The organism is Terrabacter sp. 2YAF2 (genome assembly GCF_052114705.1).
Classification (GTDB): Bacteria; Actinomycetota; Actinomycetes; order Actinomycetales; family Dermatophilaceae; genus Terrabacter.
The window spans coordinates 57,672-170,223 of the sequence record NZ_JBFRFG010000007.1; the positions used below are offsets into that span (position 1 = coordinate 57,672).

General features: G+C 71.5%; 109 protein-coding genes, 1 tRNA gene and 1 pseudogene (2 of these 111 only partly in view). 65 read left to right on the top strand and 46 right to left on the bottom strand.

Features of this window, described 5'->3' with window-relative positions; all coding sequences use genetic code 11:
• The 4 genes from topA to AB4030_RS10525 form a co-directional block, all read left to right on the top strand.
• Positions 1-2,352, top strand: partial view of a type I DNA topoisomerase gene (gene topA / locus AB4030_RS10510; RefSeq protein ID WP_442279169.1) — the 3' portion only. Its footprint begins 414 nt before the window's first position; the window shows 2,352 of its 2,766 coding nt (coding positions 415-2,766); its start codon lies beyond the left edge, outside the window; its stop codon occupies positions 2,350-2,352.
• A 142-nt stretch (positions 2,353-2,494) separates the two neighbouring features.
• Complete coding sequence (locus AB4030_RS10515) at positions 2,495-2,968, top strand: GNAT family N-acetyltransferase (protein ID WP_442279170.1); 474 nt, start codon at positions 2,495-2,497, stop codon at positions 2,966-2,968.
• 12 nt (positions 2,969-2,980) lie between these two features.
• A complete protein-coding gene (locus AB4030_RS10520; RefSeq protein WP_442279171.1) occupies positions 2,981-3,772 on the top strand; it encodes a PIG-L deacetylase family protein in 792 nt (263 codons plus the stop codon).
• A gap of 54 nt (positions 3,773-3,826) precedes the next feature.
• A complete protein-coding gene (locus AB4030_RS10525; RefSeq protein WP_442279172.1) occupies positions 3,827-4,294 on the top strand; it encodes an SCP2 sterol-binding domain-containing protein in 468 nt (155 codons plus the stop codon).
• A gap of 326 nt (positions 4,295-4,620) precedes the next feature.
• Here the strand turns inward: AB4030_RS10525 and AB4030_RS10530 are convergent, their stop codons facing one another.
• Entirely contained in the window at positions 4,621-6,843 is a 2,223-nt protein-coding gene (locus tag AB4030_RS10530) for an NADP-dependent isocitrate dehydrogenase (RefSeq protein ID WP_442279173.1), read from the bottom strand.
• A gap of 166 nt (positions 6,844-7,009) precedes the next feature.
• On the opposite strand from AB4030_RS10530, the gene AB4030_RS10535 reads away from it, so the two are divergent.
• Positions 7,010-8,416 (top strand): serine hydrolase domain-containing protein, encoded by a 1,407-nt coding sequence (locus tag AB4030_RS10535; RefSeq protein ID WP_442279174.1) that lies wholly within the window; start codon positions 7,010-7,012, stop codon positions 8,414-8,416.
• Between the two features lie 5 nt (positions 8,417-8,421).
• A complete protein-coding gene (locus AB4030_RS10540) occupies positions 8,422-9,015 on the top strand; it encodes a GNAT family N-acetyltransferase (RefSeq protein ID WP_442279175.1) in 594 nt (197 codons plus the stop codon).
• Between the two features lie 163 nt (positions 9,016-9,178).
• On the opposite strand, the gene AB4030_RS10545 is transcribed toward AB4030_RS10540, so the two are convergent.
• Entirely contained in the window at positions 9,179-11,284 is a 2,106-nt protein-coding gene (locus tag AB4030_RS10545; RefSeq protein ID WP_442279176.1) for an MMPL family transporter, read from the bottom strand.
• A gap of 63 nt (positions 11,285-11,347) precedes the next feature.
• Here AB4030_RS10545 and AB4030_RS10550 point away from each other — a divergent pair, with 63 nt between their 5' ends.
• Complete coding sequence (locus AB4030_RS10550) at positions 11,348-11,920, top strand: MarR family winged helix-turn-helix transcriptional regulator (RefSeq protein WP_442279177.1); 573 nt, start codon at positions 11,348-11,350, stop codon at positions 11,918-11,920.
• Positions 11,921-11,941: 21 nt separating this feature from the next.
• Here AB4030_RS10550 and AB4030_RS10555 read toward each other — a convergent pair whose 3' ends face one another.
• The 4 genes and pseudogenes from AB4030_RS10555 to ddaH all read right to left on the bottom strand — a co-directional run bounded on the left by AB4030_RS10555 (position 11,942) and on the right by ddaH (position 14,604).
• The gene (locus AB4030_RS10555; RefSeq protein WP_442279323.1) at positions 11,942-12,157 is read right to left on the bottom strand and encodes a hypothetical protein; all 216 of its coding nucleotides are present in this window, start codon (positions 12,155-12,157) and stop codon (positions 11,942-11,944) included.
• Positions 12,102-12,353, bottom strand: a pseudogene (locus tag AB4030_RS10560) (hypothetical protein); the annotation flags it as partial. The gene AB4030_RS10555 and the pseudogene AB4030_RS10560, both read right to left, overlap by 56 nt.
• A 112-nt stretch (positions 12,354-12,465) precedes the next feature.
• Positions 12,466-13,713: an NAD(P)/FAD-dependent oxidoreductase gene (locus tag AB4030_RS10565; RefSeq protein WP_442279178.1), complete on the bottom strand. Its 1,248-nt coding sequence runs from the start codon at positions 13,711-13,713 to the stop codon at positions 12,466-12,468.
• 120 nt (positions 13,714-13,833) lie between these two features.
• The gene (gene ddaH, locus AB4030_RS10570; protein ID WP_442279179.1) at positions 13,834-14,604 is read right to left on the bottom strand and encodes a dimethylargininase; all 771 of its coding nucleotides are present in this window, start codon (positions 14,602-14,604) and stop codon (positions 13,834-13,836) included.
• 138 nt (positions 14,605-14,742) lie between these two features.
• On the opposite strand from ddaH, the gene AB4030_RS10575 reads away from it, so the two are divergent.
• The 7 genes from AB4030_RS10575 (at position 14,743) to AB4030_RS10605 (ending at position 23,572) form a co-directional block, all read left to right on the top strand.
• Positions 14,743-15,510: a MerR family transcriptional regulator gene (locus AB4030_RS10575; RefSeq protein WP_442279180.1), complete on the top strand. Its 768-nt coding sequence runs from the start codon at positions 14,743-14,745 to the stop codon at positions 15,508-15,510.
• A gap of 72 nt (positions 15,511-15,582) precedes the next feature.
• The gene (locus AB4030_RS10580) at positions 15,583-16,617 is read left to right on the top strand and encodes an aspartate-semialdehyde dehydrogenase (RefSeq protein ID WP_442279181.1); all 1,035 of its coding nucleotides are present in this window, start codon (positions 15,583-15,585) and stop codon (positions 16,615-16,617) included.
• A 72-nt stretch (positions 16,618-16,689) separates the two neighbouring features.
• On the top strand, positions 16,690-17,349 hold the full coding sequence (gene tmk, locus AB4030_RS10585; protein WP_442279182.1) for a dTMP kinase: 660 nt from the start codon (positions 16,690-16,692) through the stop codon (positions 17,347-17,349).
• Positions 17,350-17,357: 8 nt separating this feature from the next.
• Positions 17,358-18,518: a DNA polymerase III subunit delta' gene (locus AB4030_RS10590; protein WP_442279183.1), complete on the top strand. Its 1,161-nt coding sequence runs from the start codon at positions 17,358-17,360 to the stop codon at positions 18,516-18,518.
• 115 nt (positions 18,519-18,633) lie between these two features.
• On the top strand, positions 18,634-20,187 hold the full coding sequence (locus tag AB4030_RS10595; protein ID WP_442279184.1) for an alpha/beta hydrolase: 1,554 nt from the start codon (positions 18,634-18,636) through the stop codon (positions 20,185-20,187).
• Entirely contained in the window at positions 20,181-21,929 is a 1,749-nt protein-coding gene (locus tag AB4030_RS10600; RefSeq protein ID WP_442279185.1) for an alpha/beta hydrolase, read from the top strand. The genes AB4030_RS10595 and AB4030_RS10600 overlap by 7 nt, the downstream gene beginning before the upstream one ends.
• Positions 21,860-23,572, top strand: coding sequence for an alpha/beta hydrolase (locus AB4030_RS10605; protein WP_442279186.1), 1,713 nt, complete (start codon positions 21,860-21,862; stop codon positions 23,570-23,572). The genes AB4030_RS10600 and AB4030_RS10605 overlap by 70 nt, the downstream gene beginning before the upstream one ends.
• 54 nt (positions 23,573-23,626) lie before the next feature.
• Here the strand turns inward: AB4030_RS10605 and AB4030_RS10610 are convergent, their stop codons facing one another.
• Complete coding sequence (locus tag AB4030_RS10610) at positions 23,627-24,553, bottom strand: NADP-dependent oxidoreductase (RefSeq protein WP_442279320.1); 927 nt, start codon at positions 24,551-24,553, stop codon at positions 23,627-23,629.
• A 270-nt stretch (positions 24,554-24,823) separates the two neighbouring features.
• Between AB4030_RS10610 and AB4030_RS10615 the strand changes: the two genes are divergently transcribed.
• Positions 24,824-24,900, top strand: a tRNA-Thr gene (locus tag AB4030_RS10615).
• 14 nt (positions 24,901-24,914) lie between these two features.
• Here AB4030_RS10615 and AB4030_RS10620 read toward each other — a convergent pair.
• The 5 genes from AB4030_RS10620 to AB4030_RS10640 form a co-directional block, all read right to left on the bottom strand.
• The gene (locus AB4030_RS10620) at positions 24,915-25,052 is read right to left on the bottom strand and encodes a hypothetical protein (RefSeq protein WP_442279187.1); all 138 of its coding nucleotides are present in this window, start codon (positions 25,050-25,052) and stop codon (positions 24,915-24,917) included.
• 288 nt (positions 25,053-25,340) lie between these two features.
• Positions 25,341-25,826, bottom strand: coding sequence for a hypothetical protein (locus AB4030_RS10625; RefSeq protein ID WP_442279188.1), 486 nt, complete (start codon positions 25,824-25,826; stop codon positions 25,341-25,343).
• A gap of 54 nt (positions 25,827-25,880) precedes the next feature.
• Positions 25,881-27,194 carry a vanadium-dependent haloperoxidase gene (locus AB4030_RS10630; RefSeq protein WP_442279189.1) on the bottom strand — a complete coding sequence of 438 codons (1,314 nt, stop codon included), beginning with the start codon at positions 27,192-27,194 and terminating at the stop codon, positions 25,881-25,883.
• 454 nt (positions 27,195-27,648) lie between these two features.
• Positions 27,649-28,032, bottom strand: a complete 384-nt coding sequence (locus tag AB4030_RS10635; protein ID WP_442279190.1) for a type II toxin-antitoxin system PemK/MazF family toxin — start codon at positions 28,030-28,032, stop codon at positions 27,649-27,651.
• Entirely contained in the window at positions 27,968-28,201 is a 234-nt protein-coding gene (locus tag AB4030_RS10640; protein WP_442279191.1) for a YlcI/YnfO family protein, read from the bottom strand. Before AB4030_RS10640 ends, AB4030_RS10635 begins: the two co-directional genes overlap by 65 nt.
• Before the next feature lie 45 nt (positions 28,202-28,246).
• Between AB4030_RS10640 and AB4030_RS10645 the strand changes: the two genes are divergently transcribed.
• The 3 genes from AB4030_RS10645 to AB4030_RS10655 all read left to right on the top strand — a co-directional run bounded on the left by AB4030_RS10645 (position 28,247) and on the right by AB4030_RS10655 (position 31,011).
• Entirely contained in the window at positions 28,247-29,023 is a 777-nt protein-coding gene (locus AB4030_RS10645) for a nuclear transport factor 2 family protein (RefSeq protein ID WP_442279192.1), read from the top strand.
• 342 nt (positions 29,024-29,365) lie between these two features.
• Positions 29,366-30,508 (top strand): phosphotransferase, encoded by a 1,143-nt coding sequence (locus AB4030_RS10650; protein ID WP_442279193.1) that lies wholly within the window; start codon positions 29,366-29,368, stop codon positions 30,506-30,508.
• Entirely contained in the window at positions 30,505-31,011 is a 507-nt protein-coding gene (locus AB4030_RS10655; RefSeq protein WP_442279194.1) for a GNAT family N-acetyltransferase, read from the top strand. Before AB4030_RS10650 ends, AB4030_RS10655 begins: the two co-directional genes overlap by 4 nt.
• Before the next feature lie 99 nt (positions 31,012-31,110).
• Here the strand turns inward: AB4030_RS10655 and AB4030_RS10660 are convergent, their stop codons facing one another.
• Complete coding sequence (locus AB4030_RS10660) at positions 31,111-32,349, bottom strand: MFS transporter (RefSeq protein WP_442279195.1); 1,239 nt, start codon at positions 32,347-32,349, stop codon at positions 31,111-31,113.
• A gap of 137 nt (positions 32,350-32,486) precedes the next feature.
• Positions 32,487-34,958, bottom strand: a complete 2,472-nt coding sequence (locus AB4030_RS10665; RefSeq protein ID WP_442279196.1) for an HAD-IC family P-type ATPase — start codon at positions 34,956-34,958, stop codon at positions 32,487-32,489.
• Between the two features lie 176 nt (positions 34,959-35,134).
• Between AB4030_RS10665 and AB4030_RS10670 the strand changes: the two genes are divergently transcribed.
• From AB4030_RS10670 to AB4030_RS10685, 4 genes are all read left to right on the top strand, one after another.
• The gene (locus tag AB4030_RS10670) at positions 35,135-36,583 is read left to right on the top strand and encodes an NAD-dependent malic enzyme (RefSeq protein WP_442279197.1); all 1,449 of its coding nucleotides are present in this window, start codon (positions 35,135-35,137) and stop codon (positions 36,581-36,583) included.
• A 17-nt stretch (positions 36,584-36,600) separates the two neighbouring features.
• Positions 36,601-37,941, top strand: coding sequence for an MFS transporter (locus AB4030_RS10675; RefSeq protein WP_442279198.1), 1,341 nt, complete (start codon positions 36,601-36,603; stop codon positions 37,939-37,941).
• 170 nt (positions 37,942-38,111) lie between these two features.
• Positions 38,112-38,474, top strand: coding sequence for a hypothetical protein (locus tag AB4030_RS10680; protein WP_442279199.1), 363 nt, complete (start codon positions 38,112-38,114; stop codon positions 38,472-38,474).
• 123 nt (positions 38,475-38,597) lie between these two features.
• On the top strand, positions 38,598-39,893 hold the full coding sequence (locus tag AB4030_RS10685; RefSeq protein WP_442279200.1) for an MFS transporter: 1,296 nt from the start codon (positions 38,598-38,600) through the stop codon (positions 39,891-39,893).
• An 81-nt stretch (positions 39,894-39,974) separates the two neighbouring features.
• Here AB4030_RS10685 and AB4030_RS10690 read toward each other — a convergent pair whose 3' ends face one another.
• The 4 genes from AB4030_RS10690 to AB4030_RS10705 form a co-directional block, all read right to left on the bottom strand.
• Entirely contained in the window at positions 39,975-41,201 is a 1,227-nt protein-coding gene (locus AB4030_RS10690; protein ID WP_442279201.1) for an MFS transporter, read from the bottom strand.
• Positions 41,198-41,659 (bottom strand): MarR family winged helix-turn-helix transcriptional regulator, encoded by a 462-nt coding sequence (locus AB4030_RS10695; RefSeq protein ID WP_442279202.1) that lies wholly within the window; start codon positions 41,657-41,659, stop codon positions 41,198-41,200. The genes AB4030_RS10690 and AB4030_RS10695 overlap by 4 nt, the downstream gene beginning before the upstream one ends.
• A gap of 165 nt (positions 41,660-41,824) precedes the next feature.
• On the bottom strand, positions 41,825-42,760 hold the full coding sequence (locus AB4030_RS10700; protein ID WP_442279203.1) for an LLM class F420-dependent oxidoreductase: 936 nt from the start codon (positions 42,758-42,760) through the stop codon (positions 41,825-41,827).
• A gap of 17 nt (positions 42,761-42,777) precedes the next feature.
• Positions 42,778-43,443 carry a TetR/AcrR family transcriptional regulator gene (locus AB4030_RS10705; RefSeq protein ID WP_442279204.1) on the bottom strand — a complete coding sequence of 222 codons (666 nt, stop codon included), beginning with the start codon at positions 43,441-43,443 and terminating at the stop codon, positions 42,778-42,780.
• Between the two features lie 113 nt (positions 43,444-43,556).
• Between AB4030_RS10705 and AB4030_RS10710 the strand changes: the two genes are divergently transcribed.
• Together AB4030_RS10710 and AB4030_RS10715 are read left to right on the top strand one after the other, a co-directional pair.
• Positions 43,557-43,790 carry a hypothetical protein gene (locus AB4030_RS10710; protein ID WP_442279205.1) on the top strand — a complete coding sequence of 78 codons (234 nt, stop codon included), beginning with the start codon at positions 43,557-43,559 and terminating at the stop codon, positions 43,788-43,790.
• An 8-nt stretch (positions 43,791-43,798) separates the two neighbouring features.
• Complete coding sequence (locus AB4030_RS10715) at positions 43,799-45,292, top strand: MFS transporter (protein WP_442279206.1); 1,494 nt, start codon at positions 43,799-43,801, stop codon at positions 45,290-45,292.
• A gap of 192 nt (positions 45,293-45,484) precedes the next feature.
• On the opposite strand, the gene AB4030_RS10720 is transcribed toward AB4030_RS10715, so the two are convergent.
• On the bottom strand, positions 45,485-46,003 hold the full coding sequence (locus tag AB4030_RS10720; protein ID WP_442279207.1) for an inorganic diphosphatase: 519 nt from the start codon (positions 46,001-46,003) through the stop codon (positions 45,485-45,487).
• A gap of 154 nt (positions 46,004-46,157) precedes the next feature.
• On the opposite strand from AB4030_RS10720, the gene AB4030_RS10725 reads away from it, so the two are divergent.
• The 10 genes from AB4030_RS10725 to AB4030_RS10770 all read left to right on the top strand — a co-directional run bounded on the left by AB4030_RS10725 (position 46,158) and on the right by AB4030_RS10770 (position 56,566).
• Positions 46,158-47,711: a D-alanyl-D-alanine carboxypeptidase/D-alanyl-D-alanine-endopeptidase gene (locus tag AB4030_RS10725; RefSeq protein WP_442279208.1), complete on the top strand. Its 1,554-nt coding sequence runs from the start codon at positions 46,158-46,160 to the stop codon at positions 47,709-47,711.
• Positions 47,712-47,777: 66 nt separating this feature from the next.
• Positions 47,778-48,881: a zinc-dependent metalloprotease gene (locus tag AB4030_RS10730; protein WP_442279209.1), complete on the top strand. Its 1,104-nt coding sequence runs from the start codon at positions 47,778-47,780 to the stop codon at positions 48,879-48,881.
• Between the two features lie 21 nt (positions 48,882-48,902).
• Entirely contained in the window at positions 48,903-49,901 is a 999-nt protein-coding gene (gene tilS / locus AB4030_RS10735) for a tRNA lysidine(34) synthetase TilS (protein WP_442279321.1), read from the top strand.
• An 82-nt stretch (positions 49,902-49,983) separates the two neighbouring features.
• A complete protein-coding gene (hpt, locus tag AB4030_RS10740) occupies positions 49,984-50,535 on the top strand; it encodes a hypoxanthine phosphoribosyltransferase (RefSeq protein ID WP_442279210.1) in 552 nt (183 codons plus the stop codon).
• Positions 50,532-51,359, top strand: a complete 828-nt coding sequence (locus tag AB4030_RS10745) for a DUF1028 domain-containing protein (RefSeq protein ID WP_442279211.1) — start codon at positions 50,532-50,534, stop codon at positions 51,357-51,359. Before hpt ends, AB4030_RS10745 begins: the two co-directional genes overlap by 4 nt.
• A 141-nt stretch (positions 51,360-51,500) precedes the next feature.
• Positions 51,501-53,606, top strand: coding sequence for an ATP-dependent zinc metalloprotease FtsH (ftsH, locus tag AB4030_RS10750; RefSeq protein ID WP_442279212.1), 2,106 nt, complete (start codon positions 51,501-51,503; stop codon positions 53,604-53,606).
• A 3-nt stretch (positions 53,607-53,609) separates the two neighbouring features.
• A complete protein-coding gene (gene folE, locus AB4030_RS10755; RefSeq protein WP_442279213.1) occupies positions 53,610-54,182 on the top strand; it encodes a GTP cyclohydrolase I FolE in 573 nt (190 codons plus the stop codon).
• Positions 54,183-54,228: 46 nt separating this feature from the next.
• Positions 54,229-55,206 (top strand): dihydropteroate synthase, encoded by a 978-nt coding sequence (gene folP / locus AB4030_RS10760; protein ID WP_442279214.1) that lies wholly within the window; start codon positions 54,229-54,231, stop codon positions 55,204-55,206.
• A complete protein-coding gene (folK, locus tag AB4030_RS10765) occupies positions 55,203-56,090 on the top strand; it encodes a 2-amino-4-hydroxy-6-hydroxymethyldihydropteridine diphosphokinase (protein WP_442279215.1) in 888 nt (295 codons plus the stop codon). The genes folP and folK overlap by 4 nt, the downstream gene beginning before the upstream one ends.
• Positions 56,087-56,566, top strand: coding sequence for a DUF3180 domain-containing protein (locus AB4030_RS10770; RefSeq protein WP_442279216.1), 480 nt, complete (start codon positions 56,087-56,089; stop codon positions 56,564-56,566). Before folK ends, AB4030_RS10770 begins: the two co-directional genes overlap by 4 nt.
• 108 nt (positions 56,567-56,674) lie before the next feature.
• Here the strand turns inward: AB4030_RS10770 and AB4030_RS10775 are convergent, their stop codons facing one another.
• Positions 56,675-56,902, bottom strand: coding sequence for a hypothetical protein (locus AB4030_RS10775; RefSeq protein ID WP_442279217.1), 228 nt, complete (start codon positions 56,900-56,902; stop codon positions 56,675-56,677).
• An 8-nt stretch (positions 56,903-56,910) separates the two neighbouring features.
• Positions 56,911-58,098: an NADH-quinone oxidoreductase subunit D gene (locus AB4030_RS10780; protein ID WP_442279218.1), complete on the bottom strand. Its 1,188-nt coding sequence runs from the start codon at positions 58,096-58,098 to the stop codon at positions 56,911-56,913.
• Positions 58,099-58,184: 86 nt separating this feature from the next.
• Between AB4030_RS10780 and AB4030_RS10785 the strand changes: the two genes are divergently transcribed.
• Both AB4030_RS10785 and AB4030_RS10790 read left to right on the top strand, forming a co-directional pair.
• Entirely contained in the window at positions 58,185-59,414 is a 1,230-nt protein-coding gene (locus AB4030_RS10785; RefSeq protein WP_442279219.1) for a cytochrome P450, read from the top strand.
• Positions 59,415-59,475: 61 nt separating this feature from the next.
• Positions 59,476-59,889 carry a VOC family protein gene (locus tag AB4030_RS10790; protein ID WP_442279220.1) on the top strand — a complete coding sequence of 138 codons (414 nt, stop codon included), beginning with the start codon at positions 59,476-59,478 and terminating at the stop codon, positions 59,887-59,889.
• A 16-nt stretch (positions 59,890-59,905) separates the two neighbouring features.
• Here AB4030_RS10790 and AB4030_RS10795 read toward each other — a convergent pair whose 3' ends face one another.
• A complete protein-coding gene (locus AB4030_RS10795) occupies positions 59,906-60,436 on the bottom strand; it encodes a copper resistance CopC family protein (protein WP_442279221.1) in 531 nt (176 codons plus the stop codon).
• A gap of 10 nt (positions 60,437-60,446) precedes the next feature.
• Positions 60,447-61,526: an SAM-dependent methyltransferase gene (locus AB4030_RS10800; protein WP_442279222.1), complete on the bottom strand. Its 1,080-nt coding sequence runs from the start codon at positions 61,524-61,526 to the stop codon at positions 60,447-60,449.
• 23 nt (positions 61,527-61,549) lie between these two features.
• Here AB4030_RS10800 and AB4030_RS10805 point away from each other — a divergent pair, with 23 nt between their 5' ends.
• The 5 genes from AB4030_RS10805 to nadC all read left to right on the top strand — a co-directional run bounded on the left by AB4030_RS10805 (position 61,550) and on the right by nadC (position 66,599).
• The gene (locus tag AB4030_RS10805) at positions 61,550-62,458 is read left to right on the top strand and encodes a Rossmann-like and DUF2520 domain-containing protein (protein ID WP_442279223.1); all 909 of its coding nucleotides are present in this window, start codon (positions 61,550-61,552) and stop codon (positions 62,456-62,458) included.
• Positions 62,455-63,372 carry a pantoate--beta-alanine ligase gene (gene panC / locus AB4030_RS10810; RefSeq protein WP_442279224.1) on the top strand — a complete coding sequence of 306 codons (918 nt, stop codon included), beginning with the start codon at positions 62,455-62,457 and terminating at the stop codon, positions 63,370-63,372. The genes AB4030_RS10805 and panC overlap by 4 nt, the downstream gene beginning before the upstream one ends.
• A gap of 63 nt (positions 63,373-63,435) precedes the next feature.
• Entirely contained in the window at positions 63,436-63,930 is a 495-nt protein-coding gene (gene panD, locus AB4030_RS10815) for an aspartate 1-decarboxylase (protein ID WP_442279225.1), read from the top strand.
• A gap of 12 nt (positions 63,931-63,942) precedes the next feature.
• Positions 63,943-65,718: an L-aspartate oxidase gene (locus AB4030_RS10820; protein ID WP_442279226.1), complete on the top strand. Its 1,776-nt coding sequence runs from the start codon at positions 63,943-63,945 to the stop codon at positions 65,716-65,718.
• Positions 65,715-66,599, top strand: a complete 885-nt coding sequence (nadC, locus tag AB4030_RS10825) for a carboxylating nicotinate-nucleotide diphosphorylase (protein ID WP_442279227.1) — start codon at positions 65,715-65,717, stop codon at positions 66,597-66,599. The genes AB4030_RS10820 and nadC overlap by 4 nt, the downstream gene beginning before the upstream one ends.
• A gap of 215 nt (positions 66,600-66,814) precedes the next feature.
• On the opposite strand, the gene AB4030_RS10830 is transcribed toward nadC, so the two are convergent.
• Positions 66,815-67,504, bottom strand: coding sequence for a class I SAM-dependent methyltransferase (locus AB4030_RS10830; RefSeq protein WP_442279228.1), 690 nt, complete (start codon positions 67,502-67,504; stop codon positions 66,815-66,817).
• 7 nt (positions 67,505-67,511) lie between these two features.
• Positions 67,512-68,312, bottom strand: a complete 801-nt coding sequence (locus tag AB4030_RS10835) for a hypothetical protein (RefSeq protein WP_442279229.1) — start codon at positions 68,310-68,312, stop codon at positions 67,512-67,514.
• A 160-nt stretch (positions 68,313-68,472) separates the two neighbouring features.
• Between AB4030_RS10835 and AB4030_RS10840 the strand changes: the two genes are divergently transcribed.
• The 5 genes from AB4030_RS10840 (at position 68,473) to AB4030_RS10860 (ending at position 72,465) form a co-directional block, all read left to right on the top strand.
• Positions 68,473-69,099: a TetR/AcrR family transcriptional regulator gene (locus tag AB4030_RS10840; RefSeq protein WP_442279230.1), complete on the top strand. Its 627-nt coding sequence runs from the start codon at positions 68,473-68,475 to the stop codon at positions 69,097-69,099.
• A gap of 10 nt (positions 69,100-69,109) precedes the next feature.
• Entirely contained in the window at positions 69,110-69,871 is a 762-nt protein-coding gene (locus AB4030_RS10845) for an ABC transporter ATP-binding protein (RefSeq protein ID WP_442279231.1), read from the top strand.
• A complete protein-coding gene (locus tag AB4030_RS10850) occupies positions 69,868-70,602 on the top strand; it encodes an ABC transporter permease (protein WP_442279232.1) in 735 nt (244 codons plus the stop codon). Before AB4030_RS10845 ends, AB4030_RS10850 begins: the two co-directional genes overlap by 4 nt.
• Before the next feature lie 67 nt (positions 70,603-70,669).
• On the top strand, positions 70,670-71,599 hold the full coding sequence (locus AB4030_RS10855; RefSeq protein WP_442279233.1) for a Ppx/GppA phosphatase family protein: 930 nt from the start codon (positions 70,670-70,672) through the stop codon (positions 71,597-71,599).
• A 68-nt stretch (positions 71,600-71,667) separates the two neighbouring features.
• The gene (locus tag AB4030_RS10860; RefSeq protein WP_442279234.1) at positions 71,668-72,465 is read left to right on the top strand and encodes a sugar phosphate isomerase/epimerase family protein; all 798 of its coding nucleotides are present in this window, start codon (positions 71,668-71,670) and stop codon (positions 72,463-72,465) included.
• 104 nt (positions 72,466-72,569) lie between these two features.
• On the opposite strand, the gene AB4030_RS10865 is transcribed toward AB4030_RS10860, so the two are convergent.
• From AB4030_RS10865 to ku, 3 genes are all read right to left on the bottom strand, one after another.
• On the bottom strand, positions 72,570-73,322 hold the full coding sequence (locus AB4030_RS10865) for an SDR family oxidoreductase (protein WP_442279235.1): 753 nt from the start codon (positions 73,320-73,322) through the stop codon (positions 72,570-72,572).
• 37 nt (positions 73,323-73,359) lie between these two features.
• Positions 73,360-74,586 carry an acetyl-CoA hydrolase/transferase family protein gene (locus AB4030_RS10870; RefSeq protein ID WP_442279236.1) on the bottom strand — a complete coding sequence of 409 codons (1,227 nt, stop codon included), beginning with the start codon at positions 74,584-74,586 and terminating at the stop codon, positions 73,360-73,362.
• 96 nt (positions 74,587-74,682) lie between these two features.
• Positions 74,683-75,645 carry a non-homologous end joining protein Ku gene (gene ku, locus AB4030_RS10875; RefSeq protein WP_442279237.1) on the bottom strand — a complete coding sequence of 321 codons (963 nt, stop codon included), beginning with the start codon at positions 75,643-75,645 and terminating at the stop codon, positions 74,683-74,685.
• 18 nt (positions 75,646-75,663) lie between these two features.
• Here ku and ligD (AB4030_RS10880) point away from each other — a divergent pair, with 18 nt between their 5' ends.
• Both ligD (AB4030_RS10880) and ligD (AB4030_RS10885) read left to right on the top strand, forming a co-directional pair.
• The gene (gene ligD, locus AB4030_RS10880; RefSeq protein ID WP_442279238.1) at positions 75,664-76,611 is read left to right on the top strand and encodes a non-homologous end-joining DNA ligase; all 948 of its coding nucleotides are present in this window, start codon (positions 75,664-75,666) and stop codon (positions 76,609-76,611) included.
• A complete protein-coding gene (gene ligD / locus AB4030_RS10885; RefSeq protein ID WP_442279239.1) occupies positions 76,611-77,495 on the top strand; it encodes a non-homologous end-joining DNA ligase in 885 nt (294 codons plus the stop codon). Before ligD (AB4030_RS10880) ends, ligD (AB4030_RS10885) begins: the two co-directional genes overlap by 1 nt.
• Positions 77,496-77,579: 84 nt before the next feature.
• Here ligD (AB4030_RS10885) and AB4030_RS10890 read toward each other — a convergent pair whose 3' ends face one another.
• Complete coding sequence (locus tag AB4030_RS10890; protein ID WP_442279240.1) at positions 77,580-77,918, bottom strand: histone-like nucleoid-structuring protein Lsr2; 339 nt, start codon at positions 77,916-77,918, stop codon at positions 77,580-77,582.
• Positions 77,919-78,123: 205 nt separating this feature from the next.
• Positions 78,124-78,354 (bottom strand): hypothetical protein, encoded by a 231-nt coding sequence (locus AB4030_RS10895; RefSeq protein ID WP_442279241.1) that lies wholly within the window; start codon positions 78,352-78,354, stop codon positions 78,124-78,126.
• A 72-nt stretch (positions 78,355-78,426) separates the two neighbouring features.
• Here AB4030_RS10895 and radA point away from each other — a divergent pair, with 72 nt between their 5' ends.
• The 3 genes from radA to AB4030_RS10910 all read left to right on the top strand — a co-directional run bounded on the left by radA (position 78,427) and on the right by AB4030_RS10910 (position 81,954).
• On the top strand, positions 78,427-79,842 hold the full coding sequence (radA, locus tag AB4030_RS10900) for a DNA repair protein RadA (RefSeq protein ID WP_442279242.1): 1,416 nt from the start codon (positions 78,427-78,429) through the stop codon (positions 79,840-79,842).
• Positions 79,843-79,896: 54 nt separating this feature from the next.
• Positions 79,897-80,973 (top strand): DNA integrity scanning diadenylate cyclase DisA, encoded by a 1,077-nt coding sequence (gene disA / locus AB4030_RS10905; RefSeq protein WP_442279243.1) that lies wholly within the window; start codon positions 79,897-79,899, stop codon positions 80,971-80,973.
• Between the two features lie 87 nt (positions 80,974-81,060).
• Positions 81,061-81,954 (top strand): A/G-specific adenine glycosylase, encoded by an 894-nt coding sequence (locus AB4030_RS10910; protein ID WP_442279244.1) that lies wholly within the window; start codon positions 81,061-81,063, stop codon positions 81,952-81,954.
• Positions 81,955-82,009: 55 nt separating this feature from the next.
• Here AB4030_RS10910 and AB4030_RS10915 read toward each other — a convergent pair whose 3' ends face one another.
• Genes AB4030_RS10915 through AB4030_RS10925 form a run of 3 tightly spaced genes read right to left on the bottom strand, consistent with a single transcriptional unit; the run spans position 82,010 to position 84,602 of the window.
• Positions 82,010-82,399 (bottom strand): pyridoxamine 5'-phosphate oxidase family protein, encoded by a 390-nt coding sequence (locus AB4030_RS10915; RefSeq protein ID WP_442279245.1) that lies wholly within the window; start codon positions 82,397-82,399, stop codon positions 82,010-82,012.
• A gap of 5 nt (positions 82,400-82,404) precedes the next feature.
• Entirely contained in the window at positions 82,405-84,048 is a 1,644-nt protein-coding gene (locus tag AB4030_RS10920) for a GntT/GntP/DsdX family permease (protein WP_442279246.1), read from the bottom strand.
• On the bottom strand, positions 84,045-84,602 hold the full coding sequence (locus AB4030_RS10925; protein WP_442279247.1) for a gluconokinase: 558 nt from the start codon (positions 84,600-84,602) through the stop codon (positions 84,045-84,047). The genes AB4030_RS10920 and AB4030_RS10925 overlap by 4 nt, the downstream gene beginning before the upstream one ends.
• Here AB4030_RS10925 and AB4030_RS10930 point away from each other — a divergent pair, their 5' ends adjacent.
• Genes AB4030_RS10930 through AB4030_RS10940 form a run of 3 tightly spaced genes read left to right on the top strand, consistent with a single transcriptional unit; the run spans position 84,603 to position 87,227 of the window.
• Positions 84,603-85,475, top strand: coding sequence for an ABC transporter permease (locus AB4030_RS10930; RefSeq protein ID WP_442279248.1), 873 nt, complete (start codon positions 84,603-84,605; stop codon positions 85,473-85,475).
• A gap of 1 nt (position 85,476) precedes the next feature.
• The gene (locus tag AB4030_RS10935) at positions 85,477-86,286 is read left to right on the top strand and encodes an ABC transporter permease (protein ID WP_442279249.1); all 810 of its coding nucleotides are present in this window, start codon (positions 85,477-85,479) and stop codon (positions 86,284-86,286) included.
• Complete coding sequence (locus AB4030_RS10940) at positions 86,283-87,227, top strand: ABC transporter ATP-binding protein (protein ID WP_442279250.1); 945 nt, start codon at positions 86,283-86,285, stop codon at positions 87,225-87,227. Before AB4030_RS10935 ends, AB4030_RS10940 begins: the two co-directional genes overlap by 4 nt.
• Positions 87,228-87,288: 61 nt before the next feature.
• Here AB4030_RS10940 and AB4030_RS10945 read toward each other — a convergent pair whose 3' ends face one another.
• Positions 87,289-88,536, bottom strand: coding sequence for an MFS transporter (locus AB4030_RS10945; RefSeq protein ID WP_442279251.1), 1,248 nt, complete (start codon positions 88,534-88,536; stop codon positions 87,289-87,291).
• Between the two features lie 86 nt (positions 88,537-88,622).
• On the opposite strand from AB4030_RS10945, the gene AB4030_RS10950 reads away from it, so the two are divergent.
• The gene (locus AB4030_RS10950) at positions 88,623-89,516 is read left to right on the top strand and encodes a LysR family transcriptional regulator (protein ID WP_442279252.1); all 894 of its coding nucleotides are present in this window, start codon (positions 88,623-88,625) and stop codon (positions 89,514-89,516) included.
• Positions 89,517-89,523: 7 nt separating this feature from the next.
• Here the strand turns inward: AB4030_RS10950 and AB4030_RS10955 are convergent, their stop codons facing one another.
• The 9 genes from AB4030_RS10955 to AB4030_RS10995 all read right to left on the bottom strand — a co-directional run bounded on the left by AB4030_RS10955 (position 89,524) and on the right by AB4030_RS10995 (position 99,929).
• On the bottom strand, positions 89,524-90,030 hold the full coding sequence (locus AB4030_RS10955; RefSeq protein ID WP_442279253.1) for an amino-acid N-acetyltransferase: 507 nt from the start codon (positions 90,028-90,030) through the stop codon (positions 89,524-89,526).
• Positions 90,027-91,334 (bottom strand): LCP family protein, encoded by a 1,308-nt coding sequence (locus AB4030_RS10960; RefSeq protein WP_442279254.1) that lies wholly within the window; start codon positions 91,332-91,334, stop codon positions 90,027-90,029. Before AB4030_RS10960 ends, AB4030_RS10955 begins: the two co-directional genes overlap by 4 nt.
• 169 nt (positions 91,335-91,503) lie before the next feature.
• Positions 91,504-94,122, bottom strand: coding sequence for an ATP-dependent Clp protease ATP-binding subunit (locus AB4030_RS10965; protein WP_442279255.1), 2,619 nt, complete (start codon positions 94,120-94,122; stop codon positions 91,504-91,506).
• 398 nt (positions 94,123-94,520) lie between these two features.
• Complete coding sequence (locus tag AB4030_RS10970) at positions 94,521-95,459, bottom strand: DUF559 domain-containing protein (RefSeq protein WP_442279256.1); 939 nt, start codon at positions 95,457-95,459, stop codon at positions 94,521-94,523.
• A 403-nt stretch (positions 95,460-95,862) separates the two neighbouring features.
• Complete coding sequence (locus AB4030_RS10975; protein ID WP_442279257.1) at positions 95,863-96,165, bottom strand: hypothetical protein; 303 nt, start codon at positions 96,163-96,165, stop codon at positions 95,863-95,865.
• Between the two features lie 270 nt (positions 96,166-96,435).
• Complete coding sequence (locus AB4030_RS10980; protein ID WP_442279258.1) at positions 96,436-96,921, bottom strand: nucleoside deaminase; 486 nt, start codon at positions 96,919-96,921, stop codon at positions 96,436-96,438.
• Positions 96,918-97,670, bottom strand: a complete 753-nt coding sequence (locus tag AB4030_RS10985; RefSeq protein WP_442279259.1) for an SAM-dependent methyltransferase — start codon at positions 97,668-97,670, stop codon at positions 96,918-96,920. Before AB4030_RS10985 ends, AB4030_RS10980 begins: the two co-directional genes overlap by 4 nt.
• A 103-nt stretch (positions 97,671-97,773) precedes the next feature.
• Entirely contained in the window at positions 97,774-99,069 is a 1,296-nt protein-coding gene (locus AB4030_RS10990) for a lactate 2-monooxygenase (RefSeq protein WP_442279260.1), read from the bottom strand.
• A gap of 83 nt (positions 99,070-99,152) precedes the next feature.
• Positions 99,153-99,929 (bottom strand): maleylpyruvate isomerase N-terminal domain-containing protein, encoded by a 777-nt coding sequence (locus tag AB4030_RS10995; RefSeq protein WP_442279261.1) that lies wholly within the window; start codon positions 99,927-99,929, stop codon positions 99,153-99,155.
• Positions 99,930-100,110: 181 nt separating this feature from the next.
• On the opposite strand from AB4030_RS10995, the gene AB4030_RS11000 reads away from it, so the two are divergent.
• The 4 genes from AB4030_RS11000 to AB4030_RS11015 all read left to right on the top strand — a co-directional run bounded on the left by AB4030_RS11000 (position 100,111) and on the right by AB4030_RS11015 (position 103,018).
• Positions 100,111-101,061, top strand: coding sequence for a proline dehydrogenase family protein (locus tag AB4030_RS11000; RefSeq protein WP_442279262.1), 951 nt, complete (start codon positions 100,111-100,113; stop codon positions 101,059-101,061).
• 13 nt (positions 101,062-101,074) lie between these two features.
• Positions 101,075-101,881 (top strand): pyrroline-5-carboxylate reductase, encoded by an 807-nt coding sequence (gene proC / locus AB4030_RS11005; RefSeq protein WP_442279263.1) that lies wholly within the window; start codon positions 101,075-101,077, stop codon positions 101,879-101,881.
• Between the two features lie 15 nt (positions 101,882-101,896).
• Positions 101,897-102,400, top strand: coding sequence for a GNAT family N-acetyltransferase (locus tag AB4030_RS11010; protein WP_442279264.1), 504 nt, complete (start codon positions 101,897-101,899; stop codon positions 102,398-102,400).
• Positions 102,401-102,490: 90 nt separating this feature from the next.
• The gene (locus tag AB4030_RS11015; RefSeq protein ID WP_442279265.1) at positions 102,491-103,018 is read left to right on the top strand and encodes a GNAT family N-acetyltransferase; all 528 of its coding nucleotides are present in this window, start codon (positions 102,491-102,493) and stop codon (positions 103,016-103,018) included.
• 3 nt (positions 103,019-103,021) lie between these two features.
• Here AB4030_RS11015 and AB4030_RS11020 read toward each other — a convergent pair whose 3' ends face one another.
• Entirely contained in the window at positions 103,022-103,690 is a 669-nt protein-coding gene (locus AB4030_RS11020) for a potassium channel family protein (protein WP_442279322.1), read from the bottom strand.
• A gap of 50 nt (positions 103,691-103,740) precedes the next feature.
• On the opposite strand from AB4030_RS11020, the gene AB4030_RS11025 reads away from it, so the two are divergent.
• The 6 genes from AB4030_RS11025 (at position 103,741) to AB4030_RS11050 (ending at position 110,428) form a co-directional block, all read left to right on the top strand.
• Positions 103,741-104,937 carry an acetoin utilization protein AcuC gene (locus tag AB4030_RS11025; RefSeq protein WP_442279266.1) on the top strand — a complete coding sequence of 399 codons (1,197 nt, stop codon included), beginning with the start codon at positions 103,741-103,743 and terminating at the stop codon, positions 104,935-104,937.
• A gap of 281 nt (positions 104,938-105,218) precedes the next feature.
• Entirely contained in the window at positions 105,219-106,583 is a 1,365-nt protein-coding gene (aspS, locus tag AB4030_RS11030) for an aspartate--tRNA(Asn) ligase (protein WP_442279267.1), read from the top strand.
• A 214-nt stretch (positions 106,584-106,797) separates the two neighbouring features.
• Positions 106,798-106,998, top strand: coding sequence for a helix-turn-helix domain-containing protein (locus tag AB4030_RS11035; RefSeq protein WP_147068502.1), 201 nt, complete (start codon positions 106,798-106,800; stop codon positions 106,996-106,998).
• A 227-nt stretch (positions 106,999-107,225) separates the two neighbouring features.
• Positions 107,226-107,324, top strand: coding sequence for a 30S ribosomal protein bS22 (locus tag AB4030_RS11040; protein ID WP_003792170.1), 99 nt, complete (start codon positions 107,226-107,228; stop codon positions 107,322-107,324).
• Positions 107,325-107,588: 264 nt separating this feature from the next.
• Entirely contained in the window at positions 107,589-108,635 is a 1,047-nt protein-coding gene (locus AB4030_RS11045) for an NAD-dependent epimerase/dehydratase family protein (protein WP_442279268.1), read from the top strand.
• Positions 108,632-110,428 carry a 1-acyl-sn-glycerol-3-phosphate acyltransferase gene (locus AB4030_RS11050; RefSeq protein ID WP_442279269.1) on the top strand — a complete coding sequence of 599 codons (1,797 nt, stop codon included), beginning with the start codon at positions 108,632-108,634 and terminating at the stop codon, positions 110,426-110,428. Before AB4030_RS11045 ends, AB4030_RS11050 begins: the two co-directional genes overlap by 4 nt.
• A 54-nt stretch (positions 110,429-110,482) precedes the next feature.
• On the opposite strand, the gene AB4030_RS11055 is transcribed toward AB4030_RS11050, so the two are convergent.
• Positions 110,483-111,712, bottom strand: a complete 1,230-nt coding sequence (locus AB4030_RS11055) for a DUF5667 domain-containing protein (RefSeq protein WP_442279270.1) — start codon at positions 111,710-111,712, stop codon at positions 110,483-110,485.
• 277 nt (positions 111,713-111,989) lie between these two features.
• Positions 111,990-112,552 carry the 3' portion of an RNA polymerase sigma factor gene (locus AB4030_RS11060; protein ID WP_442279271.1) on the bottom strand. The gene runs 223 nt beyond the window's last position, so the window shows 563 of its 786 coding nt (coding positions 224-786); its start codon lies off the right edge, out of view; it ends in the stop codon at positions 111,990-111,992.

Sequence of the window (112,552 nt, forward strand, 5' to 3'; positions counted from 1 at the left end):
AACGACACCCGCGAGATCGACACCGCGATGGTCGACGCGCAGGAGACCCGCCGCATCCTCGACCGCCTCTACGGCTACGAGGTCAGCCCGGTCCTGTGGCGCAAGGTCCGCCAGGGCCTGTCGGCCGGCCGTGTGCAGTCCGTCGCGACCCGGATGGTCGTCGAGCGCGAGCGTGAGCGCATGGCGTTCGTCCGCTCCTCGTACTGGGACGTCGAGGGCGACTTCACGCCCGAGGCGGCGAGCCAGCAGTTCACCGCGCGCCTGTCCTCCGTGGACGGGACGCGCGTGGCCACCGGCCGCGACTTCGCCGACGACGGCCGCCTGACGGGCAAGGGCGTCGTCCACCTCGACGAGGCGCTCGCCACGCGGATCGCTGCCGCGTGCCTCCCGCTGACGGCCCGCGTCACCGACGTCCAGGAGAAGCCCTACACGCGCCGCCCGTCGGCGCCGTTCACGACCTCGACCCTCCAGCAGGAGGCGTCGCGCAAGCTGCGGATGTCGTCCAAGAACGCGATGCGCGTGGCGCAGCGGCTCTACGAGAACGGCTACATCACCTACATGCGTACCGACAGCACGACGCTGTCGGACGCTGCCACGACCGCCGCGCGCAGCCAGGCCCGCGACCTGTACGGCGCCGAGTACGTCCCGGACAGCCCGCGCCGCTACGAGAAGAAGGTCAAGAACGCGCAGGAGGCCCACGAGGCCATCCGCCCTGCCGGTGACCGCTTCCGCTCGCCGGCCCAGGTCGCCGGGTCGCTGCGCGGCGAGGAGTTCGCGCTCTACGAGCTGATCTGGAAGCGCACCGTCGCCTCGCAGATGGCCGACGCCCGCGGGTCGACCGCCACCGTCAAGCTCGCCGTCGACACGGCGATCGAGGGCGCCCAGTCGGTCGAGTTCAGCGCGAGCGGCACCGTCATCACCTTCAAGGGCTTCCTCGCCGCCTACGAGGAGGGCCGAGACGACGAGGCCGCCGCGCGCGCCGACGCAGCGGCCGAGGAGCGCCGCCTGCCGAAGCTCTCGGCCGGGGTCCCGCTCGAGGTCGTGCGCGCCGAGGCCGACGGCCACGAGACGAGCCCGCCCGCCCGCTTCACCGAGGCAACGCTCGTCAAGGCCATGGAGGAGCGCGGCATCGGCCGCCCGTCGACGTATGCCGCGACGATCGGCACGATCCAGGACCGCGGCTACGTCTTCACCAAGGGCCAGGCGCTCGTGCCGACGTGGCTCGCGTTCGCGGTGACCCGCTTGCTCGAGGAGCACTTCGGCAACCTCGTCGACTACGAGTTCACCGCCTCGATGGAGGAGGACCTCGACCGCATCGCCAACGGCGACGAGGGCCGCGTCGAGTGGCTGAAGCGCTTCTACTTCGGTGAGGAGGCGACCTCGGCCGCCGGGCTGCGCAGCCTCGTCGAGGACCTCGGCGAGATCGACGCCAAGGAGATCTCGACGATCCCCATCGGCGACGGCATGGTCGTGCGCGTGGGTCGCTACGGCCCCTACGTCGAGGAGCTCGCGCCCGCGGGCGTCGACCTCGCGACGGGGGAGGTCGCCGAGGGCGCCGAGGTGCCGGCCACGCCGCGTCGCGCGACGATCACCGACGACATCGCCCCCGACGAGATGACGCCGGAGATGGCGCGTGAGCTGCTCGAGGTCGCGGCCGACGACGGCAAGGTGCTCGGCAAGGACCCCGAGACCGGCCGCGAGATCGTCGCGCGCGCCGGCCGCTACGGGCCCTACGTCACCGAGGTCATCGAGGACGACGAGGCTGCCGACAAGCCGAAGGGCAAGAAGGCCGCCAAGGTCAAGCCCCGCACTGCCTCGCTCTTCAAGGACATGGAGCTCTCGACCCTGACGCTCGACGACGCGCTCAAGCTGCTGTCGCTGCCGCGCGTCGTCGGCGCCGACGCAGAGGGCGCCCCGATCACCGCGCAGAACGGCCGCTACGGCCCGTACCTCAAGAAGGGGACAGACTCGCGCTCGCTCACGACCGAGCAGCAGCTCTTCGACATCACGCTCGAGGAGGCGCTCGCGATCTACGCGCAGCCGAAGCAGCGCGGGCGTGCAGCGGCGACCCCGCCGCTCAAGGAGCTCGGCACCGACCCGGTCAGCAGCAAGCCCGTCGTCGTCAAGGACGGCCGCTTCGGTCCCTACGTCACCGACGGCGAGACCAACGCGACGCTGCGCAAGGACGACGACCCGGCCGCGATCACTCCGGAGCGCGGCTACGAGCTGCTCGCCGAGAAGCGCGCCAAGGGCCCGACGACCCGCAAGCGCGCCGTGAAGAAGACGGCCAAGAAGACTGCCAAGAAGGCGACGGCGCGCACGACGAAGAAGGCCACCGCCAAGAAGGCCTGACCCGCCCTCCCCAAGACCCGCCCCAATCGAGAGAGCGATCCGTCCGCATCCTGTCCGGACGGATCGCTCTTTCGATTGGGGCTTTCGGTATGCCGGGTGGTGGCCCTGCCGACGGACGTGTCGTCGCGCTAGCGTCGGGTCGGTGGTCGACATCCGGAGGTTCGGGCCCGACGACCGGGGCCGGTGGGAAGAGCTCTTCCGCGCCTACATCAGCTTCTACGAGCGCAGACTCGACGACGCGGCATACGACAGGGCATGGCGCGAGATCACCTCGGGCACACGGCTGCACGGGCGCGGGGCGTGGCGGGATGGGCAGCTCGTCGGGATCACGCACTTCCTCGTGCATCCCAGCTCGAGCGAACCGGACCTGTGCTACCTCGAGGACCTCTTCACCGACCAGGCGGTCCGTGGGCGCGGGGTCGCCACCGCGCTGATCGGCGCCGTGCGGGACTGGGCGCGCGAGAAGGGCTGTGGCAGCGTCTACTGGCAGACCCACGAGGGCAATGCCGTAGCGCGCCGGCTCTACGACGAGGTGGCGACCTGCGAGGGCTACGTCGTCTACACCCTGCCCGTCGGGGATGCCTCCGTCGATGGTGGGAACGTCGGCGCGCGGTGAGAGGCTGAGGGCATGTCAACCGTTGTCTTCGTCCACGCCCACCCTGACGACGAGGCGTCCCAGTCCGCGGGCTCGATGGCGCGCGCCGTGAGCGAGGGGCACCGCGTCGTCCTCGTCGTCGCCACCAACGGCGACCACGGTGACGCCCCCGACGACCTGGCGGAGGGCGAGACCGTCGTGCAGCGGCGCCGGGTCGAGGCGGCTGCCTCCAACGCCGTCATCGGCACGCACCGGGTCGAGTTCCTCGGCTACGCCGACTCCGGCATGACCGGGTGGGTGCAGAACGACCACGAGGAGAGCTTCGCGCGGGCCGACACCGAGGTGGCGGCACAGCGGCTCGCGGCCGTGCTGCGCGAGGAGGACGCCGACGTCGTCGTCGGTTACGACTGGCACGGCGGCTACGGCCATCCCGACCACGTCAAGGTCCACGCCGTGACGAAGCGCGCGGCCGAGATCGCCGGCACGCGGCGCTACCTCGAGGGCTCGATGAACCGTGACGCCATGATCCGCTCCCACCAGGCGGCCATGGCTGCGGGGCTCGACGTGGGGGAGTGGGACCCGAGCGCACCGATGGACGACGGCAACCCGCTCGGCAGCCTCGAGAGCGAGCTGCACTGGGCCTGCGACGTCAGCGAGTTCCTGGAGGTCAAGCGCTCGGCGCTCAAGGCCCACGCGAGCCAGTCGGACGCGCAGGGGATGCTCCAGATGCCGATGGAGATGTTCGCCGTCGCCTTCGCCTGGGAGCACTACATCGAGCCCGGGCGCCCGGAGGGGATGGTGGTGGGCTGGTTCCTCGACGGCTGAACCGTCCAGTAACCTACTCGCGGTAACAATGTCGTTTCCTCCGGAGGGACCCTGATGTCCGACATCGACTTCACGACCGCCAGCGCCGAGCAGATCGCCGCCGTCGAGCCCGGCGAGTTCATCCGCATCGTCAAGGAGATGTCCGACAAGGACGTGCGAGCGGTCATGGAGAGCCCCAACCGCGAGGCCATCGTCGACGCGATCTTCCGGCGGATGCCCGAGCTCTTCCGCCCCGACCGTGCCGGCTCGACCACGGCCACCACGCACTGGAGCATCACCGGGCGACCCGACGGCGGCGCCGACGAGTGGACCGTGCGCTTCGCCGACGGGACGTGCAGCACCCTCCCCGGGCACGACGGGGATGCGACCCTCACCCTCGCCATGACGCCGGTCGACTTCGCCAAGGTCATCACCAAGAGCGGCAACCCGGTCATGATGTTCATGACCGGCAAGATCAAGGCGAAGGGCGACCTCGGGCTCGCCGCCAACATCGCGAACTTCTTCGACATCCCCAAGGCCTGAGGCGGCGGCTGGCGGCGGCACCGCGGCTCACTCTCCCCGCCTCCCCTCAATCGTCGAGAGGCCACGTGTGGCCGCCTCGACCACGTCGAGAGGCCACGTGTGGTCGCCCCAGTAAGGGCCCTTGCAACAGAGCCGGGCCGCGCTGGGTCCCCGACCCGACAACTACTGGCCCTTCGACGTATTTAGAGGCGGCTACACGTGGCCCTTCGACGTGTTAGGGGCGGGCATACGTGGCCTTTCGACGGTGGGGGGCGGCGGGCGGCGGGCGTGACAGTGCCCACCGGACCGGGATGGTCGGGTGGGCACTGTCACCAGGTGGAGCCGGGTCAGGCGAGGGCGTCGATGATCGCGTTGAAGGTCTGCGACGGGCGCATCACCGAGGCGACCTTGGCGGCGTCGGGGCGGTAGTAGCCCCCGATGTCGACCGGGTGGCCCTGGGCGTCGACGAGCTCCTGGGAGATCGTGGCGATGTTGTCCGACAGCGCCTGCGCCACCGGCGCGAACGTCTCGGCCAGGGCGGCGTCGTCGGTCTGCGCGGCGAGCTCCTGCGCCCAGTAGAGCGCGAGCCACACGTGGCTGCCGCGGTTGTCGATCTGACCGACCTTGCGAGCCGGGCCCTTGTTCTCGTCGAGGAGGGTGCCGGTCGCCCGGTCGAGCGTCTGGCCGAGCACGCGAGCCCGCGCGTTGTCGGTGACGTCGGCCAGGTGCTCGAAGCTGACTGCGAGAGCGAGGAACTCGCCCAGGCTGTCCCAGCGGAGGTAGTTCTCCTTGACGAGCTGCTGCACGTGCTTGGGAGCCGAGCCGCCGGCGCCGGTCTCGAAGAGCCCGCCACCGTTGATGAGCGGGACGACGGAGAGCATCTTGGCCGACGTGCCGAGCTCGAGGATCGGGAAGAGGTCGGTGAGATAGTCGCGCAGCACGTTGCCGGTGACCGAGATCGTGTCCTCGCCCTTGCGGATTCGCCCGAGGGAGTAGGCGATCGCGTCGGTGGGCTTCATGATCTCCATGGTCAGGCCGTCGGTGTCGTGCTCGGTGAGGTACTCGTTGACCTTGGCGATGAGGTTCGCGTCGTGGGCGCGGTCGGCGTCGAGCCAGAAGATGGCCGGTGTGCCTGTGGCGCGGGCGCGCGTCACGGCGAGCTTGACCCAGTCGCGGATCGGCACGTCCTTGGTCTGGCAGGCGCGCCAGATGTCGCCCGCCGACACGGCGTGCTCGATGAGCACCTCGCCGGAGCCGTCGACCACGCGCACGGTCCCGTCGGCCGGGATCTCGAAGGTCTTGTCGTGGCTGCCGTACTCCTCGGCCGCCTGCGCCATGAGGCCAACGTTGGGGACAGAGCCCATCGTCGAGGGGTCGTAGGCGCCGTGGGCGCGGCAGTCGTCGAGGACGACCTGGTAGATGCCGGCGTAGGAGCTGTCGGGCAGCACGGCCAGTGTGTCCTGCTCGGCGCCGTCACGGTTCCACATGTGGCCCGAGGTGCGGATCATCGCCGGCATCGACGCGTCGACGATGACGTCGCTCGGCACGTGGAGGTTGGTGATGCCCTTGTCGGAGTCGACCATCGCGATGGCCGGTCCGTCCTCGAAGCCCTTCGCCACGGCAGCCTCGACCTCGGCGCGCTCGTCGGAGGGCAGGCCCTCGACGGCCTTGAGCACGGCGCCGAGCCCGTCGTTGGGGGACGCGCCGACGGAGGCGAGCGCCCCGGCATACGTCTCGAAGACGTCGGGGAAGAAGGCTCGCACGACGTGACCGAAGATGATCGGGTCGGAGACCTTCATCATGGTGGCCTTGAGGTGCACGGAGAAGAGGACGCCCTCCTCCTTGGCGCGCGCCACCTGCTCGGAGAGGAAGTCGCGCAGCTTCGCGACGTTCATGAACGTCGCGTCGACGACCTCGCCGGCGAGGACGGGGATCGACTCCTTGAGCACCGTGGCAGAGCCGTCGGCACCGACGAGCTCGACGCGCAGCGTGCCATCGGCTTCGATGACGACGGACTTCTCGTTGTGGCGGAAGTCGTCCTCACCCATCGTCGCGACGTTGGTCCTGGACTCGGCGGTCCACGCGCCCATCGAGTGCGGGTGCTTGCGGGCGTAGCTCTTCACCGACGCGGGCGCGCGGCGGTCCGAGTTGCCTTCGCGCAGAACAGGGTTGACGGCCGAGCCCTTGATCTTGTCGTATGCCGCCCGCGCTGACTTCTCCGCGTCGGTGGTCGGGTTGTCGGGGTAGTCGGGCAGCGCGTAGTCGGCGGCCTGGAGCTCGGCGATCGCAGCCTTGAGCTGCGGGATCGAGGCCGAGACGTTCGGGAGCTTGATGATGTTGGCCTCGGGAGTCTTGGCCAGGGCGCCGAGCTCGGCCAGGGCGTCGCCGATGCGCTGCTCGGGCGTCAGTGCGTCGGGGAACGCGGCGATGATGCGACCCGAGAGCGAGATGTCACGCGTCTCGACCTCGACGCCGGCCTGCTTGGCGAAGGCCGAGACGATGGGCAGCAGAGAGGCCGTGGCCAGGGCCGGCGCCTCGTCCGTGTGCGTGTAGATGATTGTCGAGTCCAACGCGGGTGCTCCGTTCGAGTTGCTGTCGTACCGAGATCCGAGAACGTGGATCCTGAATAAATCTTGATATCAAGATATCCGATGGTCGGCGTCCGTGGGGCCGCCGTCCCATCCTGCCGGGGGTGGTCTGCCCCACGCCAGAGAGTCCCGCTCTAGGGTGGAGCGGATGAGCACCGACCCGCGCAGCGATCCGCACGGCGTCGCCGACGCCTCCACCCTTACCCGCACGGTCGACCCCGCGACCGCCCGCCACCTGCACCACCTGCTCGCGACCGAGCAGCGCCGCGGCCGTCTGCCGTCGGTCGCTGCGGGCATCGTGCGGGACGGTGCGCTCGCCTGGTCTGGCGCCATCGGCACGCTCGACGGGAGGGCCGGGGGAGAGGTCGCCGACGCCGACACGCAGTACCGGATGGGCTCCATCACGAAGACGTTCGTCGCCGTGGCGGTCATGCGCCTGCGAGACGCCGGACGCCTCGACCTGCTCGACCGGTTCGAGGACCATGTCCCCGGCTCGCAGCTCGGCGGCGCCACCATCGCGCAGCTGCTCTCTCACGGCGCCGGGGTGCAGGCCGAGACGAACGGTCCGTGGTGGGAGCGCACGCCAGGTGCCGACTGGGACGAGCTGGCGGGATCCCCGGTGGGACAGCGTTTCCGGGCCGGCCGGCGCTTCCACTACACGAACGTCGGCTTCGCAGCGCTCGGGCAGCTCGTGGCCCGCGCACACGGCGCCGACTGGTTCGACGTGATCCGTCGTGACCTGCTCGATCCGCTCGGCATGACGCGCACGACGACCCGCCCCAGCGGCAAGGCCGCCCAAGGCCTCGCGGTGCACCCGTTCGCCGACGTCCTGCTGCCCGAGCCCGAGCACGACGCCGGGGCCATGGCTCCGGCAGGTCAGCTGTGGACGACCGTGGACGACCTCGCTCGGTGGGCCGCCTTCGCCGGCGGGGACACCGCCGAGGTCCTGTCTGCCGACACCCTGACCGAGATGTACGAGCCGCACACGATCAACGACAGTCCGGGGCAGCCCTGGACCACCGCGCACGGGCTCGGCTGGCAGGTCTGGAACGTCGACGGAACGAGGTATGCCGGTCATGGCGGTTCGATGCCCGGTTTCCTCGCGGGCTTGCGTGTCGAGGTCGAGTCCGGTGACGGGGTCGTCGTCCTCACCAACAGCACGAGCGGCATGGGGGCCATCGCTCCCGAGCTGCTGACGGCATACGTCGAGCGGGAGCCGCGCACCCCCGAGCCGTGGCACGCCGCCGGCGACCCGGCCGTGCTCGAGCTGGTGGGCACCTGGCACTGGGGCCCGTCGGTGTCGACGGCCAGGGTCGTGGGCGAGCACCTCGTCCTCGGCGAGCCCGGCCAGGCACGCGGTTCGCGCTTCGCGCCGACGGGTCGTGACGAGGGGGTCGGGCTCGACGGCTACTACACGGGCGAGCCGTTGCGGGTGGTGCGCTCGGCCGACGGGGCGCCGTCGCACCTCGACCTGGCGTCGTTCCGCTTCACCCGGACGCCCTACGATCCCGCGGCTGACGTGCCCGGTGGTGTGCACGACGGCGGCTGGCGCTAGTGCAGGTGGCTCGCGACCTCTCCCGGCTCCGGTGGCCGCGGCTGACCCAACGGCTCGCCCTGCGCCCGCTCAGCCTCGACGACGTCGACGCGGTCCACGCCTTCCGCTGCCTGCCCGAGGTCGTGGTGCACCTGAGCCACGACGTGCTGGACCGCGACCAGGTGCGGCACCGGATCTCCCAGCGCATCGAGCGGGGTCGGCCGGGGGCTGCCGAGCCGCTCCTCGGGCTGGCCGTCGAGGAGCTGCGGACCGGCCGCGTCGTCGGTGACGTCATGCTGCGGATCGAGCCGAGCCACAGCATCGCCCGGATGCCGACCGATGAGTGGGAGGGGACGATCGGCTACGCGCTGCACCCGGACGTCCAGGGCCGGGGGCTCGCCGCCGAAGCCGCTGCCGAGCTGCTCGTCATTGGTTTCGGTGAGCTGCGCCTGCGCCGGATCACCGCGGACGCCTATGCCGACAACATCGCCTCGAACCGCGTCCTACGCCGCATCGGCATGCGTCACGAGGCGACGACCCGAGCCAAGTCGCTGGGCAAGGACGGCACCTGGCTCGACGACAACACCTGGGCCCTGCTCCGCGAGGAGTGGCGCGGCTGATCTCCGCCCAGCTTCCCGGACGTGGACGCGAACGATGTGGGCCACGCGTCGGAAGGGAGTCCGGTGCGTGGCCCACGGCCTGCCGAGATCGACGGGGAGGGGGTCGGTCACGGCGCGCAAAGGTCGTCGATGAGCCTGAGTCAAAGACCGCGAGCGGCTCCAGTCAAGAGCTTGTCCAACGTTGGGTCAGCGACGCCGTCCGGACCTCCGGCGATGCGTCCCTGATGCCGGTGCCCGCGTTGTCCGCGCTGGCTGCGGGGGCGGGGTGCGGGCGGCGCGGCCACCAGAACCGGTCGCCGAGGACGACCGCGATGGCGGGCACGAGCAGTGTCCGGACGACGAGGGTGTCGAGCAGGACGCCGACGCAGATGATGACGCCGATCTGGGCCAGCACGACGAGCGGCAGGACGCCGAGGACGGCGAAGACGGCCGCGAGCAGGATGCCCGCGCTCGTGATGACGCCGCCCGTGGCAGCCAGGCCGCGCAGCATGCCTTGGCGTGAGCCGTGCTGGCGTGACTCCTCCCGTGCCCGGGTGACGAGGAAGATGTTGTAGTCGACGCCGAGCGCCACGAGGAAGACGAAGGCGAAGAGCGGCGCGCTGTCGTCGAGCGCGGAGAAGCCGAGGACCTTGGTGAAGATCCACCACGACGCGCCGACGCTGGCGAGGAAGGTCGCGACGACGGTCGAGACGAGGACGAGTGGCGCGACGACCGAACGGAGCAGCAGGCCGAGCGCCAGCAGGACCAGCACGAGCACGAGCGGGAAGATGACGAGCCGGTCGCGGGACGAGGCCTCGGCCTGGTCGAGGGCGACAGCCTCGGTGCCCGCGACGTGGCTCTCCGGTAGGGCGGCCAGTGCCGCCCGAAGAGCCCGCACGGTCGCGGTTGCCTCGTCGGAGCCGGGAGCGGCCTTGATGACGGCGTCGACCTCGGCCACACCGTCTGCCTGCTTGACCGGGCGCGCGCCGGCGATGCCCGGGACGTTCTTGGCGGCGGACGCCACGGCGTCCGGGTCGGCTGTCGTCACGATCACTGCCGGGTCCGCGCTGCCTGCCGGGAACGACTGGGAGAGGCGCTCGCTCGCGGCGATGGCTTCGGGCTTCTTGAGGAACTGGTCCGAGGGCTTCAGGCCCGTGTCGATCGCGGCGATGCCGGCGGCCATGACGGCGAGGGCCACGAGCGTCACGCTGATGATCCGCTTCGGGTGGGCGGCCACCCGGTCGCCGACCCGGCGCCAGAGGGAGTGGCCGTCGGCCAGGGCTGCCTGGCCCTCACGCGGGACCTTGGGCCAGAAGATCCAGCGGTCGAAGATGACGAGGGCCGCTGGCAGCACGAGCAGGACGAAGGCGGCGGCGACGACGACACCGACAGCGCACGCGAGCCCGAGGCCGCGCGTCGCCGGGAAGAGCGAGAGCAGCAGCGTCAGCAGGCCGATGGTGACGGTGACGGCGCTCGAGAGGACGGCCTCCGACGTGCGGCGCAGGGCGAGCGACATGGCCTCGCGGCGGTCGGCGTGGCTGCGCAGCTCGTCGCGGTAGCGCGAGATCAGCAGCAGCGCGTAGTCGGTGCCCGCACCGAAGACGAGGACCGAGAGGATGCCGATGGTCGACTCGTCCCAGACGATGTCGAATGCCGCGAGCGTGTGCGTCGCCAGGACGGCAGCGAGTCGGTCTGCGACGCCCACGACGAGGAGCGGGAAGATCCAGAGGATCGGGCTGCGATAGGTCAGCACGAGCAGCAGGGCGACGACGGAGGCGGTGGCGATGAGCAGGCGGGTGTTGGCGCCCTCGAAGACCGCGGCGAGGTCCGCCTGGACGGCTGCCGGGCCGGTGACCTGGGCGGTGACCCCCTCGGGAAGATCCGCCTTGACGCTCGTGCGGATGTCACGCACCCGCTCGGCCGTGGCCGTCGCGTCGGTCGCGTCCACGGGGACGACCGCCAGCGCGGCGGTGCCGTCGTCACTGCGCTGGACGGGTGCTCGGCCGGCGCCGGGTAGCTGTGACAGGCGCCCCTCGATGGTGGTGAGGTCGGCCGGGCTCAGGGCGCCCGAGGCCTTGCTGAAGAGCACCACGGCCGTGGATCCCTTGGCCTCGGGCAGCCGGTCGCGCAGCTGGAGCGCGGCAGCGCTGTCGGAGCCGATGGGCAGGGCGTCGGTCGAGCTCGCCGTCCGTTGCGCCTCGCCCACGGCGCTCACCACCCCCATGGCACCGGCCAGGGCCAGGACGACGATGGCGACGGCCCACCACTTGCGGGTGATCCTGTCGGTCACAGCGTGCACACCACACCTCCAGATAGCATGAGTAACGGGGTTACTCAGTAGATTACTAAGTTGGTGAGTGATATTAACAGCAAGAACAAGACGGGGACACCATCGGGCCCCAGGCGTGCGCGTCCCCGGCGGGGCGCGACGGTCGAACCCGAGCTCTCCCACGTCGGTCACGTTCTGCCCGGCGTCGGGCTCGTCCCCGGCGTGCCGGCGTGGCGGACGACCGGCACGTTGTCGGCGCTGCAGGAGCTCGTCGAGGTGTCCGAGACCGTGCCTGCCGTGGTCGCTCGTCAGGCGGGACTCAGCACGTCCGAGCTGCACTCGCTGCGCCACCTCATGCGCGGACCGGTCGGCCCTGTCGACCTCGCCAAGCTGCTCGGGGTGACGTCGGCCGCGTCGTCCGGTGTCGTCGACCGCCTGGTGAGCCGGGGACATGCCGAACGTCGGCCGCATCCGGACGACGGTCGGCGCACCGCGGTGGTCATCACCGACAGCGGCCGCGCCGAGGTGCTTGCCCGGATGACGCCGATGTTCGAGAGCCTTGCCGCGCTCGACGCGACGCTGGACGAGCATGACCGCGAGGTCGTCGAGCGTTACCTGCGCGGGGCGACGGCCGCCATGAGGAACCTGATGGCCTGACCCCTGGACGGGACGTGCCGGTCAGGCGGGGAGCTGGCGGCGGAGCAGGCTGTCGCCCGAGTGGGCAGGCTTGTCGTCGAACTGCTCCTTGGAGATGTCGACGATGACGTAGCCCTGGTCGATCAGGCCTTGCGTGACCGGGAACGCGCGACTCGCCGGGCTGCAGCACTCCGACGGAAACCATGCGCTTGCCGTCGGCGTTGATGAGCCAGACCTCCAGGTAGCCGTTGCCGGCATCGAGCGGGCGAGCCGGCACGACTCGGAGGTCGAGTCCGTTCGCGGCGCGGACGAGCGTGGCCCTCGCGTTGCTAGCTGTCGAGCGTCGACAGCGGGACCTGGGCGACCTGGGCGACCTGAGCGGGCTGCCCGCGGTCGGGACGGCCAGGGCGCCGGCCAGGGCTGCGACGACGGGGACGAGATGACGCTTCTTCACGGGTCTGTCCTCTCTGCGGGGGAGCGACGGCGTCGTATGCCGTCTGCTCCCTCTTCCGAGGACGCCCCCGTCAGGGATGCACCCGCCGAGAACTTTCTTGTGGCGGCCCGCGTCAGAGGTGCGCGTCGACCGCCTCGGCCGTCCGCTGACCCGAGACCAGGGCGCCCTGGATCGAGGCGGTGTCGCGATGGTCGCCGCAGACGAAGACGCCGTCCCCGAGCGCAACCGGAGCCCGGACCGCCAGCGGCGGGGTCATCGCCGGCAGGGCCGCGTCGACCCGGTGGCGGATGACGACGCGCCAGCCGGACGTGTCGCAGCCGTAGATCTCGCCGACGTGGCGCAGGACGTCCGCCTCCGGGGCGTCGCCGTCCGGCCGGTCGAGCAGGCACGTCGCCTCGACGAGGTGCTTCGTCGGCGGGGCGTAGCTGGGGGCGGCCGCGGTCAGGACGGCGGTGTTCCAGACGGGACCGGGCGGGACCGAGTCGTGGCGACGCCCGTCGACGGCGACGAAGGGCAGCGTGTGGGGCGGCTCCGGCGCCTCGAACCACCACGTGACCAGGCCCTTGGTCACCGGCTCGGGCAGCGTCGTCAGGTGTGCCGCACCGGCCGGGTCGGTCGCGACGACGGCGCTGCGCGCGCAGAGCCGTTGGCCGTCGACGCGGATGTCGACGCCGCCGTGGACGGGGGTGATGGTCTCGACGTGGCTCTGCAGCCGCACGCGGTCACCAAGCGGTCCGGCCACCTGCTCGGGCAGGGCCTGCATCCCCGTCGCCGGGACGGCTGGCCTGCCCAGCGCGAACATCCGCACGAGCAGCTTCGTGAAGTTGGCGGACGACCCACCGTGGCTGTCGACGAGCACACCCGCGAGGAACGGGTCGAGGACCTCGTGTCTCAGCCGGCCCGTGACGCCGGCCTCGTCCAAGGAGTCGGCGAGGGTCGAGTCTCGTTGTGCCAGAACAGTCTTGGGGTCCGCGATGACCCGGGCGGTCCACCGCGTGACGCCGGCCAGCTCGCGGGGATGGAGGTAGCCGCTGCGCATCGTCTGGGCCATCAGCCGGGGTTCGCGGATCGGGTCGGCGACGACCTGCAGGCCGTTGCTGCGGCGCACCAGCACCCCGGACCCGAAGGGCTTGAGGTCGAGCGTCGACACGTCCACCCACCGCCGCACCGCCGGGTAGGCCGGGTTGAGCACCTGGAAGCCGCGGTCACAGCGGAACCCGTCGACGACGTCGGTGCGGATGCGCCCGCCGACCGCGTCGCTCGACTCGAGGACGATGACCTCGTGACCCAGCTCGGTCAGACGCCGCGCGCACCTCAGCCCTGCCAGCCCAGCCCCGATGATGACGACGTCAGCGTCCACGAAACAACCACCCCCACTGCTCGAGTCCGACCCCCGTCGCAGCGTAGACCCCGCGTGGCCGTCGTGGGCCTACACCGTTGGAACAACGAGCGGTGACCCCGGCGCCCCGCCGGGGTCGGCCTAGCCGCGGAGGCGCACCGACAGGCAGGTGACGCAGCCCTCGAGCTTCTCGAACTCGGAGATGTCGACGGTCGTGACGTCGTGACCGCGGGCCGCGAGGAGCTGGGCGGTGCGCGGCGCCGACGCCGACATGAGCAGCGACATGCCGCCGAGCAGCACGACGTGCGCGCCCGACTCCTCTGGGACAGCGAGGAACTCGGGCCACACGGAGGGGTTGTCGACGAGCGGCGGATAGCCGAGGACGGTCCCGTCGGGAAGGGCCGTGACCGCCGACTTGAGGTGCAGCACCTTCGACACCGGGACCGGGACGACCTCGACACGATGACCGTTCAGGGCCCGGCGCAGCTGCTCCACGCCCGAGAGGTTGGTCCGCCCGCCGACGCCGACCCACACGGCGTGGCCGTGCTTGAGCACGTCCCCACCGTCGAGCGTCCCCGGGTCCTCGACCTCGACGGTGCGGTAGCCGTATGCCGTCACGGCCTCGCGCACGCCGACGCGCTCGCCGCGACGCTCGGGCGCACCGGACCGGCACAGCACCGCCACGTCACCGTGCACGACGACCTGGTCCTCGATGAAGACGCCGTCAGGGCAGTCGTCGGCCGGTGGCGCCTCGACGACCGACCAGCCGCGTCGGCGGAGCACGTCGACGTACTCCTGCCACTGCCGGAGGGCCAGCTCGCCGTCGACCGACCCGGAGCGCTCGATGTGCGTCACGATCCCGTCCGCGAGTCGGGGAGACGGACGGCGGACGAGGGCAAGGCGACGGTGCACGCGCTCACTCTAGGGGCGGCATACGGTGGAAGCGCCCGGGTGGATCGGCACCGGGCGACACCCCTCTCCTTATAGGGACTTGACCCTCACGCCACGTGAGGCAGCAGTCTCGACCCCATGACCGGAAGGACGCAGGAGATGACCACCTGGACGGTGGGGCAGGTCGCCGACCTCTTCGGCGTGACGGTGCGCACGCTGCACCACTACGACGAGATCGGTCTGCTCGTCCCGAGCGAGCGCTCGCGAGCGGGCTACCGCCTCTACACCGGCGGGGACCTCACGCGTCTCCAGCAGGTCGTGGTCTACCGGCGGCTCGAGCTGCCGCTCGACGAGATCGCGACCCTGCTCGAGGGCGGCGAGGACGCGGCCGGCCACCTGCGCCGACAGCGCGAGACGGTCATGCAACGGCTCGGCGAGCTCACCGAGCTCGTCGCGGCCATCGACCGAGCACTGGAGAGAGAGATGAGCGAGCAGCCCGCCACGACCGAGGACCTCAAGGAGCTCTTCGGTGACGGCTTCGAGGACGAGTACCAGCAGGAGGCCCAGGAGCGCTGGGGCGAGACCGACGCGTGGAAGCAGTCGCGGTCCCGGACCGAGCGCTACACGAAGGCCGACTGGGCGCAGGTCAAGGCCGAGGCGGACGCGATCAACGCGGCGTTCGTCGCCGCACAGACCTCGGGTGAGCCGGCGACGAGCGGACCGGCCATGGACGCGGCCGAGCAGCACCGGCTGCACATCCGCGACCGCTTCTACGACCTCGACCACACCTTCCACCGCGGCCTCGCCGACATGTACGTCGCGGACCCGCGCTTCACGAAGACGTACGAGGAGCTCGCGCCGGGGCTCGCGGCATACGTCCACGACGCGATCCACGCCAACGCCGACCGCCACGCGGCCGCCGACTGAGCACGGGACGCGCCTGACCGACAGGTGAACGCGGCGGGGGAGGGCGACCTCCCCCGCCGTAACCTTGTCGGCATGCGAGTCGGAGTCTTCGGTGCAACGGGTCAGGTCGGCGGGGTCATGCGTGCCCTTCTCGAGGAGCGCGACTTCCCGGTCACGCAGGTGCGGTTCTTCGCGTCCGCGCGCTCGGCCGGCACGACGTTGCCGTTCAAGGGCGAGGACGTCGTCGTCGAGGACTCGGCGACAGCCGACTTCTCCGGCATCGACATCGCCCTGTTCTCCAACGGCGGCGCGGCCTCGAAGGAGCTGGCGCCCAAGGTCGCCGCGGCCGGCGCCACCGTCATCGACAACTCGAGCGCGTGGCGCAAGGACCCCGAGGTCCCGCTCGTCGTCTCCGAGGTCAACGCCGCCGACCTCGACGACATCCCCAAGGGCATCGTCGCCAACCCCAACTGCACGACGATGGCCGCGATGCCCGTGCTCAAGCCGCTTCACGAGAAGGCCGGCCTCGTGCGCCTCCACGTCAGCAGCTACCAGGCCGTGAGCGGCTCCGGCGGGGTCGGCGTCCGCGAGCTCGACCGCCAGCTCAAGGGGGCGTATGCCGCGGGTGACCCCACCGGGCTCGCGCTCGACGGGCGCGCGGTGGCCGTCCCCGAGGCCGAGCTGTATGCCGTGCCCGTCGGTTTCAACGTCGTCCCGCTCGCGGGGTCGGTCGTCGACGACGGCTCGCTCGAGACCGACGAGGAGCAGAAGCTGCGCAACGAGTCGCGCAAGATCCTGCACGCCCCCGACCTGCGCGTCTCGGGGACGTGCGTGCGCGTCCCCGTCTTCACCGGTCACAGCCTCGCGATCCACGCGGAGTTCGCCGACGACATCACGCCGGACGAGGCGCTCGACCTGCTCAAGAACGCGCCCGGTGTCATCGTCACCGACGTGCCCAACCCGCTCGAGGCCGCGGGCCGCGACGAGGTCTTCGTGGGCCGCGTCCGCGCCGACCAGGCGGCGCCCGAGGGCAAGGGCCTCGTGCTCTTCGTCGTCGGCGACAACCTGCGCAAGGGGGCGGCCCTCAATGCGGTCCAGATCGCCGAGGAGCTGCTCGCCCGTCGCTGATGCGATGCGTCGCGTCCACCTTCGGACGGTGCGGGGACGGTTCCTGACGGTGGGGTCGCATAGGGTCGGAGGGTGACGGAGATCCTCGCGGCCGCGACCCACCGAGTCGACACTGCCCCCGGGCTCTTCGTGTGCTTCGAAGGCGGCGACGGGGCCGGCAAGTCGACCCAGGCGCGGCTGCTCGCCGAGGTGCTCGAGCAGCGCGGCCGCGAGGTCGTCGTGACCCGCCAGCCGGGCGGCACCCCGCTCGGCGGCCAGATCCGCGAGCTGGTCCTGCACGGCGACCACGTCGCGGCCCGCGCCGAGGCGCTGCTCTTCGCGGCCGACAAGGCGCACCACGTCGACCAGCTGATCAAGCCGGCGCTCGCGCGTGGCAGCGTCGTCATCACCGATCGCTACGTCGACAGCTCCATCACCTACCAGGGCGCCGGCCGCGAGCTCGGACGCGACGAGATCACCGCGCTGCAGCACTGGGCCGTCGGTGGACTGCTGCCCGACCTCACCATCGTCCTCGACGTCACGCCGGAGGTGGGGCGCGAGCGCCGCGGCGACGTCCACGACCGTCTCGAGTCCGAGGCCGACGCCTTCCACTCCGCAGTCCGCCGCGGCTACCTCGAGCTGGCCGCAGCCGACCCCGAGCGCTACCTCGTCCTCGACGCGAGCCAGCCGGTCGAGCGTCTGCAGGCTGCCGTGCTCGACGGCGTCGACCGCGTCCTGGCACTGCGTCGATGAGCGTGTCGATGAGCGTCTGGGACGACCTCGTCGGTCAGGAGCCCACCATCGAGACGCTGTCGCGCGCGGTGAGCGACGAGTCGGCGATGACGCATGCGTGGCTCTTCACCGGTCCGCCCGGCTCGGGGCGCTCGACGGCGGCCCGCGCGTTCGCGGCCGCCCTCCAGTGCCCCCACGGCGGGTGCGGACGGTGCCGCGAGTGCCGCACCGCCCTCGACGGCAGCCACGCCGACGTCAAGGTCGTGGCCACCGAGGGCCTGTCGATCAAGGTCGCCGAGGCCCGTGCGCTCGTCCAGGAGGCCGCCCTGCGCCCCTCCGTGGGCCGCTGGCGGATCATCATCATCGAGGACGCCGACCGTCTCACCGCCTACACCGACGCGCCCGCCGACGCCTTGCTCAAGGCGCTGGAGGAGCCGACCCCGCGCACGGTCTGGATGCTCTGTGCGCCGAGCCTCGAGGACGTCATCGTCACCATCCGCTCGCGCTCTCGCCACGTGCGTCTGCGCACGCCGCCGGTCGAGGCCGTCGCCGAGCTGCTCCAGCGTCGCGACGGCGTCGATCCCGCCATGGCGCTGTATGCCGCCCGCGCCGCGCAGTCGCACGTCGGCCTCGCGCGCCGGCTGGCCCGCGACGAGCAGGCCCGGATCCGCCGCCGCGACGTCATCGCCATGGCGACGAAGATCCTCGGCGTCGGCGACGCCATCGGCGCGGCCGCCGACCTGGCGCAGATCGCCGACGAGGAGTCCACCGCGTCCAGCGCCGAGCGCGACGCCGCCGAACGGGCCCGCCTCATGGAGACCCTGGGCGCCGACCCGACGGCCCGCACCCAGCCACCCCACATCCGCTCGCAGGTCGCAGCGCTCGAGCGCGAGCAGAAGACCCGCGCCACCCGCGCGGCCCGTGACGTGGTGGACCGGGCCCTGGTCGACCTCACGTCGGTCTACCGTGACGCGCTCGTGCTGCGCCTGCGCTCCGACGTCGACCTCGTCAACCCCGACGCCGTCGACAAGGTGCGAGCGCTCGCCGGGGTGTTCGGTCCCGAGCAGCTGCTCGGCGCGATGGATGCCATCAACGAGGCCCGGGACCGCATCAACGCCAACGTGCCGCCGCTCCTCGCCCTCGAGGCCATGGCCCTGCAGCTGCGCGTGCCGCGCGACCTCGGCGTGTGACGCGGCACCATGGAGGCGGGGGAGTCCTGCCCGGCCACGCGGCATACGGGCTCCCTGCGGTCACGACGCGAGCAGGAAGCGGCTGCGGACAGGTCGACCGGTTACCGTTTCCGGCATGACGACACGCCCTGCCGCGATCTCCCGCGCCCTCACCGCCGCCGTGGCGGCCCTGGCGCTGGTGCTGGCTGCTGCGGGCTGCACGACGACCGAGGGCCCGGTCGTGCCGCCGACGAAGGCGGGGATCCCCGCCGCCACGGCCGCGCCCACCCAGGCGCTCGCCCCCTACTACGCGCAGAAGTTGGACTGGACGAAGTGCGGCAACCTCGAGTGCGCCGACCTCCGGGTCCCGCTCGACCATGCCGCACCCGACCCCTCCAAGGACCTCACGATCAAGGTCGCGCGGGTCAAGGCCCGTGACCAGGCCAAGCGTCTGGGCTCGCTCCTCGTCAACCCGGGAGGCCCCGGCGCGTCCGGCATCGACTACGTCCGCGGCGGGGCCGACTCGATCGGCGGGCCGGACGTCCGTCGCTACTACGACCTCGTCGGTTTCGACCCGCGCGGCGTGGGGCGCTCCGACCCGATCAACTGCCTCAGCGACAAGGCGCTCGACCGTTTCCTCGCGGCCGACCCGACGCCCGACGACGCGGGTGAGGAGCAGGCGCTGCTGACGCAGGCCAAGGCGATGGCCGCCGGCTGCCAGGCCGACAACCCCGATCTCGTCAAGCACCTCTCGACGGCCGACGCCGCGCGCGACATGGACATCCTGCGGGCGGCCGTCGGCGACGCGCAGCTGAACTACCTCGGCAAGTCATACGGCACGTTCCTCGGCTCCACCTATGCCGGGCTCTTCCCGCAGCGCGTCGGTCGCGTCGTCCTCGACGGCGTCGTCCCGCCCGACCTGACCAGCGCCGAGCTCGGTGAGGGACAGGCCCGCGGCTTCCAGATCGCCACGAAGGCCTACATCGACAACTGCGTCGTCGAGGACTGCCCCCTCGGTGACACGCCCGAGGCCGCCCTCAAGGGCCTCGACGACTTCTTCCGGCAGGTCGACCGCCAGCCGCTGCCCACCGGCGACCCGAGCGCGCCCCTGCTCACCGAGGGGTGGGCCCGCCTCGGCGTCGCCGTCGCGCTCTACGACCAGGGTGCGTGGGGCGTGCTCACCGACGCGCTCAGGGAGGCGAAGTCCGGCAACGGCCAGAGCCTGATGCAGCTCGCCGACGCGTACGCCCAGCGACGCCCGGGGGGTGGCTACGACGGCAACCTCATGGAGTCGATCTTCGCCGTCAACTGCCTCGACCGGCCGGACAGCCCCGACCTGTCCGCGTACGAGACCTATGCCAAGGACTTCTCGGCCAAGGCGCCGACGTGGGGCGCGAACCTCGCCTGGGGAGCCCTGCCGTGTGGCGTGTGGCCGGTGAAGTCCACCGACGGCCCCCACAAGATCACCGCCGCCGGCAGTGACCCCATCGTCGTCGTCGGCACGACGCGCGACCCCGCGACGATCTACGAGTGGTCCAAGCGACTGCGCGACCAGCTCGACAACGCCGTGCTCGTGTCCTACGACGGCGACGGGCACACCGCCTACGGTCGGAGCAACACGTGCGTCGACAGCGCCATCGACGCCTACTACGTGCAGGGGCGCGTCCCCCAGGACGGACTGCGATGCTGAACGAGGACCCGCGCCCCGACGACCTCCCGGACGGGCCGACGGGGTATGCCGCCCTGCCGCCCGACTACCCGCCGCCCACCGCGAGCGCCGGCGGGTCCGGCGCGTCCGGCGGATCCGGCAGGGCGATGCAGGGTCGTTCGTGGCAGCGACCGGTGCTCGCGGCTGTCGCCGTGGTGGCCGTCGTCGCAGCCGTCGTCCTCGCCGTCTGGCGCATCGGCAACCCGACACCCGCCGCGCAGCCGCGGGTTCCCGTGACCTCGTCGGGCACCGCGACCCCGAGCCCGTCGAACGTGACTCCCTCCCCGAGCAGCACTGCGGGACAGGGCTATCCGGCCTCGCTCGCGGACTTCTACACCCAGAAGCTCGACTGGTCCCCGTGCGCCGACAACGCCAAGCACCGGTGCGCCACCATGGTGGTGCCGGTCGACTACGCCAAGCCGAAGGGTGACCGCTTCACCCTCGCGCTGCGCAAGGCGCCGGCCACCGACCCGGGCAAGCGCATCGGTTCCCTCGTCATCAACCCCGGCGGGCCCGGAGGCTCGGGTGTCGAGTACGCCCAGTACGCGTCGTTCGTCTTCTCACCCGCGGTGCGGGCGGCATACGACATCGTCGGCTTCGACCCGCGGGGCATCGGAGCGTCGAGCCCCGTGCAGTGCCTGAGCAACTCCGACATGGACCTCCTCTTCAGCGCTGATCCGACGCCCGACTCGGCGGCCGAGCGCTCGACGCTGCTCGCGGACGTCGACGGCGTGACCAAGCGGTGCGCTGCGCGTGGCGGGGCCCGGGCGATGCACATGAGCACCACCGAGGTCGCGCGCGACATGGATGTCATGCGGGTGCTCCTGGGCGACCCCAAGCTGAACTTCTTCGGTGGCTCCTACGGCACGTTCCTCGGGGCCATCTATGCCGACACGTTCCCGCAGAAGGTCGGCCGGATGGTGCTCGACTCGGCGATGTCGCCGAACCAGACGGACGAGCAGGAGATGACCTACGACATCCAGGGCTTCGAGTCCTCGATCGACGCCTTCATCGGCTGGTGCGTCACGCGGAGCGACTGCGCCCTCGGCAGTGACAAGAGCAGCGCGCGCCAGAAGATCGTCGACCTGCTCGACCAGGTCGAGAAGCACGGCCTGATGACGAGCAAACCGGGTCTGGCGACGATCGGGGAGGGCTGGGTCGGCTTCTCGATCTTCATGTGCCTCTACTCCAACACGTCGTGGCCGACCCTCAACAAGGGGCTCGCCCAGGCGTTCACCGGCAAGGGCGACATCCTCTTGGCCAAGGGCATGTCGGTCGTCGAGCGGAACATCACCGGCGACTACGCACCGAGCACCTATCTGCAGGCGATGATCCCCGTCCGGTGCGCGGACTGGCCCCGGTTCACGTCGGACCCCACCCTCGCGGCGGAGCAGAAGTCGGCCAAGGCGGCCCACCCGCTGTGGGCCCGGATGACCGGCGAGCTCTACGACAACTGCCGCACCTGGCCGGCCCCCGGACGCACCCCCAAAGGCACGACCCTGGCGCAGGGCGCCGGCCCGATCCTCGTCATCGGCAACTTGCGCGACCCGGCGACGCCCATCGGTGGCACGAAGCAGCTGGCCCAGGACCTCGCATCGGGCATTCTTCTCACTTCCGACCATGACGGACACGGGACCTACTACGCTGGCAACTCGTGCGTGGACTCCGCCGTGGACGGCTACCTGCTCAGGGGAACGGCGCCGGCCGACGACATGACCTGCTGAGCCGACTGCTCGCTCCTCTCGTCTCCCTCGCGATCCTCGCGACCCTCCTCCTGCTCGCCACCGGGCCCTCTCACGCGCCCGGTGCCGCCTCGTCCGGCGGCACGAGCAGTCCTCCCGCGACGTCTGCCGCTGCCTCGGGAGGCGCCGCCCGCGACCGGCCGGGCACGACGCCGATCAGCTTCACCGGCCCGGTCGATCCCGAGCCGACCGAGCTCCGCGCCTACTACGGCAAGCGAGTGGCGTGGGCGTCGTGCCACGACGACGCGGCCTTCGACTGCGGGAGCGTCCAGGTCCCGGTCGACTACAGGCAACCGAACGGCGCGAGGACGACGATCGCGCTGCGCCGGCTGCCGGCCGCCGGGCCGGGACCCCGCATCGGGTCGCTGTTCATCAACCCCGGAGGCCCGGGCGGCTCGGGCATCGACTTCGCCAGGGACGCGCCGACCTTCTTCGGCGACGCCGTGCGCGCACGCTACGACATCGTCGGCTTCGACCCGCGAGGGATGGGGGAGTCCGACCCGGTCCGATGCTTCACCGACGCCGACCTCGACGCGATGTATGCCGCCGACCCCACCCCGGACACCGCCGCCGAACGGGCCGCCGCGCAGCGAGCCCCTGCAGAGCGCAACCGGCGCTGCCTCGCCAGCGGCGGCGCCCTCGCGGCCCGGATGGGCACGGAGTTCGTCGCCCGAGACCTCGACGTCCTGCGCTCAGCCGTGGGCGACGAGCGGCTCAACTACTACGGCGTCAGCTACGGCACCATGATCGGCGCCGTCTACGCCGACTTCTTCACCAGCAGGGTGGGGCTCATGGTCCTCGACTCCGCCGTCCTGCCCGACGCGCTCGCGGAGGAGAAGCCCAGCCAGCAGGACATCGATGCCAGTGCGCGGGGCGCGGCCGACGACTTCGACAACGCCTTCACCGACTTCGTGACCGACTGCGGCTCGAGCATCACGTGCCCGCTGGGCGCGGACACCCCCGCGGTGTCCCGCACCCTCGTCGCGTTCCTCGACCGTCTGGACAGGCAGCCGCTCGAGACGGGTGAGGCCAGCCTGCCCCACCTGACCGAGGGCTGGGCGAGCGCCGCGATCGGGTTGGGGCTGGAGACTCGGGAGGCATGGCCGGACCTCGTGGACGCCCTGGACACGGCCGTCCACCAGGGCGACGGCGCGGAGCTGGCCTTGTTCGCCATGAGCATGGTCGAGCGCAACGAGGACGGGACCTACGCCCCCACCTCCTTCACTCGTTCGCACCTGCTCGTGACCTGCTCCGACTGGCCGCCGTCGCCGTGGGACTCGGCGGTGCCGAGCCACGACGTCCTGGCCAACCACCCCCTCTGGGCCCGCATCCAACCGCCGTCGACCGACCCGTGCGACGGGTGGACCGGCGTGCGCCGCGAGACGCTGCTCGTGGGAGCCGAGGTGTCGACGCCCGTGCTCGTCATCGGCAACGACGGGGACCGGACGACTCCCATCGAGGACACCGAGGCCCTGGCCGGGGAGATCGTCCGGTCCCGGTTCGTCACCGTCTCGGCGGAGGGCCACGGCGCGTACGGCACCGGCAACGACTGCGCGAACGCCGTCGTCGACGACTACCTGGCCCGGTTCGAGGCGCCTGAGGGCGACTTCCGGTGCGGGGCGTGAAGCGTCCGTCGACCGAGCAGTCCCTACCGTTCTCGCACGGGCCGGTCCGGTCCGTCAGTCGGTGGAGACCCGGACCACGATCTTGCCGGCCGTGTGGCCTTCCGCGTTGAGCCGGAAGGCGTCTGCCAGCTGCTCCAGCGGGAAGGTCTGGGCGATCGGCACGGACAGCGCACCGTCCTCGATGAGCCTGGTCAGGTGGGTGAGCGCGTCGCCGTCGGGACGCACCCAGACGTAGTGGCCCCCGGCTTCGGTGACCGAGGCGTCGGCGATGGAGCCGTGGCGGCCGCCCTCGGCGAGGACGGCAGTCGTGACGTCGAGCACGTCGCCGACGAAGTCCGCGACGGCGTCCACACCCTCGGGGGCCAGCGCCCGGACGCGCTCCACCACCCCGTCGCCGTATGCCACCGGGTCGGCCCCGAGCTCACGGAGGCGGTCGTGGTTGCGCTCGGACGCGGTCCCGATGACGCGGGCTCCGAGCGACCGGGCGATCTGGACCGCCAGGGAGCCGACGCCGCCGGCGGCGGCGTGCACGAGGACGGTGTCGCCCGTGCCGACCTCGAGGCGCTGCAGCAGCCGCAGCGCGGTGAGTCCGGCGAGCGGCAGCCCGGCTGCCTCGTCCCACGACATCGAGGCCGGCTTGCGGGCCAGGGCCCGCACCGGGACCGTGACGAGCTCGGCGAACGTGCCACCGTGGACGTAGTCCTTGCGCGCGTAGGCGAGGATCTCGTCACCGGGAGAGAACTCCGGGGTGTCGAAGCCGACGGCCTCGACGACGCCGGCGACGTCCCAGCCCGGCACGACCGGGAAGCGCACGTCCATGACGGGATCGAGCCCGCCCGACATCAGCTTCCAGTCGACCGGGTTGACCGATGCCGAGCGCACCCGCACGAGCACCTCGCCGGGCCCGACCTTGGGTCGCGGCTGCTCGGTGAGGGCGAGGTTCTCCGGCCCCCCGTAGGTCTCGTAGGTCATGGCGCGCATCGCCGGGGCGGTGGCCTCGTTCGTCTCGGTCATCGACGGTCTCCTCTTCTTTCGCAGGTGGAGTCGCGGTCACGGTCTCCTCGAGGACAAGGCCGAGCGGACGGTGCCGCATTCCCGCCGAGCGCAGCGCAGTCCCTGGCCGTCCCGGGTGGTCCTGAGCCGTTCCGGGCGCAGGCGCGTCAGGCGGTCAGCTGCGATTTTTCTCCGGCAGGGGTGGTGCGTATACTCAACCTCCGTGCCCGGTCACCCTCGTGGTGACGGTCGCGGCCAGCCGCTTTAGCTCAGTCGGCCAGAGCGATTCACTCGTAATGAATAGGTCGTCGGTTCGATTCCGACAAGCGGCTCCACGCAACAGCACAGGTCAGGCCCCCAACTCGTGAGAGTCGGGGGCCTTTCCGTTTCTCGCGAGCGTCTCAGATGCCCCCGCCGTGCCCCCGATCTTCTGGGCCGCCTCCCACAGGTTGCGGCCGATCAGGTGGCCGTCGAGGTCCATCGTCATGGCGGCCGAAGCGTGCCCCGGATGCGCTGGACCACCTTCGGGTCTGCGCCCGCGCGCCTAGCCAGATCGACGCCGCCGTATGCCGCGGGTCGTGAGCCCGCAGGCTCGGACGGCCGATGGCCGCACAGGCCTCCCGCCACCCGACCGCGCGCTTCCAGTTGGACTCGGAGAGCGGTCCGCCTCCGGGCGCACTGAACAATGAGTCCGAGGGTGCCTTGCCGGCGGACCAGACGTCGAGGATCGGCACGACTGCCGCCGGCAGCGCGACGGTGCGCGAGCGGCGGCCCTTCAGCGTGTCGAGTAGAGGCCGCCCTTCGAGCTGCTGGCGAGAACGGTCCGCTCCGGCCGCAGGCCCTCACCCGGCACCTTCACACGGTCTCCGACCTGCAGGCCGGCGAGCTCGCCCCAGCGCAGCCCGCACAATCCGAGGACCCGGACCACGTCGGCGTACGGGCCGTTGCACGCGATGGCCAGCGCTTCGAGCTCTTCGAGAGCGAGGAACTGGCCCTGAGGACGAGCCCGCCCCGCCTTGGACGGCTTGACCATCGCTGCGACATTCCGGGTCACGCGACCGTCCGCGAACGCGAACGCCAGCATCGAGCGCAGCGTGGAGAGGTAGCGGCTTGCCGTCGACCCGGACACCCACATGCCGATGTGGGGATGTTCCGGCGACGCGAGGCGGCGAGGACGCAGGGACGTGCCGAGATGACTCGGCACGCCCAGATCGCGTTGATTGCCGAGGATGACGTCGGTGGAAACGGTGATCCTAGCCACCTAGGCCGGGGAGGCTCGGTTGTGCCGAGGAGATGCTAGTGATAGCGCTCCGTGTCATTTGTCGCTGATTGGCTGGAAGTAGTGGGCGACCGTCCAGGTAGACAGCTTGAGTGCGAGATCTCGGCTGGCGAGGTCGGCAAAGCGGAAGTGGTAGCCCAACCAGACTCGGGCGTCAACGACGTCGGCCCGAAGTGCGCTGCCGGTGTCGTAGTGACGATTGACGTTGGGCACGGCCGTGGAGGTGACGGTCAAGTTCAGCTGCCGCGTGTGAAACAGCGCTTGCAGCACGCCGGTCGATGATGCGGCGACTGAGTTGTAACCGCTGGGATACTCCGGGTAGGCCGGCGTGGTAGCCAGCGGCACCCAGTTCGGATCCGCGAGAGTGGCGGGGTTTCCGTCGGTGTTCGCCAGGTTGACTGCCGTGATCGGTCGCCAGAATCCGTACATGTACTTCGCGCGCCAGACCGTGAGCAGCGCGTCGGACATGCTCATGTCTGCTGCGGCGAACATCCGAGCTGACTGCACGATGTCGAGGCTGCGCTTCGACGCCTGGTCGCGCAGTATGGCGTTGGCTTGTACGAATGCATTGCCCGAGAAGAAGATGGCGGTGGCAGTCTGCTCGGGGCTGCGTTTGGTCGAGGTTGCCGAGCCGTATGCCTTGACCTCGTTGAAATCGCGGGTGTACCTCGCGGAGGTGAGCGTCGGCGGAGCTGGTGGTGCGAACTCGGTGGCGCTGTGCACCAGCAGGGGGGTCACGAACCCGAACCAGGGGTCGAGCATCGACACGAAGCCCGGTGGTGTCGGGCGCCACACGCCGGGTGCCGGTGACTGGGTGAAGAAGATGGGCGCATCTCGTCCGTCGTTGGCACGCGCGGCGATCAGGCTGTCCGCAACGCGAACGCCGAAGGCGGTCCCGTGGTCCTTGGCCTTCCCGTCAGGGATCTGCGCCAACGACGTCGCGTAGTCGGCATCAAGAGCCGCCTGCGCGTACGGGAAGTACCTGATAAGCACACGGTGCGCTGCGGCCACCGCTGCGGCCTGCGTCGAGGCCGGCTGCGCCGGGCGGCCGTGGAAGCGATACGGCTCGTAGCGCCGGTCGATGCCGACGACGGCGTCGTACACGGCAGCCTGCACGAGGCCCAGATAGAGCAGGACCTGTGGATGTCCGGTCTTGGTCGTGTCGCCGACCAAGGTCTTGACCGCGATCGCGTTCCAGTCCGAGATCACTGTCGGATCGCGCGCCGGCGGCGCCGCCGATGCCGTGTTGCTCGCCGCGGCTATGCCGGTGACCATCAGGAGGATCGCGACGGCGGCCGAGCAGAGCCGACGCCTCGATAGCAGGGACCTGGGGTTGGTTTCAGTGGACATGGGAAGACTCCGTCCCGACGGGCGTGTACCCGAATGCCCTCCTTTGCCGGGCATCCCGACCGGTTTGACCGGCGTCACCCGTACAATCTTCCGGTCTACTCCCGGCGTCGGCTGAATGTCGACGAATTCCAAGAATGAGCCGCCCGTCAGACAGTTTTCAGTAAGACGGCGCGGACATGCTTGTGTGGCCCGCCATCTCTGACCGATAAAGTCGGCACTTCTCCAGCCGTTAGGGTGCTCGTACAAGTATTTCGTGTAGAAGTCGCTCTCGCAGAGACAAAAGGCCATGAGCGCCGATGTTCCCCCTTGTGGCTGCACCTGCTTAGGGTCGGATAATTCCGGGAACCTGCGGACATGCTGCGCGGGAAGACGCTCGCCCGACCATGCCGCGTTGAGGGCGGCTACGCTCGCCAGGTCATGCCGCGGACGGGACGTCCGATCGTGCCGCCGTGAGCTACTCGAGAAGTGGCACGTCGAGGTCGTATGCCAGGACGGCAGCTCGCGCCAGCTGCCTTTCCTGTGCGGGGCTGAGGTAGCCGACCGTGGGCCCGAGCGCGCCCACCGGAACGGTGAGGACGTTGTCCAACGAGACCACGCAGTTGTGGTCCAGCCCGTTGCAGGGTCCCACCGCCACCTCGCTGGACAACCCCTTGATGGTGCCGGTGATGGGGGCCACGGTCACCTTGGTCATCGCACCCCGAGCAGCTTCCCGGGTCAGGACCAGCGCTGGTCGCGTCTTGTCGAGGCGGACCAGGCAGATCTCTCGCACCCGGTCAGTCCTCGACCCGAATGTGGGTGCTGGTCCACGCCACGAGGTCGTCAAGATCGTCCGCCGCACCCTTGGCGCCAAGTATCCGAACGTCGTGCTCTGCGACCAGCCGGCGCATCTCTCGTTCCAGTGCCGACGTGACGAGGGCTGCCCTGCTCGGTGCCTCGCCCGCGGCCACAGCACGGTCGAGGAAGGCCACCATCTCGTCGGGCAGGCGGACTGCAATCTGGGTGCTCATGTAGACGAGGATACTGCATTGAATCCCAATATGGGATGCACGCTCGTGCCGCAGATCGAGCGGCTATCCGTAGTGGTACCGGCAGGCAGCGATGCGGACTTCATCGCTGGTGATCTTGTAGAGGAGGCGATGCTCGTCGGTGATTCGTCGGGACCAGTAGCCGGCGAAGTCGTGCTTCAACGCCTCGGGTTTGCCGATGCCTTCGTTGCCGTTGGATTGGATGTCGACCAGCAGGCTCCACGCAACATCACAGGTCAGGCCCCCTTCTCGCCAGGGTCGGGGCCTTTCTTCTGCCCCGAGTCTGCCGGCAGGCCCCCGGGGTGCCCTTCCTTCTGGCTCGGCTGTTCGAGGGACACGGTCCGGACGCCGGGGATAGCGTTGTTTGGTTCAGCAACGGTCGGCGCAGTCGGGCAAGGAAGGAGATCGGCAATGGGCACAACCGAGGACGTAGAGGTCATCCGCCGTGGGTACGCGGCGTTCAGTGCCGGTGACATGGCCACCCTCACTGAGCTCTTCGCTGAGGATGCCGTCTGGCACGTGCCCGGCAGCGGGTCACTCTCGGGGGCGAAGCGAGGGCGGGACGAAATCCTGTCCTTCTTCGGCGAGCTGATGACGCGTTCGGGTGGGACCTTGGCCGTCACCCTCGACGACGTCGTGAGCGGCGACAACCACACGGTGGCGTTGAACCGGAACCAGGCCACTCGTGGCACGGACAGCCTGGAACAGAGCGCCGTCGTCGTCTTCGAGCTTCGCGACGGGCGCGTCACCGAGGCCCGCCAGTTCTTCGAGGACACAGCCCGCAACGACGAGTTCTGGAACTAGTCGGAGCGCTGGCTGCTGCGGCGGCTCCGGCGAACGTCGGGCCGAAGGCGCCGAGCCGTGACCGGAGGACCCGCGGTCACGGCATACGCGGGGGGAAATTGCGAAGGAGCCCGCCTGCGCGCGCAGGACGGACTCCTTCGAGGCTGGTGCGGATGGGGGGGGTGCGTGCCAGCCGGGGGGGTGTTACATGTGTGACAGTAATCAACCCATGGCCGTATGTACCGGGTTTCGCCAAATTTGTGCCAGAAGTTTTGAATGCCTCGAATGAGCGGTATGTGGCTGGGCCCGTGAGGGGTCCCGTGGAGCCTGCTCCCGGGTTCGCGATCTGGCACAGTGACGCCGGTGACCGTGACCTCGCCGTCCCCGAACCCGGACCTGCTGGACGAGACGCTTCGGGTCGCCTCGGGGCTCGTCGGCGAGCGTCTCGAGGTGCTGGGCGATGCCTTCCCCGGTAGCCGTCGAACCCTCGTCGTGCGGGTCCGCTCGGCCGGGCGGTCCCTCGTCGTCAAGCGCTACCTCGGCGAGGACGGGCGGGAGGCATTCGCCCGTGAGGCCTCGGCCCTGGCGGCCCTCGCGGGCTTCGCCGGCACCCCCGGCCTCGTCGCCGAGAGCAGCGACCCGCGGCTCGTCGTCATGGCCGACCTGGGGGAGGGGACGCACCTCGCCGACGCGCTGCTCGGCGCCGATGCCGACCTGGCGGCCGAGACGCTGTCGGGCTGGGCGACGGCCCTGGCGGGCTTGCACCGCGCAGGTCGTGACACTCGCGAAGCCTTCGAGGCAGGGGTGCTGGCCCGCGCCGCCGGCGAGCCGGAGAGCCGCGTCGAGATCGACTACCTGCCCGGCCAGCTCGCCACGGCAGCGACCGAGTGGGGCCGGCTGGCCACGGCCCTCGACGTGGACGTGCCCCAGGGGATCTTCGACGTTCTCGCCGGGGTGCCGGGGCGGTTCCGGGTCGATGCGAGCAGCCTCTCGGCCGCCGACATGTGCCCCGACAACAACCTCGTCCGCGACTCCGGCGATGTAGCGCTTCTCGACTTCGAGTTCGCGGTGTGGCGACCGGTCGCGTGGGACGCCGCCTACCTCCGGGTGCCGTGGCCGACGTGCTGGTGCGCGTGGTCGCTGGCGGCCGCTGCAGCGCACGTCGCCCTCGACCGCTGGCGCGAGTCGGTCGGGTCGGTCTGGCCGGAGGTGTTGGGCGCCGGCTTCGACCACGACCTCGACCTCGCCACCGAGGCCTGGGCGTGGCTGGCTGGCAGCTGGTGTCCCGGTCCGCTCGTCGACGGCGAGACCCAGCGCACCAACCCGGTCAAGCCGATGCCGCGCATGCCCGACCGAGTGCTGCGTTTCCTGCGCACGGCGGCCGACGGGCGCGCTCTGCCGGGGCTGGCCGAGGTCGCGCAGCGGCTAGCGCGGGCCGTCGAGACGACGTATGCCGCGACCGACGTGCCGCTCGCACCGGCCTTCACGGGCGGGACGCTCCAGTGACCGGGCAGACGACGGGGCAGGTGGCGCAGGGGCCGTGGACCACGCGGCGTGCGACGCCCGCCGACGCCGCTGCCGTCACGGGGCTCCGGGCCCTGATGTTCTCGGCCATGGGCGTCCTGGGCGTCGACGACCCGGGCTGGCGCGAGGCCGCGACCACGTGGTTCGAGCGGGAGCTGGGCGGCCTGCGGGCGTGCGTCGTGCTGGCCGAGGACCCCGACGGCACGGTCGTGGCCGGCGCGATGGCCGGCCTGCGCTTCGAGACCCCGTCGCCGGTCAACCCGAACGGCGTCTGGGGTCTGGTCAGCAATGTCGCGACGCTGCCCGAGGCGCGGCGTCAGGGGTTGGCGCGTGCCTGCGTCGTCGGGGTCCTGGACTGGCTGCGTGACGAGACCGAGGCCATGGTGGTCGAGCTCTTCGCCACCGGGGAGGGATCGGGCCTGTACGACGAGCTCGGCTTCACCCCGACCGCGTGGCCGGCGATGCGGATGCGCCTGCGCCCCTGACCCGCAGCAACTCCGCCGGGGCGGGGTCAAGGGGCCTGGTTCGGGTCTGGGGGCTGCCACAAGTCCGCCGGGGCGGGGTTAGCGGGTCCAGCCGCTGGGCTACGGGTGCGTGGCGGGGTCGGGCTGCCGGTGGAGCTCGGCGCGCTCGAGGACGCGACGCGCACCCCACGACACGAGGACCGCAGCTGCGCCGGCGCCGACGGTGACGGCATACGCCGGCGTGTGGCCGCCCCAGTCGGCGAGGCGACCGGCCAGGGCGGCGCCGACGGCATACCCGAGTCCGGTCGCAGCGGCGAGCACCGTCATGGCGGCGCCGGTGCGGGAGGGCGGCGTGACGCGCTCGCCCAGGGTGAAGGTCGTGATCATGTAGGGCGCGACGGTGCAGCCCAGCACGAGGAGCACGGGAACGAGCGCCGGCAGCGAACCGACGAGCAGCAACGGGGCCGACAGCGCGAGCAGGCCGGCAGCGAACCAGCGCAACCGCGTCGGCAGCGCGAACCGGGCCGGCAGCCCCGCGACCGCGAGGCCCGCGATGACGCTGCCGACGCCGAGGAGGGCGTGGAAGTAGCCGGTCAGGCCGGGGGAGCCGGCCGTGGTGGCGAGCACCGAGGTGCCGGTCTGGACGGAGCCGAAGACACTGCCGACGAGCAGCTGGGCGACGCCGAGGACGACGAGCGCCGGCGTCAGGAGCGGGCCGACGGCACCGGTCGCCCTCGAGGTCGCCGCGTGCGTCACGTCCGCGGTCTCGTGCAGGGCGAACCAGGTGCCGAACACCGCGAGACCGGCAGCCGCGAGGGCCAGGGCCGCGGTCGGGCTGGCGACGGACACCCCGAGCCCGACGAGGGCAGGGCCGAGGACGAAGGACGCCTCGTCGGCAGCCCCCTCGTAGGAGAAGGCGGCGTCGACGAGGCCGTGCTGGCGCGATCCCGAGGCTGCGGTGATGGGCCGCCACCGCACCCGTGCCAGCGGACCGATCTGCGGCAGAAGCAGACCCGCGACCGCACTCGCGACCGCGGCCACGCCCCAGGGGAGTCCGGCGGCCACGACGACGAGGACGCCGACGATGCCGAGACCGCCGGCGATGGACTGGAAGGCCACGACGCGGCGCTGACCGACCCGGTCGGCGCGGGAACCCCAGAAGGGCGCCCCGACGGCGTTGGCCACGGCGAGCGCACCGGCGCAGAAGCCGCCCGCGCCGTAGCTGCCGGTGGCGGCGGACACGAGCAGGAGGGTGCCCAGCTGGCTCATCGCGAGCGGCAGACGAGCCAGGAACGCGACGACGATGTAGGTGCGGCCGGTGAGGCCGAAGAGGTGGCGGTACGAGTCGATGGGTGACACAGGGCGGCTCCGGATCTGGTCGCGGGGTGCGCGACACGGCTGCGTGCCTACCCGCCCATCAGGTCACGCCGGATCCCTGTGCACCGTGATTCTACGACGGCGCGGGGGTGCGGGGCGCCGCCGGACCCGAGGGTGCGTCAGTCGCGCAGGTGGTGGGCGTTGCGGACGGACGGGGAGAGGCGGTAGATCGCCTCGACGAGGCCGGCTCCCACGGCTCCGACGGCGAGCGACTGCCACACGAGCGGCAGGGGTGCGTCGAGGTTGAAGAAGCGCGCGGCGAACGGGAGCAGGAAGGCCGCGACCGCGAGGCCGACCATGGCGGCGACGAGGGCGGCCTTCCACGGCCGGAAGGGGCGGGCGAGGACGACGAGGATCCAGAAGAAGACGGTGAGCAGCGTGATGGTGGCGCCGCTGCCGGGCTGCCAGCACGCGACGTCGGTGACGGTCCGCGTGCCGGCCTCGACGGTGCACCGGTCCGCGAACTCCGCGGGCGGCACGCCGTAGCTGCTGCCCGCCCACAGGTACGACGCGATGACGGCGACCCCCGCGACGGCCCCCGACGGCACCGCGAAGCGCAGGATGCGACCGAGGAAGCCGGCGAGGTAGCGACGCTTGTTGGGCCCCAGCGCGAGGAAGAACGCCGGGATGCCGATCGTCACGGCCGACACGAGGGTCAGGTGCCGGGGGAGGAAGGGGAACGGCACCGCGATGGCCGCGGCCGCGAGGATCGCGACGAGGCTCATCGCGTTCTTCGCCACGAAGAGATTGGCGACACGCTCGACGTTGCCGATGACACGGCGCCCCTCGGCGAGCACGTCGGGCAGGTGCGAGAACCGCCCGTCGAGCAGGACGAGCTCGGCGACGGCCTTGGTCGCCTGCGCCCCGTTGCCCATGGCGACCCCGATGTCGGCGTCCTTGAGGGCGAGGGCGTCGTTGACGCCGTCGCCGGTCATGGCGACGACGTGGCCGTCGGCCTGGAGGGCGTGCACGAAGGCCCGCTTCTGCTCGGGGGTGACCCGCCCGAAGACGGAGTGTGCCGCCAGCACCTCACGCAGCGCGTCGGGCTCGTCGGGCAGCGTCCGCGCGTCGACCGGCTCGCCGACCTCGAGCCCGACCGAGCGCGCCACCGCGGCCACGGTGACGGGGTTGTCGCCCGAGATCACCTTGACGGCGACGTCCTGTCCGGCGAAGTAGGCGAGCGTGTCCGCCGCGTCGGGGCGGACCTGCTCGGTGAGCGTGACGAGCGCGGCCGGGGTGAGGTCGGCCGGCAGGGTGGCGTCGGCGAGGTGCTCCTCGCTCCGGCCGAGGAGCACGACGCGGAGGCCCGAGTCGGCGAGCTCGGCGACCTGGGCACGGATCTCGTCGATCACGGCCGGCGGCGACGGCTGGGGGTCGGCGGCGAGCAGCACCTCGGGCGCGCCGAGGACCCACGTCGAGCGCTCGGCGAAGCAGGCCGCGCTCCACTTCCGCGAGGAGTTGAACGGGATCGTCTGCGTGCGCTCCCAGCCCGGTGACTCGACGGCTGCGGCGACCGCCGTCAGCGTGCCGTTGGCGTTCGGGTCGTCGGCGAGCGCGCCCAGCGCACAACGGATCTCGTCGTCGTCCTGCCCGTCGAGCGGCCGCGCATCCCGGAAGGAGATCTCGCCCACCGTCAGCGTGCCCGTCTTGTCGATGCAGACGACGTCGACGCGCGCCAGGCCCTCGACCGCGGGCAGCTGCTGCACGAGCACGTTGCGGCGCGTCAGCTGCACCGCCGACAGGAGGAAGGCCACCGACGTGAGGAGCACGAGCCCCTCGGGCACGAGGCCGACCACGCCGGCCGCCGAGCGGATGACGACCTCGCGCCAGCCCTGGTCGCCGACCGTGCGCCACTGCGACCAGATCGCGATCGGCAGGGCACCGACGATGACCCACGTGATGTAGGTCAGCAGGGTGTTGATCGACTCCTGGATCTCGGAGCGGGTGCGCGTGAACTTCCTCGCGTCAGCAGCGATCCGGTTGACGTACGCGTCAGCCCCGACCTGGCTCGCGTGGTAGCGGCCCGACCCGGCGACGACGCTCGTGCCGGACATGATGTCGTCTCCCTCGTCGTGCGGGACGGGGTCGGACTCGCCGGTCAGGTTGGCCTCGTTGAGCTCGAGCCCGGCGCTCGCGATGAGCGTGCCGTCGGCGGGGACCTCGTCACCGGTGCGGAGCTCGATGAGGTCCTCCTGCACGACCTCCGTCGTCGGCACGACGCGCACCTCACCGTCGCGCACGACTCGCGTCGTCGGGGCGTTGAGCAGGGCCAGCCGGTCGAGCTTCCGCTTCGCGAGGTACTCCTGCACGATGCCGATGGCCGAGTTGACGACGAGGACGATCCCGAAGAGCCCGTCGGCGAAGGATCCCGTGACCATGACGAGCGCGAAGAGCGCGCCGAGGATCGCGTTGAAACGCGTCAGCACGTTGGCGCGGACGATCTCGCCGATGGAACGCGACGTGCGCTCGGTCAGCCGGTTGACGGCGCCGCGCGAGACCCGCTCGGCCACCTCCGCGGCCGTCAGCCCCTCGGGACGGGTCAGCGACGCCCCGCCGGGTGTCGTCGCGGGCGGCGTCCCGTGTGTCGTCACCGGCCCATTGTCGTATGCCGGGTGCCCGGCTCCGTGGTGGAACGTGCGGGAGCGCCCGGGTGGGCTCTCCGGGGACGGGGCGTGACGGCATACGTCATCGCTCGGACGCCGGGGCGGACAAATGTTACTGATCGGTCCTCGGACGAGGTCCGGGGTCGTTCCCGGATCGTGGGACGATGGGGGGCGTGACTGAGTCGATCCAACGTGCCCGTGCCACCACCGCCTCCTACTCGATCACGATGCGGATCCACGCCGGCACCGACCCGGCGGTCATCGGGGCCCTGGCGGTCAAGGTCGCCGAGAGCGGCGGCATCACGACGGCGCTCGACATCGTCGACTCCCACCCGGACCGTCTCGTCATCGACCTCACCTGCTCGGCGAGCAACGCCGAGCACTCGAACGAGGTCGTCGACGCCGTCGAGACGCTCGAGGGCGTCCGCGTCCACAAGGTCTCCGACCGCGTCTTCCTCATGCACCTCGGCGGCAAGATCTCCGTCGAGTCCAAGGTCAACCTGCGCAACCGCCAGGACCTCGCGATGGCCTACACGCCCGGCGTCGGCCGGGTCAGCCAGGCACTCGCCGAGCACCCGGAGGACGTGCCGAAGCTGACGATCAAGGGCAACTCCGTCGCCGTCGTCACGGACGGCTCGGCCGTGCTCGGCCTCGGCAACATCGGCCCGATGGCGGCGCTCCCGGTCATGGAGGGCAAGGCCGCCCTCTTCAAGCGCTTCGCCGGCATCGACGCGTGGCCGATCTGCATCGACACGACCGACGTCGACGAGATCGTGCGCACCGTCGAGCTCATCGCCCCCGGCTTCGGCGGCATCAACCTCGAGGACATCGCGGCGCCGCGCTGCTTCGAGGTCGAGGCCAAGCTGCGTGAGCGCCTGTCGATCCCGGTCTTCCACGACGACCAGCACGGCACGGCGATCGTCGTGCTCGCGGCGCTGAAGAACGCCCTGCGGTGCATCGACAAGAAACTCCCCGACGCACGCATCGTCGTCTCCGGCGGTGGTGCGGCCGGCTCGGCGATCGTCCAGCTGCTGCTGGCCGCCGGCGCGATCGACGTCACCGTCTCCGACCGCCCCGGCCTGCTCAACCGGGACGACGAGTCGCTGACCCCGGCGTGGCGCGACCTCGCCGAGAAGACCAACCCGCGCGGCCTCACCGGCACCCTGCGCGACGGCCTCCAGGGCGCCGACGTCTTCATCGGCGTCAGCGCGCCGCGCATCCTCGACCCCGAGTGGATCAACGAGATGGCCGAGCACCGCATCGTCTTCGCGCTCGCCAACCCGGACCCCGAGGTCGACATCTACGAGGCGACGCAGCGGGCCACCGTCGTCGCGTCGGGCCGCAGCGACTACCCCAACCAGATCAACAACGTCCTCGCGTTCCCCGGCGTCTTCCGCGGGCTGCTCGACGCGCGAGCGACCGACGTGACGACCGAGATGCTCATCAAGGCGGCCGACGCCATCGCGTCCGTCGTCACCGACGAGCAGCTGAACCCGAACTACATCATCCCCAGCGTCTTCCAGCCCGACATGAGCAAGACCGTCGCCAAGGCGATCGTCGACTGCGTGCCCAAGGCCCCGGCGAAGAGCATCCCGATGACCGGCGCGAACTGAGGAGCGCGACCCACCGGATGACGAGAACGACCCCGCCGGCCCAGCCGGGGCAGCGCCACCCCCTCGATGGCCGCCGCGCCTGGGCGGTCTGGGCGGCGGCCATCGCCGTCTACGTCCTGGCCGTCTTCCACCGCACCTCGCTCGGGGTCGCCGGGCTCGAGGCCGCCGACCGCTTCGGCATCAGCAGCGCGCAGCTGTCGACCTTCACGATCCTGCAGCTCTTCGTCTATGCCGCGATGCAGCTGCCGGTCGGGGCGCTCCTCGACCGCTACGGATCCAAGAAACTGCTCGGCTTCGGCCTCACGCTGCTGACCATCGCGCAGCTCGGTTTCGCGTTCGTCCACTCCTTCGAGGCCGCGCTGCTGTGCCGCGTGCTGCTCGGGATGGGCGACGCGATGGTCTTCATCTCGGTGCTGCGCCTGGTCGCCCTGTGGTTCTCGCCGCGGCGCACGCCGATGGTGACGCAGCTGACGGGCGTCCTCGGCCAGCTCGGCGCGCTCGCCGCGGCCGGTCCGCTCGCAGCCGCGCTCGCCCACTTCGGGTGGACGCCGTCGTATGCCGTCGCGGCGTCGGTGGGCGTCTTCAGCGGGGTCGCGCTCGTGGTGGTCGTCAAGGACAGCCCGTACGCCGACCACCACCGCGACGAGCTGCGCCTCCGGGCGGTCGCTCGCACGCTGCGGGCCGCGTGGCTGGTGCCGGGGACCCGGCTCGGGCTGTGGTCGCACTTCACGTCGCAGTTCGCCGCCAACATGTTCACGATGCTCTGGGGCTTCCCGTTCCTCGTTGCGGGACAAGGGCTCTCGCCGGCGACGGCCAGCGTCATGCTCATGGTCATGGTCGTCACGTCGGTCGTCTCCAGCCCGGTCATCGGCACGCTGACGATGCGCTACCCGTTCTCCCGCAGCACGATGGTGCTGTGGATCGTCGCCGCGGCGATCGCAGCGTGGACCGTCGTGCTGCTCTGGCCGGGCCGTGCCCCGTTGTGGATGCTCGTCGTCCTCGTGGTGCTCATCGCCATCGGCGGCCCGGGGTCGATGATCGGCTTCGACCTCGCCCGGACGTTCAACCCGCCGACCCGCATCGGCAGCGCCTCGGGCATCGTCAACACCGGCGGCTTCATCGCGACCCTGACGGCGGTCGCGCTCGTCGGCGTCGTCCTCGACCGGGTGTCGCCGGCCGGCCCGTCCACCTGGGGCGTCGACTCGTTCCGGGCCGCGATGACGGTCCAGTACCCCGTGTGGGCGCTCGGCGTCGTGCAGGTGCTGCGCTACCGCCGCAAGGCGCGGCGCGCCGCCCTCGAGGCCGACCCGGACGCGTATGCCGCCATGCAGGCCGGCGAGTCCGTCACCTTCCACTGACCTGCCTCCCCACCCCCACCCCACCCCTCGACCCACCTTCTTCAACCGTCGAGAGGCCACGTGTGGCCGCCTCGGACACGTCGAAAGGCCACGTGTGGCCGCCTCCGAACCGTCGAGAGGCCACGTGTGGCCGGTCGGTCCGGTCTAGCCTGCCTACGGGAGGAGGAGCGATGCCGACGTGGGCTGACGTGGACGAGCTGGCCGGGCGCCTGCCCGGCGCCGAGCGGACGGTCACTCACGAGGGGTCGCCCGCCTGGCGCGCCGGACGGCATACGTTCGCTCGGTTGAGGGTCGACGACGACGCACGCGAGCTGGTCCAGGTGTGGACGGGTGAGATGGACACCGCCCTGGCGCTAGCAGGCCGCCGCGACGTCTTCGTGCGCATCGACACGTTCCGCTTCCGCGTGACGCTGTGGGCACGTCTCGACCGCCTCGACCGGCGCGAGCTGGCGGAGCTGCTCCTCGACTCCTACGACGTACGGGGCGGGCCGCGCCGCCGAGGCGACATCGGCCTCGCGGACCTGCTCCGCTGATGTCCGGGTGTGAGCCGATCCCGGCGCCGGTGCCCCGTTCACAGGCTTTTTTCAGGTTGGGGGGTATGCAGCCGGGCGGGTACGACGGAGTCCCCGCCGGCCCCTGACCACAGGGAGGCACGGATGGCTGCACCAGCGCCGACACGGACGAGGCTCACGTCCGACCAACGCAACTCGTTCGCCGCCGCCTACCTCGGCTGGGCGATGGACGCCTTCGACTACTTCCTCGTCGTCCTCATCTACGCCGACATCGCCAAGGACTTCCACAAGTCGCTGCCGGAGATGGCCTTCATCACGACCATGACGCTCATCATGCGTCCCGTCGGGGCCTTCATCTTCGGCCTCTGGGCGGACCGGCGGGGCCGGCGTGTCCCGCTCATGACGTGCGTCGCGTTCTACAGCGTCGTCGGCTTCGCCTGCGCCTTCGCGCCGAACTTCGGCGTCCTCATGGTCCTGCGCATGCTCTACGGCATCGGCATGGGAGGCGAATGGGGGCTGGGGGCCGCTCTCGCCATGGAGAAGCTGCCGAGCGACCGCCGAGGTTTCTTCTCCGGCATCCTGCAGGGCGGTTACTCGATGGGCTACCTGCTCGCCTCGCTGGCCTTCCTCGTCGTCAACTCGTGGCTCGGCCTGTCGTGGCGCTGGATGTTCGCGCTGTCGATCATCCCGGCCGCCATCACGTTCGTCATCCGGTCGCGCGTCGTCGAGTCCGAGGTCTGGCGCAGTGCCGACGAGCGGGTCCGGCAGACCAGCACCTCGGTGCGCCAGCTCCTCGCGAACCGGGCGATCTGGCGTCGATTCATCTTCCTCGTCCTGCTCATGACCGCCTTCAACTGGATGAGCCACGGCACCCAGGACATCTACCCGACCTTCCTCAAGGCCACCGACGACGGCGGTGCGGCGCTGGCCAAGAGCACCGCGTCGTGGATCGTCGTCATCTACAACGTGGGTGCCATCGCCGGAGGCGCCGTCGCCGGGTCGCTCTCCGAACGCTACGGGCGCAAGGTCGTCATCATCTTCTGCGCCCTGCTCGGGCTGCCGATCGTGCCGCTGTTCGCGTACTCGCAGACCGCGGGCATGCTCGTCCTCGGCTCGTTCCTCATGCAGGTCATGGTCCAGGGTGCTTGGGGCGTCATTCCTGCGCATCTGACCGAGCTGAGCCCCGACGAGATCCGCGGTTTCTACCCCGGTGTCACCTACCAGCTCGGCAACTGTCTCGCGGCGTTCAACCTGCCGATCCAGCAGGCCATCGCCTCGACGCACGGCTATCCCTTCGCGCTGGCCGTGACGATCGTGCCCGTCTTCGTCGCCGTGATCGTCCTGACCTTCCTGGGGAAGGAGCGCCGCGGCGTCGAGTTCGGCAGCCGGGAGACGAGTCTCGTCGAGTCCGGGGAGGCCAGCCTGGCGTCGGCGCGCTGACCGGACCGGACGAGTCCGGGTGTGCGAACGCCGCGCCCCACGAGGGGCGCGGCGTTCGGCGTGCAGACGGGACGGTCCAGCTCAGGCGTCCCCGACGGTGAGGGCCTCGGCCTCGACTCGTGAGGTGACGGCTTCGGCGCCGTGTCCGGGCGCCTCGTCGAGCGCACTGATGATGCGGCGCGCCGTGAGGAGGACGAGCACGCCGAGCACGACGGCTCCGGAACCCACCCAGAACGGCAGGTGGATGGACTTCTCGCCGAGGTTGCCGGCGAGCCATGGTGCGATGGCGCCGCCGCTGAAGCGGACGAAGGAGTATGCCGCGGACGCGACGCCGCGCTCGACGGGGGCGACCTTCATGACCGTCTCGGTGATGAGGGTGTTGTTCACGCCGAGGAACGCGCCGGCCAGGATGACGCCGATGACGAGGACGGTCTTGTTCTCGGTCCAGATGGCCATGGCCGCGAGGATCACGGCGAAGCCGAGGAGCGCGCCGACGATGCCGGCCAGGGTGCCGAAACGGCGCTGGATCATCGGGGCGACGAAGACCGACGTGATGGCGAGCAGGACGCCCCATCCGAAGAAGATGAACCCGATCTGGTGTGCGCCCATGGCGAGCGGGAACGGCGTGAACGCGAGCAGCGTGAAGAAGCCGAAGTTGTAGAGCAGAGCCGTGATGCCGACGGTGAGCAGACCGCGGTGGCCGAGGGCGCGCAGCGGCGCCGAGATCGAGGTCGGCGTCTCGGCCGGCGGCGTCTTGGGCAGCGTCGTCAGGGTCGCGATGAAGGCGATCGCCATGAGGACGGCGACGCCGTAGAACGGCCAGCGCCACGAGATCCCGCCGAGCCAGCCGCCGAGCAGCGGGCCGGTCGCGATCCCGACACCGAGAGCGGCCTCGTAGAGGATGATGGCCTGCTTCACCGAGCCCGACGCGGCGTTGACGATCGTCGCGAGGGCGGTTGCGATGAACAGGGCGTTGCCGAGACCCCACAGGGCGCGGAACGCGACGATCCCGCCGACGGTGTCCTGGCTGCCGGCGAGGGCCGCGCCCACGATGATGAGCGCGAGGCCGAGCAGCAGGGTGCGCTTGGCGCCGACGCGGCTGCTGACCCAGCCCGTCCCGAGCATGGCGATGCCCATGACGGCGAGGTAGCTGGTGAAGAGGAGCGAGACCTGCGAGGGCCCGGCGCCGAGCTCGTCGGCGATGGGCTTGAGGATGGGGTCGACGAGGCCGATGCCCATGAAGGAGATCACGCAGGCGAACGCGATCGACCAGACGGTCTTGGGTTGGCGCCACATGGTGGTGGTCATCCGTCCTTTCGGGTGGGGTGGGGAGCGGGGGCGTCCGCCGCGGCGGCGAGCAGCTCGTTCATGACGTCGATGGCGACCTGGACGCGGTCGAGGGCCGGTCCGTCGAGCTGGTCGAGGGCGGGGGACAGGACGGCCAGCCGGGCCCGGCGGACACTCTCGAGCGCGGCGTGGCCCTCGGTGCTGAGGGAGATCACCGTGGCGCGTGCGTCGTCGGGGTCGGATCCGCGATGCACCCAGCCCGACGCCTCGAGGCGCTGGAGCTGGGTGGTGATCGTCGGCTGGCTGCTGTGATCGGCGGCCGCGAGGACGCTGACCCGCGAGGGTCCGAGCTCGTCCAGGAGGGCGAGCAGCCGGGCCTGCGCGAACGGCACGTCGAACGAGGCGTGCCGGCTGGCCCAGCGCGACAGCCGTGCGGCCGAGCGCAGCAGCTCGTTGCCCAAGGTGGTCGGTTCAATCACCCGCCCAACTTACATAGATAACCTATGCATATCAAGTCGTGTCACAGGTGTAGTCCGGACGGATTGCTCTCTCGGTTGGACGGATTGCTCTTTCGATCGGGTTTTGGGGGTCGCCGGCTCCGATCGAGAGAGCGATCCGTCCGCGGTGGCCGCCGGCCGACGCGCTCAGGCGACCTGGCGCAGCACGCCGTCGGCGATGTCGGCGAGGTGGTCGAGGTCGGAGAGGTCGAGCACCTGGAGGTAGACCCGCTCGGTGCCGACCGCCCGGAAGTCCGTGATCTTCTCGACGACCTCGTCGGGTGATCCGGCCAGTCCGTTCGCGCGCAGCTCGTCGACGTCACGGCCGATGGCCTGGGCGCGGCGTCGCAGGGTCGCTTCGTCCTTGCCGACGCAGACGACCTGGGCCGCCGAGTAGGTCAGCGAGTCGGGGTCACGACCGATCTCGCCCGCGATGTCACGGACCCGTCCGAAGAGCCGGCCGGAGTCGGCGGCCGACGTGAACGCGGCGTTGAACTCGGCGGCGTACCGTGCGGCGAGGGTGGGCGTGCGCCGCTTCCCGCCGCCACCGATGATGATCGGCACGCCACCCTCCTGAACGGGCTTGGCCAACGCGGGGGACTCGGCGACCGAGTGGTGGGTTCCATTGTGGCTGAACGTCTTTCCCGCCGGGGTGTCCCACAGCCCTGTGATGACGGCGAGCTGTTCCTCGAGCCGGTCGAACCGCTCGCCGAGCGGCGGGAACGGGATTCCGTATGCCGTGTGCTCGGCCTCGAACCACCCGGCGCCGAGTCCCAGCTCGACGCGTCCACCACTCATCTGGTCGACGCCCGCGACCTGGACCGCCAGCGGCCCGGGCAGGCGGAAGGTGGCCGACGTCACGAGCGTGCCGAGGCGGATCGTCGAGGTCTCCCGGGCCAGGCCGGCGAGCGTCGTCCAGGCGTCCGTCGGGCCGACGCCGCCGTCCCCACCCATGTGGAGGTAGTGGTCAGAGCGGAAGAACCCGCTGAAGCCGAGGTCCTCCGCGGCTCGCGCGACGGCGAGCAGCTCGTCGTAGGTGGCGCCCTGTTGGGGCTCGGTGAAGATGCGCAGGTCGACGGTCATGCCCGTGCAACCACGGGTCAGTCGCGAACAATCCCGTCGACGACGACCTCGAGCATGGGGCGCACGTCGAGCTCCGTGTGGCTCGTGTCGGCGACGCTCGCGACGCCGCTCACGAGGCGCATGACGTTCGCGGCGTCGATGCCGGGACGCAGTTCGCCGTCCTCGTCGAGGTGGTCGATGACCCGGCGGTTGGCGTCGCTCATGACGCGGCACTTGCGATACATCGGCGAGGCGGGGTCGTCCATGGCGGCGCAGATCTTGCTCGCCGCTCCGCGGTGCAGCGTGATGTGGTCGATGAAGTGCTCGAACCAGCCGAGCAGCATCTCGCGCGCGGGCAGTCCGGTGGCGATCGCGGCGTCGGCGTCGGCGGCGACCCGGTCGGTCCAGTCCTGCATGAGGGCGTCGACGAGGGCCTCGCGGGTGGGGAAGTGGCGGTAGAGCGTGCCCGGACCGACCCCCGCCCGCTTGGCGATCTCATCGAGCGAGGAGTCGGTGCCGCGCTCGGTGAAGACGATGCGGGCGGTCGCCAGGATCTTGTCGTAGTTGCGCCTGGCGTCGGCGCGCATCGGACGGGGAGATTTCTCGGCGGCGTCCTGAGCTGGTCCGTCGGCCGAGTCCCCTTGGGCGGCAACGGTTTCCGGCGACGGATCGAGCGTCGCCTTGCCGGTGTCGGCAGGCGTCACGAGAAACTCCCTTGCTAAAACGGAGACAGTCTCCGTATTGTGGGTCAGGCAGAACCGGAGTGGTTCTCCGCTAATCGTAGCGCCGACCGTCGTCACAGAGGAGTCCGGCAACCATGACCACCACGATCCGCCCCACCCGACAGGCCCTGCGCGTCCACCGGTCGCACCTGGCCACCACGCACCGCGCCCCGCTCGTCCAGCGCCGCGAGCAGACCGGCGCCGCCAGCGGCTCCGGTGCCACGCGCACCCGAGCCCTGGCCTTCACCCCCATGACCCGCGACCCGCTCACCGCCGAGACGTCGCGCACCCCGTCCGCGGACCACCGGTCCCAGCACCACGAATCCTGAGGTCAGAGATGTCGACCACCGCCACCCGCACCACCACCGACCCCCGACAACCCACCGGAGCCGACCATGCTGCCCGTCGGGGAGCCATCGGGCTCGGCATCGTCCTCGTCGCCCAGCTCATGCTCGTGCTCGACGCGACCGTCGTGAACGTCGCACTGCCGCACATCCAGACCGACCTCGGCTTCTCGCCCGCCGGTCTCTCGTGGGTGCTCAACGCCTACACCCTCGCCTTCGGGGGACTGCTCCTGCTCGGCGGCCGCCTCGGCGACGTCTTCGGGCGCCTGCGCACCTTCGAGATCGGCCTCGGCATCTTCACGGTCGCTAGCCTGCTCGGCGGCCTCGCGACCTCGCCCGCATGGCTCATCGCCGCCCGCACCCTGCAGGGGGTCGGCGCTGCACTCGCCGCCCCGAGCGTCCTCGCGCTGGTGACGACGAGCGCGCCCAACGACGCTGCCCGTAACCGTGGCCTGGCCCTCTTCACGGCCGTCTCGTCCGCCGGTGCGTCCATCGGCCTGCTCCTCGGCGGCGTCCTCACGGACTTGGTCAGCTGGCACTGGACCCTCTTCGTCAACGTCCCGATCGGCGCCGTCGTGCTCGTCCTCGCGCGCCGCTTCGTGACGGAGACGCCGAGGGTCCGTGGCCGTTTCGACGTCGTCGGCGCCGTCACGGCGACCCTCGGGTCGGTCGCGGTCGTCCACGGTTTCATCAGTGCCGCCGACCGTGGCTGGACCGCCCCCCTGACGCTGGCGTCCTTCGTCGTCGGGATGGCCCTGCTCGCCCTCTTCGTGCGCACCGAGGACCGGGTGGCCGTGCCCCTGCTGCCCCTCGCGCTGGTCCGGAACCGCACCCGTGGCGGGGCCCTCGTGCTCATGGCGCTCGTCGTCGGGGCCCAGTTCTCGACCTTCTTCTTCGTGACGCAGTACCTCCAGCTCGTCCTCGGCTTCAGCCCCGTGGCCACCGGAGCGGCGTTCCTCCCGCTCAGCCTCGCGATCTTCGCGACGTCCCGGGTCAGCGCCCGCCTCGTCGCCAAGGCCGGCCCGCGCCCGATGCTCCTCGTGGGGACCCTGGGCCTCACGGCGAGCTTCGTCTGGCTGAGCAGCATCTCGACGACGAGCACGTATGCCGGCCACCTCCTCGGTGCGCTGGTGCTCAACGGAGTCTCCGCGGCACTCGTCTTCATGCCGGTCACCGTCGTCGTCCTCGGCGGCGTCGACCGCACCCAGGCCGGCACGGTGTCGGGCCTGCTGCAGACCGCGCAGCAGCTCGGCGGCGCCGTCGGGCTCGCGGCCATCGTCAGCGTCTACGCGTCGCAGGCCGTGCCGGGCGAGTTCGTCCCGGGCGTCAGGCCCGCCTTCCTGACGTCGGCGACGTTCACGCTGGTCGCGCTCGCGGTCGCTGCGTTCGTGCTGCGGCCGCGTCCGGCGCAGGCCGTGGCCGTGTCGTCCGAGGGCCGGCGCGAGACGGCAGCCGTGGGCGCAGCAGACGGCGCCGAGGCGAGCTGACACCCTCCTCCGCATGAACCGGCGCATGGTGCTGCGTCCGGTGGGGTGATCACCCCAGCGGACGCAGCACCATCTGCTTCTCCATCGCCACCACCCGGTCTGACTGCACCGGCGGCGGTGCCGGAGACGACGCGACCCCCGCAGCCCGGGTGGGCGGCGGGGGCCGGCGACACGGCATACGTCCTCGGTGGGTCAGTGCCCCTGCGGCATCGCCCAGCGGGCGGTCGAGACGCCCTGCTCCTTGGCGCGCTCGAGCGCCTCGCCGATGATCTTCTCGGCAGCCTCACGGTTGCCCCAGTCGGAGCCCTCGACGTGCTTGCCCGGCTCGAGGTCCTTGTAGCGCTCGAAGAAGTGCTGGATCTCCTTGAGGCGGAACTCGTTGACGTCGGTGATGTCCTGCACGTCGACGTTGCGCGGGTCGACGGGCACGCAGAGCACCTTGTCGTCGCCGCCGGCCTCGTCGGTCATGTGGAAGACGCCGATCGGGCGGACCTCGACGACGACGCCGGGGAAGAGCGGCTCGGGCAGCAGAACGAGGGCGTCCAGGGGGTCGCCGTCCTCGCCGAGGGAGTCCTCGATGTAGCCGTAGTCGGCGGGGTAGGCCATCGGCGTGAAGAGGTAGCGGTCGAGCCGGATCCGGCCCGTCTCGTGGTCGACCTCGTACTTGTTGCGCTGTCCGCGCGGGATCTCGATGGTGACGTCGAACTCCACGTCTTCCCCTTCTTCACGGTCTTCGGGTGCTGGCTGGGTGCGGCTCGGGTGCCGGAGCACTCGCCTGCGGCTGACAGAATCGTTCGCGACAGTGTGTCAGCAAGGACCGGCCTTGCGCGAAACAGCACGGACGACGGGACGGGGGTGACGCGCCATGGCGCCACAGTCGGAGCCCGGCCGACGCGCTCCTCGCCTGACGTACGGCATGGCCGTGGTGTGGTCGGTCGTGACGATCCTGCTGGGGTATGCCGTCCTCGACGTCGCCGACGCCGCGCCCGGTGTGCTGACGCTGCGTCCACTGCCGCCGCCCGCGCCGACCGAGTACGTCGCCAGGCGCACGCTCCCGCTCGTGCCCCAGCCCTCGCTGTCGACGTCGGTGGAGGCCCCGCTGCCGTCGCTGGCGGGCGACACCGCCGCGGCGACCGCGAGCGGCATGGAGCGGGCCCTGGCCTCCGTGGTGTCGCTACCGGCGCTGCGCGACTCGGCACTCGTCGTGCGGGACGGCCAGAGTGGCGAGGTGCTCCTCGACCAGCGCGGCGACGACCTGCGCATCCCGGCCTCGACGACGAAGCTGCTCTCCGCGGCGGCCATCGGCCGGGTCTTCGCCCCCGACGAGACGCTGCGCACCGTGGTGCGCGAGGGAGACACTCCCGAGCAGGTCGTCCTCGTTGCCGGCGGCGACTCGCTGCTGGCTCCCGGCAAGGGCGACCCCGAGGCCGTGGCCGGTCGTGCGGGCCTGGGCGACCTCGCCGACCAGGTCGCGAGGGCCCTCAAGGGCCGAGGCACCCGCAGGGTCACGCTCTTCGTCGACGAGTCGTATGCCGGTGGGCCCACGACGGCGCCGACGTGGGCCCCGACGTTCCGCAGCTCCGGCATCACCGGCGCGGTCGCGATGCTCGGCCTGTCGAGCCAGCGGGCACGGGGCGGCGCCCCGGGTCCGGCCGACCCCGTCGTCTCGGTGCGGTCGGCCTTCGTCAAGCTGCTCGAGTCCCGTGGCATCGACGTGCGGGTAGCGCCTCGGGGCCGGGCTCCGGGTACCCCCGGTTCGCCGATGCCGACACCGACCCGCTCCGGTGCACCGTCTGCGACGCCCGGCGACAGCGCCACCCAGGACGACCGGGCCGCGGCGCCGACCGAGGGGCCGGGCGCGATCCTCGGCAGCGTCCAGTCAGCCCCCGTCCGTGAGCAGCTGGCTCTGGCCCTGACCGACAGCGACAACGCCCTCACCGAGATCCTCGCCCGCCAGGCGGCCTACCGCTCCGGGGCCGGCACAGCCTTCGCAGCGGTGGGCTCCTGGGTCGTCTCACAGGTCGCCGCACTCGGCCTCGACACGGCCGGCGTGACCCTCTCCGACGCGAGTGGGTTGTCACGCGAGAACCGGGTGCGCGCCTCGCTCCTGTCCGACGTGCTCGTGCTCGGCTACGACGGGAACCACCCCGTGCTGCGGCGCGCTCTCGACGGCCTCCCCATCGGTGGCCTGACCGGCACCCTCGCCGACCGGTTCGCCGGATCGAACCACGCTGCGGCGGGCCGGGCCCGGGCCAAGACCGGCACCCTGACGGGCGCCAACGCGCTCGCCGGGAGCGTCGTCGACGACAGCGGCCGGCTGCTCGTCTTCGTGGGTATGGTCGCCGGAGTGGGAACCAACGACGCGCGGGCGGCGTTGGACCATCTGGTAGCGGCGATCGCCTCCTGCGGGTGCCGTTGACGGGCCGATGGGCCTCCCAGACACCTCTCGCGACGACGACACCGTCACGGCACGGAAAGGGCTGGCATGACCGACACAACCCTCCCGACTCCAGTGGACGCCAGCCGTCCTGACCGCTCGGGGGGTGCGCCGGCCGCGTCCGTCGACTACGAGTTCGCGAAGCGGACCGGACGGTTGGTCGTCAACCCCGGGCCGCAGGTCTCGAGCGACGAGGCCGCCGCGATCGTGGCCGACCTGCGTGCAGCGGCCGCGGAGGCCGTCGCCCCGGTCGCCGAGACCAGTGCCCTCACGGCGCCCGCCGACGCACCCGACCCGCTGGTCGTCGACCGTGCGGGCTGGATCAGCGTCAACGTCGACTCGTTCAAGGCGATGCTCGACCCCGTCGTCGACAAGCTCAACGCGACGAAGAAGTCCTCGACGAGTGCCACGGCCGCGGCGATCGGCGGCAAGGTGACCGGCGCCGAGATGGGCGGCCTGCTCGCCTTCCTCTCGAGCAAGGTGCTTGGCCAGTACGACCTCGCGCCCGGCGGCACGCCTCGCCTGCTGCTGGTCGCACCGAACATCGTCGCCGCCGAGCGGCGCATGCAGGTCGACCCGACCGACTTCCGCCGATGGGTGGCCATGCACGAGGAAACGCACCGTGTGCAGTTCACCGCAGTGCCGTGGCTGCGTGACCACATGGTCGCCCGCACCCAGGCCCTCGCCGTGGACCTCGCGCCCACGCCGGAGGACCTGTCGAGGCGGTTCGAGCAGCTGACGAAGAACCTTCCCCAGGTGCTGAGCTCGGGAGAGGGGATCGGCCAGCTCCTCGCGACCCCCGAGCAGAAGGCGCAGATCGCCGAGCTGACGGCCGTCATGTCGCTGCTCGAGGGCCATGCCGACGTCGTCATGGACGCCGTCGGCCCGAAGGTCATCCCGAGCGTCGACGAGATCCGTCGCAAGTTCGACGCGCGCCGCAACAGCGCGGTCGGGGTCGACCGCCTGCTGCGCAAGCTGCTCGGTCTCGAGGCCAAGATGCGCCAGTACCGCGACGGAGCCGTCTTCGTCCGGGCCGTCACCGACCGGGTCGGTCGCGACGGGTTCAACGCCGTCTGGACCTCGCCGGAGACCCTGCCGCGGGCCGCCGAGATCCTCGAGCCGGACGCCTGGGTGCGTCGGGTCCACGGCTGAGCGATGCGAGCCCCAGCGCAGATGCCCGGTCCCGACCCCGCCGTCGCCGCCACCCGACTCGCGGTGCGCGAGCACCTCGCTGACGTGCCCGCGGGAGGCGTCGTGCTCGTCGCCTGCTCGGGAGGTCCTGACTCGGTGGCCCTCGCCGCGGCGCTCGCCTTCGAGGCGCCCCGCGCGGGGGTGCGCGGCGGCGCCCTCGTCGTCGACCACGCCCTCCAGGAGCACTCCGCCCGGGTGGCCGAGGACGCTGCCGCCCTCTGTCACGAGATGGGGCTCGACCCGGTCGAGGTCGTGCGCGCCGAGGTGCGCACGAGCGGCGCCGGCCTCGAGGCGGACGCCCGCTCGGCGCGCTACGCCGCCCTCGAGGCGGCTGCCGACCGGCTCGGCGCGTGCACCGTGTTGATCGGTCACACGCGCGACGACCAGGCCGAGCAGGTGCTGCTGGGCCTGTCGAGGGGCTCGGGGGCCCGGTCGCTCAGCGGTATGCCCGTGCGCCGGGACCGCTTCGTGCGCCCCCTTCTCGCCCTGCCGCGCGCCACGACACTGGCTGCCTGCGCGGCCTACGGCATCGACCCGTGGGACGACCCCCACAACAGCGACGACACGTTCCGCCGGGTGCGGGCGCGGCGCCTGCTCGCGGCGCTCGAGTCCGAGCTCGGGCCCGGGTTCGCTGCGGCGCTCGCGCGCAGCGCCGACCTGCTCCGCGAGGATGCCGACTACCTGGAGAGCCTGGCCCTGACCGCCCGCGCGGACCTCCCGGGGGGACCCGGCGGCGACGGCGTGGACCTCGTAGCCCTCGCGGCCCTGCCCCGGGCGATCCGCACTCGCGTGTGGAGATTGCTCGCCGCCGAGGCCGGCGCACCGCTCGCCGACGTCAGCGCTGCGCACGTCGAGTCGCTCGACGCCCTGCTGACCTCGTGGCACGGCCAGGGCCCGCTCCACGTCCCGGGCGGCATCGCCGTCGCCCGCACGGACGGGGCCATCGTCTTCAGCCCGCTGCGCCAAGCCGCCAACGCCTGACCGCGCGGTGTGGGCCCCCCGGTCGGGTGCGGTTGAATGGTCCCGCCCCGCACGACCCCCCGCACCGCACTGAGGAGCCTTCGTGGATCACGAGCACATGGGAGACGACCTGGCCAAGGTCCTGCTCACCGAGGAGCAGATCCAGGCCCGGCTCGCCGAGCTCGCCGCCGACATCTGGAAGGACTACGAGGGCAAGGAGTTCCTGCTCGTCGGGGTCCTCAAGGGCGCCGTGGTCGTCATGGCCGACCTCATGCGCGCCCTGCCCGGCACCGCGCCGATGGACTGGATGGCGGTCTCGTCCTACGGCTCCGGCACCAAGAGCTCGGGCGTCGTGCGCATCCTCAAGGACCTCGACACCGACATCACCGGCCGGCACGTGCTCATCATCGAGGACATCATCGACTCCGGCCTGACCCTCTCGTGGATCAAGTCCAACCTCGAGTCGCGCAGCCCCGCGTCGGTGGAGATCTGCACCCTGCTGCGCAAGCCCGACGTCGTCAAGGTCGACATCCCGGTCAAGTACGTCGGCTTCGACATCCCCAACGAGTTCGTCGTGGGCTACGGGCTCGACTACGCCGAGAAGTACCGCAACCTGCGCTGCGTCGGCACCCTCGCGCCGCACGTCTACGCGTGACCTTCTCGATCGTCGCCCGACAGGGTGAGGCCCACGGCATCGCCGTCGCGAGCAAGTTCCTCGCCGTCGGCGCCGTGGTCCCGGGTGCACGGCTCGGCGTCGGGGCCGTCGCGACGCAGTCCTTCGCCCGCGTCGCCTACCTCGACGAGCTGCTCGGCCGCCTGGCCGCGGGGGAGTCGGCCGACGACGCGCTCGACGCCGCCACCGTCCTCGACGAGGGCCGCGAGACGCGCCAGGTCGGGGTCGTCGGACTCGCGTCCGCCGCGACCTTCACCGGCTCGGAGTGCAACGACTGGGCCGGCGGCGTCGCGCGCGACGACGGCGACACGGCATACGCCATTCAGGGCAACATCCTCACGGGGCCCGAGGTCGTCGAGGCCATGGAGCGTGCGTGGCACGACTCGGCCGGGCAGCCCCTGGCCCGACGGCTCCTCGCCGCGCTCGTCGCCGGCGACGACGCCGGGGGCGACTCCCGTGGGCGCCAGAGCACGGCGCTGTATGCCGTGGAGCCGGGTGCGGGCTACGACGCCTGCGGGGTGCTCGCCGACCTTCGCGTCGACGACCACGCCGACCCCGTGACCGAGCTCGGCCGGCTGCTCTCGGACTGGGAGATGTACTTCGGCCGGCCGGAGGACGTCGCGCCGCTCGAGGGAGCACTCGCCGACGAGGTGCGCGACCGGCTGGCGCGTGTCGGCTTCACCGGCGACGACGGCGCCACGGCCCTGGCCGACTGGGCCGGCAACGCCAACTACGAGGCCCGTCTCAGCCCCGACGGCATCGACCGCCGCGTCCTCGAGGCCCTCCGCGCCGCCACCGGCGGCTGACGCTGCGACCGGAACCCGCGACGGCCGGGTTGGTCACGGGCCCGCCGCATGCGGAACACTGGTGGTCCACCGGACGTTGTGCCGGTGGACAAACTCACCGGACGAGCAGGAGGACCGGGGCCCGACAGGTCCCGCACGTACATGGACGCTAAGCGGATTCTGCGCACACCACTGCTGTGGATCTTGGTCCTCATCAGCGCGCTCGTCTTCGGCATGATGTTCTCCGAGTCCGGCCCGCCCCGGATCGACACGTCGGCTGCGATGACGCAGATCACCGACGGCAACGTCGAGTCGGCCAAGCTGCTCAACAACGAGCGCATGGAGCTGACCCTCAAGAAGCCCTACACCTCGCCCGACGGCACGGTGAAGGACGCGAAGACCGTCTACGCCTTCTACGTCGACGCGCGTGGCAAGCAGGTCGTCGACGCGCTCGACGCCAAGCCGCCGGCCCAGGGCGTCGACGACCAGATCGACCAGCCCAGCTGGTTCGGCTCGCTGCTCTTCTCGGTCCTGCCGATCCTCGTCATCCTCGGGCTCTTCTGGTTCCTCATGGGCCAGATGCAGGGCGGTGGCAACCGCGTCATGCAGTTCGGCAAGTCCCGCGCGAAGCTCGCGACGAAGGACACGCCCAAGGTGACCTTCTCCGACGTCGCCGGCTGCGACGAGGCCATCGAGGAGCTCCAGGAGATCAAGGAGTTCCTCCAGGAGCCCGCGAAGTTCCTCGCGGTCGGCGCCAAGATCCCCAAGGGTGTGCTGCTCTACGGCCAGCCCGGTACCGGCAAGACGCTGCTCGCCCGAGCTGTCGCCGGTGAGGCGGGCGTGCCGTTCTACTCGATCTCCGGCTCCGACTTTGTCGAGATGTTCGTCGGTGTCGGCGCGAGCCGCGTCCGCGACCTCTTCGAGCAGGCCAAGGCCAACGCCCCAGCCATCGTCTTCGTCGACGAGATCGACGCCGTCGGACGCCACCGCGGCGCCGGCATGGGCGGCGGTCACGACGAGCGCGAGCAGACGCTCAACCAGCTCCTCGTCGAGATGGACGGCTTCGACGTCAAGACCAACGTCATCCTCATCGCGGCGACCAACCGCCCCGACATCCTCGACCCGGCCCTGCTGCGTCCGGGCCGCTTCGACCGCCAGATCGCCGTCGACGCGCCCGACATGATCGGCCGCCACCGGATCCTCGAGGTCCACGCCCAGGGCAAGCCCGTGACGGCCGACGTCGACCTGCTCGCCGTCGCCCGCCGCACGCCGGGTTTCACCGGCGCCGACCTCGCCAACGTCCTCAACGAGGCCGCCCTGCTCACCGCTCGCGGCGACCGGAAGGTCATCGACAACGAGGCCCTCGACGAGGCCATCGACCGCGTCATCGCCGGTCCGCAGAAGCGCACGCGCATCATGTCGGCCAAGGAGCGCAAGATCACGGCCTACCACGAGGGTGGTCACGCCCTCGTCGCCGCGGCGCTCAACCACACCGACCCGGTCACGAAGATCACGATCCTCCCGCGCGGTCGCGCCCTCGGCTACACGATGGTCATGCCGCTCGACGACAAGTACTCCACGACGCGCAACGAGATCCTCGACCAGCTCGCCTACGCCCTCGGTGGCCGCGTCGCCGAGGAGATCGTCTTCCACGAGCCGACCACCGGTGCGAGCAACGACATCGAGAAGGCCACGGGGATGGCCCGCAAGATGGTCACCGAGTTCGGCATGTCCGCACGCGTGGGTGCCATCAAGCTCGGCCAGAGCACCGGCGAGGTCTTCCTCGGCCGCGACATGGGCCACCAGCGCGACTACTCCGAGGAGGTCGCCCGCATCGTCGACGAGGAGGTCCGAGCCCTCATCGACGCGGCCCACGACGAGGCGTACGCCGCTCTCAACGCCAACCGCGACCTGCTCGACCACCTCGTCCTCGAGCTCCTCGAGAAGGAGACGCTCAACGTCCACGAGCTGGCCGAGCTGTTCAAGTCGGTCTCCAAGGCGCCGCAGCGCCCGACCTGGCTGTCGTCGCAGACGCGCCAGCTCAGCGACCGGCCGCCGGTGCTGACGCCCGCAGAGATCGCGGCGCAGAACGGCTCGGGTGGCCAGAACGGTCACCTGCCGCCGCCGGTGCCGGCCGACAAGAGGCTCGAGGACAAGATCGACGAGGCTGCGTCGGTGGGCGCCCACCCCCTGGCCGAGGAGCACCCCGCCGAGCACATCATCGAGGTGCCGGACGACCGCCCCGTCAACCCCAACGAGAAGGGCTGACGGGTGGCGATCGACCAGGCACGGGCGGAGGCGGCCGTGCGGGAGCTGCTCCTCGCCATCGGCGAGGACCCCGAACGCGAGGGTCTGCTCGACACCCCGGGCAGAGTGGCTCGTTCGTTCGCCGAGATCTACGCCGGGCTCGACATGACGGCGGCTGACGTCCTCGGCACGACGTTCGAGATCGACCACCAGGAGCTCGTCATCGTGCGGGACATCGAGCTCTACAGCACGTGCGAGCACCACCTCGTGCCGTTCCACGGGGTGGCTCACGTGGGCTACATCCCGGGCAAGGACGGTCGGGTCACCGGGCTGTCGAAGCTCGCGCGCCTCGTCGAGGTCTACGCCCGGCGGCCCCAGGTGCAGGAGCGCCTCACGACCCAGATCGCCGACGCGATGGTCGAGCACCTCGACGTCCAGGGCGTCATCGTCGTCGTCCAGGCCGAGCACCTGTGCATGTCGATGCGTGGCATCCGCAAGCCCGGGGCGAGCACCATCACCTCGGCGGTCCGCGGTCAGCTGCGCAACGCGGCAACTCGAGCAGAGGCCATGGCGCTGATGCTCGAGGGCAACAAGTGATCCCGGGCCGGACCTCCACCACTTCACCCGCGACACAATGGCGCTCATGACTGCGTCTGCCTCGTCAGCTTCGTCAGCCCGCCGCGACCGGACCGCCCCCGACGCGACCACGCTCCTGTCGGTCACCGACCGCGCGCTCGTCATGGGCGTCGTCAACGTGACGCCCGACTCCTTCTCCGACGGCGGGCAGTGGTTCGAGCCGGACGCCGCCATCGCGCACGGCCGCGACGTCGTCGCGGCCGGCGCCGACATCGTCGACGTGGGCGGCGAGTCGACGAGACCCGGAGCCGAGCGCCCGTCGGTCGAGGAGGAGCTGCGCCGCGTCGTCCCGCTCGTCACCGCTCTGGCCGCCGAGGGTGCGGTCGTCTCCGTCGACACGATGCGGGCCTCGGTCGCGCGAGCTGCGGTCGAGGCGGGGGCCTCGATCGTCAACGACGTCTCAGGCGGCCTGGCCGACCCCGAGATGGTGCCTTGGGTCGCGGCCAACCGACTGCCCTTCATCGCCATGCACTGGCGCGGGCACAGCACCGACATGCAGTCGCGCGCCGTCTACGACGACGTCGTCGACGACGTCATCCGTGAGCTCGCCGAGCGGCGCGACGCGTTGCTCGACGGCGGCATCGAGGCGGAGAACCTCGTGCTCGACCCCGGGCTCGGGTTCGCGAAGAACGCCGACCACAACTGGGCCCTCCTGGCCGCCCTGCCGGCGCTGCACGACCTCGGCCAGCCGATCCTGCTCGGAGCCTCACGCAAGACCTTCCTCGGTCGCCTCGGTCGTGACGAGGGGGCCGCGCCGAGGCCCGCCGCGGACCGCGACGTCGAGACGACCGCGACCTCGGTGATGGCGGCCATGGCGGGGCTCTGGTGCGTACGCGTGCACGACGTCGCCTCGACGGTGCGCGCGCTCACCGTCGTCCAGGCCGCCCTCGAGCACGCCCCCGACGACGATGCCTCCGACGACGATGTCCCCGACGACGATGGCCCCGACGAGCTCGGCGACGCGTCCGGGGGCCTCGGCCGATGACCGACCGCATCGTGCTGCAGGGCGTCTCGGCCCGCGGCAACCATGGCGTGCTCGCCTTCGAGAAGCGCGACGGCCAGACCTTCCTCGTCGACGTGACCATGGCGTGCGACCTCGAGCGGGCCGGTCGCACCGACGACCTCGCCGCCACGGTCAACTACGCCGAGGTGGCCGGCGACGTCGTCGCCCGCATCACGGGCCCGTCGTTCGACCTCATCGAGCGCCTCGCCGAGGTCATCGCCGACGATGTGCTGCGCCACGACCTCGTCGAGCTCGTCGAGGTCGTCGTCCACAAGCCCGAGGCGCCGGTCGGCCACCCGTTCACCGACGTTCAGGTGCGCGTCGAGCGCGCCAACGCCGCGCACGTCGCCATCGCGCTCGGCTCCAACCTCGGTGACCGCGGAGAGACCCTCGCGGCGGCCGTGCGAGCCCTGCGCAACCTCCCCGGCCTCACCGTGACGGCTGTGTCGGAGGTCGTCGAGACCGACCCCGTCGGCGGTCCGGACCAGCCGCCCTACCTCAACGCGGTGGCCGTCGGGCGCGCGACGTCGGCCCCTGCCGACCTGCTCGCCGCGCTCCACGCCATCGAGGCCGAGCACGGCCGCACCCGTGAGATTCGTTGGGGCGCAAGAACGCTCGATCTCGACCTGATCCAGTTCGGGACCCCTGGCAGCTCGCGCGAAGTCGTCAGCGACGATCCCGCGCTGCTCCTGCCCCATCCGCGCGCCCACGAGCGCGCCTTCGTCCTCGTGCCGTGGGCCGACGCCGACCCCAGGGCCACGCTGCGCGTGGGCGCCGGGGACGGCGGCATACGCCTGGTGGTCGACCTGCTGGCCGACCTCGACCGATCGGGTGTGCGCCCCGGTCCCCGATGGGAGCAGCAGTGAGACCACACTCCGGCATCCGGGTCCAGACGCTCGTGCTCGTGGGCGTGGGCATGACGGTGGTTGCGTGGCTCGCGCTGCGCTGGCTCTCCTCCGGCGGCAGCCCCATGCCCGAGCCGGGCTGGATCGGGGCGGTCGCCATGCTCTTCCTCGGCGGCGGGCTGCTCCTTGCCGGTTGGCAGGTGCGCAAGGTCCGCGACGGACTGTCCCACCCTGCCGTCACCCCGCTGCGCGCCGCACGGACGCTCGTGCTCGGCCAGGCTGGGGCGCTCACCGGGGCGGTGCTCGTCGGGTGGTATGCCGCGAACGCGCTCGTCCTGCTGCCCGACGCCGACGTCGAGTCCCAGCGCGGCCGCATCTGGCTGTTCGTGCTGCACGCCGTCGTGGCGCTGCTGCTCGCCGTCGCGGGCATGGTCGTGCAGAACTGGTGCCGGCTGCGTCCGCGCGACGACGAGGACGAGGATCAGCCCCCGGCCTGATCCCCTGGCGTCGTGCCCTGCTGCATCGTGTGCGTCATGGTGCTGCGCCCGGTGGGGTGATGACACCACCAGACGCAGCACCATCCGCAGGTCCTCGGGGGTCCCGCGTCAGGTGGTGCCGGCGATGGTGACCGTCGACGTGGGGGCAGGCGTGGTCGGGACGGACGGCGGCCGGGGCGGCCCGTCCGGGGTCGTGGTGCGCGCCGGCCACGGCGGCGGGATGGTGTCGACCGTGTCCTCGTCGGAGCACGCCGCGGCGAACGCGATGGTGGCCGTGATGACCGTGACGGCCACGGCCCGCAGGACACTCGCGCGCGTGGGGCGGGCGGACGGCATACGACCCCTCACTTGTCGATGTCCCCGACGACGAAGAACATCGATCCGAGGATCGCGACCATGTCGGCGATGAGCTGGCCCGGCAGCATCTCGGAGAGCACGGAGACGTTGTTGAACGACGCGGAGCGCAGCTTGAGCCGCCACGGCGTCTTCTCGCCGCGCGAGACGAGGTAGTAGCCGTTGAAGCCGAGGGGGTTCTCGGTCGCGCTGTAGATCTCGCCCTCGGGCACCTTGAGGACCTTGGGCAGCTTGACGTTGATCGGGCCCCGCGGCAGCTGCACGAGCCGGTCGAGGCAGGCCTGCGCGACGTCGAGCGAGACGTGGACCTGCTCGAGCAGCACCTCGAGGCGGGACAGGCAGTCGCCGGCCGTACGGGTCACGACACGGCCGGGACCCTGGTCGCCGAAGAGCTCCCCGTAGGCGAGGTAGGGCGCGTCGCGGCGCAGGTCGACGTCGAGCCCGCTGGCCCTCGCGACCGGGCCGGAGACGCCGTAGGCCTCGACCATGGCCCGCGACAGGACCCCCACCCCACGCGTCCGTGCCTCGAGGATCTCGTTGCCCACGATGAGGCGCTCGAGGTCGGGAAGTCGCTTGCGCACGTTGGCGATCGCGTTGTCGACGCGGCCCATCCACCCGGCCGGGAGGTCCTCCTTGAGGCCGCCGACGCGGTTGAACATGTAGTGCATGCGCCCGCCCGACACCTCCTCCATGACGGCCTGGAGCTCCTCGCGCTCGCGGAACGCGTGGAAGACCGGCGTGATGGCGCCGAGCTCGAGGGGGTAGCTGCCGAGGAACATCAGGTGGTTGAGCACGCGGTTGAGCTCCGCGAGCGCGGTGCGTGCCCAGACGGCCCGTTCGGGCACCTCCATGCCGAGCATCTGCTCGACGCCGAGCACGACGCCGAGCTCGTTGGAGAAGGCGCTGAGCCAGTCGTGCCGGTTGGCGAGCACGATGATCTGGCGGTAGTCGCGGACCTCGAAGAGCTTCTCGGCGCCCCGGTGCATGTAGCCGACGATCGGCTCGGCGCTGACGATCCGCTCGCCGTCGACGACGATGCGCAGCCGGAGCACGCCGTGCGTGGCCGGGTGCTGCGGGCCGATGTTGAGCACCATGTCGGCCGTCGCGAGGCCGCCCGCACCGACCCCGACGGTCAGGGCCTGACGCTGGTGCGGCGACGCGGCGGTGGTGTCCGTCATGCGCCCGAGCCTACGGCCCAGACCCGTGCTGTATGCCGTGTGGCCCCTCCTCCCGCCGGGTGGCCCCGGTGCGGCAGAGTGGACACGTGAGCCCGACGCCCGTGCCGCGCGCGACCTTCGACCTGCGCGATCCCGCTTTCGTCGCCGACCCCTACGCGGCCCTGGCCCGGGCCCGCGAGCACGCGCCCGTCCTGTGGCACGAGGGGCTGGGCCTCTGGGTCACGACGACGCACGCGGCCGCCAACGACGTCCTGCGCGACCGTCGGCTCGGCCGCATCCTGCGCCCGCGATCGAGCGGCGACGACGGCTGGACGACGTTCGACTGGTTGCACGCCGACTCGATCCTCGACTCCGAGCCGCCCAAGCACACGCGGCTGCGCCGGCTCGTCGCGGGCGCCTTCGCCCGCGGGCACGTGGCACGGCTGCGTCCCCGGGTCGAGGAGGTGGCGGCGGGCCTGCTCGACGAGGTCGAGCACGTCCTCGAGCGCGACGGCCGGGTCGACGTCATCGCCACCTATGCGGAGCCACTGCCGGTGCTGGTCATCTGCGAGCTGCTCGGCGCGCCGACGGCGGACTGGAAGCGGCTCCGCGACTGGTCGCAGGCCATCGTCCGGATGTACGAGGTCGACCCGGACGAGCACGCCCAGCAGGACGCGCAGCGCGCCTGTGAGGAGTTCGCGGCCTACGTCGAGCGGCTCGCCGCCGACCGGGCCGCGGCACCGGGGGACGACCTGCTCACCTCGCTCGTGCAGGAGCGTGACGGCGGCGACCGGCTCTCGCCGCGCGAGCTCATCGCCACGGTCGTCCTGCTGCTCAACGCGGGCCACGAGGCCAGCGTCAACGGTTTCGGCAACGGCCTCGCCTCGGTCCTGGCGGACCCCGCCCAGCTCGAGGCCGTGGTGGCGGCCTTGGACGAGCCCGGAGCCGTCGACCGGGTCGTCGAGGAGATGCTGCGGCACGACTCACCGCTCCACCTCTTCGAGCGCACCGCGACGGCGGACGTCGAGCTCCACGGCGTCACGGTCCGCCGCGGTGAGAAGGTCGCCGCCCTGCTCGGCGCCGCCAATCGCGACCCTGCCGTCTTCGCCGAGCCCGACCGCTTCGTGGCGGACCGCGACCCGAACCCGCACCTCGCCTTCGGTGCCGGCATCCACTTCTGCCTGGGGGCGCCGCTGGCCCGGATGGAGCTGCAGATCTCGACCCGGGCACTGCTCGAACGACTCGGACCGGTCGAGGTCGTCGACGCCACCCGCAGGCCGACGTTCGTGCTGCGCGGCTACGAGCGCCTCGTCGTCGCCCGTCGTCGCCCGTCGTGAACGGCAGGCAGGGCGTGCCCGTGGCCGGGTCGCCGCATCGAGCGAGTGAGACGTGGACGGCATGAGTGAGCTCACGCCCTACATCTGCGTGGCCGACTCACGCAGCGCGATCGAGTGGTACCGCGAGCATCTCGGCGCCGAGCTGACCGTCGATCCGATCGTCATGGACGACGGGCGCGTCGGCCACTGCGAGCTGGACGTCGACGGAGCGAGCTGGATGATGTCCGACGCGTTCGACGAGGCAGGTGTGGCAGCCCCGGACCCCGGGCGCGGCAACGCCGTGACCCTGCACCTCACGGTGTCCGACATCGACGAGCGCTGCCGCCGGGTGCAGGCGGGCGGCGCGACGCTCGACCGCGGTCCCGAGGACAACCCGCCGATCGGCCGGCTCGCGGTCTTCCACGACCCCTTCGGCCACCGCTGGGTCCTCAACCAGCCGCTGCCGGCGACGGACTCGGTGCCAGATCCCCGCTGACCCCTCCGGGGGGGCGTCAGGACCGGTCGGCCGTGCGGCCGCGCAGCACGAGGAAGCCACCCACCCCGAGCAGCACGACCGTGCCCACGATCGTGAGCAGGATCGGCACGAGGAGTGAGCCCTGGTCGTCGGTGGCGGCGACCGGCTTGACGTGCACCGTGGCCCCCGCGGTCGCCGTCGAGCCGTCGAGCCCGGTCGTCGCGTGGAACGAGAAGGTGCCCGTCACGGGGTGACCGTCGTCGGACGTGACGCGGTAGGACACCGTGTAGTCCCCGCCCGGGGCCGTGGCTTCGATGGCCTGGGAGACGTCGCGGCCCTTGATCGTCGGGGCGCCGGACGACACGGGTCCTGAGGGACCGGTGACGACGACCTGCGCGCCGATCGTGAGGGGCGCCTCGGAGAAGGTGAGTATCACCGAGCTCGGCAGGTGCGTGACGGTCGTGCCGTCCGCCGGGTTGGTCCGCTCGAGCACGTCGTGGGCGAAGGCCGCCGAGGGGACCATGACGAGCAGCCCCAGGGCGAGCAGTGCTGAGGCGAGACGACGCATGCTCTTCAGGTTACGGCGTGCCCGGAACGCGCTTGACGGCCCACCAGAAGCCGCCGAAGCCGTCCCCGTCGAGCAGCCGCGCCTCGGCGCCGGCCCGCTCGAGCGCCGCGAGGTAGGCGACCGGGTCGGCGCTCGCGAGCGCGTGCGGCGGGATGGCGCCCGTCAGCCCCAGGGCCTGCAGCGCCTCTCGCTGGGTGCGCACGACGTCCGCGTCGAGCGTGTCCATCGCGACGTGGGCCGTGAGGTCGCACGACCCGTCGGGCACCGGTGGGGTCAGCTGACCGCCGGCGTACGCCGTGAGCGTCCCACCGAGGGGACGCGTCGTCGCCGTGTGGCCGTAGTCCACCGCGACGAGCGTGCCCGAGGCGACGCGCGAGACGAGGTCGGACCACGCGTCGTCACGGGCGCGGCCGACCTCGATGCGGTCGCCCGGCCTGGTGGTCGGCCAGTGGGCCTCGGCCCAGCGACGGTCCGCGTCGGTGAGCATGGCACCGCGGGACTCCTCGCCCGACGCGGGGTCGACGAGGACCTCGCGGGGGGTGCCGTCGTCGTCGACCTCGGCCACCGTGCACGGGACGACGTCGAGCCACTCGTGCGCGACGACGAGCGCGTCGCGCAGGTCGGTGAGCTCGGGCGGGAGGCCCGCGCCGCCGGGGGAGCGGAGCCACTCGACGTGCTGGTCGAGCCCCTCCGGACGGTCGACGACGTCCACCGCCACCACCCGCGGGCGAGGTGATCCGTCGCGAGGGGGCGCGACGGCATACCTCGACCCGGAGGTGGCGTCGCTGGGTCGAGGTGATCCGTCGCGAGGGGGCGCGACGGCATACCTGGACCCGGAGTGTTCGAGGGCGGCCAACAGGTGCGTCGCGAGCTCGCCGCGGCCCGCGCCGACGTCGACGACGACCGAGGGGGGCGCCGCGCCGTGCTCGGCGGCCCACAGCCCGAGCACCGCCTCGGCGAGCACGCGTCCCGTCGGACCGTGTGCGGCTGTCGTGAAGTGGGCGGCGGGACCGCCGCGCGCGACGTAGAAACCCCGCCCGGCGGCATACAACGCCTCGTGCCACGCGTCGCGCCAGGGAACGGGATCCACGCCTCCGGACTGTAGGCGATAGCGTGCCGTGGGTGAGCACCCCGCACGAGCGTCCCGCGCGCTTCGACGTCGGCATCGTGGGCGCCGGGCGCGTCGGAGCCGTCCTCGGAGCCGCTCTGGCCCGCGCCGGCCACGTCGTCAGCGCCGTCTCGGCCGTCAGCGAGGAGAGCCTCGAGCGGGCCGCCACCCTGCTGCCGGGAGTGCCGGTCAAGCCGATCCCCGAGGTCGTCGCCGGCGCCCACCTCGTGGTGCTCGCCGTGCCCGACGACGCCCTCGCCGACCTCATCGCGGGGCTGAGCGCGACCGGCACCTTCACGCCCGGCCAGCTCGTCATGCACACGTCCGGGGCGCACGGCATCTCGGTGTTCGAGTCGGCGGCCGGCAGCGACATCGTGCCGCTCGCGATCCACCCGGCCATGACGTTCACCGGCACGCCGCTCGACCTCGACCGGCTGCACGACTGCTGCTTCGGCGTGACGACCCCCGATCTCGCGCGGCCCCTCGGCGAGGCGCTCGTGATCGAGATGGGCGGCGACCCGGTCTGGGTCGCGGAGGAGGACCGCGTCACCTACCACGCCGCCCTGGCCCACGGCTCGAACCACCTCGTCACCCTGGTCGCCCAGTCGATGCAGCTGCTCGTCGACGCGGGGGTCGAGGACCCCGCGCGTGTCCTCGAGCCACTGCTCACGGCCGCCCTGTCCAACACGCTCCAGCGAGGTGACGCAGCCCTCACCGGTCCGGTGGCGCGCGGCGATGCCGGTACCGTTGCCGAGCACGTCGCGATGCTGCGCAAGGTGGCCCCGGACATCCGCCCGACCTACCTGGCTCTGGCCCGCGCGACGGCGCAGCGTGCCCTGCTGAGCGGACGCCTCCGCGCCTCCGACGCCGACCCGCTGCTCGAGCTGCTCGCGCACGAGGAGGACCAACCGTGACCGACACCACCGCGCCACCCGCGTCGCCGCCCATCGCCCCCGTCGTCGCCCGCACCCGTGAGGAGCTGCACGAGGCCCGGTCTGCGCTGGACGACGGCGACATCGCCGTCGTCATGACCATGGGTGCCCTGCACGAGGGACACGCGACGCTGATCCACCAGGCGCGCCAGGCGCACCGCCACGTGGTCGTGACGATCTTCCTCAACCCGCTCCAGTTCGGGCCCAAGGAGGACCTCTCGCGCTACCCGCGCACCTTCGATGCCGACCTCGAGATCTGCACAGCCGCTGGTGTCGACCTCGTCTTCGCGCCGACCCCCGACGTCGTCTACCCCGAGGGCGACCCGGGGGTGCGCGTCTCCGCAGGTCCGCTCGGCGACGTCCTCGAGGGCCAGGCCCGGCCCGGGCACTTCGACGGCATGCTCACGGTCGTCGGCAAGCTCATGCACCTGACGCGGTGCAGCGCGGCCTACTTTGGGCAGAAGGACGCCCAGCAGCTGCTGCTCATCCGCCGGATGTGTCGCGACCTCGACTTCCCGGTGCGTGTCGTGGCGGTGCCGACCGTGCGCGAGTCCGACGGCCTCGCGATGTCGAGCCGCAACACCTACCTCACGGCGTCCGACCGCGAGACGGCCCTGTGCCTCTCGGCCGCCCTGCGCGCCGGCGCGGCAGCGGCGCCCGAGGGCCCGTCGGCGGTCCGTCGCGCCGCGCGGTCCGTGCTCGTGCGCGAGCCGCTCGCGCTCATCGACTACCTCGTGCTCGTCCATCCGGACACCCTCGAGGACGTGCCGGAGTGGTATCGCGGCGAAGCGCTGCTGGCCGTGGCCGGTCGGGTCGGCACGACCCGCCTCATCGACAACCTGCCGGTCCTCGTCGGCCCCGGCGGCGGGGCGCTCGAGACCTTCACGCAGACCTGAGCGGCCTGAGTCCCGCTCTCCCACAACGGCGCTCGCCGTCGACAGTCCCCGAGGAAGCCCATCGTGCAGCGTTTCATGCTCCACTCGAAGATCCACCGTGCGACGGTGACGCAGGCCGACCTGCACTACGTCGGTTCGCTGACGATCGACCGCGACCTGCTCGACGCGGCCGATCTGTGGCCGGGCCAGCAGGTCGACGTCGTCGACGTCGACAACGGCAACCGCCTGACGACGTATGCGATCGAGGGCGAGCGGGGCACGGGGATCGTCTGCATCAACGGCGCCGCCGCACGGCTCATCTCGCCGGGCGACACGGTCATCATCATCGCCTATGCCGCGATGGACGATGCCGAGGCGCGTACGTTCGAGCCGCACGTCGTCTTCGTGGACGAGCGCAACCACGTCGTCGAGGTGGGGCACGATGCAGGGGACGTGCCGGACGGATTCGGCCTGATGACCTCGGCCGTGACCGGGCGCCACCACGAGTGCCAGCACGAGACCCAGCACGAGACCCAGCACGAGACCCAGCACGAGACCCAGCACCAGACCCAGGACTGAGAGGCCAGCCGTATGCCGCAGAGCGGGCTCCCCGACGTGACCGTCCCCCGGCGGCTGCGTGCGCCTGCGCCCGGCTGGACGACCACGGCTGACGTCATCGTCGTCGGCTCCGGCATCGCCGGGCTCACGACCGCGCTGCGCCTGCGCCGACGCGTCGACCGCGTCCTGCTCGTGACGAAGACGGTGCTCGACGAGGGGTCGACGGCCTGGGCACAGGGCGGGATCGCCGCCGTCATGTCGCCGGAGGACAGCCCCGCCGAGCACATCCACGACACGCTCGTCGCGGGCGTCGGCCTCTGTGACGTCGACGCCGTCGAGACCCTCGTGCGGGAGGGCACGGACGCCGTCTGGGACCTCATCGCGCTCGGGGCGGAGTTCGACCGTGGCGACACGGGTGGGCTGTCGCTGACCCGCGAGGGCGGCCACCACCGCGACCGCATCCTGCACGCCGGTGGCGACGCGACGGGACGAGAGATCAGCCGCGCCCTCATCGCGGCGCTCGACCGGGTGCGCGACGACCCGGGCATCGAGGTCATCGAGCACGCGCTGGTCGTCGACCTGCTCACCGATGCGGACCAGCGGGTCTGCGGCGTCACGCTCCACGTCATCGGCGAGGGCCAGGTCGACGGTGTCGGTGCCGCCCACGCCCGCGCCGTCGTGCTCGCAACCGGTGGTCTCGGCCAGATCTACGCCTCGACGACGAACCCGTCGGTGGCGACGGGCGATGGCATGGCCGCCGCGCTGCGGGCCGGCGCCGTGCTCGCCGACCTCGAGTTCGTGCAGTTCCACCCCACCGTGCTGTGGCTCGGCGAGGGCTCGCGCGGCCAGCAGCCCCTCATCTCCGAGGCGGTCCGGGGCGAGGGTGCCTTCCTCGTCGACGAGGAAGGCGAGCGGTTCATGCAGGGTCAGCACCCCCTCGCCGACCTCGCGCCCCGTGACGTCGTCGCCCGCGCGATCATCGCCCGGATGCGCGAGACGGGCACCGACCACGTCTACCTCGACTGCCGTGACCTCGGCGCCGAGTTCCTCGAGCAGCGCTTCCCGTCGATCGTCTCCCGCTGTCGCGAGCTCGGGTTCGACCCCGCGACGCAGCTGCTGCCGGTTGCACCGGCGCAGCACTACGCCAGCGGAGGGGTGCGCACCGACCTGCGGGGACGGTCCTCGCTCGAGGGTCTCTACGCGTGCGGCGAGACGTCGTGCACCGGCGTGCACGGGGCCAACCGTCTTGCGAGCAACTCGCTCCTGGAGGGGCTCGTCTTCGCCCGCCGCATCGCCGACGACCTCACGACCCGTCTCGGTGCGGGTGAGCTCCCCGAGACGACGCCCGCCGCACCCGTCGGAACCCCGGAGCTGATCCGCGGCAAGCGCCGGCTGGACGTGCAACGCGCCATGACCGCGGGGTCAGGGACGGTCCGCTCGGCAGTCTCGCTCGCCGCGACGCAGGAGACCCTCGCCGCGCTCGCGGCTCGTGCAGTCACCGACGACGCCGACAAGCAGGGCGGACCCAAGAGCTGGGAGGCGACCAACCTGCTCCACCTCGGCCGCGCCCTGACGTATGCCGCGGCCCTCCGGGACGAGACCCGTGGCGGTCACGTGCGCGAGGACTTCCCGTCGCGCGACGACGAGAACTTCCTGCACCATGTGCACCTGCAGCGCTCCGACGCCGGGGTTCTCGAGACCCGTGTGGTGCCTGTGCCACGCTCGAACCTCGACGGCCTCGACCTCGACCACCAGGCCTCGGGCACGACTGCGGCAGAAGACTACTCACGGCTGAGAGGACACCGGTGACCACCGACGGACTGAGCGGCTTCCCGCACGAGTGGGCGACCGCGCTCGTCGACGTGGCCCTGCGAGAGGACCTCGGTCCAGACGGCGTCGACGTGACGACCCTGGCCACGATCCCGGCTGACCAGACGCGCACCGCTGAGATCGTCGCCCGCGCCCCGGGTGTCGTCGCCGGCGTTCCGGTCATCGCTCTCGTGCTCGCCGCGGTCGCCGGGAAGGTCGGGGGAGAGGTGCCGTCGGTCGAGGTCGTCAACGACGACGGTGCCCGGCTCGAGAGGGGTGACGTCATCGCACGGCTCACCGGCCCGACCCAGGTCATCCTCGTCGCCGAGCGCACGATCCTCAACATCATGAGCCGGCTCTCGGGCGTGGCCACGCACACGCGGCGCTGGGCCGACGCGCTCGGCGGCACCTCGACCATGGTCCTCGACACCCGCAAGACCACGCCCGGCATGCGCTGGCTCGAGAAGTACGCCGTGCGGTGCGGTGGTGGCACCAACAAGCGCATGGGCCTCTACGACGTCGCGATGATCAAGGACAACCACAAGCTCGCAGCCGGCTCGGTGGCGGCGGCATACGGCCTCGTGCGCGAGCGCTTCCCGCACGTCGACGTGCAGGTCGAGGTGACGACGCCGGCCGAGGCGCAGGAGGCCTACGACGCGGGGGCGCGCTTCATCATGTGCGACAACATGTCGGTCGACGTGCTGCGCGAGACGGTCGAGCTGCTCCGCGCCGCAGGTGAACCCGTCGAGATCGAGGCGACGGGCGGGCTCACCCTCGAGGTCGTCGGCGACTATGCCGCGACCGGGGTCGACTTCGTGTCGGTCGGCGGCCTGACGCACAGCTCGCCCATCGTCGACATCGCCCTCGACCTCACCGACTGAAACCGTCGAAAGGCCACGTGTGGCCGCCACGCAACCGTCGAAAGGCCACGTCTGGCCGCCTCCCACTCGTCGAGAGGCCATGTGTGGCCGCCAGGTATCGGTCGAAAGGCCACGTGTGGTCACTCGACCGCCTGTGGACCAGGGCCGAACGTGGCCTCTCGACCGGTCGGCGGCCGAACGTGGCCTCTCGACGGTGGAAAAAGGGGGAGGGTGGGTCAGAAGTGGCGGTACCAGAGGTTGACGGCGTAGTCGACGCCCGTGGCGTCGGGATGCTCGGCGAGGATGAGGTCGGCGTGCTCGGGTGCGAACTCGATGCCGACGACGGCCTCGAAGTCCTCGCGCGAGTCGAAGTCCCAGCGGATGTCGAGCCGCTCGCGCGACCAGCCCTGCCGCTCCCAGAAGCGTTCGACGGCCCGCGGGTCGTAGGTCGGCAAGGCACGCCGGAACCACCGGCCGAAGGTCGAGCGCGTCGCGTCGTTGTCGAGCACGAAGGCCGCGCCGCCCGGCCGCACGACCCGTTCCAGCTCGGCCAGGCCCGGCTCGCAGCCCGGCCCGAAGAAGTACGCCCACCGAGCGTGCGCCACGTCGAACGAGCCGTCGGGCACCCCGAGCGCGGCCGCACCCTCCTCGCGGACCGAGACTGACGGCATACCCGAGATGCGTTGCGCCGCAAGGGTGGCCAGCGGTGGGTGCGGCTCGACGCCGACGACCGAGCGGGCGTCGCGGGCGAAGTACGGCAGGTGGTAACCGGTGCCGCACCCGATGTCGACGACGTCGAGCCCAGACCAGTCGAGCACCGAGCGCATGGCGTCCTCGATGACGTGCGCGCGGTCGACGCCGCGGTTCTCGACCTCGTAGACGTCGGGCGTCTCCCAGATGTTGGGGGAGGGGATGATCTCGCTCATCGCGACGTCACTTCGTCCTCTGCGCCTCGAGGGTGGCCGGGTGCACGAGCAGGGGCAACAGCTTGCGCACGCCGCGGGCTCGGACGGCCTTGACCTGGGCGAGGTGCGCCTCGGCGCGGATCGCCAGCTCGGCGTAGGCCAGCGGGCCCATCAGCTCGGTGAGCTCGGGGGCGTTGGAGCGGTAGACCGGTTCGCGGCCCACGTGCGCCTCGGAGTTGCCCGAGCAGTACCAGTCGAGATCGTGGCCGCCCGGACCCCAGCCGCGGCGGTCGTACTCGGTGATCGTCACCTCGAGGTAGCTCGTGTCGTCGGGCAGCTCGACCGTGCGGAAGGTGCGCCGGATCGGCAGCTGCCAGCAGACGTCGGGCTTGAGCGTGTGCGGCTCGACCCCGGTCAGGACGGCGTGCTGGTGCAGGGCGCAGCCGGCGCCCGCGGGGAAGCCGGGCCGGTTGAGGAAGATGCACGCGCCGTCGACGACCTTCGTCTTGCGGGCGCCGTCCTCCTTCTCGGTCCAGTCGTCCTTGCTGCCGGTGGCGCGGCCGACGGGGTGGTACTGCCACTCGTCCTCACCGAGCTCCTCGACGGCCTTCTCGACGCGCTTCCAGTCGTCCTTCTCGGTGAAGTGCGCGCCGAGCGTGCAGCAGCCGTCGTCGGGCCGGCCGGCGTAGATGCCCTGGCAGCCGCTGCCGAAGATGCACGACCAGCTGCTCGTCAGCCACGTCAGGTCGCACCGGTAGCGCTGGTTCGGGTCGGCGGGGTCGGTGAACTCGACCCAGACGCGGGGGAGGTCCAGAGGTGCTTCAGCCACCGGCTCACCCTATGCCGCCGACATTCGGACCGCGCCAGGCGAGGGCCACGTCGTGGACGCCGGGTCGCGAGGTTGAAATGCCTGCGTATGCCGTGTGCGCCCGTGTGTGCGCGGGTGACGGCGCGACGAGACCCCCCACGGATGGGGCTAGCGTGAGCCCATGACCTCGAGCGCACAGGAGGGCGTGACCGCGAAGGGCCGCGGTCGACGTCCCGGCGGGGTGGACACCCGTGCCGCGATCCTCGAGGCCGCACGGAAGTCCTTCGCGGCCAAGGGCTACGACAAGGCGAGCGTGCGTGGCATCGCCCGGGAGGCCGGGGTGGACCCGGCTCTGGTGCACCACTACTTCGAGGGCAAGGCCGCGCTCTTCGCGGAGACCCTCGACGTGCCGGTGAACCCCGCGGAGCTCATCGAGCACATCACCGCGGGCGACGTCGACCGGCTCGGCTGGCGCATCGTCGAGACCTTCCTGACGGTGTGGGAGCCCCCCGCGCGCCGGGACGCGCTCGTGGCCCTCGTCCGCTCGAGCATGACGAGCGAGGAGGCAGCCCGGATGCTGCGCGAGTTCCTCGGTCGCGAGGTGTTCGGGCGGATCGCGGCCAGCACGGGGGTCCCGGACCCGCAGCTGCGCGGTGCGCTGGCGGCCACGCAGATGATCGGGCTCATCGTCGCGCGCTACGTCATCCGGCTGCCGGCGGTGGCGGACGCGACTCGCGACGAGCTCGTCGAACGGATCGGCCCCGTGCTCCAGCTGCATCTCGTGGACAGGTTTCCCGGAGAGGGGTAGATTTCATCGCATGATGAATAACACGGGTCCTGCGGTCGCCGTGAGCGGCCTCCAGGTGGTGCGCGGGAAGCGCCGGGTCATCCCGGGGCTCGACCTCGAGATCCCCGGTGGGCAGGTCGTCGGGCTGCTCGGCCCCTCCGGCTCGGGCAAGTCCACGCTCATGCGATGCATCGTGGGGGTGCAGATCATCGAGTCCGGCACCGTCACGGTGCTCGGTCACCCGGCGGGGTCGCCCGTGCTGCGTGACCGCGTCGGCTACGTCACGCAGAGCCCCAGCGTCTACGCCGACCTCAGCGTGCGCGACAACGTCGTCTACTTCGGCCGCGCCATCGGCCTGCGCGGCGCCGAGCTGAGCGAGGCCGTCGACCGCACGCTCGCCGAGGTCGACCTCGTCTCGTATGCCGATCAGCTCGTCCAGGACCTGTCGGGCGGGCAGGAGTCCCGGGTGTCCCTCGCCGCCGCCCTCGTCGGACGGCCGAGCCTGCTCGTCCTCGACGAGCCCACCGTCGGCCTCGACCCGGTGCTGCGACGAGACCTCTGGGACTTCTTCCGCCACCTCGCCGACCGCGGGCACTCGCTCGTCGTGTCGAGTCACGTCATGGACGAGGCCACCCGCTGCGACCGGCTCGTGCTGCTCCGCGAGGGCCGCGTCCTCGCCGACGTCACCCCGGCCGAGCTGCTCCAGCAGACCGGCGCCGTCGACGCCGATGCCGCCTTCCTCGCCCTCATCGACGCCGAGACCGCCCGGGCCGGGGAGAGGCGGGCGTCATGAACGCCGGGCTCACCGTCGCCACCTCGGGCCGCGTGCTGCGCCAGGTGCGCACCGACCGCCGCACCATCGCCCTCATCATCGTCGTGCCCTGCGTGCTCCTCGGCCTGCTCGCCTGGATCTACAACGGCACCCACGTCTTCAACGCCATCGGGCCGGCCCTGCTCGGCGTCTTCCCGATGATCGTCATGTTCATCGTGACCTCCGTCGCGACCCTGCGCGAGCGCCAGACCGGCACGCTCGAGCGCCTCCTCACGACGCCGATGGGCAAGGGCGACTTCATGATGGGGTATGCCGCCGCCTTCGGAGCGCTCTCAGCCGTGCAGGCCCTGATCGCAACGGGATTCGCCGTGTGGGTGTGCGGTCTGGACGTCGCCGGACCGCTGTGGCTGCTCGTCGTCGTCGCCGTCTTCGACGCCGTCCTCGGCACGGCACTCGGTCTGCTCGCGAGCGGCTTCGCGCGGACCGAGTTCCAGGCGGTGCAGTTCATGCCGGCCTTCCTCCTGCCGCAGTTCCTGCTGTGCGGCCTGCTCGTCCCCCGGGACCAGCTGCCGACCGTGCTCGAGTGGGTCAGCAACCTCCTGCCGCTGTCCTACGCCGTCGACGCGATGAAGGAGATCGCCGCCAACGCCGACCCCGTCACCGCGGTCCTGGGCGACCTCGGCATCGTCGCGGCCTTCATCGCCGGAGCCCTGGCCCTCGCGTCGCTCACGCTGAGCCGCCGCTCCGCCTGACGGCATACGCCCTCGTCTGAGCCCGGGCGTCCCCGGGCGACCGGGAACGCGGCACTAGGGTTGGGGCATGCGCCTGGGCGTCATCGACATCGGGTCCAACACGGTCCACCTCCTCGTCGTCGACGCCCACGCCGGCGCGCAGCCGCTGCCGGCCTTCTCGCACAAGACCGAGCTGCGCCTGTCGGAGAGCCTCCAGGCCGACGGTCGGGTCAGCGACGAGACCGCCGACCGCCTCGTCGGCTTCATCCGCGAGTGCCTCGGGGTCGCGGAGGACCAGGGCGTCGGCGACCTCTTCGCCTTCGCGACCTCGGCGTTGCGCGAGTCGCCCAACGGTGACGCCGTCATCGCGCGCGTGCGGGCCGAGACGGGTGTCGAGCTCGAGGCCCTGAGCGGCTCGGACGAGGCCCGGATGACCTTCCTCGCCGTGCGGCGCTGGTTCGGGTGGTCGAGCGGCCGGCTCCTCGTCGTCGACATCGGCGGCGGGTCCCTCGAGCTCGCCACCGGTCTCGACGAGGAGCCCGACGTCGCCCTCAGCCTGCCGCTGGGCGCCGGGCGGCTGACCCGCGAGCGCCTGCACGACGACCCGCCGACCGAGGCGGCGTCCCGTGAGCTGCGGGCGCACGTGCGCACCACCCTGGCGCAGCACGTGCGCCCCCTCCTGGCGTCCGGCTCGCCGGACCGCGCCGTCGGCACGTCCAAGACGATGCGCTCGCTCGCGCGGATCGCCGGGGCCGCTCCGCGGGCAGAGGGCCCGTTCGTGCCGCGCACCCTCTCGCGGGACGACCTCCGCCAGATCGTCGCGCGTGCCGCGCGACTCGACGCGGCCGCGCGCTCCCAGCTGCCCGGCGTCTCCGAGGGGCGGGCTCGGCAGCTGTATGCCGGCGCGCTGGTCGCCGAGGCGGCCCTCGACCTGCTCCAGGTCGAGCAGCTCGACATCTGCCCGTGGGCCCTGCGCGAGGGTCTCATCCTCCGGCGCCTCGACCACCTCACCTCCTGACGTCCGGGTCCTGACGCCCAGCGTGGACCGGCCCGAGCCGTCTCGGCGGGGTGGCGCACAATGGCCGCATGACGATCCGGGTCGGCCTGTCGACCGCCTCGCTCTACCCCGACAACGCGGCGACCGCCTTCGCGACGGCGGCGCGGCTCGGCTACGACGCGATCGAGGTCATGGTCTGGACCGACCCCGTGACGCGCGAGGCGGGAGCGCTGCGGGCGCTGTCCGAGCTGCACGCGCTGCCGATCGTCTCGGTGCACGCCCCGACCCTGCTGCTCACGCAGCGCGTCTGGGGCACCGACCCCTGGGGCAAGGTCGACCGCTCCATCGACCTCGCCCTGGAGGTCGGGGCCGGCACCGTCGTGCTGCACCCGCCCTTCCGCTGGCAGCGGGAGTATGCCGCCGGGTTCGTCGACGGGGTGGCGCGGCGCGAGCACGAGTCCGGGATCCGTCTCGCCGTGGAGAACATGTACCCCTGGCGCACCGCGCGCCGTGACGTCATGGCCTACCTCCCGCACTGGGACCCCGTGGACCAGCCCTACGACAACGTGACCCTGGACCTGTCGCACACGGCGACCGCCGGCTCCGACGCGCTGGCGATGGCGCAGGGTCTCGGTGACCGGCTCGCGCACCTGCACCTGGCCGACGGTCTCGGCTCGTTCCTCGACGAGCACCTCGTCCCGGGCCGCGGTGCCCAGCCGTGCGCCGCGGTGCTCGAGCTCCTGGCCGACAGCCGGTGGGACGGGGAGGTGGTCGTCGAGGTCTCGACCCGCAAGGTCGCGCGCACACAGCGAGAGGTCGACCTCGCCGAGGCGCTCGCCTTCGCCCGCCTCGCGCTCGTGCCGACGCGTGGAGCCAGCCGCATCTGAGCAACACCACCCCCCGGCAACACACCCGGTAGCGGTCAACGCGCGCCGGTTGCAACCCCGGTGCGCTGACCGTTACCGGGTGTGTTGCGGGTGCTGGGGTGGGATCAGGCTGTGGCGGGGCGCCAGCCGCGGGGCCGCACCGAGACCATGTCGACACTCGCGTCGGGGCCGGCGTCGATGGCCAGGCGGGCTGCCCGCACGACCGAGGCGACGTCGAGGTAGGCGCCGGCGTCGTAGTCCGCACCCTCGAACTCGACGAGCTCGCGCTGCATGTCCGTGTCGACGCGTCCCGGGTGCAGCGACGTCACACGCACACCGTGCTCGCGCTCCTCCTGCCGCAGCGAGTCGCTGAACGCGCGGAGGGCGAACTTCGAGGCGCAGTAGGCACCGGAGGCCGGGCTCGCCGTCAGCCCCGATCCGGAGTTGACCGTGATGACGAGGCCGTGGGCCGTGCGCAGGGCGGGGAGCAGGGCCCGCGTGACGGCTGCGACGGCGACGACGTTGACCGTCATCGAGTCGGCCCAGTCCTGCACCGGCGACTCTGCGACGGTGCCGTTGCGCAGGACGCCGGCGGAGTGCACGAGGACGTCGACCCGATCCAGGTGTGGCACGAGGCTGTCGAGGGCGGTTGTCAGCGAGCCGCCCGGTGTGCAGTCGGCGAGGTCGGCCACGAGCCCCTGTGCCGACGGCAGCGAGGCCACCACCTCGGCGACGGAGTCCGCGTTGCGACCGCCGACCACGAGGTGGTGGGTCGGCGCCAGGTCCCGGGCGATGGCGAGGCCGATGCCCCGCGTCCCGCCCGTGATGACGGCGACCGGACGGTGCTGCGACGACGGGGCAGGCGAGGAGGAGCGCATGCGGTCACCCTACGAGCCGAGCGGCATCCGCCCTCGGTCAGGCGAGGCCGAGGGCGTGGGCCTCCTCCCACAGGTCGTCCCGGACGCGGGGGTGCGCGCACTCCTCGATGATGTCGCGGCACTGGTCCTTCTCGCTGCGACCCCAGAGGGGCGCGACGCCGTGCTCGGTGACGATGGCGCTCTGCTGGAAGCTCGTCACCGGCTCGGACAGCAACGGCACGATCGTCGACACGTCGGCCCTGGGGTGCCACGAGCGCAGCGCGATGAACGACTGGCCACCCGGGGAGTGCAGGGCCCCGACGATGAAGTCGGTCTGTCCGCCGAACCCCGAGTGGATGCGGGCGCTGATCCGCGAGGCGTTGGCCTGGCCGAAGAGGTCGACCTCGAGCGCCGTGTTGACCGACGTCATCTGCCGTTGCGAGGCGATGAGGCCGGGGTCGTTCGTCTTCTCGGTGCGCATCATCCGGACGCGCGGGTTGCCGTCGAGCCAGGCGTAGAGGTCGGTCGAGCCGAAGCTGAACGAGGTGACGAGCGGGTGGTCGGGATCGAGCGCGCCCGCCTCGTCGAGGGCGAGCACGCCGTCGGAGAACATCTCGGTCCACATGCGCAGGCCGCGGCGCGACGTCAGACCGGCCAGGGTGGCGTCGGGCACGGCGCCGATGCCGAGCTGCATCGTCGCGCCGTCCTTGACCATGGCCGCGACGCGCTCACCGATGACCCGGCTCTCGGGGTCCGGCGGCGCCGCGGCGAGCGACGCCAGGGCGGAGTCGACCTCGATCATGAGGTCGATGTGCTCCAGCGGCACCTCCGCGTCACCGAACGTGTAGGGCATCTGCGGGTTGACGACGGCCACGACGAGCCCGCCTCGGGCGCGGCACGCCTCGAGCGCGGCCGGCAGCACGTTGACCTCCAGGCCCATGCTCACCTGGCCGTGCCGCGGTGGCGCGCAGTGCAGCAGCACGGCGTCGGGCGGCAGGGCGCGGCCGAAGAGCAGCGGGACGAGCGAGAGACGGGACGGCACGTAGCGCAGGCGCGGGTGCCGTCGCATACCCGGACCGACGAAGCACGTCTCGACGGTCACGCCCTCGCGCGTGGGCAGGCCCGCGGGCGCGTTCAGGGCGTGCAGCACGTAGGTGGGCTGTGCCTCGTCGAGTGCCCGCACCGCCTCCCACGGCACCGCCATGTTCCCGCTGACGACGACACGAGGGTTCTCGGGAAGTGTCCGCAGCCGCTGGGTGAGCTCGTCGATCGTCGCCGTCCGCACGTCTTCATCCTCGCGCAGCGGGTGCCCGAAAGAAGGCGTATGCCGTCGACGTGACCAACGTCGCCAGCGGGCGAGGGCGCGTCCCGTCGGGTCGGGTCAGCTCGCCTTCTTGGCCGCCGCCTTCTTCGTCGTGGTCTTGGCCGTGGCCTTGGCGGTCTTCTTGGCCGTCGTCTTCTTCGCGGTGGTCTTCGTCGTCGTCGCCTTCTTGGCCGCAGGCTTGGCCGCGGTCTTCGTGGCCGCGCCTTCGTCCGACGACCCGGAGTCGCTGGGGGACCCGCCGGTCTTGGCCGCCTTGGCCTTGTCGACGCTGCGCTGCAGGGCCGCGAGCAGGTCCACGACCTCGGTCTCCTCGCCCTTGGCCTCGGGCGTCTCGGTGATGTCACCGCCCTCGATCTTCGTCGCGACGAGCTGCGTCACGGCCTCGGCGTAGTCGTCCTCGAACTCCTCGGGCTCGTAGTCGCCCGACAGCGAGTCGACGAGCGAGGACGCCATGGCGAGCTCCTTGGCCGTCGCGTGGGTCTCCTCCGACAGCGACTCGAACTCGGGGGCGCGCACCTCGTCCGCCCAGAGCAGGGTCTGGAGCACGATGACGCCATCGCGCACCCGGAGCACCGCGAGGGTCATGCGGGTGCGCACCGACACGGTGACGAGGGCCATCCGGTCGGCCTTCTCGAGCGCGTCGCGGAGCAGGACGTAGGGCTTGAGCCCGGTCTTGTCCGGCTCGAGGTAGTAGCTCTTGTCGAAGAGCAGCGGGTCGATCTGCTCGGACGGCACGAACTTCTCGATCGAGATCTCCTTGGTCGACCGGGTCGGAAGACTCTTGAGGTCCTCGTCGGTCAGCACGACCATCTGCCCGTCGGCCGCCTCATATCCCTTGGCGATGTCGGAGTAGGGCACCTCCTCGCCGTCGATCGAGCAGACGCGTTGGTACTTGATGCGGCCACCGTCCTTCTCGTGAACCTGCCGGAACTGCACGTCGTGGTTCTCCGTCGCCGAGAAGAGTCGAACCGGCACATTGACGAGGCCGAACGACACGGCGCCTTTCCAGATGGCTCGCATGGGAACAAGAATGCACCCATGCGCCCCATGCTCGCGACGGCAACGACGACCATTCCGGTCGGAGACCGCTGGCAGCACGAGGTGAAATGGGACGGTATGCGGGTGCTGGCCGACGTGAGCGACGGCGAGATCCGCCTCTTCTCGCGCACGGAACGCGACGTCACGGTCGCCTTTCCCGAGCTGCGCGGCCTCGCCGACGAGTACGCAGACATGCTCCTCGACGGTGAGATCGTCTCGATACGGGACGGCATCCCGTCGTTCGCCGCGATGGCCGAACGCTTCCACGTCACCGACGCCCGGCGGGCGGCACTGCTCGCCGAGGCCGCACCGGTCACCCTCATGACGTTCGACCTGCTGAGGCTCTACGGCGTGGAGCTGCTGTCCCGCCCCTGGACCGACCGCCGCGCGACGCTCGAACGGCTCGAGCTCGCCGGTCCCCGGTGGCAGACGCCACCGACCTTCGCCGACGGGGCGACGCTCCACGCGGCGACGAAGGAGCAGGGTCTCGAGGGCATCGTGTCCAAGCGCGTCGACTCGGTCTACGTCCCCGGCCTGCGGTCGCCCCTCTGGCTCAAGTCCCCCCACCGGGGCACGGTCTCGGTCGTCATCGGCGGGTGGCGCCCCGAGTCCGCCGGCACGGTGTCACGCCGCCTGGGAGCGGTGCTCGTCGGTGTGCCCGGCCCCGGGGGCCTCCGCTACCTGGGACGCGTCGGCTCCGGCCTCGCCGGCAAGACAGGACAGGCCCTCATGCGCGACCTCGAGTCCCTGACGGCCGCCGAATCCCCTTTCGCCACAGACGTCCCCGTCGAGGACTCCGCCGGCGCCACCTGGGTCCACCCGGTCCTCGTCGCCGACGTGCAGTCGCTGGGACTGAGCGGGCAGGGCAAGCTGCGCCAGCCGGCATACAAGGGCCTGCGAAGCGACCTCACCCCCGGCGACGTCGACGACCACGCGGGCGGTGAGTGATGCCCTACGAGGCCACCAAGGTCACGGTCGAGGTCGACGGCCGGCGGATGAGGCTGTCGAGCCTCGAGAAGGTGATGTATCCCCGCACCGGCACGACCAAGGCGCAGGTGCTCGACTACTACGCGCGCATCGCGCCGGTGATCCTGCCGCACCTGCGCGACCGCGCGGTCACACGGATCCGCTTCCCGCACGGGGTCGGCGACATGCAGTTCTTCGAGAAGAACATCCCCGCGGGCACGCCGGCGTGGATCCGCCGCGTCGGGCGCGACCCCGTCTTCCCGCTCATCGACGACCTGGCGGGACTGACGTACTTCGCCAACCTCAACTCCCTCGAGCTGCACGTGCACCAGTGGCGCTACGAGGGGGAGGGGCGCGACGCGGAGGCGCGGGGCCCCGACCGGCTCGTCATCGACCTCGACCCCGGTCCTGGCACCGGGCTGCACGAGTGCGCGCGGGTCGCGCTCATCGTGCGCGAGCGGCTCAGTGGCATCGGGCTCGACACCCTGCCGGTGACGAGCGGCAGCAAGGGGCTCCAGCTGTATGCCGTGTTGCCCGGAGCGCACACGAGCGACGAGATCCGCGACACCGTCCAGCAGCTCGCACAGGAGCTGACCAAGGCCCACCCCGACCTCATCGTGTGGAAGATGGCCAAGGAGCTGCGGCCCGGCAAGATCTTCCTCGACTGGAGCCAGAACGTCGCTGCCAAGACGACGGTGTGCCCCTACTCGCTGCGCGGCCGGGAGCGCCCGACCGTGGCCGCGCCGCGCTCGTGGGACGAGATCGAGGCAGGGGCAGCGGGTGGCGAGCTCACCCAGCTGACCGCGGACGAGGTGCTCGAGCGCGTCGCGCGCGACGGCGACCTCGCCGCAGCGATCGCTGGTTGACCTCCGCGCCACCGGGTAGGGGGACGCGAGAGGGCCCGGCACCTGTGGTGTGCCGGGCCCTCTCGTCCGTCGTGACCGGTTCGGTCAGTGCGCCTTGTCGTAGGCCGCCTGGACGTCGGCCGAGATGCGGCCGCGGTCGGAGACGTCGTGGCCGTTGGCGCGGGCCCACTCGCGCACGGCGGCGAGGTCGGTGCGCTTCGCAGCGCCCGAACCGGCACCTGCGCGGCGACGCGAAGCAGCCTTGGCCGTGCCCGCCCGGCGCGCGTGACCGGTCCACGTCGCGAAGTCGTCGCGCAGCCTGCGGGCATTCTCTTCGGACAGGTCGATCTCGTACGTGACGCCGTCGAGGGCAAAGGTCACCGTCTCGGCCGCATTTCCACCATCGATGTCATCAATCAACACCACTTCGACACGCTGAGCCATTTTTCTCCATCTGAAATCGGGTTTGGGGAGGGGCGTTCCGCGAATGCGTGACTCGCGGGCGAGATCAATTTACCGCCTCTGGCCCGACAATGCATTTACTCCGAAAACAATGGCACCCGTTCGAATGTGAAATGTGCCGCGTGAGCACCTCTGCGAAGATTTCCGACAGAGATCGACGCCATGGCACCACGACCAGAATTCAGTGTCAGCGGTCTTTCGGCGCCGGCGGGGGCGTGGACGGCTCGGTGTGCGCGCCCGGCGGGGACGAGGGGGCGTGGGTGCCGGCTCCACGCCGGTCGTGCTCTGCTTCCCACTGGGCCTGCGCGAGGCGCTCGCGACGGTCGCCCTGGAGGATGCTCTTGATGACGAAGTAGAAGAGCGTGCCCATGCCGACCGTCGGGACGATGGCGAGCACATAGGGCAGAACCGATTCCATGCAGCCATTTTCTCACGGCCGCGCGGCCGGCCCCGCGGAGCGATGTCGCACCCGCGCCGTACGGTCGTGCCCATGGCTACGAGGACGACGACGCGACGCACCCCCGGCTTCCGCTGCGGCGAGTGCGGGTGGACCACGGCGAAGTGGGTCGGCCGCTGCGGAGAGTGCCAGGCCTGGGGCACCGTCGCCGAGACGGGCGCGCCCACGGCGGCGCGCACCACCGCGGCACCCGTCGTGACCCCGGCCCAGCGCATCGCCGACGTCGACCTGACCCGGGCCGCTGCGCGGCCGACCGGGGTGGCCGAGTTCGACCGCGTGCTCGGGGGCGGCCTCGTGCCAGGTGGTGTGGTGCTCGTCGCGGGGGAGCCGGGGGTCGGCAAGTCGACCCTGCTGCTCGACGTCGCCGCCCGCGCGGCCCGGTCCGGCTCAGAGGTCCTCTACGTCAGCGGCGAGGAGTCCGCGGCGCAGGTGCGCACCCGTGCCGAACGCATCTCGGCGATGGCCGACACGCTCTACCTCGCCGCCGAGACCGACCTCGCGACCGTGCTGGGTCATGTCGAGGCGCGCTCGCCGGGACTGCTCGTCGTCGACTCGGTGCAGACGATCGCGAGCGCCGATGTCGAGGGCCAGGCCGGCAACGTCTCCCAGGTGCGTGAGGTCACGGGCAGCCTCATCGCCGCGGCCAAGACCCGTGGTGTCGCCGTGCTCCTCGTCGGGCACGTGACCAAGGACGGCTCGATCGCCGGTCCCCGTTTGCTGGAGCACCTCGTCGACGTCGTCATCCAGTTCGAGGGCGACCGCCACTCCGGTCTGCGGCTCGTGCGTGCCGTGAAGAACCGCTTCGGCCCCACCGACGAGGTCGGCTGCTTCGACCTGTCCGACACCGGCATCATCGGCCTCGCCGACCCGAGCGGGCTGTTCCTGTCCACCCGCGACCACGCGGTGCCGGGCACGTGCGTGACCGTCACCCTCGAGGGCCGCAGGCCGCTCGTGGCCGAGGTGCAGGCGCTGGTGGCGCCCTCGACCCTGCCGTCACCGCGACGCACCTCCAGCGGTCTCGACGCCTCGCGGCTCGCGATGATCATCGCCGTCCTCGACAAGCGGGCCGGTGCGCCGGTGGGCTCGCGTGACATCTTCGCGGCCACCGTCGGCGGCGTTCGCATCACCGAGCCGGCCGCCGACCTCGCCATCGTCTGCGCCGTCGCCTCGTCCGTCGTCAACAAGCCGCTGGCCAGCGACGTCGTCGCCTTCGGCGAGGTCGGGCTCGCCGGAGAGGTGCGGCGGGTGACCGGGCTCGACCGCCGCCTCTCGGAGGCGGCCCGGCTCGGTTTCCGTCATGCGCTCGTCCCCGCTGGCAGCCTGGCGGGCTCCGTCGTGCCCCCCGGCATCCGCGCTGTCGAGGTCGCCGACGTGGCGCGTGCCATCGAGGCCATGGGCCGCCTCGCCGGTGGGCGGTCAACGAGCGCAGCCGCCGTCGGCACCGTCTAGACTGCGACCGACCGGGTGGACGCGCTCGGCGCCCCCATTGCGAACAGGGAAGTGATGGACCGGAACGACGAGCTGCTGCTGCGCGCGGCCCTCGCGGCGGTGGCACCCGGGACGGAGCTGCGTGACAGCCTCGAACGGATCCTTCGCGGTCGCACCGGAGCGCTCATCGTGCTCGGTTTCGACCGTGTCGTCGACTCGATCTGCACGGGCGGCTTCGTGCTCGACATGGAGTTCTCGGCCACGCGCGTGCGCGAGCTGTGCAAGATGGACGGCGCCGTGGTGCTCGACCGCGAGGGCACCCGCATCCTGCGTGCGGCCACCCAGCTCGTGCCCGACTCCAGCATCGAGACCACCGAGTCCGGCACCCGCCACCGCACGGCCGAGCGGGTGGCCAAGCAGACCGGCTACCCCGTCATCTCCGTGAGCCAGTCGATGGGCGTCGTCGCGCTCTACGTCGGCGACCTGCGCCACGTCATCGAGGGGTCGCCGACGACCCTGTCGCGCGCCGACCAGGCGCTGCAGACCCTCGAGCGCTACAAGGCCCGTCTCGACGAGGTCACCGGCACCCTGTCCGCCCTTGAGATCGAGGACCTCGTCACGGTGCGCGACGTCACCGCCGTGCTGCAGCGCCTCGAGATGGTGCGGCGCATCTCCGCCGAGATCCAGGACTACGTCGTGGAGCTCGGCACCGACGGACGACTGCTCAGCCTGCAGCTCGAGGAGCTCGTGGGCGGGCTCGGCAACGACCGCGAGCTCGTCATCCGCGACTACCTTCCGGCGACGAAGTCCGGGCTCGACGTCGACGAGGCCCTCGACAACCTCCAGGCGCTGAACGCGGTCGAGCTGCTCGACCTCGCTGCGGGTGCTCGCGCCGTCGGCTTCTCCGTCGTCGGTGACAGCCTCGACCTCCCGGTCTCACCGCAGGGCTACCGGCTGCTGACGAAGGTGCCGCGCCTGCCGACCGCGATCGTCGACCGGCTCGTGACGCACTTCGAGTCGCTCCAGCGGCTGCTTGCGGCCGGCATCGAGGACCTCATGCTCGTCGACGGCGTCGGCGAGGGTCGTGCTCGGGCCGTGCGCGAGGGTCTCTCGCGCCTCGCCGAGTCGAGCATCCTCGAACGCTACGTCTGACCGCTCGGGAGCTCACGGTCCTGGTGGGCCTGCGCCCCGGGTGCCCCCGCAGGTCCCGCCCGGTCAGGCCGTCACTAGCGTGTCCGTATGCCGTCCCGCGAGGTCCCGCTGTCGCTGCTCCACGAGCGCGTCAACGGGTGGTACGCCGAGGCCGGCCGCAAGCACCTGCCGTGGCGCGAGCCCGACGCGAGCGCGTGGGGTGTGTTCCTCTCCGAGGTGATGTCGCAGCAGACACCCCTGGCCCGGGTCGAGCCGATCTGGCGCGAGTGGATGGACCGGTGGCCGACCCCCACCGACCTCGCGGCTGCGGCGCCGGGCGACGCCGTCCGGGCCTGGGGCCGTCTGGGCTACCCGCGTCGTGCCCTGCGCCTGCACGAGGCGGCGAGGGCGATGGTCGAGCGGCACGGCGGTGAGGTCCCCGCCACCCCCGAGGGCCTGCTGGCCCTGCCGGGCGTCGGGGCCTACACGGCGGCAGCCGTCTCGTGCTTCGCCTTCGGCATCCCGGAGGTCGTCGTCGACACGAACGTCCGGCGCGTCCTCGCTCGCACCCGCGAGGGCAAGGCCTTCCCCAACCTCACGCTCAACCGCGCCGAGGCGCAGCTGGCGGCCGATTCGATGCCGACCGAGCCGGCGACGGCGAACACGTGGAACGTCGCCGTCATGGAGCTCGGTGCCCTCGTCTGTGTGGCCAGGGGACCCCGTTGTGACGAGTGCCCGGTCGCTGACCTCTGCGCGTGGAACCTCGCCGGCCGACCGGCCTACGAGGGTCCGCCGCGGCGCGGGCAGAGCTGGCACGGCACCGACCGGCAGGTGCGCGGCGAGCTGCTGCGCCGCCTGCGCGACGCCCACGCGGCTCTGCCGCTCGCACGGCTCGAGGACTCGGCCGATGACCGCGCGCAGGTCATGCGCTGCCTCGACTCCCTCGTCGCCGACGGGTTGGTCGAGCCCCTGTCGCGCAACCGGTTCGCGCTCCCCTCCTGACCACGGGCGTCGACCGTGAGGGGCGGGGCCGGAAGCCGGCGCCCGCCCCCCACCTTCAGAGGTTGCCGAGAACGGACCGCACGTCGATGGCGATGACGACCCGCTCGGGGTTGGGGCGCGGCTCGCGGTAGCGGACGGCATACCTCTGCACGGCGTCGGCGACGGAGGCCGGGTCGTCGAGGATGCGCGCGGTGCCCTGGAGCGAGAGCCAGTGGCGGCCGTCGACCTGGCACAGCACGGCGGGGCAGACCGCGCTGGCATTGCGGGCCTTGCGGCTGGCGCGGCTGGTGATGACGCGGGCGACCGACGTCTCCGGATCCCACGTGAAGCCGACCGGCACGACATGCGGCGATCCGTCGGGGCGCAGGGTCGTCAGCGTGGCGAGGTGACGCACCGACAGGAACTCGAGCGCCTCGGCGGACAGGTCGCGGGGGAGGGTCGCCACGCCGGTCAGACGACGACGCTGAGGGCCATCACGAGCACGAACCCGACCACCGAGATGACGGTCTCCATGACCGACCACGACTTGATCGTCTCGCCGACGGTGAGCCCGAAGTACTCCTTGACGAGCCAGAAGCCGGCGTCGTTGACGTGGCTGAAGAAGAGCGAGCCGCAGCCGATCGCCAGGACGAGCAGGGCGAGGTGGCTGGTCGACAGCGTCGTCGCGAGGGGGCCGACGATGCCCGCCGCGGTGATCGTCGCAACGGTGGCCGAGCCCGTGCCGAGGCGGATCAGCACGGCGACGAGCCAGCCGAGCAGGAGCACCGACATGTTGACGCCGGTGGCCCAGTCGGCGATGACCTTGCCGACGCCCGCGTCGACGAGCGTCTGCTTGAACCCGCCACCGGCCGCGACGATGAGGATGATGCCGGCGACGCCCGGCAGGCTCGCACCCAGGGAGTCGCTGGCCTGGATCCGGGTCATGCCGGAGGCGAGTCCGAGCCGGAAGTAGCAGAAGATGACGGCGATGAGCAGCGCCACGACGGGGGTGCCCAGGACGTCGGAGACCTGGCGGACGCCGCTCCCCTTGTCGGACACGGCCAGCTTCGCGATCGCGTCGATGAGCATGAGCGCCACCGGCAGGGTGATCGCCACGATGGCAGAGCCGAAGCCGACACGACGGCGCCCGGGCTCGAGAGGTGCCTCGAGCTCCTCGAGGTTGCCGTAGCGACCACCGCCCGCGTCACGCGACGGCGAGGACGTGCCGCCCGGGCGGTGCGCGACGGCCGTGCGGCCGCCGCCCGCCGACACACCCGCGCCGCCAGACACACCCGCGCCGCCAGCCACACCCGCACCGCCAGACACACCCGCACCGCCAGACACACCCGCACCGCCAGACACACCCGCACCCGCCGACACCGGGGTGCCGACGAAGGTGTCGACGTACTTGGGCACCCACTGGTCGACGAAGCGAGCGAGCACCGGGCCCGCGACGATGACCGTGGGGATGGCGACGATGATCCCGAAGAGCAGCGTGCGGCCGAGGTCGGCGTGGAGCAGCCCGATGGCGGTCAGCGGACCCGGGTGCGGCGGCACGAGTCCGTGCAGCACCGAGAGGCCGGCGAGGGCCGGGATGCCGACCTTCATCACCGACAGGCCGGTCTTGCGGGCCACCAGGATCACGACGGGCACGAGCAGGACCACGCCGACCTCGAAGAAGAGCGGAAGGCCCAGGATCGCTGCGATGACGGCCATCATCCACGGCAGGCCGCCCGGGCCGACGCGCCCGACGAGCGTGGTGACGATGCGGTTCGCCCCGCCGGAGTCCTCGAGCATCTTGCCGATCATGGCTCCGAGGGCGATGAGCACGCCCACCGCGCCGGCGGTGGACCCGAAGCCGGCGATGAAGCTGGTCACGATGTCGGCGGGGGGCATGGTCGCCACGACGCCGAGGACGGCAGAACCGAGCATGAGTGCCAGGAACGGGTGCAGCTTGACCGCGGTGATGAGCAGCACCACGGCCAGGATGCCGAGCAGGCACGCGAGCACGAGCTGCGCGTTACCGGCATACGGCTCCTTGGCTGCCTCGACGGCGACGCGGGTGGCCGCGGGGGTCAGTCCCGGCGAGAGGGTGGTCAGGGTCGCGAGTGTCATGCGGTGGGGTCCTTCCTGAGTCCGAGTGCGCGCAGGGATCGGGAGAGCACCTCGGCGGCGGTGCCCTCGTTGGTGACGGAGACGCCGGGTTCGTCGGCGCCGAGGGGCTCGAGGGTCGCCAGCTGGCTGGGCAGCAGCGAGGCCGGCATGTAGTGGCCGGGGCGGTGCTCCATGCGGTCCTGGATCACGTCACTGGGGGCCTCGACGTGGAGGAAGCGCACGTGGGGGCGTCCCCGGCGCAGCAGGTCCCGGTAGACGCGGCGCAGGGCCGAGCACGTGACGACGGCGGACTCGCCGGCGGCCTCCTTGCCGCTGATCCAGTCGCCGATGGACTCGAGCCAGGGCCAGCGGTCGTCGTCGGTGAGCGGCTGGCCACCGTGCATCTTGGCGACGTTGGCCTCGGAGTGGAACGCGTCGCCCTCGGCGAACTCCCACCCCATGACCGTCGAGATGCCCTTGGCGACGGTGCTCTTGCCGCTGCCGCTGACGCCCATCACGATCACGACGTCGGGTGCTGGGCTTGAGGAGGGTGGGTGGTCCACGACGTCCGGCATGTGCCGAACGTACCCCTGTTGCCGGGCGCCGTGCTCCTCGGTAGCGTGCCCCTTTGTGCCCGCGCCCGTCCGACCGTCGTGAAGACCTTCTGGCTGCTCGTCAGAGCCGGCTTCAGGAGGCACTCGACGTACCGGCTGGCACTGCTGGCCGGGATGACGACCAACTCCGTGTTCGGCTTCATCCGAGCCTCGATCCTGCTCGCGGCGCTCGCCTCGGCCGGCACCTCCATCGGCGGCTACGACGCCCCGACGGCGATCGCCTTCGTGTGGTGGGGCCAGGCGCTGCTCGGCACGGTCAACCTGTGGGGCTTCGCCGAGGTCAAGGACCGCGTGCGCACCGGCGACATCGCCATCGACTTCCTGAGGCCGATCGACCCCCAGCTCGCTTACCTCGCAGGCGATCTCGGCCGTGCGGGCATCAACCTCATCGGTCGCGGCCTGCCGGCGATCCTGCTCGGTGCGCTCCTCTTCGACATGGCGCCCCCGCCGTCCGCCGTCAGCTGGGCCGCTGGGGCCCTTTCGGTGCTGCTGGCGGTCGTCGTCGCGTTCGCCGGCAACTTCGTCATCAACCTGCTCGCGTTCTGGCTCGTGGAGATCCGCGGCATCACGTTGCTGTGGATGATCACCGGTGGTCTGCTCTGCGGCCTCTACCTGCCCGTGCCGTGGTTCCCCGACTGGCTGCGCACCGTCGCCCACTGGTCGCCGTTCCCGTCCATGCTGCAGAACCCCATCGACATCCTCGCCGGGCGTGTCGTCGGGCCCGACATCGCCTCCGCGGTCGCCGTGCAGGTCTTCTGGGCGCTCGCGCTGCTCGGCCTGGGGCAGCTCGTGCTGCGCGCCGGCCGTCGTCGTCTGGAGGTGCAGGGTGGCTGACGTGACGCTGACCGACCGGCTGCGGCCCTACCGGGTGCTGCTCGCCTCGCGCGCCCGGGCGCAGATGCAGTACCGCACCTCGTTCGTCACCGACATCCTCGGCACCGTCGGTGTCGGCCTGGCGGAGTTCGCCGAGGTGTGGATCATCTTCCACAACGTCGACGTCCTCGGCGGGCTCGACTTCACGTCAGCCATGCTCGTCTTCGCCCTCTCCAACCTCGCGTTCTCGCTCGCCGACATGTTCGTCGGCCACCTCGACCAGCTGCCGCGCTACATCCGGGCCGGCCAGGTCGACGCGTTCTACGTCCGCCCGCTCCCGCTGCTCGCCCAGCTCATGACGAGCGACCTGTCGCTGCGGCGCATCGGGCGCCTCGGCGTCGCACTCGTCGTGCTCACCGTGGCACTGACGAGGGCGGACATGGACTGGTCGGTGGCCACCGTCGCGCTCATCGTCCTGACGGTCGTCAGCGGCACCGCGATCTTCTCGGCGTTGTTCACCGCCGCGGGCGGCCTGCAGTTCTTCCTCGTCGACGGGGCGGAGTTCACCAACGCCTTCACCTACGGCGGGTCGTATGCCGCCCAGCAGAGCCAGCAGGTCTTCCCCGACCCGCTGCGGATCTTCTGGACGTTCGTCGTGCCGACCGCCTTCGTCGCCTACATCCCGGCCGTGGCGATCCTCGACCTGCCGGGTGACCATCTCGCGCCCCACTGGCTGGCGTGGTGCACGCCCCTCGCCGCCCTGCTGGCCTGGGGCATCGCCGGCCTCTGCTGGAGGCTCGGGACCCGTCACTACCAAGGAGCCGGCGGATGAGCATCGACAGCGCCATCATCGAGACGCGCGACCTCGTGCGCGAGTTCAAGAAGACCAGTGCCGTCGACCGGATGACCTTCTCGGTCGCACCCGGTGAGGCGGTGGGCTACATCGGCGCCAACGGCGCCGGCAAGTCGACGACGATCAAGATGCTGACCGGGATCCTCAAGCCGACCGCGGGGCACGTGCGCACGTGTGGGCTGGATCCCATGCGCCAGCGGGTCGAGGTCGCCCGCCGCGTCGGTGTCGTCTTCGGCCAGCGCTCCCAGCTCTGGTGGGACCTCCCGCTGCGCGACTCGTTCGCCATCCTCGGGGCGATCCACCGCCTCGACGACCAGACGACCCGTGCCCGCACCGACCTGCTCGTCGAGCAGCTCGAGATGGGTCCGCAGCTCGGCACGCCGGTGCGCTCGCTCTCGCTCGGCCAGCGGATGCGGGCCGAGATCGCGGCCGCGCTCCTGCACTCCCCGGAGCTGCTCATCCTGGACGAGCCGACGATCGGTCTCGACGTGCTCTCGAAGCAGCGGCTGCGCGAGTTCCTCGTCGCCGAGCGGCGCGAGCGCGGCACGACCCTGCTGCTGACGACGCACGACATGGGCGACATCGAGCGGCTCTGCGACCGGGTCCTCGTCGTCGACCACGGGCGGCTCGCCTTCGACGGCACCCTGACGGGGTTGGCGGGCACGGTCGGGGCGCAGCGCGTCCTCGTCATCGACCTCGCCGCTCCGACGGCCGACCTGGACGACGTGCCCGGCGCGACCCTCGTCCAGAGCGAGTCCGACGGCCTGCGCCAGCGGCTCGCGTTCGACGCCGAGTCGACGACGGTCGCGGCCGTGCTCGCCCACGTCTCGTCGCGGCACGAGGTGCGTGACCTGACGATCGAGGAGCCCGACATCGAGGACGTCGTCCGCCGTATCTACGCGGCCTCCAGCCGCACCTGACCAAGCCGCCCCCGTCGCGTGGGGGCTGACCTCGCGGGGCCCCCGGTCGTATGCCGTGGGGTCAGGTCGAGCGCGACGGGGTCGATCGGGCGAGCAGTCGCCTGGTCGAGACGAGGACGGCGACGAGGACGACGCCGGCGAAGACCACCAGCACCGCCTGGGCGGGGAAGAACGTCACTGCGACCCCCGCACCGACGACGGGCACGGTGATCCCCGCGTAGGCAGCCAGGAACATCCCGGCCAGCGTCTCGCCACGGTGCTCGGAAGAGGACACGGTCGCAGCGGTGGTGATCGCGACGTTGAAGACGAGGCCCACCCCCGCCCCGGCGAGGATGCCGGCGACAGCGAACAGCGGGAGCGAGGTGGTCCAGGCACCGACGGCGACGAGGACGAGCCCGACCGACATGGCGGCCATGCCCGCCCGCAGCCGGTCGGCCACCTCCCGGGACCCCAGCACGATCTGCGAGAGCGCGGACGCCCCGATGACGCCGAAGACGAGGGCGCCGGTGAGCAGCCGGGAGTGCAGCCCGAGCGTGCCGCCGACGAAGCTGGCCGTCAGCGAGGTGAAGACGCCGAGCACCGAGAAGGCGGCCCCGGCAGCCACCGCGGCGGCCGAGAAGTGCGGTCGCGCGGCCGGCTCCACGCTGACGCGCTGCGGACGATACGCCGGGCGCTCGGCCGGCCGGTCCACGGTCTCGGGGGCGACCAGCAGCGCCCCGAAGGCCAGCACGAGCAGGACGACCCACACGGCATACGGCACGGTCAGGGGGTGGGGGAGGAACTGCGTCAGCAGCCCGGCGACGAGCGGTCCGAGGGCGAGGCCGCCGGTGTTGACGGCGCCCGCGGTGACCGAGGCGAAGCGGCCGTCGGCCTCGGGGCGGCCGACGGCGTGCAGCTCGGCGAGGTGCGCGGTCGCGGTCGCGGTCACGGCGCCGATCCCGAGGCCGCAGAGGAACCGGGCCACGAGCAGGCTCGCCGTGTCCTGGAGCAGGACGAACATCACGGCGCTGACGAGCTCCACCGCGGTGGCCGCCAGGAGCACGCGGCGCCGGCCGAGGTAGTCGCTGACGTGGCCGGCGAGGTAGAGGCCGCTCATGACGCCGAGACCGTAGGCCGCGAAGATCAGCGTGATGACGAACGTCGGGAAGCCGTCGAGCTGCTGGTAGAGGGGGTAGAGCGGCGTGGGCAGCGTAGTGAAGGCCATGAGCACGGTGAACGCAGCGACGACGACCCAGAAGCCGCGACGGTGGCGCGCCCGGGAGGCCTCGTCGTGGTGGGTGCGCGCGGGACGCTGGCTGGTCGTCGTCATGCATCCAGCGTGCGGCAGAAGTATTGACCATGTCCAACGCGCATTCTCAGTCGCATTCAGCGATGAAGCCGGTGAATGATGAGTCCGTGGACACCAGGCATCTCGAGTACTTCGTCGCGGTCGCCGAGGAGCTGAGCTTCACCCGGGCCGCCGAGCGGCTCCGAGCGGTCCAGTCGACCGTCTCGTCGGGCGTCGCGGTGCTCGAGCGCGAGGTCGGGACCGCACTGTTCATCCGCTCGACCCGCCACGTTGCGCTGACGAGGGCCGGCAGCGATCTGCTGCCACGGGCCCGCACGGCGCTCGAGGCCGTCGGGGAGATGCGCCGCGTCGGGGCCCGGGCCACCGGCACCGTGACCGGGTCGCTCCGTGTCGGGATGCTCACCAACCTCGAGTCGCTGGGACTGCCCGCGGTCTTCGGCGCCTTCCACCGGACGAACCCCGGGGTCGAGCTGTCGATGCGGACGTCCCCGCGCGGCTCCACGGGCCTCGTCGACGACGTGCGCCGCTCACGGGTCGACGTCGCCTTCTGCGGTCTCGCGCTCGACGATCTCACCGGAGTCCACGTCCAGGTGTTGAGGCGTCAGGCATTCGTCGTCCTCCTGCCGACGGGCCACGCCCTGTCGGCCCACGCCTCGGTCCGGTTCGACGAGCTCCTCGACGACGACTTTGTCGAGATGCCGGTCGGGTTCGGCAACCGCAAGGTCGTGGACGACTGGCTACGCGCGGCGGGGATGCGGCGTCGAGTCACCCTCGAGGTGCCGGACCTGTCGACGGTGCCCGCCTACGTCGCGGCGGGCCTGGGTGTCGCCGTCGTCCCGGAGCAGACGGCAGCCGAGGCACACGGCGAGGGCGTGGTCGTCGTGCCGCTCGTCGACCACCCCGTATGGGAGCTGTCGGTCATCGCCCGCCGGGAGGGCCGATCCCCAGCGGTGGATGCGCTGCTGGCGCACCTCGCCCGTCACCTCCCTCCGCCCGGCTGACCGCCGGTCAGAGGGTGCGGAGCATCCGGGTGTTGCCCAACGTGTTGGGTTTGACGCGCTCGAGGTCGAGGAACTCGGCGACGCCCTCGTCGTAGGAGCGCAGCAGCTCGGCATAGACGTCCATCGGCACGGCCTGGCCCTCGATGACCTCGAACCCGTGCCGGACGAAGAAGTCCGTCTCGAACGTCAGGCAGAACAGCCGCTCGACGCCGATCTGGCGCGCGTCCTCGACCAGCGTCTCGAGCAGGCGACCGCCGAGGCCGGTGCCGAGCTGGTCGGGCGCGACGGCGAGGGTGCGGATCTCGGCGAGGTCCTCCCACATGACGTGCAGGGCCCCGCAGCCGACGACCCGTCCGTCGAGGTCGGCGACCCGGAACTCCTGGAGGCTCTCGAAGTAGGTCACTGCCTCCTTGCTGACGAGCACCCGGCGCTCGGCGAGCGGGGCCACGAGGGCGCGGATGGCACGGACGTCGGCCGTGCGGGCGCGCCGGATCACGGGGGTGCCGCCGCTCACGACAGGTTCCCGTCACGGAAGTCGGCGAACAGGCGTTGGGCCTCGGCGCCGAGCACGACGATCGACTGCTGGCCGGCCCACCCGGTCGGCCCCTTGGCGACGCCGTGCCCGATCCTCGTCGGGTTGAGCCGCTCGAGGCCGGCGACATACGTGAGCACCTGCTCGGCCGACAGGTTGGTCTTGACGACCGTGCTCGCGCTCGACAGCACACCGGGGATCGCGATCGGTCCGGCCAGCCGGGCCTTGATGCCGACGGCGAGGATCAGCTCACCCTGGTGGCGTGAGCGTCCGAAGTCGCCGTCGGGCAGCGTGTGGCGCTCTCGCGCGTAGGCGAGGGCCTGGGTGCCGGTGAGGCGCTGTGGGCCGGCCTTGATGATGATGCCGGCGTGCGAGGCGTTGACCGTCTGCGGGACGGCGATCGGGATGCCGCCCTGCTCGTCGACGACCTGGGTGAAGCCGGTGAAGCCGATGACGACGTAGCCCTCGATCGGCAGCCCGGTCGCGGAGCGGACCGTATCGAGCTCGGCCTGGGGGCCGCCGAAGACCATCGCCGAGTTGATCTTGCCCTTGCCTCCCGTGGCGAGCGGAACCCACGAGTCGCGGGCAACGCCCATGACGCCGCCGCCCCCGCGCCCGTCGGACCCGACCACCTGGAGGCTGTCGGCACGGGTGTGGCTCAGGTCCTCACCCGGGCGCGCATCGGACCCGATGCCGAGCACCCACCGTGGCCCACCCTTGCCGAGACTCGGCGTCGCGACACCCAGGGAGGGCCACCAGCCGCCGACGACCTTCCACGTCGGCCCGACGGCGAGGGTCACGTCCTGGCCCGTGGTCACGACGGCGACGGGCGCGCCCATCCACGACCCCACCTTGGCGGTGGCGGTCACCGGGCCGGTGGTCGGCTTGCGGGCCTTGAGCGCCGCGGCTGCGGTGGGGGACGACGTATGCGTGAGGTCGCCTCCGGCATACACGGCCGAGACGAGCGCGGCCAGCGAAGCCGGCGCGCCGCTCACCCGAACGCCCGACGCGGTTGCGGAGGACGGGGCGGCGCTCCCTGACGTGCCCGCGGAGGCCGTGGTGGACGTGGAGGATCCCGACGGTGGCGGCGACTGCGAGGTGCAGGCCGAGAGCGCGACGGCGACGGCCGCCGTCACCAGGAGCGCACCACCGGTGGCCCGGAGGCGGACTCGGCGACCGGCCTGGCGACCGGCCCGGCGACCGGTCTGGCGACGGGGCCGCCGACCGGCGTCTGACGCGCCGGCCGGTGGGTGCACGTGGTCGTCGGGGCGGTCGTCGGAGGTCACGGGCCCACGGTAGACGACCACCTCGGACGGCGCGGGAGCCCGTCCGGGCGGGCGCTCCTGCCCGGCGTCCCGGCATACGCCCGCCCTCGAGGGGAGGGACGTCGAAGGGGCCGGGGACGTCGTGTCCCCGGCCCCTTCGGTCGGTCGAGCGGTCAGCGCTTCGTCCGGGTCAGCGCTCCGTGCCGGACAGCCCGGCGTCGGGGTAGACCTGGTCGTCGGGCACCGGCGGCCCGGCCACGATGTTGACCCCGAGCGCCTCGTCGAGGGCCGCGCCCTCGGGAAGCTCCGGCAGGTCGTCGGCCGGACGGTGCGCGGCGTCCGGGTGGGCCATGTCGGAGAAGGTGAACTTCTCCTCCTTGCCCTCGCCCTCGGTGTCGATCTTGATGTACTGACCCGACGTGAACTCGGCGAAGAGGATCTTCTCCGACAGGGCGTCCTCGATCTCGCGCTGGATGGTGCGGCGCAGCGGGCGCGCACCGAGCACGGGGTCGTAGCCCTTCTTGGCGAGCAGGTCCTTGGCCGCGGGCGTGAGCTCGATGCCCATGTCCTTGTCCTTGAGCCGCTTGTCGAGCTTGGCGATCTCGAGGTCGACGATCTGCGTGATCTCCGCGCGGTTGAGGTGCGGGAACACGATGGTGTCGTCGACGCGGTTGAGGAACTCGGGCCGGAAGTGCTGCTTGAGCTCGTCGGTGACCTTGGCCTTCATCCGCTCGTAGTCCGACAGGGTGTCAGGCCCGGCGGAGAAGCCGAGGGAGGTCTTGGAGATGTCCCTCGTGCCGAGGTTGGTCGTCATGATGATGACGGTGTTCTTGAAGTCGACCATCCGACCCTGGGAGTCGGTGAGGCGGCCGTCCTCGAGCACCTGCAGCAGCGAGTTGAAGATCTCCGGGTGGGCCTTCTCGACCTCGTCGAAGAGCACGACGGAGAACGGCTTGCGGCGCACCTTCTCGGTGAGCTGTCCGCCCTCCTCGTAGCCGACGTAGCCGGGAGGCGAGCCGAAGAGCCGGCTCACCGTGTGCTTCTCGGAGTACTCGGACATGTCGAGCTGGATCAGCGCGTCCTCGCTGCCGAAGAGGAACTCGGCGAGGGTCTTGGCGAGCTCGGTCTTACCGACACCGGTGGGGCCGGCGAAGATGAACGAGCCACCGGGACGACGGGGGTCCTTCAGGCCGGCGCGCGTGCGACGGATCGCCTGCGAGAGGGCCTTGACGGCGTCGTTCATTCCGACGATCCGCTTGTGCAGCTCGTCCTCCATGTGGAGCAGGCGGCTGCTCTCCTCCTCGGTCAGCTTGAACACCGGGATGCCGGTGCTGGCCGCGAGGACCTCGGCGATGAGCTCCTCGTCGACCTCGGCCACGATGTCCATGTCGCCCGACTTCCACTGGGCCTCACGGGCGGCCTTCTCCTGGCGCAGGCGCTTCTCGTCGTCGCGGACGCGGGCCGCGCGCTCGAAGTCCTGGCCGTCGATGGCGGACTCCTTCTCGCGCACGAGCGCGGCGATCTTCTCGTCGAACTCGCGAAGGTCCGGCGGGGCCGTCATCCGGCGGATGCGCAGTCGCGCGCCGGCCTCGTCGATGAGGTCGATCGCCTTGTCGGGCAGAAAGCGGTCGTTGACGTAGCGGTCGGCCATGTTGGCCGCCGCGACGAGCGCCGAGTCGGTGATCGTCACGCGGTGGTGGGCCTCGTAGCGGTCACGCAGCCCCTTGAGGATCTCGATCGTGTGCGGGAGCGTCGGCTCCATCACCTGGATCGGCTGGAAGCGCCTCTCGAGGGCGGAGTCCTTCTCGATGTGCTTGCGGTACTCGTCGAGCGTCGTCGCGCCGATCGTCTGCAGCTCACCACGGGCGAGCATCGGCTTGAGGATCGAGGCGGCGTCGATGGCGCCCTCGGCGGCACCCGCACCGACGAGCGTGTGGATCTCGTCGATGAAGATGATGATGTCGCCGCGGGTGCGGATCTCCTTGAGGACCTTCTTCAGCCGCTCCTCGAAGTCGCCGCGGTAGCGGCTGCCGGCCACGAGCGAGCCCAGGTCGAGGGTGTAGAGCTGCTTGTCCTTGAGCGTCTCGGGCACCTCGCCCTTGACGATGTCCTGGGCGAGGCCCTCGACGACGGCGGTCTTGCCGACGCCGGGCTCGCCGATGAGGACGGGGTTGTTCTTCGTGCGGCGGGACAGCACCTGCATGACCCGCTCGATCTCTTTCTCACGTCCGATGACCGGGTCGAGCTTGCCCTCGCGGGCAGCCTGCGTGAGGTTGCGACCGAACTGGTCGAGCACGAGGGAGCCCGCGGGCGTGCCCTCGGTCTGGCCGGGGCCGACGCCGGCGCCGGCCTTCTCGCCGCTCTGGCCACCCTGGTAGCCCGAGAGCAGCTGGATGACCTGCTGGCGGACCTTGTTGAGCTCCGCGCCGAGCTTGACGAGAACCTGGGCGGCGACGCCCTCACCCTCGCGGATCAGGCCGAGCAGGATGTGCTCGGTGCCGATGTAGCTGTGGCCGAGCTGGAGTGCCTCGCGCAACGAGTACTCGAGAACCTTCTTCGCGCGCGGCGTGAAGGGAATGTGGCCGGTCGGGGCCTGCTGCCCCTGGCCGATGATCTCCTGGACCTGGGCCCGGACCGCTTCGAGCGAGATGTCGAGCGATTCGAGGGCCTTCGCGGCGACGCCTTCGCCTTCGTGGATCAGACCCAGGAGGATGTGCTCGGTCCCGATGTAGTTGTGGTTGAGCAGGCGTGCTTCCTCCTGCGCGAGGACAACCACCCTTCGGGCCCTGTCGGTGAACCGTTCGAACATGTTCTTCTCCTGACTGATCGAGAGACATCTCGATGCTATCCGTGCCCGCTGTGGACGAGCACACCCCGACCAACGCGAGGCATGCGTGTCCTGTTCCCCATCCTGAGCGTGATCGGCTCAGGTTCCGCCTCTGTTCGCCGTGAGCGGACAGACAGCTCGTCGCCCGTCGTTCTTTTGCGTATGCCGTGACGTACCCGCCGCGCATCCGCCGCCACCGCGCGGCCCTCTCCTGCCGGCTTCTCCGCCGTGGCGGAGTTGTGGTGGTGGTGGGGCGGGTTTCGGTGGTGGTTTCTCCGCCGGGGCGGAGTTGTGGTGGTGGTGGGGCCGGTTTCGGTGGTGGTTTCTCCGCCGGGGCGGAGTTGCTGCGGTCGCGTGCCCCGTTCCCGGGCCCGGGAACGCTAGGCCGGAAGCGCGACGTCGCCCGGCCGGCTCGGGAAGTGACGCCGCCACTCGTCCGTGAGCGGCGGCACCGTCATGCCCTGTCGTGTCATGGCGCGCACGATGCGGGTGAGCGTTCGCGCCGGAGTGCGATGGATGTCCTTCGAGACCATGACCAGGCGCCTCAGCTCGCAGTCGTCGAGCTGCTCGTCCCGGTCGATGTCGTGGTGCCACTGCTCCTCGGACTCCGCATGCTGGCGGCCGTCGTACTCGATGATGAGCCGCCACTCGAGGTACGAGAGGTCATAGCGGCGCAGGAGCCTCCCGATGTCGTCGTGGACTCGGTGATCCACCTCCGGCTCGGGCAGCCCGGCGAGGACGATGAGCAGACGAAGCTTGGTCTCCATCGGCGAGTCGACGCCGGCACGCACCAGCCTTGCCGCTCGCCGGGCGAGTCTCGAGTACGGGCCGCGGTGCTTCTCGGCGAGGGCGACCAGCTCGTCGGGCGTGAAACGCTTCTTCCGCACCAGGGAGTCTCCGAGCGCCACGAGATCGACGAGCCCGAGGACGTGGCTCAGGTCCAAGAAGGTCTGGGCCGGTCCGGTGACGGGAAGGCCCATCCACCGAACGACGTGCTGCCGGGCCTTGGGTCGATGGGCGGCGATGCCGAAGCACTGGGCGCGCATCCTCGGATACGTCACGTGGACGTCTGCATGGTCCGGAACCGTGCCGCCCCACAGCTGCGCTGCCGTGTGGTGGGAGAGGTAGCTGCCCGGCTCGGCCAGCAGCAGGGCGGCCTCCGCGAGGAGCCGGTGCGTCACGGGGGTCTCGGCGCTGACGTAGACGCCGCGATACAGCGCGCGATGCGCTCGACGGAAGCGCCAGACGCTCAGCTCATCCTCTCCGCTCGTGGTGCGCAGGAAGGGACGGCCGTTGCCGGGGCTGGCCGCTGGTGTCATGCCGTCACTCTGCGCCACGAGGCATGTCCTCCGCGCCCTCCATCCACAGCCGCCGAAACCGTCGGCGCCGTTTCCCCGCCCGGGCGGAGTTGTGGCGGTCGCCAGCGCGCTCCCGGCCGGGTCTTCTCCGCCCAGGCGGAGTTGTGGTGGTCGAGCCGAGGGACCCGCGAGCGGGAGGGAAACGCGAAGCCCGCCGGCTGGCATACGCCCTTGGTCCGTCGCGGGGCCCCGGTCGCGGGCCGCTACGGCGTGGCGCAGCCGCAACCTCCTCGTCGGGGTGGGGTAGTCGCTCTCACCCTCGCGCGGTGCCACGACCTCTCGGTGGGCCCTCCGCGGCAGACCCCTTCCTCGGCGCGCTCACGCTCCGCGAGCGCTCCCGGGACGCCTGGGCCGAAGGGCCCCGCTAGGAGGTGGAGCTCCAGCCGACGGAGAGGTCCGGGCGGCCCAGCGAGCCGGGCGTCGGGGGTTCCGGCTCGGCAGGCTGGGTGTGGCTCAGCGTGTCGATCTCGGCCACGGACACGCCCTCGATGGAGCGGGCATCGTGGACGAAGGACTCGACGGCGTCGTCGTCGACCTCGGCCACGGCCACCCCGGGCAGGTCCGGGGCGGGCGCCTGGACCCTCACGGGCCCGAGGTCGCGCAGGGCGCGGACGACATGCTCTGGGTCGGACTCTCCGGACAGCGTCACAAGCACACGGGTCGCCATCCCGTCATTGTCCGACCAGCGCTCGAGGCACCACAACGCCCCGCCCCGCACACACTCCGCCCGGGCGGAGTTGTGGTGGTCGGGGTGGGTCGGATCGCTTCTTCAGGTCCGCCCGGGCGGAGTTGTGGTGGTCGGGTTGGGTCGGATCGCTTCTCCAGGTCCGCCCGGGCGGAGTTGTGGTGGTCGGGTTGGGTCGGATCGCTTCTCCAGGTCCGCCCGGGCGGAGTTGTGGTGGTCGCGACCGGGCGACCGGGTGACCGGGCGGGCCGGTCAGCGGTTAGCTGCGGCGAAGCGACGGTGCAGGTCGCGGACCTCGTCCTCGAATTGGGGAGCGGGACCGTCGACGATCGCACCCGGCACGACCTCGCGGATCGAGAGCGGCGCGACCGATGGGGCCGGCGCACCCCACGCGGACCGCCACGCGCCCAGCTGGGCCGAGCTCACGGCATACACGATGCGACCCAGCCCCACCCAGCCGTGCGCGGCCGAGCACATCGGGCAGTGCTCGCCCGAGGTATAGACGGTCGCGACGGCGCGCTCGGGGGCTGTGAGGTGGGCGCCGGCCCAGCGGGCGATGGCGAGCTCCGGGTGCTGCGTCGCGTCGAGCGCGACGACGTGGTTGTGGTCCTCGAAGAGCACCTCGCCGTTCCCGGCGACGAGCACTGACCCGAAGGGCTCGTCGCCGCGCTCGAGCGCCAGGCGCGCGAGCTCGACGGCCCGGCGGAGGTGGCCGAGGTCGGTGGCATCGATGGTCACCCGACTCTCCCCGTGACGAGGGCGAAGGTGACGAAGGCGCCGCCGTCGGCCTCGAGCATGCCCTGCACCGCCGACGTGGGCTGTCCCTTGAGCTCCATGACGGCGCGCTCCCAGAGCAGCCAGTTGGCGCACGCGTCCGCCTGGTTGCGGGCGGTGACGGTCAGGAATGCCCGGCTGAACTCCCACTGGCTGCGCAGCCACTCGGCGGTGTGCCACGCGGCCGACTCGGCTCCGACGACGCGGTCGATGTGCTCGGGGATCTCGCCGAGCTCGCGCACCTCCGTGGTGAGGGCGGGCGTCGCGACGCCGAGCTGGCCGCCGGGCTTGAGGAACGTGGCGAGGTACGGCGGGTAGTGGTCGCCGGTGCCGAAGTACTCCCACGCGTCGATGCTGACGATGGCGTCGAACGAGCCACGGCCGAAGGGGAGCGCGTGCGCGTCGACCCGCATCGGCAGGACCCGGTCCTCCACGCCCTCCTTGCGGAAGACCCCCGCGGCGGCGGTCGGGTCCACCCACAGGTCGGCGGCGATGACGTGGACGCCGTACTCCTTGGCGAGGAAGACGGACGTCGCGCCGAGACCCGAGCCGAGGTCGAGCACGCGCATGCCGGGGCGCAGGTCGAGGTCGGCGGCGAGGTCCTCGAGCAGCCACAGCGGGTGCGGGCCCATGTCGAGGTCGACGAGCCACTTGGCGTCGTACTTCGAGGACTTGGGGAAGGCGTCGCGGCTCAGGTGGTCGAGGGCAGGCATGCCCCGATCCTCCGGGACGAGCCCGGACGGCGTCGACCCGTTCCATGGGTCGAGTCGCCGGGAGAGCCGTGCGTCGTGCCGTGCGTCGCTCTGCTCGACCGGGTCAGTCGGCGCGCACGAGCCGGTCCGGGGTGAGGTCGGCGAGCGAGGTGCACCCGGAGAGCGCCAGCTGGAGGTCGAGCTCGGCGCGGAGGTTGCGCAGGACCTCGGACACGCCCACGGCCCCGGCGAGGGCGAGGCCATAGACGTGCGGCCGACCGATGCCGACGGCCGTTGCCCCCAGTGCCAGCGCGATGAAGACGTCTGCCCCGCAACGGATCCCGCTGTCGAAGATGACAGGCGCGCTCGACCCCGTCCCGCGCACCGCCTCGACGACGCCGGGTAGGGCGTCGAGCGCCGCGATCGACCGGTCGACCTGGCGACCGCCGTGGTTCGAGACGTAGACCCCGTCGACTCCGGCATCGACGGCGCGACGCGCGTCCTCGGGGTGCAGGATCCCCTTGAGCACGATGGGCAGGCTCGTCAGCGAGCGCAGCCGCGGCAGGTCGTCCCAGGTCAGGGACGGTCGGCTGAAGACGTCGAGGAACGTCTCCACTGCGGCGCGCGGCTCGGGCGCGGTGAGGTTGCGGCGCGTGCCTCCCGGGTGGTTGCGCGACATCGACAGCAGGGTGGCGACGGCGGCCGGGGTCGGACGCGGGCGGGGCGTCGGCGTGGCGCCCCCCGCGCTCGCGACGCGCTCGGCCACGAGCCGCCGGAAGACGGGGTCGGACGTGTACTGGGCGATGCCCTCGCCGCGGGCGAACGGCAGGTGCCCGAGGTCGAGGTCGCGTGGACGCCAGCCGAGGTATGCCGTGTCGAGCGTGACGACGAGGGCCTCGCTGCCGCACGCCTCGGCCCGCGAGACGAGGCTCTCGACGAGGTGGTCGTTGCTGCTCCAGTAGAGCTGGTACCAGTGCCCCGAGCCACCCAGGGTGCGGGCGACCTCCTCCATCGACACCGAGGCCTGGGTGCTGAGGATCGGAGTGACAGCCTGCTCGCGGGCGCCCCGCGCCACGGCGAGGTCGGCCTCGTCGTCCGCCATCGACAGCACGCCGACCGGCGCGGCGAGGAGCGGACTCTCGTGTCGGCGGCCGAAGAGCTCGACGGACGTGTCGCGCTCGGTCGTGTCGACGAGCATCCGTGGCACGACCCGCCACCGGGAGAACGCCGCCACGTTGGCTTCGGCGCTCGCCTCCGAGCCGGCCGAGCCTGCGACGTAGGCGAATCCGCGCTTGGACATGACCTTGCGGGCTGCCGACTCGAGCTGCGTGCCGTCCGTGGGTACGGCCGGCCGGCGGCCGAAGGCGCCCGCCCGGTAGATGGCGGACTGCACGGTCCGGCCGATGCTCTCGGGCGGCATACGAGCTCCTCTGGTCGCGCGAACCCCGCCCGCGGCGGTGCGGTCGGGTGCTGCGCACATCCTGCTACGGAGGGCGTCCGGGATCACCAGGTGACGGAGATCGTGTCGCGCCACCAGCGCTCGAGCTCGTCGGCCGGCTCGGCGGCGCTGCGGCTCCACAGGCGCAGGTAGAGGTCGACCGGGTCGCCGGTGAGGGCGTGGTCGGCGCCGGCCGCCTCGGGGGAGGCGGGTCCGACCCGCCGGGTGGAGGTCGGCCGACCCGGCGCGAGGTCGACGAGCCATGCGACGTCCGCCTCGTCGGGGCGCACGAGCAGCCGGGTGGGGGAGTCGGGCGACGCGCCCTTCCTCCGCCGGGTGACGAAGCCGACGAGCAGCTCGTCGATGCCGTCGAGCGCGACGGCCGGCTTGATCCACGTCTCGTCGGCGCGCGCCGGCCGCCCGAGCCTGGCCCCGAGCGCGTCGACGGCGTGGATCGTCGTCTCGTGGCACTGCCGCCGAGCCCAGAACAGCCGCGGTGCGGGTGCGCCCTCGAGGAAGACGAGCGCGTCCAGGTGGTCCGGCGCGTCGACGATGGCCTGCAGGAGCGCGGTCGCGCCGTCGTCGAACCAGCCGAGGACGTCGGCCGACTCGCGCCCGAGCGGTTCGGGCGGGTCGATCGGCTCTCCGCGCAGGTGGCTCGCGGCCCAGCGGTGGACCATGCCCTGGTGGGCGACGAGGTCGAGCATCGTCCAGTCGGGGCACGTGGGGACCGGAGCGTCGAGCCCGGCAGCCATCGCGTTGGCGCGCAGCACCGTCGACGCTGCCCCGAGGGCCTCGCCGAGCGCGTCGAGCGTCAGGCCCAGTGGTCCGGGGGTCGCCATGGCAGCGAGTCTGCCCCATCCGTCGGCCGCTGGCGCGAGCCGGGGACGCGTGCACGGGGCGTGGCGAGCAGGTGGCGGGCTGGCAACGGCTCGGGTCGGCGGTAGATTTGCCCGGCGAGACGGTCACCACCGTCCGCCGCCGTCACCCGAGCGACATCCCGAGCACCACCCGGAGGCCCCCGTGGACGCCAGCGACCTGCTGCGCAACTCGCTCCTGCAGCTGTCCAAGCAGGAGAAGATCCGAGACGTCATCGAGAAGGCGCCCGTGTCGCGCTCGGTCGTCAGGCGCTTCGTTCCCGGCGCTGAGCGTGCCGACGTCGTCGGCGCCGCGTCCGAGATCTCCGCCTCCGGTCGGCTGTCGACGATCGACTACCTCGGCGAGGACACGACCGACCTCGCGCAGGCGGAGCACACCCGGGATGCCTACGTCTCCCTGCTGACGGCGCTGCGCGACCAGGGCCTCACCGAGGGTGGCGCAGTGGAGGTGTCGCTCAAGCTCAGCGCCCTCGGTCAGGCGCTGCCGGGAGACGGCAACAAGATCGCGCTCGACCACGCCCGCGAGATCTGCGAGGTGGCGAAGCAGGCCGGCACGACGGTGACCCTCGACATGGAGGACCACACGACGACGGACCTCACGCTCGATGCCCTGCGCGAGCTGCGGGCCGACTTCCCGACGGTCGGCGCCGTGCTCCAGGCCTACCTCTACCGCACCGAGGCCGACTGCCGTGACCTCGCGCACGCCGGCTCGCGCGTGCGCCTGTGCAAGGGCGCCTACAAGGAGCCGGAGTCGGTGGCCTTCCAGGCCGGCGCCGAGGTCGACAAGTCCTATGTGCGCTGCCTCAAGATCCTCATGCAGGGCGAGGGCTACCCGATGGTCGCCTCGCACGACCCGCGCCTCATCGAGATCGCGGGCGCGCTCGCGGGTCAGGCCGGCCGCGACCCGCGGTCCTTCGAGTACCAGATGCTCTACGGCATCCGGCCCGAGGAGCAGAAGCGGATCGCCGACCGTGGCGACCAGATGCGGGTCTACATCCCCTACGGCCAGGAGTGGTACGGCTACCTCATGCGCCGGATGGCCGAGAAGCCGGCCAACGTCATGTTCTTCCTGCGCGGCGTCGCCACCAAGAGCTGAGCAGGGAGGCGCGATGACGACGACGGCGATCTTCGGTGCAGGCGTCATGGGCGAGACCCTCGTCTCGGGCCTCATCCGTTCGGGCCGCACGCCCGACGACCTCGTCGTCACCGGGCGCACCCCCGACAAGGTCAACGCGCTCGCCGAGCGCCACGGCGTCCGCGTCATGGCCAACGCCGACGCGGCGGACGTCGCCGACACCCTCGTGCTGTGCGTCAAGCCGCAGGACATGGCCGCGCTCCTCGAGGAGATCCGCGACCACGTGGCGACCGGCAACACCGTCGTGTCGCTCGCGGCGGGCATCACGACCGAGTACCTCGAGTCGCGGCTTCCCGCGGGCACGTCGGTCATCCGGGTCATGCCCAACACCCCGGCCCTCGTCGACCAGGGCATGGCCGGCATCTCGCCCGGCAGCCACTGCACCGACGACCACCTCGCCGAGGCCGAGGCGCTGCTCAGCTCGTGCGGCAAGGTCGTGCGGCTGCCCGAGAAGCACCTCGATGCCGTCACCGCGATCTCCGGCAGCGGGCCGGCCTACATCTTCTACGTCGTCGAGGCGATGATCGAGGCCGGTGTCGTGCTGGGCCTGCCCCGCGCCACGGCCACGGAGCTCGTCGTCCAGACCCTCTACGGTGCGGCGACCATGCTCAAGGAGACGAAGGAGCACCCGACGGTGCTGCGCGAGCAGGTCAGCTCACCCGGCGGCACGACCGTCGCCGCCCTCCGCCAGCTCGACGACCACAAGGTGCGCGCCGCCTTCGTCACGGCCATCGAGGCCGCCGCCGCCCGGTCCAAGGAGCTGGCGTCGGGCCAGGTCTGAGGGCACTGTGGGGGAATGACCGAACCGCACCGCGCCCTGCACCTGCACCCGGTCTCGCCCGACGACTGGGAGTCGCACCGCGCCATCCGTCTCGCGATGCTGCAGGACGCTCCGGACGCGTTCTGGTTCACCTACGCGGACGAGGCCGTCTATGACGAGGCCGACTGGCGCGAACGGATCGAGGGGGCCTGGCTCGTGCAGGCGCGGGACTCCGACGGGGTCCTCGGCAGCGCCGGGCTCGGCTCGCACTGGGAGCCCGAGCGCGCAACCACGGCAACACTGTTCGGCATGTACGTCGCGCCCCGGGCACGCGGTCGGGGGGTGGGTGAGGCGCTCGTCCGCACTGTTCTCCACGAGGCGCGGCGGCTCGGCAAGTCCGAGGTCGTGCTCGAGGTGACGAGCTCCAACGCGGCGGCCGAGGCGTTGTATGCGCGGTGCGGGTTCGTGCGCACCGGTGCCGTCCACGACCACCCGCGGCGTCCCGACCTGCGCGAGATCGAGATGACGCACCGCTTCTGATCCACTCGCTCGGGCAGCAGCCTGTGATGCACCGAACGTTCACCGGCCCGCTGGTGCGGTCCGAGCGCCTGTCGTGCGAAGGTGGACCCCATGACCGACATCACCGTGCGTCCCCTCGGCGAGGACGACTGGGAGGACTACCGTTCCGTCCGTCTCGCTGCACTACGTGAGTCGCCCGAGGCGTTCGTGGCCACGGTCGAGCAGGAAGAGGCCTACGACGAGGACTTCTGGCGCCAACGCATGCAGCGCTCGGCACGGCTCGTCGCCGAGCGGGAGGGTCGCGCCATCGGCGTGGTCAGCGTCGGTACCGCCACCGGGAACGAGGAGACGGCCGGTGAGCTCTTCGGCCTCTGGGTGCGCCCGGAGGCACGCGGCTCGGGCGTCGCCACGCGTCTCGTCAAGGACGGAGCCTCACTCGCGGCGCAGCGCGGCCACTCCCACCTCGTCTACTGGGTCGGCACGGAGAACGGCCGCGCCGTCGCCTTCGCGAGCGGCATGGGCTTCCGCCCGACCGACTACCGCCGTCCGATGGGCGTCGTCAGCGAGGAGGACGGCGAGGAGGAGATCGCCATGGTCCTGCCGCTCGGCGTCGACAACGGACCCCGGCTGCGCCTCTGACCGTCAGGGACGTGCGGCGAAGCGTTCGATGAGCTCGACGGGACCACTGACGATGAGCGTGTGGTGCGCCGAGATCTTCGTCTGCGGCACGGCATACGTGAAGTCCTCGCCCAGTGCCTTGACGCCGACGACGGTGACGCCGTACTTGCGTCGGATCGAGCTCTGCTCGAGCGTGAAGCCCACCGTCTCGGACGGCGGCTTGAGCTTGACGATGGCGAAGCCGTCGTCGAACTCGATGTAGTCGAGCAGCTTGCCGTTGACGAGGTGGGCCACGCGACGGCCGGAGTCGGCCTCGGGCGAGATGACGTGGTGGACGCCGATGCGGTCGAGGATGCGCTTGTGCTCGGGGGAGAGCGCCTTGGCCCAGATGGACGGCACCCCGGCGTCCACGAGGTTGGCGGCAGCGAGGACCGAGGACTCGACCGAGGAGCCGATGCCGACGATGGCGATCTTCGGCTCCGCGCTGCGGATCATGTCGAGCGCGCTCGACTGTGCCATGTCGGCGTGCACGACCTTGGCCACCTTGTTGACGTAGCTCTCGGCGATGGCGTTGTCGCGCTCGACGGCGATGACGCGGTGGCCGAGCCTGGTGAGCTCGAGTGCGACGGCCGAGCCGAAGCGTCCCAGCCCGATGACGATCACGTCGTCGTCGTAGAGCCGGTTGCGGCCCATGCGTGTTACCTCCGTCATCCGGTGCGCGTTTCCGCGATAGCGTCTCAATCATGCCAACTCAGGCCCGGGTCGTCTGGGACGCGTCCTTCACGAAGTACAACTTCGGCCCCACCCACCCGATGGCTCCCGCGCGCCTCGACCTCACGGCCCGGCTCTGCGAGGCACTCGGTGTCTTCGACGCCGACGGGGTCGAGGTGGTCGGTGCCGATGTGGCGTCCGACGAGCTGCTGGCGACCATCCACGACGCCGACTACGTGTCCGCGGTCAAGGCGGCGTCCGTCGACCCGTCCCAGGCCGACGACGCCTTCGGGCTGGGCACCGAGGACGACCCAGCCTTCGAGGGCATGCACGACGCGAGTGCCCGGGTCGTCTCGGGCACCGTCGACGGGGCCCGCGCCGTCTGGGAGGGCGACGCCGAGCACGCCGTGAACTTCACCGGCGGCCTGCACCACGCCATGCGCGGCAAGGCGAGCGGCTTCTGCGTCTACAACGACATCGCCGTGGGCATCCAGTGGCTGCTCGACCACGGCGCGGAGCGTGTGGCCTACGTCGACGTCGACGTGCACCACGGCGACGGCGTCGAGCGGATCTTCTGGGACGACCCCCGGGTCCTGACGATCTCGGTGCACGAGACCGGCAGGGCGCTCTTCCCCGGCACCGGCTGGCCCACCGACGTCGGGGGCCCCGGTGCGGAGGGCAGCGCGGTCAACGTGGCGCTGCCGCCCGGCCTCAGCGATGCCGGCTGGTTGCGGGCCATCCACGCCGTGGCGATGCCGGTCGTCCGAGCGTTCCGGCCCGACGTGCTCGTCAGCCAGCACGGGTGCGACACGCACGTCGAGGACCCGCTGGCCCACTTCGCCGTCACCGTGGACGCCCAACGCGCCGCGGCCGATGCCCTCCACCGCCTCGCGCACGACGTCTGCGAGGGCCGCTGGCTGGCACTCGGCGGCGGGGGGTACGAGGTCGTCGACGTCGTGCCGCGCACGTGGACGCACCTGACCGCGATCGCCGCCCACGCCCCGATCAAGACGACCGTGGAGGTCCCCGAGGACTGGCGGGCCCACGTCGAGCACGTGTTCGGCCGACCTGGCCCGCGTCGGATGGGCGACCTGACGCCGGAGGACGGCCCGCTCTGGTGGCGCTCGTGGGAGATGGGTTACGACCCGGCCAGCGAGGTCGACCGCGCCATCATGGCCACGCGCACCGCCGTCTTTCCCCTGCACGGCCTCGACATCCACTTCGACTGACCACCCTGATCGAAAAAGCGATCCGTCCCCCCGCGTGGGGGACGGATCGCTCTTTCGATCGGGGAAAAGGCGGACGGATTGCTCTTTCGATCGGGGAAATGGCGGACGGATCGCTCTTTCGATGGGGGTAGGGTGGCCGGCACGGCGACGACGGGCCTGACGATCCTGAGCCGAGCACGACCAGAGGCCGTCCGCGATCCGCGGCGGCGAAGGTGTGGTGGCACAGCGACATTCCCCATCGCCCACACCTCCGGGGCACCAACCCTCTGGAGGTGAACGGAATGCAACCAACCCCAATCACGGCCACCGCTCCGCGCGTGCTGGCCCGCGACCTGGCGTCCGCCCAACCCGGTGAGCGCGCCTCGCTCGCCGGCTGGATCCACCGGCGCCGCGTCCTCGCGAGCGTCACGTTCCTCGTCCTGCGCGACCGGTCGGGCCTGGCCCAGGTCGTCGTCAAGGACCGCGACACGGTCGAGCAGCTCGCCGGCCTGCCCGAGGAGACCGTCGTCGAGGTGACCGGCACGGTCTCGGCCAACGAGTCGGCGCCCGGTGGCGCGGAGCTCGTCGAACCCTCGATCACGGCACTCACCGAGCCCGCGCTCGCCCCGCCCGCCGAGCTGTGGCGCCCGACGTTCGGGGCCGGGCTGCCGACGCACCTCGACCACGCCGCGGTGACCCTGCGACACCCGCGCCACCGGGCGGCGTGGCAGATCGCCAGCGCGTCGATGCGCGGGTTCCGTTCGGCTCTCGGGGCGCTCGAGTTCACCGAGATCGCGACACCGAAGCTCGTCGGCACCGCCACCGAGTCGGGCGCCAACGTCTTCACCGTCGACTACTTCGGGCGGACCGCCTATCTCGCGCAGAGCCCCCAGCTCTACAAGCAGATGCTCGTCGGGGTCTTCGAGCGGGTCTTCGAGGTCGGCCCGGTCTTCCGCGCCGAGCCGCACGACACCGTGCGCCACCTCGCGCAGTACACCTCTCTCGACGCCGAGCTCGGCTTCATCCGCGACCACCGCGACGTGCTGACGGTCCTGCGCGAGGCCATCGCGGGCATGGTCGAGGCCATCCGGGAGTATGCCGGCGACGCCGCTGCGCTCCTGGCCGTCGAGCTGCCCCGGGTGCCGGAGGAGTTCCCCGTCATCCACTTCAGCGACGCGCTCGCGAAGGTCGGCGCCGACCCGGACGAGCCCGACCTCAGCCCGGCGCACGAGCGCGCGCTCAGCGAGTGGGCCAAGGCGGCATACGACTCGGACTTCCTTGCGGTGGAGGGCTATCCGATGGCCAAGCGCCCCTTCTACACAGCGCCGGAGGGCTACGGGCCGTCTGGGCCACGCGTGTCTTCGGGGGGTGCTCGGGGGGCGGAGCCCCCCGAGGGCAGCAACAGCTTCGACCTGCTCTTCCGGGGGCTCGAGCTGACCACCGGCGGCCAGCGCCTGCACCGCCCGTCGGACTACGCCGCGGCGATGCAGCGGACCGGCACCGACCCCGCGGTCCTCGCCGGCTACCTCGACGCGTTCGCCCACGGCATGCCTCCGCACGGCGGCTTCGCCATCGGGCTGGAGAGGTGGGTAGCCCGCCTGACGGGAGCCGAGAACGTCCGCGAGGTGACGCTGTTCCCGCGCGACCTGCACCGACTCGAGCCGTGAACGGCCCTGACAGGCCCTGACGGGCCGTGACAGGTCCGGAGATCCACAGGCCCGTCATCGGCGTGTCGAGTTGCGCCTCATCGATTCGTTCTGTCGATCGCTTCCCCTCCAGTCACAACTGCCCCTAGTGTTGCCTCTTGCACCTGCGTGCAGTTTCGTCGGAGGGGAAGCCGTCGACGCGGAGGTGCAGACCCACTCAAGATCGGGGTAACACATGTCGAATGAGCGCCAGCTCGCCGAGGTGCGGTTTCTGACCGTCGCCGAGGTCGCCTCGATCATGCGCGTGTCGAAGATGACCGTCTACCGGCTCGTCCACGGCGGAGACCTTCCGGCCGTACGCGTCGGCCGCTCCTTCCGGGTCCCGGAGGATGCGGTGCACAAGTACCTGGAGACGTCCTACATCGACACCGCGTGACTGCAGGTCACCACGCACCTGAGGGGGCGGCCGCGACCACCGGGTCCGACCGCCCCCTTCGGTGTGCACCAGGTGGCGTGATCCACACGCTTTTGGGGTAGCGGCCCTCACGCGCTACGCTGTCAATCCTGTTCGGCTCGTGAAGTTCGACCTATCCTCCTTCGAGGTGTGTCGACGCAGGTCGGCACCAGCTCAGTTCGAGGACACGTCACACGACAAGGACAACCATGGGTTCTGTCATCAAGAAGCGCCGCAAGCGGATGGCGAAGAAGAAGCACCGCAAGCTGCTGCGCAAGACGCGTCACCAGCGTCGCAACAAGAAGTGACCTGACCAGCTCAGGTTCCGGCGGCATCGCCCCGCACGCTCTCGACCCTCACCATCGGTGGGGGTCGTTCGCGTGCTGGGACACGATGCCTGCACGCGTCTGCCGCTGAGAGGCTCGACACATCCGGGTATCCGCACCGGGCCCGGCCACGAATGCGGCCACGCATCGATAGGCTTCCAGTGCGGGGGAGCGAGGGCTGCTCCGCAGCGCGCGCCGGGCCGGGCGTGCACGACGCGTCCGCACCCATGTCGACAGGAGGAGCCGATGGTCAAGGTCGTCCTCGTCACGGGGGTGTCGCGCTACCTCGGTGGCCTCTACGCGCGCCGGCTGTCGACGGACCCCTCGATCGAGCGCATCCTCGGCGTCGACGTCGTGCCTCCGAAGCACTCGATCGGTCGGGCCGAGTTCGTCCGCGCGGACATCCGCAACCCGATGATCGGTCGGATCATGGCGCAGGCCGAGGTCGACACGGTCGTGCACATGAACGTCATCGCGACTCCCAAGGACACCGGCGGCCGGGTGACCCAGAAGGAGATCAACGTCATCGGCACGATGCAGCTGCTCGCTGCGTGCCAGAAGTCCGCGTCGGTGAAGCGACTCGTCGTGAAGTCGTCCGCCGCCGTCTACGGCTCCTCGCCCCGCGACCCCGCGATGTTCACCGAGGACATGAACCCCAAGACCCTGCCGCGCACCGGCTTCGGCAAGGACTCGGTCGAGGTCGAGGGGTACGTCCGTGGTTTCTCCCGGCGCCGGCCCGACGTGGAGATCACCATGCTGCGCCTGGCCAACGTCGTCGGCCCGAGCATCCACACGGCCATCACCGACTACTTCTCGCTGCCCGTCGTCCCGGTCCCGTTGGGCTACGACGCGCGGTTCCAGTTCGTCCACGAGGACGACGCGACGGCCGCCATGATCCTGGCGACCACCGGCCCGCCCGCCGGCATCGTCAACGTCGCGGGTGACGGGTTCCTCACCGTCACGCAGTGCACGGCGATCGCCCGCCGCCCGGTCGTCCCCGTCCCGCTCTCGGCGGCCGGCGTCATCGGCACCATCGTCAGGCGCAGCGGCCTGGCCGACTTCTCGTCCGACCAGCTGACCTTCCTCGCCTTCGGCCGCGGCCTCGACACCGCACGGATGCGCTCGGTGCTCGACTTCGAGCCGCACTTCACCACCCGTGAGGCGTTCGAGGACTACGCCCGCCACCTTCGTCCGGCCGTGCCAGGCGTGGAGGGTGTCGGTGAGGTCGTCAGCGACGCCGCAGGCGGCACCGCCGCAGCACTCTCCCGTGTCTTCGACAGGATCCAGCCGTGACCGCCGACCCCACCAAGGCCGCAGCCTCAGAGCAGGCCACGCCCTCGTCTGCTCCGGCTGAGCAGGGTGCGACGCCGCAGCCCGAGGCGACGACGTCCGCCGCAAAGAAGACCGCCACCAAGAAGACCGCGAAGAAGATGGCGGCAGCGAAGAAGCCCGCGACGAAGAGGGCTGCGACGAAGAAGGCCGCGACGACGAAGACCCGGGCGAAGGGGGCGACGGTCGAGAAGGCCCCGCCGAAGCAGCGTGCGCCGAAGGCCCGACCGGCCCGCGGCGCATTCGCAGCCGGTGCTGCCCGGGCGTCAGGCGAGCGGCGTCGGCGGAGCGGCACGCCCCTCATCCCGACCGCCCCCGTCGACCTCAGCCCGGCCCGGCGGCTGGCTGCGGGCTCCGACGACACGGCGGACGAGGTCATCGTGGCGGCCGTCACGGAGGGCCCGACGGAGCCCGAGACGTCGGCGGCGATGACGCCCAGGGCCATCGAGGCGACGACCGAGGAGTCGACGACCGGGGAGGCGACGACCGGGACCACAGGTCGCGAGCCCGGGGCGCTCGACGTGGCGGACGTCGCCGAGCCCGACGAGCCGTCCGACGCCCTGCCAGCCGAGCCGACCCCGGCCCGGACCCGGCCCAGTCGCGCCTCGATGCGTTCGACGCGTCGGGCCACCACCGGCGCGCCCACCCGTCTGCGCGCCGTCCCGTCGGTCGACTCGGACACCCCCCACGACGAGGCGCGCGGCGCAGACCCGGGCCCACGGCATACGCCATCGCCGGCGGAGGGCGGCTGGGAGCACGCTCTGACCTCGGGGCTGCAGTCGCGCGCCGAGAAGCTCGTCGGCGCGGTGCTCGAGGGCGCCGAGTTCTCCTCGGAGTCCCGACCCGGCCCGACCGAGCTCGTGGAGCTCGCCGTCAACGTGCTGCGCGCGGCTGCCACCTCGGCCGGGGTGCCCGCCGAGGAGGCCGAGCGTCAGGTCGCCGAGGCGCTCGCGTACCTGCGGCGCCGCCTGACCGGCGACTACGTCGTCGACGAGTTCGGGTTCGACGAGGACTACACCGTCAGCGTCCACCTGCCCCTGCTGCGCCCGCTCTACCAGAAGTGGTTCCGGGTCGAGGTGCGCGGCATCGAGAACATTCCTGACGTCGGCGGTGCCCTCGTCGTGGGCAACCACTCCGGCACCATCGCCATGGACTCGCTCATGACGCAGGTCGCCGTCTACGACGAGCACCCGCGCCACCGGCACCTGCGGATGCTCGGAGCCGACCTCGTCTTCCAGATGCCCTTCATCGGCACCATGGCCCGCCGCTCCGGCACCACCCTGGCGGCCAACTCCGACGCGGAGCGGCTGCTCAGCAACGGCGCGCTGGTCGGGGTCTGGCCCGAGGGGTTCAAGGGCGTCGGCAAGCCGTTCAGCGAGCGCTACAAGCTGCAGCGCTTCGGCCGCGGCGGGTTCGTCTCGGCGGCCCTGCGCGCCGGCGTGCCCATCGTGCCGGTGTCGATCGTCGGGGCCGAGGAGATCTACCCGATCCTCGGCAACATGCCGGCGGTTGCGCGGCTGCTCGGGCTGCCCTACGCCCCGATCACGCCGACGTTCCCGCTGCTCGGTCCGCTCGGGATGGTGCCGCTGCCGAGCAAGTGGCTCATCGAGTTCGGGCCGCCGATCGAGACCACGAGCTTCGGGCCCGAGGCGGCCGACGACCCGATGCTCGTCTTCGACCTCACCGACCAGGTGCGAGAGACGATCCAGCAGACGCTCTACAGCCTGTTGATGCAGCGCAAGTCCGTCTTCCTCTGAGACGTCCACCGAGACGTCCACCGAGGCGGCGCGGGGCAGCAGCGGTCCCGCGCGTCAGGGGAGGCCAGGGGTCGGCAGGATCGTGGTGGGCAGCACCTTGGTCGGCAGCAGGGGGACGCCGAGCGTGACCGACGGCACCGAGATCGTCGCCCCGGGCAGGGTGACCCCGCCGCCACCGATCCCGATGGTCGAGGACGTGACGCCGACGTGCGGAAGGCTCACCGTCGCGCCGGGCAGGGTGACGCCACCGCCACCGACACCCACCGACGAGCTGCCCACGCCGACGCCCGGCAGGTTGACGGTGCCGCCGGGCAGCGGGAGGCCCGTGACGGGCGGCACCGACGCGCCGGGCAGGGGCGGAGCCGACTGCGGGGGTCGCGAGAGTGTGACGCCGCCGGGCTGGGACGGCAGCGCGCCGGGGGCGGACGTGCCGCTGCCGGGGCTGCCGGGCCGGGCCGTTCCAGTCAGGCCCGCGAGCGTCTGCCTGGCCGCTGTGGCGCGCTCGCCACACGCGCCGCAGGCTGCCAGCTCCCGCAACGTCGCAACGTCTCCGGCCCCGAGCAGGTTGCGCAGGCGCTGCCACGCCGGTAGCGACGCCGCGGGCACGCGCGGCCGCATGGCGTCGACCTGCGGGATGGCCCGAGCGTAGAAGTCCGACAGCTCCGTCAGCGCCTCGGTGCGCTGCTCCGTCCGGTAGACCTCCATGAGGATCGTCTGGGCGCGGCTGGTGGCGTCGGTCGCCGCGTCGTAGGCCGCGTCGAGGTCGTGTGTCGAGGGGTGGCCGGCGTCGATGAGGTCGCGCGCCTCACCGATGTGCTCCTGCGCCTGGGCGAGGTAGGTCAGGCCCTGGTCGTAGCGGGAGCCTGCGAGCTGGACCGCGACGCGGTCGAGCAGCTGCTTGACCCCGTAGAGCGCGTCACCGGGCACCGCCGAGCGGGACGCGAAGCCGAGGGCCCCGCCGATGACGAGGATGCTGGCGGCAGCGGCAGCGATCATCTTCAGGGGTTTGGCCGCCACCCGCAGCACGGACACGGTGCCACCCATTCCCGGGGTGCCGTCCGTGGGGAGGGGCGCGGCCGCGGGCGCGACGTCGGCCGCGTCGTCAGCGAGCAGGCGGGCCCTCAGGTCGGAGACGAACTCGGCGCGCGGGGCGAGGCCCGCCTGCTCGACCGACTGGACGGCGTGGAGCACGGCGACGAGCTCGAGGATGCCGGGCTCGGCCACCGGTTCGCCGTCGAGGGCGCGTTGGAGGAGCTCGCCGTCGGCTCTGGGTCCGAGGTCCATGTCCCCTCCTTCGTCTCTCGCTTCTCTCGCGTGTCTCGCGTGTGTCGTCGTGCCCGGCCTGGTGGTGGTCAGTCGTGGATGCTGCTGGCGCATCGTCCCCGTCAGGGCGGGAATGGTCTCCCCTCCTGACGCGGCGCCCCGTGCGGGCACGTCGCGGCACGGCATACGACACGGCATACGGCGAGGGGTGGGTGGTGCGGGCCGAGCGTCGGGACGAGCCCACACGCGCCGCCCCTACACCGTGAGAACGACGAGGGTGCCGGTCGGGTTACGCAGGTCACAGCTCGACCCCCTCCAGCGTCCTGCGCAGGGCCCGCGTCGCCCGCAGCTGCAGCTGCTTGACGGCCCCCTCGGACTTGCCGAGCACCTTCGCCGTGTCAGCGAGGCTGAGCCCCTGGAGGAAGCGCAGGGTGATGCACTCCGCCTGGTCGGAGCCGAGATCCCTGATCGCCGAGACGAGCCGCTCGTCGCGCAGCCGCGTCAGCACCTCGGTGTCGGGGGAGTCGACCCGCTCGTCGGCGTCCCGCATGTCCGCGGTCGCGACCTCGAAGCGGAACTTCGCCGACTTCACGTGGTCGGCGATGAGGTTGCGCGCGATGGTGACGAACCAGGCGGCGATGTCCTTGCCCTGCCACGTGAACGAGTCGATCCGTCGCATCGCCCGCAGGAACGTCTCGGACGTGAGGTCCTCCGCGAGCGCGCGGTTGGCCACGCGGACGAGGACGTAGCGGAAGACGGTGTCGACGTAGACGTCGTAGAGCAGCGCGAACGCCTCCTTGTCCCCACCCTGCGCCAGCTCCACGAGGGCGGCGACGCGGGCCTGCTCGTCAGCGTCGCGCT

What these genes read in the sequence shown, in the direction of transcription:
- AB4030_RS10715 (WP_442279206.1), top strand. Translation starts at nt 43,799, where the DNA reads ATGTCGACCACCGCCACCCGCACCACCACCGACCCCCGACAACCCACC.
- AB4030_RS10620 (WP_442279187.1), bottom strand. Translation starts at nt 25,052, where the DNA reads ATGACGATGGACCTCGACGGCCACCTGATCGGCCGCAACCTGTGGGAG.
- AB4030_RS10600 (WP_442279185.1), top strand. Translation starts at nt 20,181, where the DNA reads ATGCTGAACGAGGACCCGCGCCCCGACGACCTCCCGGACGGGCCGACG.
- AB4030_RS10690 (WP_442279201.1), bottom strand. Translation starts at nt 41,201, where the DNA reads ATGACCACCACCATGTGGCGCCAACCCAAGACCGTCTGGTCGATCGCG.
- AB4030_RS10865 (WP_442279235.1), bottom strand. Translation starts at nt 73,322, where the DNA reads ATGCGCTCCTCCTCGCCTGCCCCGTCGTCGCAGCACCGTCCGGTCGCC.
- AB4030_RS10630 (WP_442279189.1), bottom strand. Translation starts at nt 27,194, where the DNA reads ATGTCCACTGAAACCAACCCCAGGTCCCTGCTATCGAGGCGTCGGCTC.
- AB4030_RS10830 (WP_442279228.1), bottom strand. Translation starts at nt 67,504, where the DNA reads ATGAGCGAGATCATCCCCTCCCCCAACATCTGGGAGACGCCCGACGTC.
- tilS (WP_442279321.1), top strand. Translation starts at nt 48,903, where the DNA reads ATGCCCGGTCCCGACCCCGCCGTCGCCGCCACCCGACTCGCGGTGCGC.
- AB4030_RS10700 (WP_442279203.1), bottom strand. Translation starts at nt 42,760, where the DNA reads ATGACCGTCGACCTGCGCATCTTCACCGAGCCCCAACAGGGCGCCACC.
- AB4030_RS10975 (WP_442279257.1), bottom strand. Translation starts at nt 96,165, where the DNA reads ATGGCGACCCGTGTGCTTGTGACGCTGTCCGGAGAGTCCGACCCAGAG.
- AB4030_RS10575 (WP_442279180.1), top strand. Translation starts at nt 14,743, where the DNA reads ATGACCACCTGGACGGTGGGGCAGGTCGCCGACCTCTTCGGCGTGACG.
- ku (WP_442279237.1), bottom strand. Translation starts at nt 75,645, where the DNA reads ATGCGAGCCATCTGGAAAGGCGCCGTGTCGTTCGGCCTCGTCAATGTG.
- ftsH (WP_442279212.1), top strand. Translation starts at nt 51,501, where the DNA reads ATGGACGCTAAGCGGATTCTGCGCACACCACTGCTGTGGATCTTGGTC.
- AB4030_RS10845 (WP_442279231.1), top strand. Translation starts at nt 69,110, where the DNA reads ATGATGAATAACACGGGTCCTGCGGTCGCCGTGAGCGGCCTCCAGGTG.
- aspS (WP_442279267.1), top strand. Translation starts at nt 105,219, where the DNA reads ATGCAACCAACCCCAATCACGGCCACCGCTCCGCGCGTGCTGGCCCGC.
- AB4030_RS10890 (WP_442279240.1), bottom strand. Translation starts at nt 77,918, where the DNA reads ATGGCTCAGCGTGTCGAAGTGGTGTTGATTGATGACATCGATGGTGGA.
- AB4030_RS10640 (WP_442279191.1), bottom strand. Translation starts at nt 28,201, where the DNA reads ATGAGCACCCAGATTGCAGTCCGCCTGCCCGACGAGATGGTGGCCTTC.
- AB4030_RS10990 (WP_442279260.1), bottom strand. Translation starts at nt 99,069, where the DNA reads ATGCCGCCCGAGAGCATCGGCCGGACCGTGCAGTCCGCCATCTACCGG.
- AB4030_RS11010 (WP_442279264.1), top strand. Translation starts at nt 101,897, where the DNA reads ATGACCGAACCGCACCGCGCCCTGCACCTGCACCCGGTCTCGCCCGAC.
- proC (WP_442279263.1), top strand. Translation starts at nt 101,075, where the DNA reads ATGACGACGACGGCGATCTTCGGTGCAGGCGTCATGGGCGAGACCCTC.
- ligD (WP_442279238.1), top strand. Translation starts at nt 75,664, where the DNA reads ATGCGCCCCATGCTCGCGACGGCAACGACGACCATTCCGGTCGGAGAC.
- AB4030_RS10855 (WP_442279233.1), top strand. Translation starts at nt 70,670, where the DNA reads ATGCGCCTGGGCGTCATCGACATCGGGTCCAACACGGTCCACCTCCTC.
- AB4030_RS10710 (WP_442279205.1), top strand. Translation starts at nt 43,557, where the DNA reads ATGACCACCACGATCCGCCCCACCCGACAGGCCCTGCGCGTCCACCGG.
- AB4030_RS11055 (WP_442279270.1), bottom strand. Translation starts at nt 111,712, where the DNA reads ATGGACCTCGGACCCAGAGCCGACGGCGAGCTCCTCCAACGCGCCCTC.
- AB4030_RS10535 (WP_442279174.1), top strand. Translation starts at nt 7,010, where the DNA reads ATGAGCACCGACCCGCGCAGCGATCCGCACGGCGTCGCCGACGCCTCC.
- AB4030_RS11040 (WP_003792170.1), top strand. Translation starts at nt 107,226, where the DNA reads ATGGGTTCTGTCATCAAGAAGCGCCGCAAGCGGATGGCGAAGAAGAAG.
- radA (WP_442279242.1), top strand. Translation starts at nt 78,427, where the DNA reads ATGGCTACGAGGACGACGACGCGACGCACCCCCGGCTTCCGCTGCGGC.
- AB4030_RS10970 (WP_442279256.1), bottom strand. Translation starts at nt 95,459, where the DNA reads ATGACACCAGCGGCCAGCCCCGGCAACGGCCGTCCCTTCCTGCGCACC.
- AB4030_RS10795 (WP_442279221.1), bottom strand. Translation starts at nt 60,436, where the DNA reads ATGCGTCGTCTCGCCTCAGCACTGCTCGCCCTGGGGCTGCTCGTCATG.
- AB4030_RS10525 (WP_442279172.1), top strand. Translation starts at nt 3,827, where the DNA reads ATGTCCGACATCGACTTCACGACCGCCAGCGCCGAGCAGATCGCCGCC.
- folK (WP_442279215.1), top strand. Translation starts at nt 55,203, where the DNA reads ATGACCGACCGCATCGTGCTGCAGGGCGTCTCGGCCCGCGGCAACCAT.
- AB4030_RS10940 (WP_442279250.1), top strand. Translation starts at nt 86,283, where the DNA reads ATGAGCATCGACAGCGCCATCATCGAGACGCGCGACCTCGTGCGCGAG.
- AB4030_RS10775 (WP_442279217.1), bottom strand. Translation starts at nt 56,902, where the DNA reads ATGCCGTCCGCCCGCCCCACGCGCGCGAGTGTCCTGCGGGCCGTGGCC.
- AB4030_RS10920 (WP_442279246.1), bottom strand. Translation starts at nt 84,048, where the DNA reads ATGACACTCGCGACCCTGACCACCCTCTCGCCGGGACTGACCCCCGCG.
- AB4030_RS10580 (WP_442279181.1), top strand. Translation starts at nt 15,583, where the DNA reads ATGCGAGTCGGAGTCTTCGGTGCAACGGGTCAGGTCGGCGGGGTCATG.
- AB4030_RS10850 (WP_442279232.1), top strand. Translation starts at nt 69,868, where the DNA reads ATGAACGCCGGGCTCACCGTCGCCACCTCGGGCCGCGTGCTGCGCCAG.
- AB4030_RS10840 (WP_442279230.1), top strand. Translation starts at nt 68,473, where the DNA reads ATGACCTCGAGCGCACAGGAGGGCGTGACCGCGAAGGGCCGCGGTCGA.
- AB4030_RS10610 (WP_442279320.1), bottom strand. Translation starts at nt 24,553, where the DNA reads ATGCGCGCCATGACCTACGAGACCTACGGGGGGCCGGAGAACCTCGCC.
- AB4030_RS10965 (WP_442279255.1), bottom strand. Translation starts at nt 94,122, where the DNA reads ATGTTCGAACGGTTCACCGACAGGGCCCGAAGGGTGGTTGTCCTCGCG.
- AB4030_RS10860 (WP_442279234.1), top strand. Translation starts at nt 71,668, where the DNA reads ATGACGATCCGGGTCGGCCTGTCGACCGCCTCGCTCTACCCCGACAAC.
- AB4030_RS10995 (WP_442279261.1), bottom strand. Translation starts at nt 99,929, where the DNA reads ATGGCGACCCCCGGACCACTGGGCCTGACGCTCGACGCGCTCGGCGAG.
- AB4030_RS10675 (WP_442279198.1), top strand. Translation starts at nt 36,601, where the DNA reads ATGACGAGAACGACCCCGCCGGCCCAGCCGGGGCAGCGCCACCCCCTC.
- AB4030_RS10790 (WP_442279220.1), top strand. Translation starts at nt 59,476, where the DNA reads ATGAGTGAGCTCACGCCCTACATCTGCGTGGCCGACTCACGCAGCGCG.
- AB4030_RS11025 (WP_442279266.1), top strand. Translation starts at nt 103,741, where the DNA reads ATGCCAACTCAGGCCCGGGTCGTCTGGGACGCGTCCTTCACGAAGTAC.
- AB4030_RS10590 (WP_442279183.1), top strand. Translation starts at nt 17,358, where the DNA reads ATGAGCGTCTGGGACGACCTCGTCGGTCAGGAGCCCACCATCGAGACG.
- AB4030_RS10730 (WP_442279209.1), top strand. Translation starts at nt 47,778, where the DNA reads ATGACCGACACAACCCTCCCGACTCCAGTGGACGCCAGCCGTCCTGAC.
- AB4030_RS11015 (WP_442279265.1), top strand. Translation starts at nt 102,491, where the DNA reads ATGACCGACATCACCGTGCGTCCCCTCGGCGAGGACGACTGGGAGGAC.
- AB4030_RS10520 (WP_442279171.1), top strand. Translation starts at nt 2,981, where the DNA reads ATGTCAACCGTTGTCTTCGTCCACGCCCACCCTGACGACGAGGCGTCC.
- AB4030_RS10555 (WP_442279323.1), bottom strand. Translation starts at nt 12,157, where the DNA reads ATGCCGGCAACGGCTACCTGGAGGTCTGGCTCATCAACGCCGACGGCA.
- AB4030_RS10685 (WP_442279200.1), top strand. Translation starts at nt 38,598, where the DNA reads ATGGCTGCACCAGCGCCGACACGGACGAGGCTCACGTCCGACCAACGC.
- AB4030_RS11045 (WP_442279268.1), top strand. Translation starts at nt 107,589, where the DNA reads ATGGTCAAGGTCGTCCTCGTCACGGGGGTGTCGCGCTACCTCGGTGGC.
- AB4030_RS10925 (WP_442279247.1), bottom strand. Translation starts at nt 84,602, where the DNA reads ATGCCGGACGTCGTGGACCACCCACCCTCCTCAAGCCCAGCACCCGAC.
- AB4030_RS10985 (WP_442279259.1), bottom strand. Translation starts at nt 97,670, where the DNA reads ATGCCTGCCCTCGACCACCTGAGCCGCGACGCCTTCCCCAAGTCCTCG.
- AB4030_RS10895 (WP_442279241.1), bottom strand. Translation starts at nt 78,354, where the DNA reads ATGGAATCGGTTCTGCCCTATGTGCTCGCCATCGTCCCGACGGTCGGC.
- AB4030_RS10910 (WP_442279244.1), top strand. Translation starts at nt 81,061, where the DNA reads ATGCCGTCCCGCGAGGTCCCGCTGTCGCTGCTCCACGAGCGCGTCAAC.
- AB4030_RS11035 (WP_147068502.1), top strand. Translation starts at nt 106,798, where the DNA reads ATGTCGAATGAGCGCCAGCTCGCCGAGGTGCGGTTTCTGACCGTCGCC.
- AB4030_RS10670 (WP_442279197.1), top strand. Translation starts at nt 35,135, where the DNA reads ATGGGGGGCGTGACTGAGTCGATCCAACGTGCCCGTGCCACCACCGCC.
- disA (WP_442279243.1), top strand. Translation starts at nt 79,897, where the DNA reads ATGGACCGGAACGACGAGCTGCTGCTGCGCGCGGCCCTCGCGGCGGTG.
- AB4030_RS10680 (WP_442279199.1), top strand. Translation starts at nt 38,112, where the DNA reads ATGCCGACGTGGGCTGACGTGGACGAGCTGGCCGGGCGCCTGCCCGGC.
- AB4030_RS10725 (WP_442279208.1), top strand. Translation starts at nt 46,158, where the DNA reads ATGGCGCCACAGTCGGAGCCCGGCCGACGCGCTCCTCGCCTGACGTAC.
- ligD (WP_442279239.1), top strand. Translation starts at nt 76,611, where the DNA reads ATGCCCTACGAGGCCACCAAGGTCACGGTCGAGGTCGACGGCCGGCGG.
- AB4030_RS10945 (WP_442279251.1), bottom strand. Translation starts at nt 88,536, where the DNA reads ATGACGACGACCAGCCAGCGTCCCGCGCGCACCCACCACGACGAGGCC.
- folP (WP_442279214.1), top strand. Translation starts at nt 54,229, where the DNA reads ATGACTGCGTCTGCCTCGTCAGCTTCGTCAGCCCGCCGCGACCGGACC.
- AB4030_RS10820 (WP_442279226.1), top strand. Translation starts at nt 63,943, where the DNA reads ATGCCGCAGAGCGGGCTCCCCGACGTGACCGTCCCCCGGCGGCTGCGT.
- AB4030_RS10595 (WP_442279184.1), top strand. Translation starts at nt 18,634, where the DNA reads ATGACGACACGCCCTGCCGCGATCTCCCGCGCCCTCACCGCCGCCGTG.
- AB4030_RS10780 (WP_442279218.1), bottom strand. Translation starts at nt 58,098, where the DNA reads ATGACGGACACCACCGCCGCGTCGCCGCACCAGCGTCAGGCCCTGACC.
- AB4030_RS11020 (WP_442279322.1), bottom strand. Translation starts at nt 103,690, where the DNA reads ATGGGCCGCAACCGGCTCTACGACGACGACGTGATCGTCATCGGGCTG.